The organism is Thermoleptolyngbya sp. C42_A2020_037 (assembly GCF_015272455.1).
Taxonomy (GTDB): Bacteria; Cyanobacteriota; Cyanobacteriia; order Elainellales; family Elainellaceae; genus Thermoleptolyngbya.
In genome coordinates this window covers 115,343-230,685 of sequence record NZ_JACYLP010000056.1, presented here as the reverse complement: position 1 = coordinate 230,685, position 115,343 = coordinate 115,343, and the positions used below count along the sequence as shown (strand labels likewise).

Sequence of the window (115,343 nt, the reverse complement as noted above, 5' to 3'; positions counted from 1 at the left end):
CGCGCCCATAGGCATCGATATTTTGCCCCAACAGTGTTATTTCTTTGTAGCCCTGCCGCCCTAGCTCCTCAACTTCAGCCCGAATCGCTTCCGGCGTGCGCGACTGCTCCACCCCCCGCACATTGGGCACCACACAATAGGTGCAGCGCTCGTTGCAGCCATAAATCACGTTGACCCAGGCGGTCACGGTGCTGTCGCGGCGCGGCTGGGTAATGTCTTCCATAATGTGGACAGGTTCCGTCGCCACCACCTGACTGCCCTGAAACACCCGCTCCAGCAGGTCTTGCAGACGATTGGCGTGCTGCGGCCCCATCACCAAGTCTAACTCTGGTACGCGCCGCAGCAGGGCTTCTCCTTCTTGCTGAGCCACACAGCCCGCCACAATCAGCGTCAGGTCAGGCTGCTCGTGCTTGCGCTTGGCCTGCCGCCCCAGGTAGGAATAGACCTTCTGCTCAGCATTGTCACGAATGGTGCAGGTGTTATAGAGAATCACGTCGGCGGCTTCGGGATCATCTGACCAGGTAAACCCCATGTCTTGCAGGATGCCAGCCATCCGCTCAGAATCTGCCTTATTCATCTGGCAGCCGAAGGTGGTGATGTGAAAACGGCGAGGGGAGGCGGTCATAAGTGAAGATAAGCTTGCGGGTGGGTCAGGATTGATAAGGCATTAATCATTATAGGTGGGGACTGGATGGGTGGGGCCGTATTGGTTTCGAGGCATTGGCTCCGAGGCATTGGTACTAACCTTGCAGAGCCATATTGCTCAGTACGACACAGCACACACCCCCTCGTCATTCCAATCCTTGATTCAAAATTTACGGAATTTCCGCAAATTAATCGTCGTAACTTCACGTAGAAACCACACAGGTTCCGTGTCCTTGGTTACAATACCTTTATTCTTCGAGAGATTTGGCAAGTTGTTTGACGCTCTTGCATAGGCTACAGGCGCGTAGGTTGGATATTCAGGCTCATCTTGTGTTCCCTCCAACACTTTTCCCTGTTGCCTCGGTTCCCAATTCTTTAAAGCTAGCGATTTGGTTCTCGGTTAGAGGTTTGGTTCTTGGTTGAGAGCCTAATTTTCGTTTTATAACGAGTTATAACGAGCCGGTTTGCCAATTTTTCCCAAAGGCAGTACTCTACGTAGATACTGAATCGAGCCTTCGGTAAATTTACGTAACATCTGCTGAAATCATTGCGATCGCGCTTGTAGCCAGCGCTCGTAATCAGCGTTTCTCATTCACTGGGTGCATCTGTCGCAAGTCGTTGAGCATGAGCCGAGCATAGGCTCAAGTCGCTAGGCAACTGATAGTCAGAGTTTGAAGAGGTTCAGGATTTAGCCCTAACGCGCTGAACGCTAATCAGCTCAACACCAATTGCGTAATCTTAGATTTTCGACGCTGTAAGGTCAGAACCACTAAGGCTTCTGGCAGCGCAGTTTCTTTTGTAAGCTGTTTCTCCCGTAGAAAAAGCATTCTGGTAAATTTCAGTTAAGTCTAGCCATGTTTGCATCTCCCTCTTCCGCTGCATCATCTGTAGTGGCGCATCGGCCATTTGCAATCTGCCAGCAGCCCAGTTTAGACCCGATTAAGTCGTTCATCCTTGCGCTGGGCGGGTTCTGTCTGTCTATGGCGATCGCCCCGACGTCCAGTGCCGCTACATTCACTGAAGTCGGGGATGCGGGGCAAACCCTTGGCACGGCCCAGCTTGCCAACACTCGCGTTGCGGGAACCCAGCTCACCGCTATCTTGGGTACCCTGGGCGGCAACGCAGACCTGTTTGGCATTCAAATCAAGAACAGCGCTGGGCAGTTTATGGCCAGCACAGGCAACCTTGGCAAAACCCTGTTTGAAGACACGCAGCTTTTCCTGTTCGACTCAGAAGGTAGAGCTTTATTTGCCAACGACAACACGCCAGACGATGACCCCGGTCGCGCTAATCCGGGCACCAAGCGCTCTACACTTCGACTACCGAGGAATACAATTCCCGACGGACTCTATTTTCTGGCAATTTCTGGCTACAACTACGACCCAGTTGATTCTGCGGGCAACCTGCTGTTTTCCGATACCAGAGCCGACCGCAACAAGCTGGTGAGTGCGCTCAATCCCGGCAGCAGGCTAGGGGGCTGGGTCGGCAGACCCGGCTATAGTGGCCCCATTTTGGACTATCAAATTGATCTAGTCGGCGCAGAATTTACCTCTCTGGTATCGCCAGTTCCTCCGCCGACACCAACCCCAACTCCGACACCCACACCGACCCCAACCCCAACCCCGACACCCCCGCCAACGCCGACTCCAACCCCAACCCCAACTCCGACGCCCCCGCCCACGCCGACACCCCCGCCCACGCCGACTCCAACCCCAACCCCAACTCCGACACCCCCGCCCACGCCGACTCCGACTCCACCCCCAACTCCGACACCCCCGCCCACGCCGACTCCAACCCCAACCCCAACCCCGACACCCACGCCAACCCCGACCCCAGAACCCGTGCCCGAACCCTCAGCCGTTTTAGGGCTATTGGCGGTTTTGGGCGTTGGATATCGCCTGCAAAAAGGGCGATCGCGCTAGGAGACATTCCAGCCCAATACTGACCAGAGGGCTGGGGCTGAAAGGTGTGCTGGTGGGCGATCGCCCGACTTTCAGACGGGTTTATCCGAACCAGACATGCGAACTTGTGTATAACTAATAGATAGGTGCATCTGAGATATCCCGGATAAGTCAGTCCCCGTCAGGTACTCGACTTGTTTCGGGTGAGCCATTGGCTAGTCTTCACGGTAGTTTTCTTTCCTAGTCGTTTTCATTCCCTCAGTGTGGGTCTGGCATTCTGTGGCGTGCCCGAATCGCTGGTCAGAGGCTCGTCAAAAGGTCAAGCGTTTGACAAGTTGATCAAGCCAAGTTGCTCTAGGCTTGAAATCGCGACGGGTTTAGGCTGCGCTCATTCAGTTTAGGCTGCGCCCCGTTAGGAGAATGCCAGTCCCAGCTAATTGGAGTATCTGTTCGGAGTACCTGTCGTTGGGAGTAGCGATTTTGTGCTGCTGCCCCGTTTATGTAACCTGACCCCTGCTGAATGAGCCGTTCGACTCCGCTTCTCAATTCGGATAAGCCCCTGGGTGGACGCTATCGTGTGCTGCGGCAACTGGGCACGGGCGGTTTCGGGCGCACCTATCTAGCAGAAGACCTGCACCTGCCAGGACATCCTCGCTGTGCGCTGAAGCACCTCAAGCCCCAGATCAACAGCGACGATACGCTATCGATGGCTCGACGCTGTTTTGAGACGGAAGCCCAAGTGTTGTATCGGCTGGGCGATCATGACCAGATTCCCCGGCTACTGGCCCACTTCGAGGAAGACCGTGAGTTTTACCTGGCGCAAGAGTTTATTGAAGGAGAGTCTATTGCCCGCGAATTGGTAGAGGGCCAGGTCTGGTCTGAGGGACGGGCGATCGCCCTGCTCAAGGACGTGCTGCAAGTGCTGTCATTTGTCCACGGGCAGCAGGTAATTCACCGTGACCTCAAGCCCTCGAACCTGATTCGGCGGCGGGCCGACCAGCGGATTGTGCTGATCGACTTTGGCGCAGTGAAGCAGGTCAGCGCCCAGGCCGCAGAAGCCGGAAGCACCAACCTCACGATTTCCATTGGCACTCAGGGCTACATGCCCAACGAGCAAATTGCAGGCAAACCCCGCTTTAGCAGCGACATCTACGCAGTTGGGGTGCTGGGCGTGCAGGCGGTGACAGGAGTGCATCCGCGACGGCTGGGGGAAGACACACGGGGAGAACTGGAGTGGCAGCATCTTGCGCCCCAGGTCAGTCCGGTCTTCAAAGAGGTGCTGGAGTGTATGGTGCGGTATGACTTTCGCGATCGCTACAGCACAGCCGACGAAGCGCTGGCGGCCCTGGAAACCATCCCAGTCGAGGCGGAAATCCCCATGCCGCTAGAGTTTGTGCCCTCAGCATCACCTGCTCGAATGGCAGATACACCCACAGCATTGACAGAATCCCTGGTTTATCCCAATAGCGCGGGCAGTGGCGCGTCGGGAGCGGTCGTGACCCCAATGGAACTGCTAGAGGCGACGCAGGACGATATCGGCACGCAGATTCATCCACCGTTGTCGCTGGATGAAACCATGATCAAGCCACAGGCTGATCCGACGCGAGTGACTCGCGGTGAGTTGGTGGAGTCATCTGCCGAGGCAGTTGATCATACAAACGTCCTGACCGATGTCGTTCCTCGACGAGACGACTCCGGGGCCGTTCCTGTGCCTCCGTCCACACCCAGTTCTTCCTGGCAGATGCTGCGGTGGACTCCGCTGGTGCTGCTGTCGGCGGTGGTGGCGATCGCCACGGCTACGTCGCTTTCGTCCTGGCTGGTGGTGCGCTGGTTAGAAAATCGTCCAGCCCCCCCTGTCAGCAGTCCCAGCAATTCTCCCAGCCCTAGCCCGGTGGTCTCCCTTACGCCGACAGAACAGGCCGCAGCGCTGCTCACCCAGGCCCAGCAAAAAGCGCAGGACGGTCGCTCGGATGAGGCGCTGCTGCTGTATAACGAGGCGATCGCCCTAGATCCCAAGCTGGTCGAAGCCTACGTGGGGCTATGTCAGGCACTCAATGCCTTGCAGCGCCCCGAAGAAGCAATGGTGTCCTGCAACGATGCCCTGGCCTATCGTCCAAACGACCCTGACGCGCAACTGGGCAACGGGGACGCGCTGCTGCTACAAAACCGCACCTATGAAGCACTTCAGGTGTATGAGTCTATTTCTAAACAGCATCCCGAAAACGCGAATAGCTGGGTCAAGCAAGGCGTGGCGCTGCAAAAGCTGGGTCGGTCTTCGGAAGCGCTGGTGGCGCTGGACAAAGGTATTGCCCTGTTTCGCAATTCGCCCGAAGCCTGGAGGACGCGGGGTGCTGCACTGGTGACGCTACGCCGCTATAGCGATGCCGTCATCGCGCTTGACAAAGCCCTCCAGCTTGACCCCAATGACGCTACCGCAAAGGCACTCCGTCAGCGGGCCGCCCAAGCTCGGTAAATGCCCTCTCTCTTCGTTCTTCTGTCTTCGTTCTTCTCTCTTCCCCTTCTTCTACCACCAAGGCTCGGCAACCGCCCTGCTGACCTCAGCGGGGGCGGAGTTTGCCAGCAGGCGCAACGACCCAGGCCGGATGCGGCGGCTGGCCGTCTGGAAGTGCAGGCACATAGATGCCGGCCCAGGCAGCGAAAAGCATAGCAGACAGGGAATCTATCGCTGATTCTGGAATCTCCCACAGGGCTGCAATACTGTCAGCCTGATGTGCCTGCACACGCCACGTTGCGGGCAGTCCGCTGCTGCCATTTCTGGCTCCGCAGAGTGCCCCTGTCAGCGCAGAGGTTAGCGGTGAAAGCCTGAGTTTTGCAGCCCGTCGCACGGCGATTGCAGGATGGTCGGGTGTAGACAAAAAGCAGTAAAGCGCCAGACAGAGCGGCAAATAGTCTGCTGGCGTTTTGGCAAACAGGGTGCGACGGGCGATCGCCATTGAGTCTTGCTGAACCGCGATATGCACCCGCTGGAGCGCAGTCGTCAGTTCCGGCGCAATGGACATCAGATCTTGAGCGGCGATCGCCCGTTCAATTAATCCAGCGGGCGGTTGGTCAGCGTGCATCGCCTGCGACACTAGCTCCCCCACGGCCAGCGCCACCGACTGCGACGACACAGGCGCATCCAGCCGCTGCAAGTGCGATCGCAACTGGGCAGGATGGTCATGGGTGTAGAGCGCGAGGGGCAGCGTGGCGATCGCCAGCGCGGCAGGATTAACCCGAATTGCCGACGGCAGCGCCACCGACTGCTGGGGTCGATGAATCAACCCTTCGCCCAGGCTTAGCACAGATTTCCCCAGCCCTGCCGCTAGATCAGGTGGCGAGTCATGCGGCGCGGGCGAACCAAAGCCCCAGCGCTCAACCTGCCGCCAGTCCGGCTGTCCCTGCGCCTGTGCGTTTGCCCCTAGCACCTGGCCCAGGGCCGCCCCCAGCAGCGCTCCTCGATACTGATTCAGCAGGCGATCGCCCATGCGCGTCTTTTCCCCCACCGCTCCCACAACCCTCATCGCATTTGGGCTATCGGGCAGACCTCTTGGACGATCCCGACAACCCAATGCGATCGCTCAACTGGCGCAGCGTCCGCGACAATTCCACATCAGTTTCCTTGAGCTGAGCAATTTTTTCACAGCTATAGAGGACGGTCGTATGATCCTTGCCGCCAAACACCTCGCCAATCTTGGGCAGGCTGAGGTCGGTGTGCTGCCGCATCAGGAACATGCCCACCTGACGCGCAATGCTGATTTCGCGGCGACGGGAACTACCCTTCAGGTCTTCGATGGGCACGTCAAAGGTTTCCGCCACAGCCATCATCACCGCTTCTGGAGACGCCTCGATCTGGTCATTAGACGGGTTCAACACGGGCGCGATGGTTTCCACGGTCATCGGCAAGCCCGAAATCGACACATAGGCCACCGCCCGAATCAGCGCTCCCTCCAGTTCGCGAATGTTGGACGTGTAGCTGGAGGCGATGTACTCAATTACCTCGCGGGGCAGGCGCATATTTTCGTATTCCGCCTTCTTTTGCAAAATGGCCATGCGCGTTTCCAGATCTGGCGGCTGAATATCAGAAATTAGCCCCATCGAGAAGCGAGAGCAAAGTCGCTCTTGCAAACGGGGAATCTGACTGGGGGGGCGATCGCTCGCCAGCACCACCTGTTTGCCCGCTTCATACAGTGTGTTGAACGTGTGGAAAAACTCTTCCTGCGTGTATTCCTTTCCCTCAATAAACTGGATATCGTCGATCAGCAGCACATCCACCAGGCGATATTGCTCTCGAAAGCTCTGCATATTGTCCTTTCGGATCGCCGTAATCAGGTCGTTGGTGAACTGCTCCGTAGACACATAAAACACCCGCGAGGCGGGGTCGATTTCCTGGCGATAGTGCCCGATCGCCTGCATCAGGTGCGATTTGCCCAACCCCACCCCGCCGCAGAGAAACAGCGGGTTAAACTCGCGCCCTGGCGACTCGGCCACCGCCAGCGAGGCCGCGTGGGCCATGCGATTGTTTGACCCCACCACAAATCGAGAGAAGACGTAGCGCGGGTTCAGGTCTGAGGGCTTGGGACGCTGCTTAGGCGTGGTCGATGGCTCGGTCAGCGCTTCGGTCGGCATGGGCCACAGCATGTCTCCCGGATCAACCATGCCTTCTCCGTCTTCTCCGTGGCGCACGGTAATCTGAATCTCGACCGAATGCCCCAGCAGTTCTTCAACGACCTCGTGAATGATTTTTAAGTAATGCTTTTGCAGCCAGTTGCGGGCAAAGGGGTTGGGCGTACAGATGACGAGGGTATTCTCGTCCAATTGCTCTGCGGTGGCAGACTTGATCCAGGTTTCAAACGTGGGGCGGCTCAGCTTCAGCTGGAGCTGCTCCAATACTTCTGTCCAAAAGGTTTCTAGCACGACTTCCACGTTTGCTCTTCTCCCAGGTGAATTGCCCAAAATGCAGCGACCCCACCCTGACGGTTGCAGACTGACACATTGCAGCCTGAGATGTTGCAGGTCTAGACGATTCCAGACTGAACAACACCCAGCGCTCCCTCAGCAGTTCGGACTTGGCAGATGGCGGCTAGCGAGGTATCAGGTCTCTGGATTTCTATAGGAGCTCTCAGGCTCTCTCTAGGGCGACAGCCCCAGGCAGGGCGACAGCCCCCAGAACAGCCCCCAGAACAGCCCCAGAGACAGCAGCACTGGCCGCAGGCAGTTTGCCCAAAGCCAGCCCCTCTTTTTTACCAGCTTAACTAGACTACTAGATGTGCCGTGAGATTGTTATATAAATTCCATATATAGGGATTGGTGAATAAACGCAAAAAACTGTACGCCTTCATCAAGAACTGTAGCCTGTGTTTTCTTGACACGCCGCTTCTGGAAAAATCTTGTAACGCTGCCGATCGACCCGTGAGGGCGTGCCCTGAGGTGCGTATCCTGTGCCTAACCTGAAATCCCTGGCTGGGAGGACTCCGCTTGACACGTTTGAAATTAAATTATTGAAAACCCATTGATCCGATGCCCATCTATCTGTTCTGGGGGGATGACGAATACGCCATGCAGCAAGCCGTGAAAGATCTGCGCGATCGCACGCTTGATCCGAACTGGGCCAGCTTTAACTACGACAAGATTCCTCCAGAGCAGCCCGACGGCGTGATCCAGGCGCTCAACCAGGCCATGACTCCCCCCTTTGGCATGGGGCAGCGGCTGGTTTGGCTGGCGGAAACGACGATCTGCCAGCGCTGTTCGGAAGATTTGCTGGCAGAACTGTCGCGGACGCTGCCAGAAGTTCCCGACAGCACCGTGCTATTGCTGACCAGCAGCAGCAAGCCCGACGGCCGCGCCAAATCCACCAAGCTGCTGCAAAAACACGCCGAGATTCGCGAATTTGCGGCGATCGCCCCCTGGCAGAGCGACCAGATTTTGCAGCGGGTGCGCCAGGTTGCCCAGTCTACAGGGGTCAAGCTGACCCCCGGCGCGGCCCAACTGCTGGCTGAGGCAATTGGCAATGATACTCGCCGATTGCACAACGAGCTAGAAAAGCTGCACCTGTTTGCAGGCGGCAGCAAGCCCATCGACGAAGGGGCGATCGCCCTGCTGGTGAGCGCCTCGGCCCAAAACAGCCTGAAGCTGGCCGAAGCGATTCGCCTGGGCGACACGGGGCGGGCTATTTCTCTAGTAGCCGACCTGTTTGCCCGCAACGAACCCGCGCTGCGAATCGTGGCGACGCTGGTGGGGCAGTTTCGCACCTGGCTCTGGGTCAAGCTGATGACCGAATCGGGTGAACGAGACAACGCGGCGATCGCCCGTGCCGCCGACATCGCCAACCCCAAGCGCATTTACTTTTTGCAGCAAGACGTGCGGGCGATCGCCCTCTATCGCTTGCAGCAAAGCCTGCCGCTGCTGCTCCAGCTCGAAGCAGGGCTGAAACACGGCGCAGACGAGCGCGTGCTAATGCAGAGCAAAGTCATTGAACTCTGTCAGGTGTTTAGCGGCACAGGCAGCCGCAGCTAGGGCATCACCGGGCAAATCGCAAAAAACCTACTCGCGTCAAAAAATATACTGATTCCTTCCAAAACTTAGGCGATCGCAGGAACAACCCTCGCATAAAATAATTCAGAATAAGCGGATGGCTAAAACAGGCCACGCCTAAAATTAACCATTCTTCCTTGTGTTTCCAGGCTTGTTCAAAACTCCTATGACTCACTTTTTGATTCCTTCTCGACCAAAGCGCCGCCTCACCATGCCGCTGCTGGCGGGTGCGCTGTCTCTGGCGGGGCTGCTACTGGGCTGGGTTCCCGATGTTCAGGTCTCGACGAGTTCCGTCGAGCTGAGCAACGCCGCCCTAGCGCAGGCAGCCGTTTCTACTGGCGAAATTCGCAGCTATGCGGCCTCCGTGCTAGAAATCGAACCCTATCGCCAGCAGGCAGTGCAGGCAATTCAAAGCGCGGGCGCACCCCTGCCCTCGCTAATGTGTACCCAGTCGAACGATCTCCGCAGTTTGCCCCGCAATATTCGCCAGATTGTGGCAGACTTTTGCACCCAGTCTGTTACGGTGGTGCAAGGCAATGGCATGACGATTGGACGGTTTAACGAGATTACGGCGATGCAGCAGAGCAACCCCAACCTCGCCGCCCAGATTCGTCAGGCCATTATTGAGATTCGTCGTCAACGCTAAACCTCGTCGTCAAAAAGGGACGCTAGAGCCAATGCCACGCTTCCAGCCTTACACCTTGCAAATGCAGATTAGCCGCATGTTCCAGGATGGGCAGGGCTTTTTTGCCACGACCAAAGTGCAAGACTGGCTGCGGGAGCGCAACGAAAACCCAGACGATTACGAGATCTCGTTCCGCCAGTATCCGGCCCCCCCGGAGTCTGGCCTGGTGATGATGACTGATGTAGAACTGCGCCGCAAAGATGGCCAGCCTGTGGACAAGTGGCTGCAACAGGAAGTGAATCGACACGGCTGAGCGAACGCTGCAAAGCCAGGGCCGCAGAGCCAAGGACTGTCAAAACTAGAGCCTGCGCCAACGTGTCGTTAAATGGTCGTGATGGTTCGTGATGGTCATTAACGTGATGATCGTTATCGTCGTTAAACAATTGTGAACTAGTTGTGGGGCAAACGCCCCAGCCCCCACGACAGCCCAACGGCCGCCCGATCGCCCCCTTCTCTGGTTTGCGCCATGCGTCTTGTGTTTTTTGGTACGCCGCAGTTTGCAGTGCCCTCGCTAGAGCGATTGCTCGATCAGCCGCGCGTTGAGGTGCTAGCAGCAGTGACCCAGCCCGACAAGCGACGGGGGCGCGGCAGTGAGCTAGTTCCGTCTCCCGTCAAGGCGATCGCCCTCCAGCACAACCTGCCCGTGTGGCAGCCCGCCCGCATCAAAAAAGATACCGAAACCCTGGAAAACCTGCGCCGCACCCAGGCCGACGCTTTTATCGTCGTCGCCTACGGACAAATCCTGTCCCCCGAAATTCTGGCCATGCCCCGCCTCGGCTGCATCAACGCCCACGGATCGCTGCTGCCCAAATATCGCGGGGCTGCGCCGATCCAGTGGAGCCTGTATCATGGCGAAACCGAAACGGGGATCACCACTATGCTGATGGATGCAGGCATGGACACTGGGCCCATGCTGCTGAAGGCCACCACGCCCATTGGCTGGTTTGAGAATGCCCACGATCTCGCCACGGTGCTGGCAAATCAGGCAGCCGACCTGCTCATCGACACGCTGCTGGGGCTAGACCAGGGCAAGGTTCAGCCCATCCCGCAGGACGACGCGCAGGCCACCTACGCACCGCTGATCCAAAAGCAAGACTATTGGCTGGACTGGAACCGGGGGGCGATCGCCCTTCATAACCAAGTGCGCGGTTTCTACCCAAACTGCCTCACCCACTTCCGCGGGCAGCCGCTCAAGGTACTCTCCACGATCCCTCTCACCACAGCCCCAGACTTGCCCATCCCCGACCCGGTTCATGCCCTCCAGGCAGACTGGCAGCCCCGCCTCGCTGCCCCCGAAGCCCCCGGCACGATCGTCGGGCTGCTCAAACATCACGGCGTTTTGGTGAACACGTCGGACGGGCTGCTGCTGCTGCTGACCGTGCAGCCGTCTGGGAAACGCCCCCAAAGCGGTTGGGACTGGGCCAATGGAACCAGACTGGCGATCGGCGATTCCTTTACCCTTTCACCCACCTGATCCCCAACGCTGGCCCCGACGACTCGACAATCGCCAATCCAAAATCGCCAACCCAAAATCCTGATCCCGTTGCCCTAGCTCAGCCTTGCCGTGCATTCCAGAATCATCTTTTGATTTTCCAGCGCATAGGGCTGAATCTCCAGCGCTTGCCGGAAGGCGTGAATAGCCGCCATGTATTGTTTCAGCGCCATGTGGCAGAGTCCTTGCCCATGCATTGCGCCAAAGTGAATCGGGTTTAGCGCCAGCACTTGCTCACAATCGGCCAGAGACTTTTGATACTGTCCACAGATATAGTGCAGCACGGCCCGACGGTTCCAGGCTTCGGCAAAATCGGGCAGGTCAGCAATTACCTCCGTCAAGACTTGCTCTGCATGTCCATATTCGCCTGCATCGATGAGCGTCTGGCTGCGCTCTAGCAGTTCTAACCCTCTTGCACCCTTTTGCGTAAACCAGAGCCGCCAAAGCTCGTGCGTAGCAGCATCGCGAATTGATTCATCAGGATCTTTCAAATTCTCCAATAAAGATTGAATCAAGGTGTTGTCCATGACTAAACAGGGATTAAAGGTCTGGATTGAGATCAACATCCGCAGCCGAGGAAGTTTGCAGACGGCCAGGCAGTCAATCTTTAGCATCGGCGCAGCGGGACTGCATCAAGGGAAATTGCATCAAGGAAACTGAATTAAGATCGGCTTTGCCGAGAGCAACGAGGATTCTTCGGAGCAGATTGCCAGTCTGGTCTGTGAGTCAGGCTTAGTCAGGCTTTGTATCTCAAGCCCCTGGATCAGGCTTCTGTATCCGTTATCCTGCATTTTTAAACTTTTGTCTGCCTTAAAATACGCTAGATGCACCTGCGGATGCTTGAAAAGCATTGACCTGCAAGGGATGCAGGACTCAGATTAACTTTGACTAAACAGTTCTTTACAAATGGGCTGTACTTGACTTTTCGGCTTGCAGTGTAGCCTTTCGTGAGGGCGATCGCCCTGACCACGCAGATAGAAGACCGCGAACATCGCCCCGCTCTGTAGATAGAATCCTCAGATAGAATCCTCGCAAAATCGTTGAATGGAGCAGGGCGAGTGGAGAAATTCCTTAAAATCGCTCATCCTTCACTGTGACAAACGTCCACTCGATTTGACGTATATCTCTGGTTAGAAATTTCGTCCTGACTGCTCTGCCACAGTCAAACTTTATCGCAGCATTTGTCGCTGAAACTCTTCCAGGTTTCGCATCAGGGGGGTTCCGGCAGCGACGGTCTGCATCCAGCGACCCACATTGTTAATTGGACGACCGATGGTGCGCTGAAGCACCTGCACCACCAGCCAGCCCAGCGCCCCGCACCAGAATGCCTGCCAGGTGTCGATGCCCAGCACGGTAGTCATACCCGTCAAAAACGCCAGAAACGTCCAGATTGACAGCAGGATATAGATGGGCAAGCCGAAATAGGGCAGCGCCACCCAGAGGCTGAGCAGTTGCGGCGCGTAGGCGAGGCTGAGCGTTAGCCCGACCTGTCGCCAACTGGCATCTGAAGTAAACAAAAGGTGCTGAACGACCAGGGTGCTAGCTCCCCAGAATAGCCAGCCAAAGGCAAACAGCAGCGTGCTGATTAGCAGGCTAATGACAAATCGCAAGGGGCTGACCCGATTAATAAACAGGATGATGCTCTGGGCTAGGGACTGCGAGAAGGCGGCCAGCAGGATGACGCAGAGGGCGATCGCTTCGCCATCGGGTGAGGCTTGTAGGCGTAGGAAGCTCTGGGGATCAAGGGCGATCGCCTCTCTAACCAGTTCTAGAAATAGCGAAAACCAGGATGGCATCATGCGATCTACCGACGATCTGTAGAAACCCAAATTTTGAAGAAGTCTAAAGCTTTAGAGACATGCTCTCAGGTTTTAGCAATTCCTAAGCAATTCCTAAATTTCTACAAAGCCTTTTTGTAACAATACTTTGGCGTGATGAGGAATACATGCTCCGCTCATTTCACATTGCATAATACTCTCAAAAACGGAGCCCGTTGTTACGAATTGGTATACGAGTTTAGCAGCAGGATAGGCAATGCGGGCTATCGGGATAATCCAGAGATTCTGACGCATTTGAGCGGTTGGTTTGGCTGTCGATTCTTTGAGTTGGTTTGCGGTTCAAGCACGAGCATCATCAAATATTGAGGCAGCTCCTCTAAAGTTTTTATGAACACTACTGCAACAGATTTAGCGGAAGTCGAGTTGAAGTCCGGCGAAAAGGGCGATCGCCCTGATACGCTTCCCCGCGTGGTCATCGTCGGGGGCGGGTTTGCTGGCATCGAGGCAGCGCGGGCCCTAGCTCGCTCTCCGGTACAGGTGACGGTGATCGACCGCACCAACCATCACCTGTTTCAGCCGCTGCTGTATCAGGTGGCGGCAGCGACGCTTTCGCCTAGCGATATCGCGTCCCCGATTCGTCAAATTTTGCGATCGCAAAAAAACGCCACGGTGGCCATGGCCGAGGTGACGGGCGTTGATCCCGAACGGCAGTTGGTCTTCATGGGCGATCGCACGTTGCCCTACGATTATCTGGTTCTGGCGACGGGCGCACAGCAGACATATTTTGGCAAAGACGAATGGGCGGCGATCGCGCCAGGGCTAAAAAGTGTGCTGGATGCTGTACAAATCCGCGATCGCGTCCTGCGCTCCTTTGAACAAGCCGAACTTCAAGGCGACGCGCAGCAGTGTTCTGATATTCTGACGTTTGTGCTGGTGGGCGCAGGCCCCACGGGGGTAGAACTGGCAGGCACTATTGCCGAAATGGCCCGGCTGACCCTCAAATCAGAATTCCGCCGCATCGATCCCGCCTGCATCCGCGTCATCCTGGTGCAGGCCGGCCCACGCATTTTGCCTGCCTTCTCAGAACACCTCTCCGCCGAGGCGCAAAAAGCGCTGGAAGACCTGGGTGTAGAAGTGCGGCTCAATTGCCGAGTTGAAGATATCGACGAGGGCGGCGTAACGGTGGCTGGAGAGCGGATTCCCTGCCGCAACGTATTTTGGACAGCCGGAGTCCAGGCATCACCCGCAGGCAAGTGGCTCAACGCCGAGACGGATCGGGCCGGACGGGTTACAGTAAAGCCAGACCTCTCGGTGCCGCAGTATCCGAATGTGTTTGTGGTCGGAGACACCGCCCAGATGGAATCGGACGGCAAGCCCGTTCCAGGCTTGGCCCAGGCAGCCATGCAAAGCGGTCGCTATGCAGGACAGGTGATCGATGCCCGCGTTTGCGGCAAACCCGCACTGCCTCCCTTCCGCTACGTGGATCTGGGCAGCATGGCTACCATCGGGCGCAAGTTTGCCGTAATGCAGGTCGGCAACATCCAGTGGAGCGGGCTTCCGGCAAAGCTGGCTTGGCTAGTGGTTCACATTGCCGTGCTAAATCAGCTTGAAAATCAGCTTTCGGTGCTGCTGCAATGGACCTGGACCTACTTAACCCGTGAGCGGGGTTCTCGCATCATCACAGTCCCCGTGGGATCGTCGCTCACGTCTCAAGCATTGCCCCAGCCTATTTCAGATGCATCTGGGGTTGCCTAAATCCCGAAACTGCAAGCTGTGGCAACCAACTCGTTGAAACCGCACGTTGAAACCACAAGTTGAAATCACAAGTGGGTTTACGATTTTCTTTCAATTTTCTTGACTGTTCTTTCATTTACTGTTTTTCCAACGGTCTGCCCCCGATCCTGGTTTACATGTCCGGAGAACGCAATGGATTTGATATTTGCGATGCTTAAAATACCTCCACTGCTGACACTCACCTGGTTTCCGCCAGTCATGCAGTTCAGCTTGCCTCCACTGAATGACCACAACCTGCCCTATCCCGACACCATGCACCCCATCGTGGTTCACTTTGTGATTGCGATGGCGCTGTTTGCAGTGTTGTGCGATGCGATCGCCTTTTTCACCAAAAACACCCGTCTCTATGAAGTGAGCTGGTGGAACCTGTTTTTTGCCACGCTCTCAATCTTTATTGCCATCATTTTTGGACAAGTCGAGGCAGGGCTGGCAGAACCTTACGATGCCGTAGTGCCCGTGCTAAATGCCCACACAGTGCTGGGCTGGTCGCTGTCGGCAATTCTAGCGGGCATGACAGCGTGGCGCTTCATCCTGCGATCGCGCGATCCCGGAAAACTGCCGATGCCTTACTTGGGCGCAGGGCTGGTGCTGGTGGCGCTGGTGTGTGTGCAGGTCTACCTGGGCGACAAGCTGGTATGGGTCTACGGACTGCATACCGTGCCCGTGGTTGAGGCGATTCGTGAGGGAGTGCTGTAGATGAATCCAGAACTACTCGAACAACTCGGATCACAGCTTGGCCCCAACGGCTTGCCCTACAGCATCCCGATTCACCCCAATCTGGTTCACATCACCCTGGGGCTGTTCATCATCGGCATCGCCTTTGATTTCGCCGGGGCCTTCTTCCCACTCGAAAAATCCATCCTCAAGATGCTGTCGCTGACGGCAGTGCGCTCCAACTTTTTTGATGTGGGCTGGTACAACGTCCTTGCCTCAGCGATTGTCACCTTCTTTACCGTGGCAGCAGGCTTTTATGAAATCATGCTGGCAACGCCAGAGCCAGGCGTGAAAAGTGCCTGGGGTCTGGAAGCCATGCCCACCATGCTGATGCATGGCGTGGGCGGCGTATTCTTGCTGGCGATTATCGTCGGCATGGCAGTATGGCGCGGGTTCCAGCGCTTCGCCTGGCGCAAGGACATGGGCCGCCAGGTGCAGTGGAGCTACCTGCTTGCAGGCGTTGCGGTGCTGGGCATCATGTTTGTCCACGGCACATTGGGCGCACAGCTAGCGGCCGAGTTCGGGGTTCACATTACCGCCAGCGAACTACTGCGAACAGGGCAAAACCCCAACCTATTGCTGAAGTAGCAGCTAAAGTTGAGCTGCTGAAGTTAAGCTGCTGAGACAAGCGCGAAGGAGAGATGATGAACCTGAAAACCATTGCCGGAATCGGAGTGTATATCGCGATTCTGGTGGCAGCCAGCATTTGGGTTGGGCAGCAAGCCTATGGCTGGTTGCCGCCTCAAGCCTCGGCCGAGTCAATGCTGATCGACGATCTGTTCAGTCTGTTCTCTGCCATTGGCACATTCATCCTGCTGGGCATCACAGGGCTGGTGCTTTACACCGTCTTCACCCAGAGCGTCAGCCGCTTCGACACCAGCGACGGCCCCCACATGGAGGGCAATGTCAAATTAGAAATCTTCTGGACGGCCGTGCCGCTGCTGTTGGTGTTTTTTCTAGCAACTTACAGCTACCAGACCTATCAGCAGATGGCTGTGCGCGGGCCGATGGATCTGGTTCACCTGCACCACATGCCGGGAACCACGCCCACCGCCTACGCCGCAGACCTAGAACCCGAACCCGTCGAGGAAGTGGAAGTCTATGCCAAGCAGTGGGCCTGGTCATTTCGCTATCCAGATGCAGGCGTAGTCAGCGCTGAACTGCACCTGCCTGTCAACCAGCGCGTGCGCCTGCTCATGACCGCAGACGAAGTGATTCATGGCTTCTATGTGCCAGCCTTCCGGCTTAAGCAAGACATCATGCCTAAGCGCACGACGGAGTTTGAATTTACGCCCGTGCGCGAGGGCACCTATCGGCTCAACGACTCACAGTTCAGCGGCACCTATTTCGCCATCATGACGGCCAACGTGGTGGTGGAGTCGCCCGACTCCTATCGCCAGTGGCTTGCCAGCGCCGCCGCCCAGCCCGCTGTCCCTGCCGAAAATCCCGCCTATTCGGAATACACCAACAAGCGGCTGAAGCGCTTTGGCGGCTGGAAGACGATTGCCCCCGCACCACCGCCACTGGTCAATGCACTCGCAGAAGGCTAATTCTGGTAGAAGGCTAACTGAAGGAGTCTGGGAGAGAAGAGAGCAATATAGCCCTGCAAGGCCAATCCCCAAATCCGTCTCTAGTCCCTTAGCCTTCCAAAATCTAAAATCCAAAACCCAAAATCTAAAGTCCTCTACTTGCCCCCGCTGTTACCCCAGGCAGATTCATGACAAACGTCCCCGTTGAAGGAATTGCAATTCCTGACATTGCCCATCCCGAACCGCAAAACAACTGGCGGAAATATTTCAGCTTCAGCACCGACCATAAGGTGATCGGTATTCAATACCTGGTCACGTCCTTCGTCTTTTTTCTCATCGGCGGCTTGCTGTCGATGGTGATTCGAGCCGAACTGATTACGCCCCAGGCGGATCTGATCGATCGCACGCTATATAACAGCATGTTCACTATGCACGGCACGATCATGATCTTTTTGTGGATCTTTCCGTCGCTGGTGGGGCTAGCAAACTATCTTGTGCCGCTGATGATCGGGGCGCGAGACATGGCCTTTCCCAGACTCAATGCAGCCGCGTTTTGGATGGTTCCGGTATTCGGCATTTTGCTGATGACAAGCTACTTCCTGCCCGCAGGCACGGCTCAGGCGGGCTGGTGGTCTTACCCGCCCGTTAGTACGCAAAACCCGACGGATAGCGTCATTACAGGCGAATTTGTCTGGATTCTGGCAGTAGCAATTTCTGGCGTGTCTTCTATCATGGGCGCGGTTAACTTCGTGACCACGATTGTGCGGATGCGGGCACCGGGAATGACTTTCTTTCGGATGCCCGTCTACGTGTGGACAGTGTTCAGCGCACAAATCATTCAGCTTGCGGCACTGCCTGCACTGACGGCGGGCGCAATCATGCTGCTGTTCGACGCAGCGGCGGGTACGGCCTTTTTCAATCCCGATAAAGGTGGCAACCCGGTGCTATTCCAGCACTTCTTCTGGTTCTATTCGCACCCCGCAGTTTACGTCATGGTGCTGCCTATCTTCGGCGTGTTCTCAGAGATACTCCCGGTCTATTCGCGCAAGCCGCTGTTTGGCTACAAAGTGGTGGCTGTGTCGTCGCTGCTCATTACGACTGTTAGTGTACTCGTCTGGGTTCACCATATGTACGCCAGCGGCACACCGGGCTGGATGCGGATGCTGTTTATGGCAACAACCATGCTGGTGGCAGTGCCAACCGGAATTAAGGTGTTTGCCTGGGTCGCCACTATCTGGAAGGGTAAGCTGCGGCTGGACACGCCTATGCTCTTTTGCCTGGGAGCGCTCATCATGTTTGTGTTCGCAGGCATTACAGGCGTAATGCTGGCCTCGGTGCCTATCGACATTCATGTGAACAATACCTACTTCGTGGTGGGTCACTTTCACTACATTGTGTACGGCACGATTACGATGGGTATGTTTGCTGCCATCTATCACTGGTTCCCCAAGATGACCGGTCGTATGTATTACGAGGGGTTAGGCAAGCTGCATTTTGCCCTGGCATTTATTGGGGTAAATCTGAACTTCTTCCCGATGCATCCGCTGGGTCTTCAGGGCATGTTGCGGCGTGTCTCTTCCTATGAGCCGGAGTATGCTTTCTGGAATGTTGTTGCCAGTATTGGGGCGTTCCTGCTGGGGATGTCTACGATTCCGTTCATTTTGAATATGGTAGGCGCATGGGTGCAGGGTAAGCCCGCGCCGGATAATCCCTGGCGGGCGATCGGGCTGGAATGGCTGGTGTCGTCGCCGCCGCCGGTTGAGAACTTTGAAGAACTGCCCGTTGTGGTGTCTGGCCCCTATGGCTATGGCAAGTCTGATCCGCTGGTGGAAAATGCTGCTGCTCTCAAGGAGGGCTAGGTTGGCTTGCAAGAACTAGTCCATTCATTCGCTTATTTGCCGATCGTTCACTTTTTAATCCCTTACGCCTATGGATAGCTCTATCTCGACCGAAAAACCCGATGTGGCGATCGCCCCTCACACCGCCCACGCTCACGAGGAAGACCATGCAGGCAACAGCATGTTTGGTTTCATCGTTTTCCTGCTCTCGGAAAGCGTGATTTTCCTCAGCTTTTTTGCGGGCTACATCTTGGTGAAAACAACCACCCCCAACTGGCTGCCCCCAGGCGTATCAGGGCTGGAAGTTTCAAAACCTGCGATTAACACCGTTGTGCTGGTGGCCAGCAGCTTTGTCGCCTACTTTGCCGAACGGGCGCTGAAAAAAGAAAACCTGCTGGTGTTTCGGCTGCTGTGGCTGCTGACGATGGCGATGGGTGCATACTTCCTGGTGGGGCAGGCGATCGAGTGGAGCGAACTGGAGTTTGGCTTTTCCGATGGCGTGTTTGGCGGGCTGTTTTACCTGCTGACAGGCTTCCACGGGCTGCACGTTCTCACGGGCATCTTACTGATGGGGATTATGCTATTCAAGTCCTTTGTGCCCAACAACTATGCTGGGGGACACACGGGCGTAGACGCAACCTCGCTCTTCTGGCATTTTGTGGATGTGATTTGGATTATCTTGTTCATCCTGATTTACATCTGGCAATGATGTTCTAGAGAGGCTGGCACGAACCGATCGGGCAGGGATTAAGCACGCATCGCGAATTGATTGGGCAGTCCATTCCGCTATCAACGGGGCGACGAGGAGTAAGGTAATGATTATCGACGACGCGCATTATGACGTGATTATTGTGGGCACAGGAGCAGGCGGCGGTACGCTGGCCCAAAAACTTGCGCCCACGGGTAAGAAAATTCTGATCCTGGAGCGGGGTGAAGTGATGCCGCTGGAGGAACAGAACCGCAGCAACGTCGATATTTTCAAAAAGGAACTCTATCACGCGCCGGAGCAGTGGTTTGACATTGCGGGCGAACCCTTTGCGCCCCAGACAAAGTATGCCGTCGGCGGCAACACCAAAATCTACGGCGCTGCCCTATTGCGGATGCGAGAGCGTGACTTTGAAACGGTGACGCATCACGAGGGCGTATCGCCAGAATGGTGCGTGAAATACGCTGACTTTGAGCCGTACTACACCGAAGCCGAGAACCTCTATCAGGTGCATGGAACCGTGGGAGCCGACCCCACCGAGCCACCCCACAGTGCCGACTATCCCTATCCCGCCGTAGGGCACGATCCGCAGATTGAGGAAGTGATTGGGGCGATCGCCGCTCAGTCCCTCCATCCCGCCTCGCTGCCAATGGCGCTGACCCGCCAGACCGACGACCCCACCAACGACTCCGAAGTCAGCGGCATTAATCCCGCCCTTCAGCATCCCAACGTCACCCTGAAAACGAGCGCAACCGTCACCTCGCTGCATACCAATCCCTCTGGCAACGAAGTAAAAGCGGTTGAAGCCGAAATCGGCGGGCAGCCCTATCTGTTTTTGGGCGACATCATCGTGCTGGCCTGCGGTGCGATTAATACAGCGGCGGTGCTGCTGCGCTCGTGCAGCGAAGCCTGTTCGCAAGGGCTGGCCAATAGCTCCGGGCTGGTGGGGCGCAACCTAATGAAGCACCGCCTGTCCTCTGTGGTGCAACTTTCCAAGCCCAACAGCGGCAAGTTTCAGCGCAGCGTCTATGTCAACGATTTTTATTGGGGCGAAGAAGGATTTGACTACCCAATGGGGCACATTTACAACACAGGCGGACTGCTGCAAGACATTATCTTTGCTGAGTCGCCGCCTGTGCTATCGGTGCTAGCCAAGATGATGCCAGGATTTGGGCTACAACAGATGGCGACCCGCTCGATTGGCTGGTGGGTGCAGAGCGAAGACCTGCCCAGCGCCGACAACCGCGTGCGGGTAGACAGCAAAAAGCTTTACGTCGAGTATACGCCGAACAATACCGAACCCCATGAGCGTCTGGTTTATCGCTGGACAGAGGTGCTGAAAACGGCAGAGAAGGGCATGGATAAGTCACTGCTCCAGATGAGCGGTCGCCATCCCAGCGGGGAAATGCCGCTGTCAGTGGTGGCTAACGCCTGCGGCACCTGTCGCTTTGGGGAAGACCCGGCGACCTCGGTGCTGAACCCCGACTGCCGCGCCCACGATGTCGATAATCTCTACATTGTAGACGGCAGCTTCTTCCCGTCAATTTCCGCCACCAGTCCGGCGCTAACGATTATGGCTAACGCGCTGCGGGTGGGCGATCGCCTGATCGAGCGCCTGAAATAAGCGCCTGAAATAATCGAAAATAATCGAGCGAGTGAAGCGGCTTCCGGCCAAAGCTGGTGACAGGACTCGAACCTGCGACCGGCTGATTACAAATCAGCAGCTCTACCAACTGAGCTACACCAGCGATCGCCCTACATCATAACATTGCCGTTTGGCAGTTGGGGCAGATTTTTGAGGCGGGGCCATCAGGTCAGCCAGTCGAGAAACGTGTTAGCCAGGATGGCGGCTTGCGTGCGATCGCGCAATTCCAGGCGGTTCAGAATATTGGTAACGTGATTTTTGACCGTGCCCTCCGAAATGTAAAGCGCCCGGGCAATTTCGCGGTTGCTGGCTCCCTGAGCAACGAGAACTAGCACCTCGCGCTCGCGGGGAGTGAGGCTGGAGAAGCCGTCGGGCGGGGCGTGGGCGGGCGTGGGCGACGGCGCAACCCGGGCCAGCAGTTTCGGCAAAATGCCAGGGCTGATCTGGGTATAGCCTTTGTGGGCGGCACGAATGGCTTCGGCCAGGTCTTCGGAGGGCGTGTCTTTGAGTAAGTAACCCGTTGCACCCTTTTGCAGCGCGGCAGTGACGTATTCCTGATCATCGAACGTGGTGAGAATCAGGACTTTGGTGCTGGGAAACTGACGGGCGATCGCCTCCGTTGCCGCCACGCCATCCATCACAGGCATCCGAATGTCCATTAGCACTAGGTCAGGATGCAGTTGTTCAACCTGCTGCACCGCAACCTGACCATTTTCTGCCTCGCCAATGATCTGCAAATCAGCTTCCAGTTCGAGCAGCGCTTTCATGCCCTGACGAATCAAATGCTGATCATCTGCCAGAACGATCCGAATCATGGAACGATCCTCTCTAGCGGAATGTGAACCGTAATAGTGCAGCCCTGGCCTGGAGAAGTTTGCAGGTCAAAGATGCCACCCAGCGACTCGGCCCGTTCGCGCATACTCTGTAGCCCAAAGCCCGTGAGATTTTGAGCCGGATCAAAACCCACGCCATCATCCTGAATCAGCAGGTGCAGCGTCGCGGCCGTATCCTGCAAATCCAGCAAAATTTGCGAGGGCCGGGCGTATTTGCAGATATTGGTAAACGCCTCTTGCACAATGCGATAAAGGCTGGTGGAGAGGTCTGCGGGCAGGGGCGCATCGAGGTGAATTTGGCAGATCGGCGCAACCCCGGTGACCTGTTCGACATTGCGGGCGAGGAGGGCGATCGCCGCTTCCAGAGATTGCTCCTGCAACGGGTCGGCCCGCATCGTCGCCACAGACTGCCGCACGTCCTGAAGCGCCGTAGAACCCAGCACCTTCGCTTCTTTCAAAAACTGATGCGCCCGCTGCGGGTCGCTCTGCCACAGCTTGAGCGCACCTTCCACTTGCAGGTTCAAGGCGGTCAGCGAGTGCCCCAGCGAGTCATGAATTTCGCGGGCAATGCGGCTGCGCTCCTGGGCCATGGCCAGCTTTTCTACCCGCAGCGCATAGTTTCGCAGTTGGGCATTGGCGGCTGTCAGCTTTTCGCGGCTTTGGCGCTCCGTCAGCAGCGCATCCACCAGCAGCAGCAAAAAGACCAGCGTCAGCCCCAGCAGCAGCGCCGAGCTATAGGCAAAGCTCCAGGCAGGCAGCCCCCGTGGGCGATCGCGCCAGTTGACTGGAATCCGATCCGCCAGTTCCCGCAAGCGCTGCGTCAAAATCGCCAGAAACAGCCCGTAGGCAATGCCCGTCGTCATCAGGCGGCCTGGCAGCGCAAAGATGAGGCAACTCCTCAGCGCAAACACCACGACGAGAAATGAAAACAGCCGCATTTCCCGCAGATCGCCCGCCGTAGCCAGCAAAATCAGCACTCCCTCCAGCAGCACAAACCCGATGCGCGTGGCCATCTGCCCCGTAGGCAGCCGCAGCCCCATCAGCCCAAAGCCTACGATGCAGGCAATATCCAGCGGCGACACCCAGCTAAAGGGCGGCTCTGGACCAACTCCCCGTGGCATCCTCGGGCCCGGAAACAGCGGCCCCACCAGTTCGCTCAAAAAGGCGATCGCCAGTAGGCTCCATTCCAGATACAGCAGTAGTCGCAGGGGGTGGTTGATAGGGCGGATCGGGCGGGGTTCGGCGGGAGACATGGGGAAGAGGGAAGAACGAAGAAGGGAAGAGGGAAGGGGGAAGAACGAAGAACGAAGAGCGAAGGGGGGAAGTAATGAAGAGGGGAGAGGGATGATGGGATGATGGGATGGTCTGGTTAGACATCTCTACTCTACTCTTCCCGTTGCGCTAACACTCTCTCTTCCTCTCGCTGCATGGATTTCCGCAATCTCAACACCCTCTGGGCCTCTGTGCTGACTGAAACGCTGGTGCGACTGGGATTGCGGGTGGCGGTGGTGTGTCCGGGTTCGCGGTCGGCTCCGCTGGCGATCGCCCTGGCCCAGCAGTCTGGGTTAGAAGCAATTCCGGTGTTGGATGAGCGATCGGCCGCCTTTTTTGCCCTGGGTCTGGCAAAGCAAACCGGACGACCGGTGGCGCTGGTCTGCACGTCGGGCACGGCGGGCGCAAACTTTTTCCCAGCGGTGATCGAAGCCCGCGAAAGCCGCGTGCCGCTGCTGGTGTTGACGGCCGATCGGCCGCCGGAACTGCGCGACTGCAACGCGGGACAGACGGTTGATCAGCAAAAGCTTTTCGGCAGCTTTGTGAACTGGTATCACGAAGTCGCCACGCCCACGGCGGAGGTTTCCCAACTGGCCTACCTGCGCCAAACTGTGATTCACGCCTGGGAGCGTACCCAGCGACCTGTTGCAGGCGCAGTGCATCTCAATCTGCCTTTCCGCGACCCACTGGCCCCCGTGCCCCAGCCAGCGGTATTGGCGCTCAGGGAATCCCTGGATGAAGCCCGTTTCTTTGCCAATGTCGGCTGGGATGACGGAACGCCGGAGTCGTGGCGTAGCTCAGACTGGGGGCGATCGCTCTCTTCTATTCCCTCTCGCAGCATTATTATCGCAGGCATTGCCCAATTTCCCAGTGCGGCTGCGGCCCGGGCCCACTGTCGGGCGATCGCCCGTCTTTCCCATAGCCTGGGTTTTCCGGTGCTGGCGGAGGGGCTGTCGCCGCTGCGAAACTACGCCCGCCTCAACCCGTATCTGGTGTCGAGCTATGACACGCTGCTGCGCGATTCTGACCTGGCGACAGAGCTTGCGCCGGAGGGGGTGCTTCGGATTGGCGAAATGCCAACCAGCAAGGAGTTGCGAAGCTGGCTAGAGCGCACCCAGCCGCAGCAGTGGGTGGTGGATGAGGGCGATCGCAACCTAGACCCGCTGCATCTGCGGACAGTTCATCTGCGGAGTTCCGTGCAGCAACTAGCCGCATCGCTGCCCAGCCCCCCCGCGCCGCCGACGGATTACCTGAAGCGCTGGTTGCAGGCAGAGGAGAACTGCTGGCAGCAGCAGCGAGAAAGCCTGCGATCGCTCGACTCGCGGATCGAAGCCAAGACCGCCTGGGTGCTGTCGCAATGCCTGCCGCCGGAAACGCCGCTGGTCATCGCCAACAGTACAGCAGTCCGCTATGTCGAGTGGTTTTGGGAACCGGGCGATCGCGCCATTCAGCCCTTCTGCAACCGGGGTGCAAACGGGATCGACGGCACGCTCTCGACGGCCCTCGGCATCGCGCATGGCAATCAGCCCAGCGTCTTGCTGACGGGTGACTTGGCACTGCTGCACGACACCAACGGCTTCTTGCTGCGTCCCCGCCTGCGCGGCCACCTGACCATTGTGTTGATCAACAATCGCGGCGGCGGCATTTTTGAGAACCTGCCCATTGCCCAGTTTGAGCCGCCGTTTGAGGAATTTTTCGCCACGCCCCAGTCTGTAGACTTTGCTGCACTCTGCGCCACCTACGGCATCGCCCACGAACTCGTCCATACTTGGGAGCAGCTTGCCCAGGCGCTAAAGGTGCTACCTAGCGAGGGGATACGGGTGCTGGAACTCCAGTGCGATCGCAAGCTCAATGCCCGCTGGCTGGCTCAGCGCACCCCACGCTAGGCAGATCGGGCGTTAAAACTAAAACGCTTCTCCTAAGCGCTTCTTCTAAACGCCTTTCCCAAAACGCCCTCATCAAGGCTTTGCCTGACTCAGCATCTTGCGAATTTCGTCATTTAGCTCACGAAAGACGTGCCGTGGACTCACCTCATCCAGCATTTCCACAATGCGCTGGGTCTGCGCGTCGGTCAGCGACGGGTTGCCCGTCAGCGATTCCAGCTTGACCTTTAGAATGCGATCGCGGATCTCGCTTTCCGAAGCCCCATTAGCCACCATATCCGCCACAATCTTGCTGGACTTGGCAAACTGAATGAAGTCCTTGTTCAGCAGATCATAGGACAGTTCACCCTTCTTATTTGTGTAGGCCTTGACGATGGCTTCATACTCGGCGCTGTCTACCGTTGCCACTTCTTCGGGCGAGGCCTCCTCGTCTTCAGGCTCTTCTCGCACGCCGCTCAGCTTGACCGGGCCCCGACGAGAGTAGGGCATTCCTGCCGTCAGTTCCATCGCCTCCCGAAAGGCTTCCATCGGAAAGGTTTCGAGGTTAATATTGGCGGCCGGTTCTGGCTCAGCAGTGCGGCGGTTGATGGTTGCCAGACCAGGCTGGGCATTGTCATAGCGCAAAATCACAATGCCTGCCTTGCCGTCTCTCAGCTTTTGGCGATAGGCAGCGGCTTCAATCGTGGAAAGTTCAACAATTTTTGTTCTGATCATGAGTCAGACCTTGTACTGGATGACCAAACGGAATCTGGAGTCACCTTACCACTCAATTGACAAGGTTCTGGAAGTGCGCCCCGACACATTCTGCAAAAGTAGAAAAGTTGCAGATGCCGATTCACAGCATAGATTCACAGCATCGAAAGCAGCCTTAGCTTCCAAGGCTGATAAAGCTAACTGCAAGGACTGGAAAAACTGGGGCGCTAGGATTCGAACCTAGGAATGGCGGGACCAAAACCCGCTGCCTTACCGCTTGGCGACGCCCCAATGAGAATGCAGAACAGAGTGTAGACGGTTGTTTCGTCTCTGTCGCAGCTTCACTATTGTAACCAAGAGTTTTGCAATTTCGCAAGATTTTTGGAAACAGACTTTGTGATGCGGATTAAACCTGATAGGGATTCAAACCCGACACCTCCCAGACCCCAACCTCGAAAACGCTGTTTCCCAAATCTCAGCCATTCAGTGTTGCGTTTTGGGTCGGGCGCATTATCGTTATGAATACTACCCGCAACAAAAATCCGTCCGCGTCCACCATCCATCTGGCATCCATCTGGCTCTAGGGTGAACCTTGCTCTCGTATCGTCATGTCGCAAACCTACGAACATTTGCTGGCTGAAAAGACCCTGTTAGACCAAGCGCGGCAGGGAAGTGCGGAGGCGATCGCCACCTTGCTCAACCGCAGCCTCAATCCCAGGGGCATCACAGCGATGGCCCGGCTAGAGCAAGACACACTGCATGTTTTGGTAGAAGCCGTGCCCACGCCCCCGTCGGATCTCGCGTCATTTGTCCATCAGGGCATTGCGGGGCTGGGCATCTCCGCCGCCAATACGCTCAAGGTTTACGGACGGCAGCGCGGCATCAGCCAGATTGGATGGCAGCAGGCGTTTAGTCTGGCGACCCCTTCTGGCTTGGGCGGTGTGTCTACCGTGATGCAGGGAACCCAGACGGGAAATGGGCTGCCCGTGACCGAGTTTGAACTGGGGGCGGGCGGGCAGCAGGTGATTGCGGGCGATCGCCGCTTGCAGATGACCCCCCACGGGGCAGTAGTGACGCTTTTGCCGCAGCCCTCAGCACCCCCGCTGCGATCGCGCACCCTGCCCAGCCCTGAAGCGGCTTGCCCGCCAATGCCCTACCTGGTGGGGCGCGAGAAGGAACTGGACGGGGCGATCGCCGCGCTGGAACAATCCGTGCCCGTCGAGTTTTATGGCGAGTCGGGGCTGGGCAAAAGCGCCCTCGCCCGTGCCCTGGCGCACCAGCCGTCGGTCTTGGGATTGGCTTCGGAAGGGCTGGTCTATCACATCGTCGGCGAACAGCCTATCGAAGACCTCTACCAGAGCCTATTTGAAGATTTTTTTGAAATTGACGACGGCATTCCCCACAAGCTCAGTGAGGAAGAAGTGCAGTATGCCCTGCGCCAGAAGCGGGCGCTGGTGGTGCTGGACGACGTGCGCCTGCCGCCCAACGCGCTAGAGCGGATGACGCGAAACCTGACTACGCTGGGCCTAATTGTCACGGCTTCAGAGCGCCATCTGTGGAACGATAGCCACAGTCTGCCGCTGAGCGGATTGCCCCAGCCCGAAGCGGTGAATCTGCTGGAACGCTACCTGAACGACCCCCTCACGCCAGAGCAGCGATCCAGCGCAGAACAGCTTTGCACATTGTTGTATGGGCATCCGCAGCGGATTTTGCAGGCGGCCATGCTGGTGCGCGATGGACATTTGTCCCTGTTGGCAATGGTCGAGCAGCTGCAATCGGGGGCGACGCTAGAAGTGCTGGTGCTGCGGGCGTGCGCCACCTTCCCGGATGCCGAGCGGCGCTGTCTGGCGGCGCTGGCGGTGCTGGGGGAAGTCCCCGTGCAGACCCACCATCTGGCCGGGCTGACGGGCACGGCCAATCCCCAGCCGATTGTGGCAACCCTGGTCAGCCGGGGCTTTTTGAGCAGTGACGGGGTGCGCCACACGCTGGCAGGAAACCTGCTAGCTCCCCTGCGGCAGTTCTGGAACCTGGAACAGTGGGTGCAGCCGGTGGTTCGCCATTTTCTGCACTGGGTTCAGCAGCAGGCTCCTATCAAAGGGGCGCTGTTGCCAGATTTGCCGCTGCTGATGCGGGTGGTAAACCTGGCTGCTGAAGCAGAACAGTGGAAAGAAGTCGTGCAGTTTGCCCGCGTGATGGACGGGCCGCTGGCGCTGGGGCGACGTTGGGGCGCGTGGGAGCAGGTGTGGGATGCGGGGCTGCGGGCGGCAGAGCATTTGGGCAATCCCCAGGCGATCGCCCTGGCCCATCACCAGCTAGGCACCCGCGCCCTCTGCCTGGGCGACAGCTTTGCCGCGATTAACTATCTCAACCAGGCGCTGCGCCTGCGGGAAGCCGGGGGCAACGAAACCGCCGCCGCCGCCTCGCGCCACAACCTCAGCCTGCTGGTGGCTCCGATGCAGCACCTCCAGCCCCAGCCCCAGCAGCCGCCCCAGTATCAGCCCCCGCCGCAATATCCGCCCCAATCCCCACCCCAATATCCACCGCAATCCCCGCCGCAATATCCAGGGCCCCAATATCCCTCGCAGATCCAGCCGCCCCAGCCCCAACCGCCCCAATATCCAGCCCCAGAGCCGCAGCCCCAGCTGCCGCCGCTGCCGGCCCAGCCTGCGCCCCATCCGCCCTACCAGCCGCCGCCGCCCATGCCAGGAACCTCTGACCCCGAAGTAGAGGCAGCCTCCTCGCGCTTTTCGCCGCTGCTGCTGGGGGGACTGGTGGCCTCGCTGCTGCTGGGGGCGCTGGCGGCGTGGCTGATGGTGCGCGATCGCCCGTCCTTCAGCGTCAACCCCAGCAGCCTCGCCTTTTCCAACCAGACGATTCACACCAGCAGCCAGCCTCAAACGGTAACTCTGCAAAATACAGGCAGTCAGGCGCTACGGCTGGGACGGATTACCCCCGTCGGGGCCAATCCAACGGATTTTCAGGTGGCGGAGCAATGCACCCGCGCCCCCCTGCCGCCGGCCCAGTCCTGTACGATCCAGGTCACGTTTACGCCCCAGGGTCAGGGCGATCGCATTGCGGACCTGGCCTTCAACGACATTACAGGCGTGACCCGCTACACCATTCCCCTGCGCGGCAATAGCCCCAGTGCCATTGGCGGCAGCCCCAGCCCCGGCAGTCCGTCGCCCACGCCCCCGGTCAATCCTGACGTGGCGCTGCGGTTCAATCCCGGCACGCTGGACTTTGGCGAGTGGCAGGTCAATGCCCAAACCGGCCAGCGAACCATCGCCTTGGTCAACAACAGCGCCGTTCCCGTGACAATCCAACTGGTGCGGGCCGATGGGCAGGCTCGCAGCGACTTTTTGGTGAGCGAGCAATGTACAGGCGGGCCCCTAGCTCCGGGACAAAGCTGCCCGATTTTCGTTGCCTTTCGACCCACGGCTGCGGGCCAGCGGACGGCAAATATCAACGTGATTGACACCAGCAATCGCCCGTGGAATGTGCCGCTGACGGGCTACGGCGTGGCCACTGCGCCCCAAACGCCCACCCTCAGCATTACGCCCGGCCGAGTAGACTTTGGCTCTGTTACGGTTCGCAATACCAGCCGCGAAGAGCGCTTCTTCTTACAAAGCACGGGGGGCGTGCCTGTCCAGCTTCGCAATATCAGCATCGAAAGCCGGACAGGGGATTTTCGGCTGACGCGCAACACCTGCCCCAGCGACTTGCCGCCGGGGGCCCGCTGCGAGGTGGGCGTGGTATTTAGTCCAGAGGTGGAGGGCGATCGCCGCGCTGCCCTCCGGTTTGACAGCAACGACTATCGGGGTACGGCCCGCGTCATGCTCATGGGTCAGGGCGTGCCGCCTGCGGTGCCTGCGCTGCGGGTCAACCCACTGTCTATTGATTTTGGCAGCATCGAGCTAGAGCGGGCCAGCGCCCCCCGCGCCGTCACCATCAGCAATATGGGCACCGCGCCACTGCTGCTGGGCGATATTCGGGTCAATGGCAACCCAGACTTTGTGAGCGATCGCAACTCGTCCATTGGCGCGGAGTGTTCCAACCTCTCGCTGCGGCCAGGGCAAAGCTGCGGCTTTAACGTCGTCTTTATTCCGCAGGTGGAGGGATCACGCAACGCCAATATCGTGATTCCCACAAACACTGGCTCAACCACCGTCGCGCTGCGGGGCAACGGTTCAGTGCAGCGCTTCCCTACGCTCAGCATCCAGCCCACCAGCATTGATTTTGACAATCAGACTATTGGCAATATGAGTGCGCCCCGCTCTGTGACCCTGCGAAACAGCGGCAATGCGCCCCTGATCTTGGGAGATTTGCGGCTAAGCGGGGAGAATCCGTTTGACTTTGCCACCTCGAACGACAGCAACTTTGCGATTAGCTGCACCAACGTGACGCTGGCTCCGGGCGAGGTTTGCACCGTCCAGATGATGTTCAACCCAACGGAGCCGGGATATCGCACGGCCCAGTTAGTGATTCCTAGCAATGCCCCCAACAGCCCTGGACGGGTTCGGGTGGGCGGCGTGGGGCAGGCCGCAATTACGCCGCTCCCCGATCCCCAGCCCGATCCGCCAATCCAGCCGCTGCCCGCGCCCTTGCCGCAGCCCTTCAACCCCCTGTCGCGGTAGTCTGGCGTGGGGCCGCTGGGCGATCGCCCTATGGGATAGCTGCGATCGCCCCAGTCGGGATCAGGTGATCACCGTCGGCTTGTCCATGCCCGTGTATTCCTTGATCTGGGCAATCTCTTCGGCGATCGCAATCAGGTCGCCCAGCGCCACCTGCGGGTCGAGGTTGTGTTTGGCGATGTTGGGTTCATAGCTTTCCAGATAGAGCCGCAGTGTTGCGCCCTTGGTGCCCGTGCCCGACAGCCGCAGAATCAGGCGAGACCCGTCTGTAAAGCCAATACGAATGCCTTGATTTTGGCTGACGCTGCCGTCTACCGGGTCGGTATAGCTAAAGTTGTCAGCATATTCGACCGTATAGGAGCCGAAGGTTTTTCCGGGCAGCGTCAGCATTTGCGCCTGGACGTAATCGACTAATGCCTTAGCGCGATCGCTCGCCACCTCTTCATAGTCATGCCGCGAGTAGAAGTTGCGCCCAAACATCTGCCAGTGTTCCCGCACAATCTGCTCCACGGGCTGTTGCCGCACCGCCAGAATATTCAGCCAAAACAGCACCGCCCAGATACCGTCCTTTTCGCGGATATGGTTCGACCCGGTGCCAAAGCTCTCTTCGCCGCACAGCGTCACCTTGCCCGCATCCAGCAAATTGCCAAAAAACTTCCAGCCCGTCGGCGTTTCATAGGAGCCAATCCCCAGCCGCTGGGCCACCCGATCCGCCGCTGCGCTGGTGGGCATTGAGCGGGCCACCCCTGCCAGTCCGTCCTTATAGCCGGGAACCAGGTGCGCGTTTGCCACCAGCAGCGCCAAGCTATCGCTGGGGTTGACGAAGAAATTGCGTCCCAAAATCATGTTGCGATCGCCATCCCCGTCAAACGCCGCCCCAAAATCCGGCGCGTCCGCTTTGAACAGGATCTCCACCAGATCATGGGCATAGGTCAGGTTGGGGTCGGGATGGCCGCCGCCAAAATCCTCCAGGGGCGTGCCGCTGCGAACCGTGCCTGCGGGTGCGCCCAACTGCTGCTCAAAAATGGCATGGGCGTAGGGCCCGGTAACGGCGTGCATCGCGTCAATGCACAGGCGAAACGAGCCATTGGTCAGCAGCGCCCGAATCCGGTCAAAATCAAACAGCGACTCCATCAATTCCTGATAGTCGGCTACGGAGTCGATCACCTCGACCACCATGCCACCCAGCTTGCTTTCGCCCAGCGTGTCGATGTCTACATCGGGCGCATCCAGGAGTTTGTATTCCGTGATTTCTTTGGTTCGCGCGAAGATCGCCTCCGTCACCTTTTCCGGCGCAGGCCCGCCGTTTTCTATGTTGTATTTCACGCCAAAGTCGCCATGGGGGCCGCCGGGATTGTGGCTAGCAGAGAGAATAATGCCGCCAAAGGCCTTGCATTTGCGAATCACGCAAGACGTGGCAGGCGTAGAGAGAATGCCGTGGTGCCCCACCTTCACGCGGCCCCAGCCATTGGCCGCCGCCATTTTGAGAATAATTTGGATCGCCTCGCGGTTGTAATAGCGGCCGTCGCCGCCCAGCACCAGGGTTTGCCCCTGATAGCCCTCCAGACTGTCAAAAATCGACTGGATGAAGTTTGCGAGATAGTGGGGCTGTTGGAAGGTGGGAACAGCCTTCCGCAGCCCCGAAGTTCCGGGCTTCTGATCGGCGAAGGGCTGCGTAGAAATGGTTTGAATATTCATCGACAATCCTCTCGGTTAAGCAAGTTCATGCGCTGACCAGCGGTTGGGTGATCTCGTTTGGACAGGGCCGCCCCTGCTCAAAGTCGTCTAGGTTGTCCAGGGTGGTTTCGGCAATATCCCTAAGCGCATCTTCTGTGAAAAAGGCCTGGTGTCCGGTCACGATGACGTTGGGAAACGTAACCAGCCGCTCGAAAACATCATCTTGAATAATCTCATTGGACAAATCTTCAAAAAACAGATCCGCCTCCTGTTCGTATACATCGAGGCCCAGTGCCCCAATGATTTTACCCTTGAGTGCATCAATTACCGCTTCTGTGTCAATTAGCCCGCCCCGACTGGTGTTGATCAGCATTACCCCGCGCTTCATCTGGTCGATGGTGTCAGCATTAATCAGGTGGCGAGTTTCGGGCGTGAGGGGGCAGTGCAGCGAGATGATGTCGGCATTTTCAAATAGCTCTGGCAGTTCCACATACTGAGCCGCACCCAGCGCCGTAAATTGGGGGTTTACCCGGTGGTCATAGCCCAAAAGCTGACAGCCAAAGCCGTGCATAATCTGGGCAAAGATCAAACCGATTTTGCCCGTGCCGATGATGCCAATGGTGCGGCCGCGCAGGTCAAACCCCATCAGTCCTTCCAGGCTGAAATTTCCTTCGCGGGTGCGGTTGTAGGCTCGGTGAATCTTGCGGTTGAGCGCCAGCACCAGCCCCACAGCAAACTCCGCCACCGAAAAGGGCGAATAGGCAGTGACGCGGGCGACCGTGATCCCCAGTGCTGCGGCGGTCTTGAGGTCTACGTTGTTGTAGCCTGTGCAGCGCAGCGCGATGAAGCGAGTGCCCCCAGCGGCGATCGCCCTCAGCGTGACCGCATCCAACTGGTCGTTCACAAATACACACACCGCCGGAAACCCCGCCGCCAGCACCGCCGTGCGGGCATTCAGCGATTCTTCAATGAACACTAGCTCATGGCCCCGGGTTGCGCCGAGGCTTTCCAGAATTTCACGATCGTAAGCCTTGGCGCTAAAGACTCCCACTCTCATGCCAGTTCCTCACAAATACCCAGCACGCGCTCACTGATCTAACACCACCTTGTGGGTCACTTCGCCGTGTTCATCAATGTCATACACGATCGGCACAGCGGTTCCCAGTTCCAGCTTGGCGACTTCTTCGCCCGATAGCTTATCCAGCTTCATGATGATGGAGCGGAGCGAGTTGCCGTGGGCGGCGATCATCACGTTTTTGCCTTGCAGCAAGTAGGGCAAGATGGTTTCGTTGAAGTAGGGCAAGACGCGGGCCTGCGTGTCTTCCAGGCTTTCGCCCCCAGGGGGCGCGATGTCGTAGGAGCGTCGCCAAATTTGCACCTGATCGGCTCCGTATTCCGCTGCGGTCTGGGCCTTGTTCAGCCCTTGCAGGTTGCCATAGTAGCGCTCGTCCAGGGCTGCGTTAGTAAAAATAGGCAACACTTCATCTGGATTGTCGTAGTTATCCAGACCTTTCCAGTCAGGGTCATCGTCGTCATGCTGAATGATGGGAATCTTGCCGCCGCAGATGTCGTCGCATTCCGTCAAAATGCAGACGGCGGTTTCGATCGCCCGAATCAGCTTGCTAGTAAACACCACATCTACGCGATATTCTCGCAGCTTGGTCGAGGCAATCGTTGCTTCGGCGCGGCCCCGTTCGCTCAGCGGCACATCGACCCATCCGGTGAACTTGTTGACCGCGTTCCAAAGGCTCTGTCCATGCCGGGTCAGAATTAATTTTGCCATAGGGTTAAAGAAGCGTTAGACGCTCTGAAATCAGGTGAAGTTAACGGTGAAATTAAAGATGAAACCAAAGGTTTTTTGCAGCTTGAAACCAAAAGCTAGTGCTACCCAGCAGCAAAGGTGCCGATGGTGTGGATCTTGAGGAAATTCGTACCGCCTGTGACCTTCATGGGAATGCCGCCAACGACCAGAATGCGATCGCCCACCGAGGCCAACCCGCGTTCTAGCAGACATTGCTCTGCCTGCCGCAGCACCGCTTCAAATTCAGTCGTTTCCTCTTGCAGCAGCACCGGACGCACGCCCCACACCAGGTTCAGCCGATGGTATACGTCGATATTCGGCGTCAGCGCCACTACCGGAGCCGTCGGCCGCTCCTTCGAGGCCAGCTTAGCCGTATAGCCCGTATTGGTAAATGCCACGATGCACTGGAGCGGCAAAAACTGGTCAATGGCGTTCAGCGCTTCGCTAATGGCGTGGGCTTCGTCTTCTTTGGAAGGAGGATAGTTGACAAAGTGATAGTCGCGCTCTACCTCGCGGGCAATGCGCGTCATCATCTGCACCGCCTCCACCGGATAGGCCCCCATCGCCGACTCGCCCGACAGCATCACTGCGTCTGTGCCGTCGAGAATGGCGTTGGCCACGTCGCTGGCCTCGGCGCGAGTCGGGCGCGGGTTTTGGATCATGCTCTCCAGCATTTGCGTCGCCGTGATCACCGGAATGCCCAGTTCGTTGCAGCGGCGGATGATGTGCTTCTGCGTCAGGGGCACTTGCTCTGGCGGCAGTTCCACGCCCATGTCGCCCCGCGCCACCATAATCGCGTCGCAGGCGCAGAGAATGTCTTCCAGATTTTCAATGGCCTGGGGCTTTTCTAGCTTGGCCAGCACGGGCACATCGGCATGTCCCTTAGAAGCCAGCAAATCCTTGAGCGATCGCACGTCATCGCCCCGCCGCACAAAGCTGAGCGAAATCCAGTGGACATTTTGCGACAGTCCAAACTCCACATCCTGAATATCCTTGTCCGTCATTGACGGCAGTTTCAGGTTAAGGCTGGGCAAATTCACGCCCTTGCGGCTTTTCAGCAAACCGCCTTTCACCACGCGGCAGCGCACCTCGCGACCCACCACCTCTTCAACCTGCAATTCCAGCAGACCGTCATCCATCAGCACTTGCGTGCCTGGCGTTGCTTCTTCCCACAGGTGCGGATAGTCAATCGAAACCGTGTTGGGCTGCCCGTCGAGGGCATCATCCGGCACCAGAATCAGCGGTGCGCCCTCCTCTAGGGGAATGCCCCCGTTCGGCATTTGTCCGACGCGAATTTTGGGCCCTTGCAGGTCTTGCAGCAGCGTGATTGGCGTATCGAGTTCTGCTTCGACCGCGCGAATCATTTCAATTGTCTTGGCGTGGTCTTCGTAGGAGCCGTGAGAAAAATTGAGGCGGGCTACGCTCATGCCCGCATTCACCATTTTCTTAAGGATTTCGGGGGAGCGGCTGGCAGGGCCAATCGTAGCGACAATTTTGGTGCGGGGGGTGAGGAGTTTCATAGCGGCAGTGGCAGGATGAAGGTTGCTAACAGACCCAACAAGCGAACCATCGACGAATTAGCGCACCGGATAATAGTAAGAATTTGGCTATGAACCTACCGCACAATCCTGAATGCTGTTTGATAACTGGATAACAGCAGCCCAAAAATCCCTAAGATGATCCCAAGTTGGTATTGAGCGCAACAGTTCTTGTGGTAACTGCTGCATCGCTCGCTGAAACAGCGACGGATTGCCTAGCCCCTGCGCCAAAATCAGCGATCCCTGGATGGCGATCGCCCCATTGAGCCGCCCCATCTAACCACCACTCCATCCAGTCGCCCCATCCAAGGAGATCCCCATGCCACGCAAATTTGGAGAAATTGCTTTTACGCCCGAAGTCCTGGCCGCTCAAGAGCAGCGTGGCTCTCGAGAAACCTACGCACGCTACATTGCTAAAGGCCCGGCTGGTGATAGTATCACGCCAGAATTGTCCGAGTTCATTGCCCATCTGGACGGGTTTTATTTGGGAACCGTTGGTTCTGACGGCTATCCCTATATCCAGTTTCGCGGCGGCCCGGCTGGTTTTCTAAAGGTACTGGATGAGAAGACGCTTGGCTTTGCCGATTTTTCTGGCAATCTGCAATACATTACCGTCGGCAATCTCTCCGGCAATGACAAGGCATTTCTATTCTTGATGGACTATCGGCATCGCCAGCGAGTCAAGGTTTGGGGACGTGCAGAATACTTAGAAGGGAACACAGATGCGAACGTAGAATGGATTGAAAAACTCCGAGTTCAGGATTACCCTGCACCTGTTGAACGGGCCATTTTGTTTCACGTCGAGGCGATTAGCGAAAACTGCCCGCAGCATATTCCCATTCGGTATTCTGCACAGGAGGTCGAAGCGATGATGGCTCCCTTGCGCGATCGCATTTCAGCACTAGAACAGCAGCTTGCACAGGCAGAGAATAACGCTTCTAGTCGTCAGTGAGCAATTTTATCAAGTAATTTTATCCTTGATGAACCGCAGGGTCGTTGAGTTCATTTACCAGTTTTCAATTCATTTGTACCAATCACCACTCGCAAAGCTCTTGCCAAGCAATGAAGTCTGCTAAGCGTAGGGCGATCGCCCTACGAACTTGGGGCGATCGCGCTGTTGACTATTATTCTGCCCAAGGATTTTGTAGTTTAGCTCACAGAATTCCGTCTAAACCCGGTCGCAAAGCTACATCCAATATCAGGGAAACCCCGGCCCAGTGGGTAATTGCCGCCCAAAAAGCAGGGATTACCGACTAGCTGTGCTAAAATTGAGTTGTTAAACATGGATGCGCTACTCATCTGCTATTTAGCTACGTTGATGTTTTTTTAGTTGCACTTTTTTCCTTGATTTAGTTTTTTGATTTAGGTCGCATTCAAGCTATTGCATTGAGCTTTACTTTTTACAGTCTTGCTTTAGTGGAAAGTTTTCAGATTCATTCACCTAGCCTCGGCTTCTAGAAGTGGGTTTCACTTTACTCAGCTCCTACTTTTAAACTGAGCCAGGCAAGGCTTATCCCCTGTCCCTTTGTACGCCAGTGAGGATCATCGAGTGATCGCAATCACACCTCGTCCCAATGGGCGAAAGTGGGGTACTGTAAGCTTTGCGTCTACTTTGCATCTGGGTCCAGTCTTGGACTTGCTGCTGGCTGATATTCCGCCGCGCTGGAGAGCAGAGGTGCGTTTGGGACTTCAAGAGGCGCTGGTTAACGCAGCAAAGCACGGCAATAATCTCGACCCAAACAAAACCATTCTGGTTGAGTTCTACATTGTCAATAACGAACACTGGTGGATCATTTCCGACCAAGGCTGCGGGTTCGACCCTGCGGGGCCATGCCGAGAGGATTGTGTCGGGCGATCGCCCAACGAGCAGCGAGACTGCGGGCGCGGACTCTATATCCTCCACCAGATTTTTGACCAGGTACACTGGAATACAGACGGCACAGAGCTTCGCCTTTGCAAGCAGGTTCGGAGCCGGGGGCGTTTGCCGCTCCTCTCCTAGTGGACGCTAGTGGGCGCTCTCTGCCCGAAGTTGGGTCTTTGGGTTCCGATTCTCCCAGGCGCGTAAGGCGGCTCGATGCACGTCGCTCCAAGAAACTTGGCGATCGCGGGCGATTTTGGCACAATCTTCATACTCCGGCTGGACGTTGAGCAGTTCTCCGCTAACGGGATGCTTCCCCAGCTTTATTGGGACTTCTCCAAATTCCGTCTCGACCGTCTGAAATTCCCGGTCGAGCATGGTTCGCTGCTGCACTGACTCGCGGATGCCTAGCGTCGTTGTTTCGCGAAACAGGATAGCTTTGCAAATTTCGGCCAGGTCAATCGGGCAAATCACCGTCAGCAGCGTGCCCAGGCGCGATTTTTTCATGGTCACAGGCTGCGTAAACACGTCCAGCGCCCCCGCTGCCAGCAGAGATTCTAGCGTGTAGGCGATCGCCTGTGGGTTTGCGTCATCAATCTGCGTCTCCAGAACCGTCACCTGGGTATTGGCTTCCGGCTGAGCAGCAGGCGTTACTGCTTTAGCAGACTGGGGCAAGTGAATCCCTGATGGAATGGTGTGGGCCGCCGTCTGTCGATAGGCAAAGCTACCCGCCCCCAGTTCCGATAATTCCCCAAGCCACAGCCGCAGAATATTGGGAATCGGCAGATCGCGCCCGCCCGCGCCCAGCCCCACGCGGGTCAGCGTCATCGGCGGTGGCGGGCCAAAACTGGCTGCCAGAGTTGTGGCGATCGCCGCCCCCGTTGGGGTTACCAATTCTCGCTCAATGCCGTTGCTGTAGATTGGCACCTGCCGCAGTTCCCACAGCTTCAGCACCGCAGGCGAAGGCACCGGGAGCCGCCCATGCGCTGCCCAGATGGTGCCGCCGCCGGTCGGCATCGCCGAGCAATACAACTGCTCAATGCCCAGCCAGTCCAGCCCCAAACAGGTTCCCACGATATCTACAATGGCATCTGTCGCTCCGACTTCGTGGAAGTGAACCGCGTCGATGGGAATGCCGTGAACCGCGCTTTCGGCGATCGCCAACTGTCGAAACACCGCCAAACTCCACGCTTCGGCCCGAGGCGGCAATCCCGCCGCCAAGATCAACTGCTCGAGGTCTGCCAGATGCCGAGTTCCTGCGTGATGGTGTGGGGCAAGATCATGAGACGGATGCTCAGATTCATCAATCGCGTTCCTGGCACCGTCTAAAGAATGGGTATAATCAGCCGGATGCTCGTGCGGATGCGGATGAAAATGACCTTTAGAATCATGAGGAGATTCAGACTCATGCGTATGAACATGACTCTGATGAGAATGTGAATCCGAATGCTTTTCTGAATGCAGCTCGACTGCATTTTGATAAATGCCTTGATGAGTCAAATCATTAGAATGAGATTGAGAATAGGCACGCCGAAAGGTTGAATGAACATCGACTCCTGGCTCTTGGTGCGCCAGCGCTTCCGGATCAGGCAATGCGCTTAGGTCAACGTGCAGTTTTGTTGCCGATTGCCCATTTCGCTGCACGGTTTCGACTCGCAGTGTATATTCATGGGAAATGCCCAATCGCTGAAGCTGCGTTTCCAAATACTCCAGCGGCAGCCCTGCGTGAATCAGCGCCCCCAGGCACATATCTCCGGCAATACCCGTCGGGCAGTCTAGATACGCAATCTTGGTCATAGATGAGCCTTGGAGTTGAGAGAGTTGAGAGAACTAAACCGCTGAGACAGCCTATCCTCAACTAATCTACAGTAAATAACGGTTAGGTTCAGGCCCTGAGATTTGCGGTATATCCTTCACGCAGTTATTCCTGGGAGTTATTCCTGGCAGTTATTCCTGAATAGGCGCTTGCTTGCTCCCCTCTGCACTAAAATCGGCCGCGGGCAGAATCACTACGCCCACAGCCGATGGTCAATCGATTAGAAGATGAATCACATACAGCGTTTTTGAAGCTAGTGAGGCGCACGGATGGTCAATAAGCCCTTGCCTCGTGAGGGCAGCATGTGCCTCACCCCGCAAGAAAATGCTGTATTCCAAGGACAGGAATGATGCCGACCCAGAGATTACGGTTGTCCTGGCTGAACCGTGCCATTGGGATTCGCCATCGGATCAGGGTTCATAAAATCTGGGGTCATAGAATCCGCCGAGCTTTCGGGTGCGCCCATCATCGGATCAAGAGACGGGTCAGCGCTCTGGGGAGGGGCCGTTTGGGGGGCAGTTTCAGGAATCGTCACGTTGACATCCGGGGGTGGAGCCTGCTGGATATTTACATCGGGGGGTTGAACGTTCACCTCAGGGGGCTGCACGTTCACTTCGGGGGGAGCGGCGGGTTCTACCTGGGGCTGGGTATCGCTGCGCTGGGCCAGCGCGATAAATAGGGTGGTAAAGCCGGCGATCGCCGCCAGCATCAGTCCGAGAAACAGACCCCCGGAAGTATTGGCATTGTCTCGCGCAATCTCGGCCTGGCGACGAGCTTCGTAAGCATGAAGTTCGCGATCGCGCAATTCACGATTTTGCAACTCAGCGTTTTGCATGTCTCGAATGCGGGCCTCGTTCTGCCGACTATAATCAGGGTTACTCATGGTTTATCACCTCAGCTCATCAAATGGGTTTTTCCTGGGATTTCAAACCGTTCCGAACCTTGCTTACCCGCCATGAGTCGGCTTATGACAGAAGCCTGTTCATCGCTGAACGCTTCCATTCCAAAACCAATCTCAAAACCATCTGGTAGAAGTTCCGAAACATTACACATTAAGGTAGCCGCCTAGTTGTATAAAGCGGCTCTACCGCAGGCCGGGAAGCCATGTCGTTCCCAGGGCTGACGTAGGGCAGCGATCCAGGCATAGGGTCAGGCTTCGGGAAGCGCAGCATTTGCCGCAGTGCTGGAGGCGTTGCTGAAGGGTTGTGGCAGCGACTCTAGCTGAAAATATTGATAAAACTTGTCGGTGATTTGCAGCCAAGACGAGCGGCTATCAGCTTTGCGGCGCTTACGGACAAACCCTAGCTCCACCAACTCCTGAACGTGCTGGTAAGCCCCTGATCCGCGCAGTTCGACCAGATCCGAAAGCGTCAGCGGGCCGCGCAGGGCGATCGCCGCCAGTGTCCGCAACGCACCCACGCCCAAATCCACAGGCACCAGCTTTTGCAGCAGCGGTTGATAGGCTTCGCGAAGCTGCAAGCAATACCCCTCTGGCGTTTCCACCACTTCTAGTGCTCCGTCGCGCTGGGCGTAGTCGGTCATTAGCTCAATCAGCCCTTCCTCGGCACTGGGGCGATCGCATCCGGCATATTCTGCAATTTTGGCCAGCGTCAGCGGCTGCCCTTTCAGATACAAAATGGCTTCAATTGTGCTGGACAGTCGAGACATAGATCGCGCAGGGCACCTACGAAATGTCGGGCAAGCTGGCAAAAAGCTGCTCTACAAGCTGAGCCGTTTTAGCATCGAGCTTTTGCCAGTCTACATCGCCTGTGTCGTCGAGTAAGCTTGTATCTACTTCTACCACCACGGTGTCGGTTAGGCTCAGCACAGGACTGTAGTTGCGAAAGCAGATCTGATAGCACAACTGCCAGAGGTCGATATTCACCTGATGGGCCTGATGCTGGAGACACAGCACGTAGCCCGGATGGGGCTGGGGCAGACGCGACAGCGCTTCCTGGAGGTCTGGGGCTTCTTCTGGAGTGGCGGATGCCAGCCGATGCTGAAGCGCTAGCACCTGCTGCTGTGTCTCCTCCGATACGCCATCGGGCCAGATGGGGTCGTTGCGGTAGGTGCTTTTCCAGGGCGACTGTTCCAGGGCTTTTCGCAAATTATCCAGCACCCGAATAAACACAGGCTGCATTAGCAGATTTGCCTGCTCCCAAGCGGCACGGCTGGCGAATTTAGGCTGGGTCATGGGAATCTGTCTGCGGGTCTTTGGAAAGCCGTTTCAGGGGCTTATTTTCAGGGAGTTATTTTCAGGGAGTCATTTCGGCACAGGCGAATGAGCCTTGTTTATCTTCACACGAGTCTTATGGGGTTACACTCAAACTCTACAGTTCCTTTATGAAACAACCCAGGCGATCGCCGTAGGATGAAGCTATTAACGGTGTTGCCTGCGCGAATCCACTGAATTTCCTTTTCAGTTGCTCCTATTCAATCACGTACGCTGAATCACGTAGGATGCGTTGGGTTTAAACCCCGCTTTTGAACTTGCTGAAAGGCTTTCAGGGTGCTTGCTTGCACAACGTTCATGGTTAGCTGAGAGGGTGCAGATAGAGGTTGATTCTGAGTCGTCATGCTGTCTGCACTCTTTTTCTTGAGGTTTTGTGCTGCTTTTAAGGTTGTCAGAGTCTTTGCTCGCTCCAACCGCTGGCTCCAACCGCTGGCTTCCAGCATTTGACTCTGGTTATCTGACTCTGGTTTCGAGAATTAAGAGGCGATCGCCCGAATCGTTGCAATCGGCACAGTCGCAAAGTACTGTCGCCGAAATTGTTCTTCTTCAACCGCCGAGAGAAACGCCTCAATGGCCTGATTCACTTGGGCCGCTGTTGGCGACTGGGTGGACGAATCGGCTGGATTCCACTGAAATTGCAGCCCATTGGGGAGGGCTGTGACCGTTATTCCCAGCACCTGCAATGCCTGAATTCCGGCTCTCAGCGGGCGATCGCCCAGCCCCAGTTTTCGTAAAAGCTGCGATCGCGTTGCGACTTGCCCTGTGCGGCTGAGATACTTTGCCAGTCCCACCAGGGTTTGCCAGGATTCTAGCGGGTCGGTAGCGGGTGGAACTGGGTAGGCGATCGCCAGCCGTTTGCCGTCGTGCCGGGCCTTTCGCCCCCACACGCGCAAATCGTCCCACTGGGTCGGGCAGTCGGTCATCACCAGCACGTTTTCTGCGTCGGCCGCGCCTGCCAGAAGTTCGGACTGCCCGCGCCAGTCCAGCAGCCAGTCTGGTTCAGCAGGCATGGCCGCAGCCCACTCGCCCGCCGCCGGCCGAACCGCCATCAGCCGCACCTCGTAGCGCTTGCGAAACGGGTTGAAATCCATCTGCACCAACGCATCGCACGGCCCCGGCGGCATCTCGTCGCGATAGTGCCCCCACCACACGCCAGGAAATTGCCCGGTTTCATCCACAAGCTCAAACTCGGTTTTGATGTAACGCACCTTGCGCTGCTTGAAATCGCGGATATTTTCATTGCGGACATTTTCAAAACGGCACTGGCGAATCAGCAGGTTGGGCGTGGGGTTGCCCATGCCGCAGGGTTCCAGCAGTTTCAGCGCTTGGAACAAGTCTTTTCCCAACTGGCCCACGGTCACGATCAGATCAACCGGGAGCGCAGGCGGGGCAATCGCCCCTGATATTCCCACCTGCTGCCGGAGTTGCCGATTGATGCCATCCGCAAACAGCGGAATGTTTTCCACAGGCAGACTCAGCCCCGCCGCCAAGGGATGCCCGCCAAACCCACTGAGCAAGTGCTGCTGACTGCTCATCAGGTCGTAGAGATCAATCTGGTTCACAGAGCGGGCAGAGCCTCGTGCCAGCTTGACGCTACTGGGCGAAGACTTGGGGGCATCCGATGCAGCGGGTTTGGAAGCTGCCAATGGTGCGGCGCTGCTAAGCAAAAGGGTTGGACGGCCATATTCCTGAGCAATTTGCCCCGCTACCAGTCCTAGAACGCCCACTGGCCACTGCGGATCTTCTAGCACAATTACGCCAGTCGTAGACAAATCCATCTGGCTCAGCCGCGCCGAGACTTGTTTGAACAGATCTTGCTGGAGGGCGCGGCGGCGAGTGTTTGCCAGTTCTGCTGCCTCGGCAAGCTGGCGACAGCGGCTCTCGTCGCGGCTGGTCAATAGCTCCACGCCGTCGCGGGCATCGCCCTGGATGCGGCTGATGGCGTTGATGCGCGGCCCCAGCCCGAAGGAAATATCGGTAGGGCGATCGCCCGCCTTTTTGCAAAATTCCAGCAGCATCGCCACGCCGGGGCGCGGGGCCGTTGCCACGTCCTGGTTTTTCTGAAGCTGAGCAATGCCCCGCTGCGCCAGATAGCGGCAGTCGCCCCGCAGTTCCACCAGGTCAGCAATTAGCCCAATCGCCACCAGATCCAGCAGGGTATCCAGCGGGCGCGTCGGCACGTCGGGCAGGGTTTCGTACAGCGCCTCCACCAGTTTGTAGGCAACGGCAACGCCCGACAGGGTGGCGAGGGGATGATCCGCAGGCAGGCTGCGGGGATTGACAATGGCCACCACAGGCAGACGCTGGGTCAGCAGCGTGTGGTGATCCGTCACAATCACGTCCAGCCCCAAGCGATTCGCATGGTCGATCTCTGCCAGGCTGGTGCTGCCCGTGTCGCAGGTGACAATCAGGCGAACACCTGCCGCCGCCAGTTGCTCGATGCCGCTGTGGGTCAGCCCGTGGGATTCTGTCAGACGATTGGGGATGACATAGGAGAGGCGATCGCCCTGAGGAAAAAACTGTCCCAGCCCCTCCCACAGCACCGCCGTCGCCGTAATCCCATCGGCATCAAAATCTCCCCAGATGGCGATCGCCTCCTGCCGTTCGTGGGCCAGCTTCAGACGGGCGATCGCCCTCTGCATTTCTTCGCCAAACGCAAAGGGGCTGGTCGGCGCATAGCAATTGGGGTCGAGCCAGCCCGCCAGCGCCGCTGAGTCGCGAATACCCCGCTGCCAGAGCAACTGGGCAGCATAGGTCGCCATGCCATCGGGTGCATACTCCGCCGCTGCCTGCACAAACTCGGCGGGCGGCGACTCATCGGGTGGAAGCTGCCAGATTGCCGACTCAGCCATGCAGAACGATCCTCCAGGGTCAGGCTCCCATTTTAGACTCCAGAGCAGCGGCCGTCAGGCTCCCAGCAGTTCATCCAGGGCATCCAGCGCTTCGCAACTGCCACCGTTCGCCAGAGCCAGCGGGTCGAATCGGCGTGGCGGAGTCCAGGTGGGGACGTGGGCCGGGGCGATTCCCGTTGGGATCGCTTCGCGAATCGCCGCGCCAGGAAACGGCTCCCGACCGTGCAGATAGTCATCGGCATAGCGCCGGAATACTGCCTCCACCGCCGCACGGGTGTTCTTCAGCCCCCACTCAGCAGCAATTTGCTGCGCCTTTTCCAGCACATCCGCACTCAGTCTTACTTTGTTGTCATGCATAGCTGTTGATCCATCGACATCGAGTACAAACCGCGAACATTGGCAAACTGTGGGTCGCCCATGACGGCAAAGAGCTTGCGCCCCTGGAGCCGCTCGGCAATCAGGTGAGTACTGCCGCCCGTCACCAAAAAGCGCGTCACGCGGGGCATATAGGGGTTGTATTGCGATCGCACGGTTTGGAAAATACCCTTAAACCAGGGGTCGAGATGCTCCTCCAGCCAAGGGGCCCACGTTAGCTCCGTGTCGGCGTAGGTATGCCCAGCCCGAAACCCGTCCATTACAATGCTGGGGTCGGCGCTCGTGCCCAAAGCCGAGGTGAGTCGCTTGTCGAAGCTGATGGAAGCCGCCAGTTCGTACGCACCACCGCGATCCATGACGTTTTCATCGATCACTTCGCCCTCGGCATCCACCAGCCGCGTTAGCCAAGTGCCGCCGCCAATATCGACGACGATGGTAAAGCCTGCATCGGGAATCATCCCTAGTTGCCGCGCGTAGTGATACGCACCCATGCCTTCGCGTTCTACCTCTACGCTTTCCACCATGACGCGATAGTCCAGCCCGTTGCGCTTGAATTCATGCATCCCGATGAGTTGCTCTCGAATCGCGTCTCGGCTTTTGGCGGGTTCTGGCGTGGAGGCGTAGACCTGCAAGGCAAACTCAGTGCTGCCATTAAACGGTTCCAAACAGGCGTAGAGATGCAGGCGCGACAGTTCCACCTTATTTTCCACGACCGTCTGCTGCTGGCGGCGGTATTTATAAGCCTGTGCGCCAAAGTGAACGCGGGTGCCGTCGGGCAGCTCGATCAGCGGCGAAGCGTCGGAATAGCTGACGGCATCGCGCCCCGACGGCAGGTGATAGCGAACCGAGCGAATCGCCTTGGGATGACCGTTGCCATCAAAAAATTTGAGGTCATAGTTGCCTGCATCCAGCGCCAGGGTGCGCGTGCCGCTTGGGGAGATTGCAGGGGGTTTACTTGCCCGCCTTGCTCTGGTACCTGTAGTCATAGAGCGTTTGTTTTCACTCGTTGAGTTTGCTGAGGCGGTACGTGGGGCAGCAGAGTGCTGGAATGGTCTCTGGGATTGACTCTGGGATTGATTCTGAGCTTTGAAGATCAGCCATCCAGAGGTTCCGTTTGTCCCCATCTGTACCCATTTGGTGTTTGATACAAGTGTACTATATCATTCCCATCCCAATTTTGGAGCGGGCGATCGCCCCCATCGACCCTACCCCACATCACCAAACGCGCCAAAGCCAGCGCCCTAGCAGTACAGACGCACTCTGAAAAAGTTTGAGAAAGTTTGAAAAAATGTAAACCGACCGGGGAACTGGGGTCAGGCGCTAGGGCTTGACGGCGGGTTGGTTGCGCCAGCGTTCACGGCTCTAGCGTTCACCGCTCCAGCATTTACTGCTCCAGCGTTTGCTGCTCCGGCATTTACCTTGCCAATGCAGTGATCGACCCACGCCAGGATTTCTCGATTGACTCGGTCGGCGCACTCGTCGTAAGGACAGTGGCCCGCATCGGGCAGTTCAATCAGCTTTAGCCTGGGATTCATGGCCGGAAGCTGACGACCCCATCCCAAAGGAATCACCCGGTCTTTTTCTCCCCACAGCAGCAGGATCGGCAAATCGACCGCTTGCAGCAAGGCTTTTGTATTCGGGCTAAAGTCTGTTTGGGTGCGGGCCTGCACCAGCCGACAGAGGACTTTCGCTGCGCCGCGATCGCCCGCCGGAATCGTAAAGCTCTGCACCAGCTCGTCGGTAATGGCTTCGGGGTTGGCATAGACCGCCCGCAGCACCGAGCGAATCACACCTGGCCGCCGAATCACGCTGAACAGCGGCTTCAGCAGCAGCGGCGACGAGAAGAAAGATTCGATTTCGCCTACAAAGCTTTGCAGCTTACCAGGCAGCAACTCTTGGCGAGACGCGGGCAAGGTGAGCAGGATTAATCCCTGAACCAGAGCCGGATCAGTGGCGGCGATCGCCAGCGCCACCAGCGCCCCTAGCGAATGCCCCACCAGCACCACCGGCCGCCCCACAATCTCGCGGCAAAAGTCCCGCACCTGCGCCATCCACAGGTCTACTTTGTAATTTGCCGCCCCTTTTTCCGACGCACCAAACCCCAGCAAATCCAGCGCATAGACCGTGTGATGCTGGCTCAGCGGCTCCAGGTTCAGCCGCCACTGGGTCAGCGCTGCCCCAAACCCATGCAGGAATACAATCGGCACGGCATCCGGTGAAGGGGTTTGCGCCCTTAGATAGGTATAGCGAATCTGCCAGCCGCGCCATGCCCAGTCGCGCTGGGAGCCAAGCTGCGTGTGCCAGGGAAGCTGCGGAGACAAAGCAGGCATAGCGATCGCTAATGGAAACAACCTCCTCTTCATGCTATAGCAAGGGGTAAAGGGTTAGGGGTCAGGAGTCACGAGCGAAGCAGTACAGTATTCTGGTAGGTGCTTGGCGTTGAACCCAAGAAAACACCGAATCTGAGCTTGATTGGGGAGAGTCCGTTTTGCTTCAGACTGCTCCCAGACTCATCTTTCCCAAGCCCTACCGCTCCCAGGATGCATCACCGCCCGACGCTATGAGCCTCTGCATCAATCCCCAATGCGCTGAACCCAATCACCCCGGTAACGACGGCAGCCGCTTTTGCCAAAGCTGCGGGTCGGATCTGGTGCTGCGGGAGCGCTATCGCGTTATGCGGCTGATTAGCGACAAAAGCGGTTTTGGTCAGGTGTATGAAGCCTACGAGCGGAATGTACCCAAAATTCTTAAGGTGCTGAAGGAAATCCACAGCGGCCACAGCAAAGCCGTCGCCCTGTTTCAGCGAGAGGCCGTAGTGCTGAGCCAGTTGCGCCATCCGGGTGTGCCTGCGATCGAGCCAGATGGCTACTTCCAGTTTTTGCCGCGCGGCAGCGAATCGCCACTGCACTGCATCATCATGGAAAAAATCGACGGGCCCAACCTGCGGGAATGGATGCGGCAGCAGGGTAACCACGGCATTAGCGAGGCGCAGGCGCGAAAGTGGATGCGGCAACTGACGGAGGTGCTGCACTTGGTGCATGAGCGCAACTATTTTCACCGGGATATTAAGCCCGAAAATATTATGCTGCGGTCGAATGGGCAGTTGGTGCTGGTGGACTTTGGCGCAGTGCGCGAGATGACTGCAACTTATCTAGCACAACTGGGCGGCTCCGAAGGCGTGACCCGCATTAGCTCCGCAGGCTATACGCCGCCAGAGCAGGAAAAGGGGCAGGCCGTTCCCCAGTCCGACTTTTACGCGCTGGGGTGGACGTTTATTTACCTGCTGACCGGGAAGCAACCGACCGATCCTGATATTTACAATCCCCACGACAATAGCTTCCGCTGGCGACAGTTTGCGCCGCAGGTGTCGGAACCGTTTGCCGACTTTATCGACCACCTGATTGCGCCCAAAGCGAGCGATCGCCCCAATAGCACCCGCGAGATTCTGGAAGACCTGGCGGCGATCGCCCCTCCCAGCAACCTGCCCCGCGTCCAAGGGCTGGCTTCATTACCCCCAGAAAATATCTCCTCACCCAAGACGACCGAGCTTCAGCCTGCACAGACTCACGCTCAGCGCACCACACTCCGCTGGAAGCGTCCCTGGTTCTGGGGCAGTGCAGCAGCGCTGCTGATTGGGCTGGCAGGCTGGGGCGGCTGGCAGGTTTATCAGCGTTCCAGCGGTGGAACCGTTGCCGTGCAGTCGCTCGTCTCTAGCGCTAGCTTGGCAGAACATACCGGATTCATTAATCACGGAGTGTTTACTCCGGACGGGCAGCAGCTCATTACCTGTGGCGCAGACCAACAAATCATCGTGTGGGACGTGGCAACGGGGCAACCCCTCCGCACGCTCAAGGGACACAGCAGCTACGTGAACGTGGTCGCGCTGAGCGGCAATGGGCAAACGCTGGTGAGCGGCGGCGCAGATAATCAAGTCCTGATTTGGGATTTGCCCAGCGGCACAATCCGACATACGCTGACCGGCCACACGAACGCAATAAACGCACTGGCGATCGCCTCGGATGGAACACTGATCAGCGGCAGTGCGGATAGCACAGTGCGAACCTGGAACCTGGCAACCGGACAGCCAATTCACACCCTGGAAGGACACAAAGGGTTCATCAATGCGATTGCTGTTAGCCCCGATGCCCGCACAATTGTTAGTGGCGGTACAGATTCAGATATCATCGCTTGGGATCTGGAGACTGGAACGCCACTGCGAACGTTTACAGGATTTACAGGAGCCATCAATGCGATCGCCCTTACGCCGGATGGAGTCGAGGTGCTGGCGGGCGGCACAGATCGAACAATCTATCGCTGGAACCTGGAGACAGGCGAACTGGGCAAACCGCTGACGGGTTCGGCTGGGTTTATCAACACGCTGGTGGTGCGCGGCGACGGCAGAACCTTGCTCAGCAGCGATGCCGAAGGGCAACTGACGCTGTGGAATTTGGTAACCGGAAAACCCACTCACATCTTTGCCGGCGAGGGAGCGCCCCTCGACCATGCGATCGCCAGCCCCGACTGGAGAACCATCGCCACGGGCAAAGGGTTCCGCACGGTACGTCTGTGGCAGCTTCCAGACGACGTGTTTTAGACACGTGTTTTAGACACTTTCCAGACAATTTCAGACGTTTTTTAAATTTTGAATCTGGGTTGATCAATCCGACCCAATCTCTGCTAAAGTTCCACCCTTTAGTAGCTGTTTTTTAATACTTTGGCAGGATAATTATGCTTTACACCGACTACGCCACGCTCACCCTGTCCTCGCCCAATCTGGCACGGTTGCGGCAGTTCTACCGGACGCTCCTCGACATCGCTCCATCGTTCGAGTTTCCCAACACCTACGTCGAATTCCAGATCGGTCTGTTTCGGTTTGGCATCTTTCAGCCCAAACAGGAACATGCCGGAGAATTCGCTGCCTCCCACAGCGGCGCAATGAGCCTGTGCCTGGAGGTAGATAACCTGGAGCAGGCGATCGCCGCCGTAGAGGCTGCCCATAGCGCGATCGCCGCCGCCCCCCCACGCCCCGCCAGCCCCATCATTACTGACTTCCACGGTCGCGAAGCCTACGCCTACGACCCCGACGGAAACCGCCTCATTCTGCACGAGTCGAGGCATCCCGCAACGTTCTGAGCCTTGCATCAGCCTTGAAGACGAGACGGCTCGCTCTGGTTCGTCTTCAAGGCTGGTGGTTTCATCAGCGGGCGATCGCCTATGCCGAGCGGCGGGCGGGTAGTGCCAGGTTGCCGCTTCCGTTGCCGCCCATTGTGCTGCTTAGCACCTTACCGTTGCGATTCAGGTGGCCGCTGGCAGAAGGAGTCGGCTGGGGCGGCTCCTCCGGCAAGAGAAATTCGCGGATGAACCGGGCTGCGGCCCGCTGGGCCAGCCCGCCTGCAATCTGCTGGCCCATGCGCTGAGTTTCAGGACGCAGCAGCAGGTTTGGCACCACAGGGAGAAGCTGAATCGGGTCAAATCCGGGCGTATCGCGCAGAATGTTGAGAATACGGCTCAGGTGTTCCAGGTTTTGCGACTCGGCCGGGGGCGGCGCGGAACCGTTGCCCAGACCGATGCGATCGCGCAGAGTAGCAGTCAGCCGCTGCATCGTCATCTGCCCATAGCCGTCAATCCCTTTGACAATCTCCTCCACCAGATACTCGCGAATAAACTCGCCGCGCTCAGAAAACAGGAAGTTTAGCGCCTGATCCACCGCATAGTTCAGGTCGTAATCTGGGCTGTCCTTGGCGTTCTTCAGCAGGTTTTCCAGACGATTCCACCGGAAGCTGCCGTCTTTGAACAGCAAATCCTTGAGGGAGGAGCGCAGTTCTGGCGACGGATCGGTTAGCAAGCGCTTAGCAATATAAGGATAGGCCTTGCTCAGCACCTTGAAATTGGGGTCCACGTTGATGGCGATGCCTTCCAACGTCACCAGCGACCGGATAATCAGTGCGTAGTAGGCAGGCACGCGGAACGGATAGTCGTACATCACCTGAGAAAGCTGGTCGGTGATGCTCTTGAAGTTCAGTTCGGCGACGCTCGACCCCAGCGCGTTGCTAAAGACCGCAGCCAGTGCCGGAATAATCGGGGTCAAGTCGGTATCCGGGGTCAAAAATTCCAGCTTTACGTAGTCTTTCGCCAAGCCTTCAAAGTCGCGGTTGACCATGTGAACCACCGCCTCGATCAGCCCGTAGCGCTGGGGAGCCTGCACCTCACTCATCATGCCAAAGTCCAGATAGGCGAGCTTGCCATCGGGTGTCGCCAGCAGGTTGCCAGGGTGCGGGTCGGCGTGGAAAAAGCCATGCTCTAGCAACTGCCGCAGCGAACACTGCACACCCACTTCTACCAGATAGGCCGCATCGATGCCCTGGGCGGCTAGCTCTCGCGGCTTGGTGAGCTTGGTGCCGTTGATCCACTCCATCGTCAGCACGCGCTGATGGGTATATTCCCAGTAAATCCGAGGCACATAGATGTCAGGAATTGCGCCATAAAGCTGAGCAAACCGCTCGGCGTTGCGCCCCTCCTGGGTGTAATCCATCTCTTCAAAGATGCGGGCCCCAAACTCGTCCATGATGCCAACGAGGTCGCTGCGGATCTGCTTGAAGGTATTCGCCGCCCACATTGCAGCACGGCGCAGAATGTAGAGGTCAAGCGTAATACGCTCCGCCAGTCCGGGACGCTGTACCTTCACTGCCACAATCTCACCCGTCTTCAGCTTGCCTTTATAGACCTGCCCTAGCGAGGCGGCGGCAATTGGCTCTGGGCTGAGTTCGGCGTAGATATTCTCGGGGCGATCGCCCAATTCTTCTTCAATAAACTGAAACGCCACTTCGTTGGGAAAAGGCGGCAACTGGTCTTGCAGGCGAGTCAGTTCTTCCAAATAAGCGGGCGGCACTAGATCAGGGCGAGTAGAGAGCGCCTGCCCAATCTTGATGTAGGCGGGGCCAAGCTTGGTCAAAATGTCGCGCAATTGCTCGGCGCGACGCTGCTGTTTTTTTTCGGTCTGTCCCCACTGCTTATCCCACCACAGGCCCAACGCAAACAGAACGAAGGGCAGCACAATGCCAATCATTCGCCCCATCACTGGCAGCGGACGGGCCCTGTAATATTCGGCGATCGCCATCGGGTCGTAGCGCACTGCTGGCATCTCCGACGAGTCGTAAGCGGACTTGAGGTGGTCTTCGATCGACAACGGACGAGCAAGCACCGCATCAGGGCGGACGGTCGCGGAAGTCTCAGCAGTTGGCATGGGTTCCAGAGCGGAATGAAGAGAAGATTCGCCTCTGTTAAGCATTGTAACAGCGAAAATCTGGCAACCCCTCTATCTTGCAGGGGGAATTGCCCCGCGAATAGCCGATCGCCCGTAATCCAAATGGCGGAAAAACCGTCACCTACAGGTCGCTGATATCGCTGATCAGTCGCTGATCAACTGTGCAGCGGGCCTTGCGTTGGCAAGATAGAATGAGTTATCAGTTCTCAACATTTGGTGAAATCCGCGAGGAGCGTTGCAGCGCATGGGCAAAGTCGTAGGCATAGACCTGGGCACCACAAACTCAGTCGTCGCCGTGATGGAGGGTGGCAAGCCCGTCGTGATTGCCAACGCAGAGGGAATGCGGACGACCCCATCGGTGGTGGGCTTTAGCAAAGAAGGCGAACAGTTGGTAGGGCAGATGGCGCGGCGGCAGGCAGTGCTAAATCCCCAAAACACCTTCTACGGCGTGAAGCGGTTTATTGGTCGGCGCTACAGCGAAGTCAGTCCCGACTCCCGGCGCGTGCCCTACACCATCCGCAAAGACGAGAACGGCAATATTAAGATCAAATGTCCTCGGCTAGAGCGCGACTTTGCGCCAGAGGAAATTTCGGCAATGGTGCTGCGAAAGCTGGCGGACGAGGCCAGTCGCTACCTGGGGCAGCAGGTGACAGGCGCGGTGATCACAGTTCCGGCCTATTTCAACGACTCGCAGCGGCAGGCAACGCGAGATGCGGGGCGAATCGCGGGCCTGGACGTTTTGCGAATTCTAAATGAGCCGACGGCAGCTTCTCTCGCCTATGGGTTAGAGCGGCGCGATAGTCAGGTGATTCTGGTGTTTGACCTGGGCGGCGGCACGTTTGACGTATCGATTCTGGAAGTAGGCGATGGCGTGTTTGAAGTCCGCGCCACCAGCGGCGACACCCAGCTAGGCGGCAATGATTTCGATAAGAAAATCGTGGACTGGCTGGCAGAGCAATTTTTAGAAAAAGAAGGCATTGACCTACGACGCGATCGCCAGTCTCTCCAGCGCCTCACTGAAGCGGCCGAGAAAGCCAAAATCGAACTCTCTGGGGTCAGCGTCACAGAAATCAACCTGCCCTTCATCACCGCCACGCCAGAGGACGGGCCGAAGCATCTAGAAACGCGCCTCACCCGTTCGCAATTTGAGGGCATGTGTACCGACTTGCTGAGCCGGATGCGCGGTCCGCTGAAGCAGGCAATGCGCGACGCGGGGCTGGCACCAGACGACATCGACGAAGTGGTGCTGGTGGGCGGCGGCACGCGGATGCCAATGGTGAAAAATCTAGTGCGATCGCTCATCGACCGAGAACCCAGCGAACACGTCAACCCCGACGAAGCCGTGGCCGTCGGCGCAGCAATCCAGGCGGGCATTTTGACCCAGGAAGTGGGGATGCGCGACATCCTGCTGCTAGACGTAACGCCGATTTCCCTCGGTCTAGAAACCATCGGCGGCCTGACCAAAAAGCTAATTCCCCGCAACACGACGATCCCTGTCCGCCGCTCCGACATTTTCTCTACCTCTGAGAACAACCAGACGATGGTAGAGGTTCACGTCGTCCAGGGGGAACGCGAAATGGCCGCAGATAACAAGTCCCTTGGCCGCTTCAAGCTGCTGGGTATTCCCCCCGCGCCGCGCGGCGTGCCCCAGATTTCGGTATCCTTCGACATCGATGCCAACGGCATTTTGCAAGTCACCGCCGTAGATAAAACCACCGGTCGCGAACAGGGCATCACGATCCAGGGCGCATCCACCCTCAGCGAAGCCGAAATTCAGAAGATGATCCAGGATGCGGAGCGCAACGCCCAGCAAGACCGGGAGCGGCGCGAACGGGTAGAAAAGCGCACCAAGGCCGAAGCCCTGACCTATCAGGCGGAGCGACAACTGCGCGAAGTGGCGCTGGACTTTGGGATGCAGTTTGCCAGCCCCTATCGCCGCAAGATCGAGGCGCTGATCAAAGACCTGCGCGATGCCCTGGCGAACAACGACGAGCGCCGCATCGACACGCTCGAAGCTGACCTGCGCGATGCCCTGTATCAGCTCCAGCAAGAGGTCTATCAGTTTGACCGGGGCGACGAAGATGAGGGCTTCTTTAGCTCGCTGAAGCGGACGCTGCTGGGCGACGACGACGAGTTTGACGAAATTCCGTCCTATCGCGGCAGCCGTGACCCGTGGGACGATCGCCCTGCGGCCCGCCGCGACCCGTGGGATGACCGGCCGCCCGTTCGTCGCGATTCCTGGAGCGATCGCCCTGATCCCTACAGCAGCCGCCCTGCGGCCCGCGATCCCTATAGCAGCCGTCCTGCCGCCCGCGATAGCTGGGACGAACCCCGCGATCCGTATGGCAGCCGCCCGGCGGCACGAGAAAACTGGAATGATCGAGGCGGCGATCGCCCCGATCCCTACAGCAGCCGCCCCGCTCGTCCTGCCAGTCGCGACGCCTGGGACGAGCCACCGCGCCGCCCGGCCCGCGATTCTTGGGACGAACCCCAGCGACCCGCCGCCCGCGATCGCTGGGATGAGCCGCCGCGTTCTGCCCGCTCGTCCAGCCGCGATTCCTGGGACGAACCCCAGCGCCCTAGCCGGCCCGCCCGCGACGCCTGGGATGAGCCGTCGCGCCCTAGCCGTCCTGCCAGCCGTGATTCCTGGGACGAGCCGCGTTCTGCCCGCCCGCCCGCCCGCGATCGCTGGGAAGAGACCGCCGACCGCAGCCGCGACTCGCTCGAAAGCCGTCCCCGCGGCAATGGCGATCGCTGGGACGACAGACCCAATCGCAGCCGCGAATCTGGAAACCGTGAGATGGGACGGGAAACTGGACGCGAAATAGACGCTTCGCAGGGCGATTTTTCCGAGAGTCGCCGCCCAGAAAATCGCCGCCCAGAAGCCCGCAGCCCAGAAGCCCGCAGCCGTCCAGAGCGGGAAGGACTGAACCTGCGGACTCCAGAGGCTAATATGTCTGACCCAGACAGCCGCGACTCCATCAGTCTCGATCCGTGGGACGACGCGCCCAAGCGCCCCCGTCGCGAACCAGCAGGAGACTGGGAAGATCCGCCCGCTGACGCACCAACCGACGAATCGGTAGACAAGCCAGAATATAACCGCCCAGCGAGTCGCCCCAGCGACGACACTCCCCGTCGCCACCCGCAAACTGGCGAGATTCCCCGCAGCCGGGGCGTTTGGGATGAGGACGAAGACGAATGGCTGTAGGAGACCGGATGCAGAATTTTCGGAATTACTATCAAATTCTCGGAATTCCCAAAACCGCCACGGCTGAGGAAATCAAAAAGGCCTATCGGCGGATGGCGCGGCAATATCACCCCGACTTGAACCCTGGCGACAAGGAAGCAGAGGAAAAGTTCAAGGACGTGGGCGAGGCCTACGAGGTTCTGTCGGATGCCAGCAAGCGGGCGCAGTATGACCAGTTCAGCCGCTTCTGGAAGCAGGGTGGCTTTCAAAGTGGCACAACGCCCAAGTCCCGCAGTTGGAATAGCCGCACCGCCAGCCGCAGCCCCGACGAAGTAGACTTCAGCCAGTTTCGCGACTTTAACAGCTTTGTAGATCAACTGCTGAACCGTCGCAATGAGGAACCCGCCGCCCCGCGAACCCCACCGCGCGATCGCGATCCCTACCGCCCCGGCACCACCAAAACCACCTACACGGTTCCCCGCGCCACGCCGCGCAATGCCGAAGCTCGACTCACCGTGCCGCTGGAAAAGGCCTTTGCGGGCGGGCGCGAGCGGATTCGCCTGGAAGATGGGCGATCGCTCGAAGTGAATATGCCCGCCGCCATGCTTACTGGGCAAAAGATTCGCCTGAAGGGGCAAGGCGTGTCTGGCGGCGACCTGTTTCTCCGCATCGAAATCGCCCCCCATCCCTTCTATCAGCTTGACGGAGCGGATATCTATTGTTTGCTGCCCGTCACGCCCAGCGAAGCGGTGCTGGGGGGAGCGATTGAAGTGCCGACGCTGGATGGGCTGGTGAAAATGGTGATTCCTCCCGGCGTGAAAGCAGGGCAAAAGCTGCGGCTGGCAGGCAAGGGCTATCCCATCGATGGCAAGCGCGGCGACCAGATTGTGGAAATTACTATCCAGGTTCCCAAAGACCTCAGTCCCCAGGAGCGCGAACTTTACGACAAGCTGCGGCAAATTGAAACGTTCAATCCCCGTGCTGGATTGGGCGTTTAATGGAATCGTTCAGTCAATAAAGCTCCCTTCCCCAGTAGGAGATAGTTCCAGGAGCGACTTCACAAAGCCTGCGGTGGGCACGGCCATTAAAATTCCCAGCACGCCCGCCACCCTGGCCCCAATCAGCAGCGCCACAATCACCCAGGCAGGATTGAGTCCTGTAAAGCGGCCGAGGAGCCGGGGGGCGATCGCATTTTCGATGGCCTGATCGACCACAATCCCCACCACCAGCATCTTCACCCCCAGCCAAAAGCTGCCCAACCCCACCAAAAAGCTGATTAGGCAAATGCTCAGCGGTGCGCCCAGCGGGATCAGCGTCATCACCCCCACCGCCAGCCCAAACAGCAGCCCAAACGGTACTTGCAGCAGCAAAAAGACCGTAATCATCGACAGCCCCATGACCAGCGCCAGCGTCGCCTGCCCACTGAAATAGTTGTGAAAACTTTGGCGGAGCGATCGCCGCAGTTGTCGCCCGCGAGAACCCGGCAACCAACGCAAGATTCCCGCCCACAGCGTTTCGCCGTGCAGCAAGAGATAAAACGTAAGGGCGATTGTGATGACAAAATCTAGCGCACTGCCCGCCAGTCCAATGCCCAGTCCCAACACACCACTGCTGAGCGGCTGAAGCTGGGCCACCAGCGCCTCCTGGAGCCGCGCCACAAAATCGATCAGGTCTACCGGAAGCCGTCGCGCTGTGGCCCAGCGCTGCATATCCTGAAACTGCTGGTTGCCCGACTCGATCCAGGCAGGCAGTTTGGTGACCAGCCCATTAATTTGGTCAAGGAGAATCGGAATCAGCGTGACCGCCAGCACCAGCAGCAGAAACAGGGTCGCCAGCAGCACCAGCAAAATCGCGCGATCGCGCGACAGACCCCGCCGCTGAAGCCAGCGCACCGCATAGCTCAGCACAAACGCCAGCAGGTTCGCCCCCACAAAAATTGTCAGAAGCTGCCGGAAATACTCCATCACCACCAGCAGCGCCCAGCCGTTTAGTACGACCAGCGGCAGCGCCAGTCCCCAGGTTACCCATCGGGGCAGATTATCAATCCATTTCATAAGGCTGGGCAGTCCTCAAGCACCATTGCTCAGTATTGATTTCAACGTTGATTTCAGTATTGATTGTGGATTTACGATTGATTGTGGATTTACGACAGACAGGGCTTACACGACCAAACATCCCTAGATCCCCATACGCACGCGCCGCTTTGCCAGAAGTCAGGGGGCCTTGGAGAGTGGCTCGGTTCCTCCTTATGTGAACCAGTGCGTATCCTGACAAATTCATTGCATCAATCATCCAACGTGTTTTACAGCATTGTTGGGCCGGATGCGCCACACGCTTGTCCCGACAGAGGTGTTTCACAGCGATTCCTGAACCAGCGTCGGGTCGATTCTCATTTTTGAGGCAGCCTATCCGCTGCAATCCGCCACAATCTGAGAATGCCTGGATAGTCCCAGCAACGAGAATCCGCCCCATGAAATATCGACAAAGTTAAGTGAAGTAATCCTTTTGGTGGGGACGCAAGGTGAGATTATCGCTATAATCTTCAACATCAATCCTGAAAGATTGTTGCAAAAGTTAACAAAAAGACTACATTTCTTCGTGTCACACACCCTAAATGGCAAATAATATGGCGAATACTATGACGAACGAATCCACAACTCAAGCAAGGCTTATTCAGTTTCTGCGGGAAGAACTCTCCATTCCAACCGAGTCAATTGCGATCGCCCTTAAACAGCCAGAGCAAGACTCGAACCTGCTGCCGATGATTTTGTGGCAATACGGGCTAATTACGCTAGAACAGCTCGACCGCATTTTTGACTGGCTGGAAACTGCTTGATCGCTTGAGTTTAACGAGTTCCGTTTGACAAGTTCGGGTATTTCGCCATTCTGGGGGGCACATTTCGATGTGCCCCTTTCCAGTTTCTATCTCTCAGGTTCTTCATAAACCTTTAAAATGAAGAAGCCAGAGATTTTTTGTACTATTCGCTCCACGTTTTAAGTGCCCTTCAATTCAGCCCTTCAAGTCGAGGGTTTTTCTCTGTCTGTCCGTTCTGTCCGTCAATAAGGAGCATTGTCAAATGCCGATTAAAGACCAGCCCACCCCCCCGCGATCGCGCGTCATCGGCAACATCCTGCTGCTGGTGTCGAGCCTATTTCTGCTGGCAAATATTTTCTTGCCCGTGCTAGTGGGGCCAAGAATTCCCCAAGTTCCTTACAGTCTGTTTATTCACCAAGTCACTGAAGGCGAAGTTGCCCGCGCCTACATCGGCCAAGAGCAAATCCGCTATCAGCTTAAGCCCGTGCCCCCCGCCGAGGAGGGACAAGTCCTGGCTACCACGCCTATTTTTGACCTGAAGTTGCCCTCGCTGCTAGAAGAAAACGGTGTCGAATTTGCCGCCATTCCACCGCCGCGAAACGGCTGGCTGTCCAACATTTTGGGCTGGGTGATTCCGCCGCTGATCTTTGTAGCCATTTGGCAATTTTTCCTGTCACGGGGCGCAGGCGGCGGCGGTCAGGGCGTGCTGTCTATTGGCAAGAGCCGCGCCAAGGTTTACGTTGAAGGAGAAGACAACAAAGTCACCTTTGCCGACGTAGCGGGCGTAGAGGAAGCCAAAACCGAGCTACAGGAAATTGTCGAATTTCTGAAAAATCCCCGCAAGTTTACTCAAATCGGCGCACGGATTCCCAAGGGCGTGCTGCTGGTCGGCCCGCCAGGAACCGGAAAAACGCTGCTGGCCAAAGCGGTGGCAGGCGAAGCGAGTGTGCCCTTCTTTAGCATCTCCGGGTCGGAGTTTGTCGAACTCTTCGTCGGCGTGGGTTCCTCTCGCGTGCGCGACTTGTTCGAGCAGGCAAAGAAGCAAGCTCCCTGCATCATCTTTATCGACGAACTAGACGCGATTGGTAAATCTCGCGCCACGGGCGGCTTCTACGGCGGCAACGACGAGCGTGAGCAGACGTTGAACCAACTGCTCACCGAAATGGACGGTTTTAATGCGGGCGATCAGACCGTGATCGTGCTGGCAGCCACAAATCGTCCCGAAACCCTCGACCCGGCGCTGCTGCGACCCGGCCGGTTTGACCGTCAGGTGCTGGTCGATCGCCCTGATTTGCAGGGACGACTGGCGATTCTGGAGGTTCACGCCAAGGATGTGAAGCTGGGACCGGATGTGGATTTGAAGGCGATCGCCACTCGCACACCCGGATTTGCCGGAGCCGACCTGGCCAACCTGATTAACGAAGCGGCACTGCTGGCCGCTCGCAACGGCCGCGAAGCCGTCGCCCAGGAAGACATTGCCGAAGCGATCGAGCGCGTGGTGGCAGGTCTGGAGAAAAAGAGCCGCGTCCTCAATGATCAGGAAAAGAAGATTGTGGCATACCACGAAGTCGGCCACGCGCTGGTGGGTGCAGTCATGCCCGGCAGCAACAGAGTGGAAAAAATTTCCATCGTGCCGCGCGGCATGGCAGCACTGGGCTACACGCTGCAACTGCCGACGGAGGACCGCTTCTTGCTGAGCGAAGCCGAACTATTGGGACAAATCGCCACGCTGCTGGGCGGTCGCTCTGCCGAAGAAATCGTCTTTGGCAGCATTACCACTGGCGCATCGAATGACCTTCAGCGGGCCACCGACCTGGCCGAGCGCATGGTGACGACCTACGGCATGAGCAAGGTGCTGGGGCCGTTGGCTTATCAGCAAGGGCAGCAAAACAGCTTCCTGGGCGGCGACATGAACCCCCGCCGCATGGTCAGCGAACAAACCGCCGAAGCTATCGATAAAGAAGTGAAGGATATCGTCGAAACGGCTCACCAAAAAGCGCTTGACATCCTCCAGCACAATCGGGATCTGCTGGAAACCATCGCCACGAAGCTGCTGGAAACAGAGGTGATCGAGGGCGAAACCCTGAAAGACCTGTTGAGTCAGGTGAAAGCGCCAGAAGGGGCGATCGCCTAATTTTTCAACCGCAACCAACCACCTAAATTCATTTAGGCAATTCATTGGCAATTCATTGCAATTCATTTAGGCGCATCTGGGAAACCAGGTGCGTTTTTTTGCGACTAATTTTTTGTTTGGGGGAGAACAGCCCATCCAAAATTTCTGCGACTACAAACTTTAACGATTGACCATCAGGAAGCGAACCCCAACCTGGCTTATTCTCAGAAATTAAGGGACACCCGTTGCAGCGGTGCGCTGGAGAAGAAGTCGAGCCATCGGCATCTCGGCAGCAATGAGGGGCGATCGCCCTTCCTGAGCGCTAGTATTTCAAAATATAAAGATTGCGGATTTTCACTAATAAATGTTGCAGCCGCTTGATCCCGCTGCTAACGTGTGCATATCGACTGATGGATAGCGCTATTCCAAATGTTGATACTTTTCCGTTCTCGATAAATTTGCATCGCTCGATCAATCACATCTGTCTAGAGTTGGTTCGAGATTCGTCCCATCCTTCCTGCTGAAGGATCAGGAGAGTGCTGGAACTGGCATGAATCCATCTTCGTCCGGTTCTCAGAATCGACCAGGCTGTGTGTAATTTTTCTTGACAAACTCTGTGCGTATGCTTTGGAACGTCATGACTATGGCTGAGTCGTCAGCTTTGCAGGGCAATGCTCTCATCAATGCTTTGCAGCCGCGTCATCGCGTTCTCTGCTGGATTGATGAGACGGGCATTTCTCTTCACCGCTGGACTCGAATAATTGATTCAGTAGTATCCGATTTTCATCCGGTTTACGGTCTGTCTCGCGTATCCAGAGCGATTCTAAAATCGATCAACGATGTTCAGGTCGTTTGACCATCTCTCCCGGTTTCTCTGGCAAATTCCTGAACTATTCTTTGCGAACTTTGTGAAATCTGCGAGCTTTGGGCGCGGCCGCGCCATTCACCTGAACTTCATTCCAGGACATTCAGGATTGACTGCTTTACCTGATTGCTCAATTTAGCGAGACCACTTCTTAGTTTCAGACTCCTGACTAAATCGATTTGGATCACTCTCTCGCCGCAAGCAGACCCGGCGCGATGGGTGGCGTTTGCTCGGCGGCGAGTCTTCAAGACTGGAGGCTTTGTCATGACGACGATTTACGGAAAGACTGCTCTAATTACCGGGGCCTCTCGCGGCATTGGACGGGCGATCGCCCTGGAATTTGCCCGTCAGGGCGCAAAACGGCTGCTGTTGGTGGCCCGCGATCGTCAGCGGTTGGCCGAATTAGCCGACGAATTGCAAGAACTGGGCGTAGAGGCGATCGCCCTGCCGCTGGACTTGAGCCAGCCTGCGGAAGTCAGCATCGCCGTGGCCAAAGCGTGGCGCGACCACGGCCCGATTCACTGCCTGGTAAACTGTGCGGGCGTGGCGCATCAGGCCCCATTCCTGCAATCCCGCCTGCCCCAGGTGCAAGAAGAAATCGCCATCAACCTAGTCGGTATGTACACCATTACGCGTCTGATTGCCCGCCGCATGGTAGCCCAGCGCGAAGGCATGATTATCAACGTCTCTAGCCTCATGGGCAAGCTGGCCGCGCCCACGATGGCGACCTATTCCGCCACCAAGTTCGCCATTCTCGGCTTTACGCAAGCGCTGCGGGGCGAACTGGCGCAGCACAATGTTCGGGTCGTGGCTCTGCTGCCATCGCTAACCGATACCGACATGGTACGGAATCTCCGCTGGTTTCGCTGGATTTTGCCCATGACCCCAGAGCAGGTCGCTCAGGCACTCACTCGCGGACTATCGCGGGGCAGCAGCGAGATTCTCGTCGGCTGGCAGAGCCATCTCGCCCTTTGGGGACAGCGATTTGCGCCGTGGCTGATGGAAAAAGTGCTGCAATGGGCCGCGCCGCTGCCCCAAACTGGCTGGGAGTTTGGCAAACTGCGGATGATGCGCGGATAGCGGCTTCCGCTGGCATCAGCCATCCGTCAGCGCATCTGCTAGCGCGTCTGCCACTGCCTGACGGATAAACGCCTCGTCTGCCGGATTCTGATACGGATTTCCCGCCCGGTGCCCCCAAATTGAGGGAATCGGGCGGAATTCTGAATTCGGAATCAGCCGTGCCTCAGCTTCACAGTCTTCCGGCGTGAAATACAGGTCGGTAGTGGCAGGCATCACCCAGGTTTTTGCTCGAATCGCACCTAGCGCCCTCTCATAATCGCCCTGATAGACCGGATTGTCGCCCACGTCGCAGCGCAGCCAGGTGTCAATCATGCTCAGCAAATTGTGCGGGTCGCGCTTGCGATAGCCTGCCTCCCAGCCGCGCAGCAGGTAGTCTTCCAGGGAAGTATAGCCCAGTGGATAATACAACCCTTCGCGGTAGAAGGCCTGCGATGCGGCCCAACTGGCGTAGATACGGGCAAAGGCGCGAAAGCCCCGATCGGGAACCCCCTCGAAGCGATCGCCCGTCCAGGCCGGATCGGCCGTCAGCGCGGCCCGCAGGCTGTGCAAGAAAATCTGGTTGTGTTCTGTCGTGCGGGCCGTGCCGCAGAGCGCCACAATTCGCTGCACCCGCTCCGGATACAGCGCCCCCCAGTGATAGGCTTGCTGCGCCCCCATCGACCAGCCATAAACCAGCGCCAGCGTTTCCACACCGAACACCTCGCGGAGCAACTGTTCCTGCGCCCGCACGTTGTCCCAATGGGTAAACCAGAAGCCCGACTCGCTCAGCTTGCAATGGAGTTCGTTGCTGGGCGAACTGGATAGCCCATTGCCAAACATATTGGGAATGACAATGAACCAACGCTCTGGATCGAGAATGCGATCGCGCCCGATCAGCCACTCAATATCAGGATGCTGTGCGCCATAGGAGGTGGGGTAGAGGATGACATTACGGCGATCGCCCGCCAGCGTTCCATAGGTTTGATATACGACCTTCGCTTCCAGCAGCGTTGCGCCACACTGAAGCGTATAATCTCTTAGCACAAAGGTTTGTGCATCACCGTTCGCAGCAGCGTTCATGGCGAAATCCCCAATCGGGTCACTGGTTTAGCTATTCAGCAGCAGTTTTTAGAGCTGCGACAATGTTTTGGTTGACTTTGATGTAGCCCTTCTCAACGTATCTCCAGCGTTCCGACAAACGTTCATAGGCAACCGGCAGCGCATGAAACGGAATCGAGGGATAGAGATGATGCTCTGCATGAAAGGGCATGTTCCACATCAGGAGCTTAATGGGGAACGTGGTCAGGGTTGTTCGCGTGTTAGTAAACGGGTTGTCGTCGTTCGTGCAGCCGGTGTGTTCTGCCAGCAAAATGGCACGGAGAATCGGCTGACCCACCGCCAGGGGCAGCGCCCAGTAAAGGAAAACGGCGGCGGGATGTCCGAACAAAATGGAGAGGGCGATCGCCCCTGCGTATACACCCAACTGTACCCGCGTCGAGCGAATCACGTCGGCATAGGCGCTCTCTGGCAAAAAGGGATAGTCCTGCACCTTTCCGGCGGCAATTTTCAGGTGCGTTTTCACCTTGCCAATCCACCAGGGAATCGCGCTCAGTTCTAGCCAATAGTCGCGCCGGGTTTGCGGCTTGGGGTCGCTGAGTTCAGGGTCTTTGCCAGGAATTTGCGTGTACCGGTGGTGCCACTTGTGATAGCGGCGATAGAACGTGCCGTTGTAAAACGACAGCAGCCCAGCCAACCAGCCGACGACATCGTTGAGCCGATTGCTGGCAAAGGCCGTCCGATGAACCGATTCGTGCATTGCTGCAAACATCGAGGCCAGGCTGAAACCGTAGACCACCAGCGCGGGCAGCGCTATCCAGGGGGTTTGCATTTGCGTCGCCCAGAGTGTGCCGCTGACTGCCATCACCGCCAGATGCTTGCCCAATTGCCACAGCCCTTGCCACGTCGAGCGCTGGTTCAGCGCGGCGAGTTCTTCGGTAGACAAGACCTGTCGGGCATTTGACACAACCTCGCGGGAAGGGGCGATCGCCCCCTCAACCTTGCCCAATTCCAATGTTTCCTGTGAAGACCCCATGATCCCTACCTTTTGCATGAATAGCTCAGATGAACAATGTTTAGATTTTTCTTTGAGATTCTTCGATAAACAATTCCATGAAACTCTTTGAAATTTTCCTTTGACATTTTCTTGAAATTCTTTATCTGAAGATAACGATTTGAAGACAACGCCTAGACGCAGACTCAGCCGGTCGCTCCCTCGATTGGCCACCTCCCCCATTGGTCATCTCCCCTATGGGTCACCGCTCCAATGGGTCACCTCTCCAATGGGTCACCTCTCCAATGGGTCACCTCTCCAATGGGTCACCTCTCCAATGGGTCATCTCTCCAACTTGTCATAACAAGTTATCACGCTTTTAATATAGCATCTGTCCAAAACTTGTTGTAACAAGCTGGCAAGCCAGAGCTAACCAGCCGCCCTGGCAAAGACAATCCCGCATCCCCAATCCCTAACCCCTCCGCGCCTGCTATATCATGGGGATTCAAAGGCTGTCCGCAGGGCAAAACGCATGAATTGGTGGCAAAAGCTCAAGAGAAACTCGCTGGCCCGCTATGGGGCGTTGGTGCTGCTGTTGCTGTATCTGGTGGCGATTGGAGCAGAGTTTTTTGCACCTTATGATCCCTACGTGTCGCAGACGGATGGCTCGCTGCTGCCGCCGACGCAGGTGTTTTGGCGATCGCCCCAGGGTCAATTCCTTGGGCCCCACGTCTATCCCACCACCCAGGGCGCGGTAGATCTAGAGACGGGCGATCGCCAGCTTTCGCGCGACTTTAGCCAGCCGTCGCCAATTCGGTTATTTGTCAAAGGCGACCCCTACCGATTCCTCAACCTGAAGCTGCCGCTGCCGACGCGGTTTTCGCTGACCGATCCGCAGTTCCAGGAGAAAGAAATTTTGCCAGGAATTCCGGGCGATCGCCACCTGTTTGGCACGGTTGGCCCCGGTCGGCTGAACCTGCTGGGCACTGACGAAGCAGCGCGAGACCAGCTAAGCCGCCTGATCCACGGCAGCCGCATTAGCCTGTCGATCGGGCTGGTGGGGATTCTCATTTCCTTCCCGTTGGGGCTGCTGATTGGCGGCATCTCTGGCTACTTTGGCGGCTGGACAGATTCCATCCTGATGCGCTTTGCCGAAGTGTTGATGACCATCCCCGGCATTTACCTGCTGATTACCCTAGCGGGGGTGCTGCCGCCAGGATTGACCAATGCCCAGCGGTTTCTGCTGATTACGCTGATCACCTCGTTTGTCAGTTGGGCGGGGCTGGCGCGGGTGATTCGCGGGCAGGTCTTGTCAATTAAAGAACGCGCCTTTGTGCAGGCGGCGCGGGCGATGGGCGGGCGATCGCTCTACATCATCCTGCGCCACGTCCTGCCGCAGACTGCAACCTATGTGATTATTACGGCCACCCTGGCAATTCCCAGCTTCATCCTCGCAGAAGCCGTACTGAGCTATCTGGGACTCGGTATTCAGCAGCCCGACCCTTCCTGGGGAAATATGCTGTCCCTGGCCAGCAATGCGTCGATTTTGGTGCTGCAACCTTGGCTGGTGTGGGCCCCGGCATTTCTCATCGTGCTGACGGTGCTGGCGTTTAATCTGCTGGGCGACGGGCTGCGCGATGCCCTCGACCCGCGCAACAGCAGCGACAGCAATGGCTGAACCCAGGAGTTAGAGAAACACCCAGAGAAACACCTGCTGCTGGTAATCCTTAATACTTTTGAAAATATCGGCACTATGTTTTGTAGCGCACTTTACAATGAAGTGTTAAGGAATTGCAGCGCACAGGCTTAGTTCGAGGCACCTTGACCCAAACCTGAGCGATCGCCCTAGTGGATTTTGCTCATTGTTCCGAGCCTTGGTTCAGAAGCTAGGGAGAGGAATTTGGGCGATCGCCGCTGCTTCTCACTGATTAAAAGTGCCACCAAAAGTGCCACCAAAAGTGCCGCCAAGGGTGCCGCCACAGAGGAAGGTTTACGATGACAATTCGAGGATTTCGCCGCAAGCGCCGTGCAACTCTGCCAACCGCAGAGCAACTGCTCAATTTAGGACAAAATTTATCTCAAGGTCTGTCGATGGATGCGGTCGAACCGCGCACCGTCCCGCCCAAAACCAGCGACGAAGAATGGACGACCAAGCGGCTGATTCAGTTTAGCCAGAGCCTCAAAAATATTTGGATGTAGTAGCGGATACAAGTGGCACTGAGATCCAGCGCCGCTCCCCGCATCTGCAAATACCCAGCAATCCATATCCAGCCCTATCCAGCCTCAGGCCGCCGCCCGCCAGCGTGTGGCTTTTCTCTGCTTTCTGAGCAAGCCCCTGACCGAATCTGTGAAACAGACAACCCACTGGCCAACGGGGCAGAATGGAGATGGGTAAGGCAGATCGAACATGAGGCTGAAATTTTTGCCGGAATTTTTACCGGAATTCTTGCCGAAATTCTTACTGCGGGAAAAATGCCCGTTTTTTGGGCACTCTGAGGGCGCATCCATCAAACATCCAGATCTTTTTACTAAATTCGTTTGTTTTGCACACGCTCATTTCAAAATGCGACATCCGTTTACCCTTGGTGCCTCTCTACTCGCGCTGACTGCGCTGTTAATGACGGGTTGCGCCCGCCCTGCTGGCCGAGCCGCTGCGGTCGAAGATGCAGAGATGATTAAATCACGCCCGTCCCAAGCGGCGATGGTGCATCTGTTTGAGTGGCGCTGGGACGATATTGCCCAGGAATGCGAAACGGTTTTGGGCCCCAACGGCTACGCCGCCGTGCAAATTTCGCCGCCCCAGGAACACGTCGTCTTACCTGAGCGGGGCTTTCCCTGGTGGCAGCGCTATCAGCCCGTCAGCTATCGGCTGGAAAGTCGCAGTGGCGATCGCGCTCAGCTGGCGTCCATGATTCGCCGCTGCCATGCGGCCGGGGTCAAGGTCTACGCCGATGCGGTGATCAATCACATGGCCGGGGTCGAGCAGGGCATCGGCAGCGCTGGGTCAGCGTTCACCAAATATGAGTATCCTGGCATCTACCAGCCGCAGGACTTCAACGACTGTCGCCGCAACATTGAGAGCTACCAGAACCACGACGAGGTGACGGGCTGCGAACTGGTGGGGTTGGCTGATTTGAAAACCAGCACGCCCGACGTGCAGCGGCGGCTTGCAGAATACCTCGCCGATTTGGTCAGCCTGGGCATCGACGGCTTTCGGATCGACGCTGCTAAACATATCAATGCCCGCGACCTGGATGGCATTCTGAACCAGCTTGAGCAGGTCTTGGCAGAACAGAAAGCGGGCAAGACCCTGGCTGATCTCTTCATTTATCAGGAAGTGATCGACCCCGGCACCGAAGCCGTGAAAAAGGGCGAATACTACGCCTCTGGGGACGTGTTCGAGTTTGAGTATGGACGAGTGGTGAGCGAAAAGTTTGCCGGACTCGACGGGCAAACCCTGGCGCAGCTAGAAACGTTGGGCGAGGGCTGGGGATTTGTCCCTAGCGAAAAGGCCGTGGTCTTCATCGACAATCACGACAAGCAGCGGGGTCACGGGGGCGGCGGCAACTACCTCACTTACAAGGACGGCCCGCTCTACGACCTAGCGAATGTGTTCATGTTGGCCCATCCCTACGGCAAGCCGCTAGTGATGTCGAGCTACGACTTTTCAGATGGCGACCAAGGGCCCCCCGCCGATGCCAAAGGCAACACGCAATCGCCCCTCAGCCCCAACGCTGCAACCTGCACCGACGGCTGGATCTGCGAACATCGGCGATCGCCCATTGTGCAAATGGTGCAGTTTCGCAACGCGGCCGGCGATGCGCCCCTCGTGAACTGGTGGAGCAACGGGCAGAACCAGATTGCCTTTGGGCGGGGCGATCGCGCCTTTGTGGTGATTAACCGCGAATCCCAACCCCTCACCCACACCTTTCAAACCAGCCTGCCCCCCGGCCGCTATTGCGACCTGCTCCAGCCCAGTGCGTCCAACCCCGCCACCTGCGCCACGCCCATCACCGTCCAGCCCAACGGCCAGGCGACCTTTACCCTATCCGGCATGAGCGCCGCCGCAATCCGGGTGATGAATTAACCCTGAGCCAAGGCCCGCAACTCCTCCAGTACGCCCCCCGGCGCATAGCCCAGGCCAAAGGCGTAGCTACTGTCCATCGACACGTCTGGCGGGCGCGGGGCGGGCATGGGCACATCCGCCTGCTTGCACGGGCTGATCGAGTCAGGAGAAAGTCCAAACGCCGCCGCCATCCGTAGCCCAAATTCATAGCGGGACAGCCGCTCTGGCCCGCCCAAGTGAACCAGACCCTGAACCTTGTCGAGCGCCAGCAGCAGTCCCTTTGCCGCGTCGCGGCCGCTGATGGGCGTGCGAAACTCGTCAGTAAACAATCGCAGCGCCTCACCCTCGCGCAGCTTCTGCAAAAACGGCTGCAAGAAGCTAGGGGCCGTGGGCGCAGCGCCAAACATCAGCGGCATCCGACAAACGGCGGCATCTGGATAGCGGCTCAGGATTCCGGCTTCGGCTTCTGCCTTTTGTTCCCCGTAGAGACTCAGGGGGCAGACCGGATCGGCTTCGCGATAGGGCGCGTGATGTCCGTCGAACACCAGATCGGTGGAGGTGAAGGCAAAGGGAATGCCTGCATCGGCGCAGAGTCCGGCCAGGTTTAGGCTGGCGAGGACGTTAATCTGGCGGGATCGTTCGGGCTGGGTTTGGCAGGCGTTGGGCTGAGACAGGGCGGCGGTGTGGATCACTGCATCCGGGCGAATCTCTTGAAATGCCTGCTGGAGGGCAGCAAAGTCCGTTAGATCTAGCGCCAGCGTGTTTGCATCGGCAAAGGACACGGGTCGGGTTTGGTAGGTGCCGTAGACGATCCAACTGGCGCGGGTCGCCTGGTAGACATGCCATCCCAAAAAGCCGCTGATACCCGTGATGAGGAGGGTTTTGGGAGGCGTTGACATCGCGATAGATCCCACAGTCATAAATTGGACAAGATACGATTAAGAGGATTCCGTGTCAGAAATTGAGACAGAAAGGACAGCGTATGATGAAGCCGATGGTAAATCAGTTGGTAAATCAGTTGGTAGATCAAGCTGCTGTGAACTCGTTTGCTGGCGATCGCCCATTTCCAAGTCGCTTCCGTCTTGCTACTGCGGTAGCTTGGGCAGGTATATCAATCGCCTCTAGCCTAGCCGCATGGGTTTGTTTTGTCCCGCTTGCCCAGGCCCAAGAGCGCCAACCGTCCGTTCCGTTTCCTGCTCAGATTGAGCCTAGCCCAGCGTCTTCAGAGATGGCTGGTTCGCAGGTTCCATCACCGGAACCGCTGCCTCTTGCACCTGCTTTGGCAAGCGATGCCCAAGATTCGCCTGAGCAAGGCTCGATTGGGCAAATCGACACCCAGCGTCCTGCGCTGCCATTTTCTGACGTGCCGCCCGACCACTGGGCCTACGAAGCGCTGCTATATCTTTCCACGGGAGGGCGATCGCCCCGCTCTGTTCCTTAACCCGCTCTGTTCTCTAACTTGCGCCGGAAAGCTGCTTTGAGGCATTCCTGATGACGTTCTATCTAGATTCCGTTTGGAAGGTTTCGATTGCGTAGCAAAACTTGATTTTTGGCATCCTTTTCGTTTGAAAACTTAACGTCTTTCCCATACTCAATTCCCGCTCCAGAGACCTACCCTGGATGTTGATACACCGCTTGCACAAATGCTGCGAGCGGTGTTCAATTTCTAAAATCTTTGCCTGAAATCTTTGCCTGAAATCTTTGCCTGAAATCTCTGCCTGAAATCCATAACGGATTGGCTGGCAGGTCGCAGTACCGTTCGAGGCTGGTTCGCAGCGTTTAACCTGCCTTCAAAGCTCGGTTTTCTCACACTCTAAACCTAAATGACTATTTCTGACCCTGGCTCTGTCTCTCCTGCTACCCGCTGGCATCTGCTGTCTGCTGAAAAGGTGTTGGAGCAGTTGCAGAGCGATCGCCAGTTGGGCCTCACGTCGGAGCAAGTCACCGAACGTCAGCGCCAATTTGGCCCAAACGAACTGGAAGACACCGGCGGCCGGAGCAACTGGGCAATCTTGCTGGATCAGTTCAAAAACATCATGCTGATCATGCTGATCGCGGTGGCGATCATTTCCGGCGTGATGGATCTGATGGACATGCAGGCAGGACGGGTCAAGTCCAACGATATTCCGTTCAAAGACACCGTGGCGATTTTAGCGATTGTGTTTTTGAATGGCTTGCTGGGCTATGTGCAGGAAAGCCGTGCCGAAAAAGCGCTGGCCGCTCTGAAAAATATGGCCTCGCCACGAGTGCGCGTGGTGCGCGATGGGCGCGTAAAAGAGGTAAACGCTGGGGAACTGGTGCCAGGGGACATTATGCTGCTGGAGGCGGGGGTGCAAGTAGCAGCAGACGGTCGTTTGCTGGAGGAAGCCAGCCTGCAAGTGCGGGAAGCGGCGCTGACGGGCGAAGCGCAGGCCGTTAGCAAGCGGGTTGCCGCAGACCTGTCGGAAGATACCCCACTGGGCGATCGCCTCAATTGCGTGTATCAGGGAACCGAGGTTGTGCAGGGGCGCGGCGTGGCCATCGTTACCCAGACGGGTATGGGCACCGAACTCGGCAAAATCGCTACTTTGCTGCAATCCGTCGAGGCAGAGCCAACGCCCTTGCAGCAGCGGATGGATCAGCTTAGTCAGGCGTTGGTTACGGGTTCCCTGTCGCTGGTGGCAGTGGTCGTCGTCCTGGGGCTGCTGGTGGCCGGATGGGGCAAGCTGCGGGAACTGGTGGAGGTGTCGCTGAGCATGGCAGTGGCCGTGGTGCCGGAGGGGTTGCCCGCCGTGATCACTGTGACGCTGGCACTGGGAACCCAGCGGATGGTGCGCCGCCATGCCCTGATCCGCAAGCTGCCCGCCGTAGAAACCCTCGGCTCTGTCACCACAATCTGCTCCGACAAAACAGGCACCCTGACCCAAAACAAGATGGTGGTGCAGGGGATTCACCAGCATTCCTGTTCGCTCAGCGTAACGGGCCACGCCTACACGCCAGAGGGTGAGTTTTTGCTGAACGGACAGTCGATTGATGTGCAGAAACACCCGGAGGCGATCGCCCTGTTGACGGCTTGCATTCTCTGCAATGACTCGGCCTTGCAAAAAGAACAGGGCGATTGGTGCATCCTGGGCGACCCCACCGAGGGCGCACTGCTGGTGGCCGCCACCAAAGCCGGACTCGATCGCCACCACCTCACCCACGCCTGGACGCGCCTGAGTGAGTTCCCCTTCACCTCTGAGCGCAAGCGCATGAGCGTGATGGTCAAACATCAAAGCAGCAGCATCCTAGCAGATCCCCTCGCTCCGTCTGTCTTCCATTCTTCATCTCTTATTCTGTTCTGCAAAGGTTCTCCCGAACTGGTGCTAGAGCGGTGCCAGTCTGTACATGTCAAGGGCACCGTGGAGCCGCTTAGCGGCGATCGCCGTCAGCAAATCTTGCAGCAAAATGATCACCTGGCCAGCAAAGGACTGCGGGTGCTGGGGTTTGCCTGCCGACCGCTGGAGGCACTCCCCGCCGAAGACAGCGCCGAAGAAACCGAGCAAGGGCTAATCTGGCTAGGGCTGGTAGACATGCTGGATGCACCCCGCCCCGAAGCGCGAGAAGCCGTGGCCCGCTGCCGCTCTGCGGGGATTCGGCCCGTCATGATTACGGGCGACCACCAGCTCACCGCACGGGCGATCGCCGAAGACCTGGGCATTGCCCAACCCGACGACGAAGTGCTAACCGGGCCAGACCTAGAACACTGCACCCCAGAAGAACTGGAAGCCCACGTCGAGCGGGTCAGCGTCTATGCCCGCGTCGCCCCAGAGCATAAGCTGAAAATTGTGCAGGCGCTCCAGCGGCGGCACCACATCGTCGCCATGACGGGCGATGGCGTGAACGATGCCCCCGCGCTGAAGCGGGCCGATATCGGCATTGCGATGGGCATCACGGGCACCGATGTCAGCAAAGAAGCCAGCGACATGGTGCTGCTGGACGATAACTTCGCCACCATCGTCTCTGCGGTGGAAGAAGGGCGCGTCGTCTACACCAACATTCGCCGCTTTATCAAATACATCCTGGGTTCCAATATCGGCGAAGTGATTACCATCGCCGCATCACCGCTGTTTGCCTTTGGCGGTGTGCCCCTCACGCCGTTGCAGATCCTCTGGATGAACCTGGTCACCGACGGGTTGCCTGCCCTGGCGCTGGCAGTAGAACCTGCGGAACCCAACGTCATGAGTCGCCCGCCCCACGATCCCAAAGAGAGCATCTTTGCACGAGGGCTGGGCACCTATATGATCCGCATCGGCGTGGTGCTGTCGATCATTGCGATCGCCCAAATGGTCGTCGGCTATCACCTCGCCCAAACCACTCCCGGCGACCCCGATCGCTGGAAGACAATGGTCTTCACCACCCTGTGCCTGGCCCAGATGGGTCATGCCCTGGCTATTCGATCCAACACCCGCCTAACCCTAGAACTCAACCCCTTCTCCAATCCCTACGTCCTCACCTCCGTCGTCTTTACCAGCCTGCTGCAACTAGCGCTAATCTACGTCGAGCCGCTGCGAAACTTCTTTGGCACCCAAATCCTCAGCCCCCTGGAACTGCTGATTTGTCTCGGATTCAGCCTGCTGCTCTTTGTTTGGATTGAACTAGAAAAACTGCTGTCTCGCTGGCGGGGCAAAGGGTCAGGGGTCGGGGACTGATAGCACAGGGTTCTACAGGGACACGATAAAAATCCCCCCTTTTCGCCCCTAAAGGGAACTGAGGGGTGGGCAGATGCTCAGCCTTCAAGCCGGCCCTTGAATATCAATTCTTCTGAGTGGTGCTACTAATGAAACTGCTAGAAACCCTAAACAAGCTCGACTAGCAATCCAAAATCGCAAATCCAAAATCCAAATAGGATAGCGCCCTAAGGAGAATTCTGGAAATTGGATAGGATAGCGCCCCTAAGGAGAATTCTGGAAATTGGTCGGGCCCTGATAGCCAGAAGCCTTGGCTAGTTGCTCCAGCGTTTGGGTGCCAGAGTAAAACTGGCCGTTGATTTCCCAGGTAGGATAGCCCGTCACTTGCGGCGTGGCGCGACACAGAGCAGTCTGGGAATTCGCTCCGTCTGGCGCACATTCGATGTAAGGAACCTCAGCCGCAGCAGGCTGACCAAAGAGTTGCTTCTGATCGTGGCAATGTGGGCACCAGTAAGCGCCAAACATCTTCGCGCCAATGCGCTTCAGGTGGCGAGCTAGTTCAACCTCTGCCTGCCCCGAAACGGTAGTTACAGGCGGCACGGATGGCCCGTCCACGACCTCACTAGGCGGCGTTTTAATGATGTTGTGCCAAGCCAGAGAACCCACCAGCACCACCACGCCGACCAAGATCCCAGTAAAAATAAGCTGTCCCACATCTTCCCAAGCCCGTCCAAACAGCGTTAGCAAGAACATAGCCAGGGCAAACAGCGCCGATGCAATGCAATAGACGCAGATGCCCGCTGCGCCGAAGGGCACCACGAACTCGGAAAACATGATGTACATCAGGTAGCCGCTGAACACCAGCATGGCGGTGGAGCCTGCAAACAGCAGCAGCCAAGTCGTGTTATCCAAACTGGTTCGCAGGGTCTTGTTTTGGTCAGGATTGACCAGCAGCGGCGCAAAGGCAAACGCCGCCATGCCCAGATAGGCCAGCAGCCCAAACAGCGCCAGAGGTTGCCCAAACAGCGTGGCATAGGGGCTAGAAAGCACTTGCTGACAGCCGCTGGTGGGGCAGGCCGCCTCTCCGCCAAACAGCCGAGTTGCGGTGAGATAGGCAGTGTTTAGCGCACCCAGCAGGGCGATCGCTCCGATAATCTTGCGAGACTGACGATGCAGCCAGGGGGTTTGACGACGGCGGCTCATAGCACCTACTTCTGTCAACTCAGCAATAGACTTCATCAGGATACAGCCCGTCGGCTCATCCCGACTTCCCTATTGTGGCTCAAAGCCGAAAAAAGTGGGTTGGTAGTGGTTATCGCTCCACAACATGAACCTGAAACGGGTTGAGGGCTGCGAGTTTGCAAGTGAGCGGCTAAATTGGCGGAAAAGAGGCGTGCAGGCTGGATGAATGCCTTAACCAGTCCCGAAAATCAGAACAAATGTGAGTAAAAAATGTGAGCAAAGTAGACGCAGCGCAGGATTCACCGTCGGTGGGCATTGTGATTTTGGGGCTAGGGCGGTGGGGAATGCATCTGCTGCGAAATTTTTTGGCGCTGCCGGGGGTGCGGGTGGTGGCGATCGCCGATCCCAGCACCACCCGCCTGCAAACTGCGGTGACCCAGCTTGGGCTAGCACATCGCACGCCCGCCGTTCTTGCCCTCACAGATTGGGCAGCCGCGCTCGCACTGGACGGGGTAGATGCCGTGGCGATCGCCACACCCGCCAGCACCCATGCAGCACTCCTGCGAACTGCGCTAAACCGGGGGCTACACGGATTCGTAGAAAAGCCGCTGACGCTCTGCGCCGCCGAGGGGCGGGAACTGTGCCAACTGGCAGCGGAGCAGGGGCGACGGCTAGTGGTAGATCACACCTATTTGTTTCACCCAGCCGTGCAAGCAGGGCGATCGCTCGTTCAGCAAGGGCAGCTTGGGCAGTTGCGCTACGGCAGCAGCAGCCGGACGCACCTTGGTCCGGTGCGCTCGGATGTCGATGTGCTGTGGGATCTGGCAACTCACGACATTGCCATTTTTAACCACTGGCTGGGAGAGCGACCCGTGCAGGTGCAGGCCTGGGGCACGGTCTGGTTGCAGCCCGCGCTAACCCCACAGCTTGGGGCGATCGCCCAGGAAACACACCAGGCAAAAACGGCAGTACAGGCAGGATTGTCGGATCTAGTCTGGGCGCGGTTGTTTTATCCCAGCAGGTTTCAGGCGATGCTCCAGGTGTGCTGGCTCAATCCCGACCGACAGCGGCGGTTGAGCGTGGTGGGCGATCGCGCCTCACTGATTTTTGACGAAATGGCGACCGATTTGCTAATGCTGCAAACTGGAGCGCTGGTGCTGCGAGACGGGCAATTTTTTCCCACCACCCAGGAGCGACGGGCGATCGCCGTTTCCCGCGAAGAACCCCTGCGCCGCGCCTGCGAACATTTTGTGGACTGTGTGCGGGGCGATCGCCCCTCCGGTCTGTCGTCAGGCGAAGTCGGTGTAGGCCTGATCACAATCCTCGAAGCCCTTTCCCGGTCGATGAACCAGCAAGGGGTGATCGTTCCGGTTACCGACTGAATTTGAAATTTTGGATCGGCGATTTTGGATAGGCGATTTTGGATAGCTGTAAAGCGCCCGGTTCCTTGAACATTCGTGACTCTGCGCGTTTGCTCCTGCAAACGGTGCTATGATTTCAGTCGCTCATCGGCTCTCAAAGGGGAACAGCCTTTGGAGATTGGCGATCGCGCCGATTGGGGAAAGTGCAGTGCAAGTCTGCCGCTGTCCCGCAACTGTGAAGTTGGGCAAGACACCCCGCCCGACCAGTCAGGATGCCCGCCGATGCGCCCTTTTGCCAATTTAGACTCTGCGAGGTACAGACATGAAGGCAAGCATCACCAGAACCCGGAAATTCCCGAAATCGTCCAGAGCACGCGATCGGCGAACCGTCCCGGCCAGCAAACCTAGCGCGGGCTGGCGCAGCGGCGCACTGCTCCTGCTGGCAGGGATGGCGCTCTGTGCTGAACCAGCCCTGGCGCACCACGCCCTGGGAAGCGAAACGCCCAAAACCTTTTTGGAAGGGTTTTTGTCTGGCTTGGCCCATCCTGTGATTGGACTGGATCACTTTGCGTTTGTGGTGGCGATTGGGCTACTGGCAGCAAAGCAGGGCTGGGGACTGCTGTTTCCTATCAGCTTTTTGCTGGCAGCGCTGGGCGGCACGACCCTACACCTGAATCTAGTCGATTTGCCCGCCGTTGAAATTGCCATCGCGGGGTCGGTGTTGATCATTGGGCTGCTGCTAGGGCTGCGAAAGACGCTGCCACTGGGCGGGGCGATCGCCTTTGGAATTTTGGCAGGCTTATTCCACGGCTATGCCTACGGTGAATCCATTGTCGGGGCAACGCCGTCGCCCCTGACCGCCTATCTACTAGGTTTCACGCTGATTCAGGCGGCGATCGCCTTTGGAGTGTGGTGGCTGGGCGATCGCCTGCTGCGCCGCACCACCGAACGAGCCAAAGCGCTGACCCTGCCTGGACTGGCGATCGCAGGTGTGGGGCTGGTGTTTTTGTTGCAGGCTATTTGAGCTAGATGGGGGATAGAGAGATGGAGTGACTGATCCCTTTCCTATCCCCCCACCCGCTGCCACATCGTCTACCATGAGAGAGAGCTTCACCCTTCTTTACCTATGGAATGGCGAGAACTGGGCGGAAATTGGCTAGTGGTGCCAGAAAGCCCGACAGCGATGATTCATTTTTTGGGCGGGGCGTTTGTGGCGGCAGCTCCGCAGGTCACCTATCGCTCGCTGCTAGAGCATCTAGCAGAGCAGGGCTATGCTGTCGTTGCCACGCCCTTTGTCAACACGTTTGACCATGAGGCGATCGCCCGCCAAGTATTGCGGTCATTCCTCCGGGCTGAGGAATATTTGCTAGAGCGCGTGTTTCGTCGCAGCTACGTGCCGCTCTACGGTGTCGGCCACAGCATGGGCTGCAAGCTGCATCTGCTGATCGGCAGCCGCTCGTCGCAAGAGCGAGCCGGCAATATTTTCCTGTCGTTTAACAATTACCCAGCGCGGCGATCGATTCCATTTCTGGATCAAATGTCGCAGTTTTCGACCCAGTTTTCTTCCCAGATTCCGCCCCAGTTTGCGCCGCTGCTGAATGTGGAATTTACGCCATCGCCGACAGAAACCTACACGCTGATCGAGCGGCAGTATCAGGTGCGGCGCAATCTGCTGATTCGCTTTGCGATGGATGATATCGACCAGACGCGATCGCTCTCGGACGTTCTCACCCGCCGTTTTCCAGACATGACCACGCTGCACACGCTGGGCGGCAACCACCTAACGCCAATGGGTCAAGATTTGAAATGGCAGCCCGGTGAAACCTTTACGCCGCTGGATGCCCTCGGACAGTTTATGCAGCAAGGGCTAAACCGAGATTTCATTCAGCTCAAGCGCACCATCACGCGATGGCTGAATCCGGTTGCTGCCTTCAATTTGCCCAGATAGCCCGTACCGCCAGATTAGGCAAAGTTAGGGCAAAATCGAGACGGCCTGCTAAAACAGGTGTAGCAATCTGTGTCGGGTGATTGCGTCTTCTGCCACAACCGGGAGCCGACGCTCTGGCACAAGCGCTATGCTGAGGTCGTCACGGAGTTGGCGTGGGATTCAGAAGGAGAAAGCAATGGGTCGGTTGATGAAACAATCCACAAGACAACTGCTGCTGGGGAGCCTGCTGCTGGGCGGACTGGCGGGGCTGGTCGGATGCAACGATGCCCAGCCGCCTTCGTCCTCTCCTGGCGCGTCGCCGACGGCTGGCCCAGGGTCGCCTGCGCCTTCTTCCCCTGCGCCCAGCCCGACGGCTTCTGCTCCAGAACCAACCGATCCGTCGCTGTTTGTGATTTCAGCCGAGGGTATCGGCCCGGCAAAACTGGGCATGACGCTGGGAGAACTAAAGCAAGCGCTGCCCAATGCCACCTTTGAAGTGCGATCGCCCTTTATTGTCGATTTCGACGCGATCGCCGTGTCCCAGAACGGCAAGCCACAGTTTTATGTGCTGTACCTGGCGGGCGAGAGCTTTGGCGATGATGACGTGGTGCAGGGCGTGCTGACCGATAACCCCAGCTACCGCACCGATCGCGGCGTGGGCCCCGGTACGGCGATCGCCCAGGCAGAGCAGATCTATGGCGATGCCACGCTATCCTACAACACGCAAAACGAATCGCGGGAATATGTCCGGTTTGCCCAGCATCCCGCCACCAACCTGTCCTTTGGCACGGGCAATGGCAGCAGCGAAACAGCAGGCATTTATCCCTCGCCCACAGCGGAATACAACGAAACGCAGCAGTTTCGAGAAGATGCGACCATCCAGTCGGTGCTGGTCATCTGCCTGAATGAGGCCTGCACGCCTGCTTCACCCTGAGCCAGCTTTGGGGTTTGCTTTTGGATTTTGGGTTTTGGATTTTAGATTGCTCAGCCTTCGGTCTTTTGCCTGCTCGCCACTATGCTAAATGTTCTGGTTTCCTCGATTGTTGCGCTGTGGGTGAGTGCGATCGCCCTGCTGTCGGTGCAAAACGCGACCCCTGTCGAACTGCGCTTTTTAACTGGCAGGACGGTGCCGATTCCCATCGGGCTGATGCTGGGGTTTAGCGCGTCGGCAGGGATGCTGGGCGCGGCGCTGGTCCTACCGGGCGATCGCGCTTCCAGTGCCCGCAGCCTAGACGAGGGCGATCCGTTTGAGGACGAATAGCTTTCGCTAAGTAGCAGAACACCGGGCGATCGCCCAGACATCCCCCTGGCTAGGCAGAAGCCTAGAGTGAATACACCCGCCCATCAATCAGCAGCCGAGTAATGCCCTTTGCCTGCAAATGGGGACTGGCCTTCAAAAACACCTGACCGTCGGGAATCTTGACCACGCGCTGCATTCGCCGCACATAGCGCTTGGCCACCCGATGATTATCAAACACAGGCAGGGTGCGCTCCTCTTCCTGGTCGTCGGGAATCAGCCCCAGCCCCGCAAAGTCCTTGAGCGGCCGAGTCACCAAATCCGACGTGCGATCGACCACTAGATAGCAAGACTTGGGCAGTTTGGCTTCCGAGAGCGGCGCAATATGCAGCGGCATGTTGCTGTGCAGTCCACCCGTCAGGTCGTCTAGCTCAACGGCTGCGTCAAGCAAGGAGCCGTCATCGTCATCGTCCAGATCGTCATCCAGATCGTCGTCGAGGTCGTCTGTCAGGTCTTCATCATCTAGCTCGTCGTCATCTTCTTCGTCTATATCCGTGAAAACGCCTTCATGCTTCAAAATGTCGCGCTCAACTGCCTCTAGCTCAGCGACGACAGGTTCCGAAGAATCCTCCCCCCCAAGCTCAGCGTCCGCAGCGAAGGCCGTTTCAACAGAGGCGATCGCCCCATCTTCATCAATCCGCTTCTTTTTAGCCAGTTTGGGCGGCGCAACCGTGGATGGTTTGCTGGGTTCGGGGGGAACGCTTCCTGAACGGCGGCGCTGGCGGCGACCATCGCGGCGTGCGGAGTCCGGCTCGGCTATGTCCATCTCGTCCGCATCCGGCTCCACGGCTTGGGGCACGGCGCTAAACACGTGTGGCTGGGGAGGCTGCGGATCTTCTTCTGATTTCAGGGTCTCTGCCGCTTCTACAGCGGTGGATACGTCGGCGGCGTTCTCAACTTCAGACTTGCTGCTGCCTGCGGTTCGCTTTTTCTGAATCAGCGCGTCATATTCGGCTTCCGACAGGCTTTGCTTCAGAATGCGGCTAATTGTAGAGGTACTGACGCTGAATTGCTGAGCCAGGGATGTGGTGGTTTCGTCTGACTGGCGATACAGTGCCAGAATTTTTTGCTTGTCAGAATCGGTCAGTTTTGTAGGAGGCATGCCGCGTTAACCACTCGCCCCACCGGGGAGCACTGAAGAAAAAACCTGATTGATCGTAACTCAGAATTGTCTGACCCTTGCACGTAACAGTACAAGGGTAACTAAAATTCAATGTCTGCGATCAAACAAAACACTCAGGCGCGGCGACGACTACCCCGACGAGAGCGGCTCGACAGGTCGTATTCTAGCGCAGCACCAATAGCAAACAGGCAGGCGCTAAAAATCCAGAACACTTCGAGCAAGCCGCCCGTTTGATAGCCCTCGACGTAGCGGGTGGCGTAGAGGAACCACATATCTGCAACGTAAAAGCAGATTGCAGCGGCGGCAATGAAGCGCCAGGACAGCGAGAATCGCCCGCCCCAAAACGCCAGCAGCAGCGCCATCGCAGCCATCAGCAGAATGATATCTCCAGCCACATAGGCGATCGCAAAGGTATCCGAGAACGGCGATAGGGTTTCTTCGAGCGCCACCGCCCAACCGGGGACTCTGGAGGTTGCAGCAGCGGCGGCCGGGGCAGGCTCGGCAGGCACAGGGGTAGCCGCTGGAGCCGCTGGAGCCGCGTCGGGCGCAGTCTGGGCGATCGCCGGAGGATCAATCCAGACCGCCGCCGAAGCAGCCGCACTTGCCCCGTTGTAGATAAACCAGGCAATCACAACCCCCAAAACCCCTACGCCTATCACCGCTAGCCACTGCCAGATTGCCAGGTTCAGCTTGCGCGAAGACACCGCCAAAAACATACCCGCGCCCACCAGCAAATACATCAGCAGGAAAAACAGGTCGGCGGGAGACGCATCCGGTTCCTTGCCCCAGCCAATTTCCCACTGTCCAAGAATCAAATTGCCGATAAAAAAAGACAGCATTCCCAGCCCAATCAGCAGCCAAACCGTGCGCCCGCTCACGATCAGCGGACTGCGCCAGTTGCGAAAACAGAGAATCGACGCTCCCAAAAAGGCAATATTTTCCAAAAAATAGGTCGTAATGCCATACCACTCTGGGCGACCCTGCCCCGGCAGCGGTACGCTAAACAGCAAGAAAAACAGCAGGGAAAACACCGCCCACAGGATAGCGATGATGACAATGGTCTGCACTGGGATGGCCGAGGAAGAGCCAGGGGTTTTCTTAGCCACAGAATCACTCCTTAACTGGAGGGCACAGGAAGATGCGGGTTGAGAATAGCCAAATTAAAACAGAATTTTTCACAGTTTTGACGCTCAATGGCAACTTTATTAAGAAGCCGCAGGGTAAAAAGCTGCACTAGACCACAATGCAAGGCGACGAGTCTGACTGATCGAGCGATCGCCCTCAATGAATAATCGCGGAATAATCGCGAGGAAGGATCGCGAAGAATGCTTGCGAATACCTGCCAGCTATTGCCAGTCTTTTCCAGAGGGGGACTGCTTGAGCCAGTTTAGGAACTGCGTGCGATCGCCCTCAGACATATCCTGAAGCGCATCCAGCACCCGCCCTGTAAAGCTAGTATTCCCAAAATGCTCCTTACCCAAGCGCAGCAACTCCAGCAGCAGCGTATTCAGATGATGCTCTTGCCAGGGGGGCACCTGGAGCGATGCCAGCGGATCGACCGTCAGAAGCTGGTTAATCGCATCCGGCGACTCGGCTTGAGGAAACCGCCACTGCTGAAATACGCTGGAAATTTCTTTCTGAAACATGCCAGCTTGCCGTCCCCCCAGCAGATCTTCGATATCGATGTAGACCGCCTGGAGCAGCAGCAGCGCCGCCTGAATCAGGGCTGGAGACGTGCTATCCGTTGCCACCTGGTCGCCACTGTCCGCCGCAAGCTGATCCAGTCGCACCTTGCCCCACACGCTGTAGCGCTCCGGCTCCTCCAGCAACACGCAGGCTTTGCCTCGGTTATCCGTCAAATCCCGCCAAAACGCCTTTGCGTCTTCCTCCTGAGCCGCGTTAAACACACTGATCAGCCGAAAGGACTGTCCCTGGTAATGCAGAACAGGAATCTGTTGATCTTTTTTGGGGTGTTGAACGCTCGTAATTTCAACATCCTGCCGCTTTAAGATAAACATGATTTGGCCGGTTGACTCCTGTCAGGGCGGGGGTGTTGGAAAACCGCCGTTCGATGGGCGATACACACTGGATTGGTCTAAGTGTACACCTGATACCGGATTCGTTTAGCGCTGGGCACTGAGACGAACCTGGTTTTGGACAAAACGCTTAGACGGTAGATAGACCGTTTACGGTAGATCGCTTACAGGGGAAGGCCCGGCAAGCGTTGGATCGTATAGTAAGCCTATAGTAATTTTGATAGGATGAAACGCGGAGACTTCGAGTTGGGCTGGTTTAGTTTTCCCATCTTGTCTGTGTTTCCTAACGCTGCCTGACGGTCTCGCGAAAAATGTGGGTGAGTCAGGGTTGGGCTTCAGAGGTTCAGGATTCAAACTTTCAGGATTCGACTTTCAGATAAACATTCAGATAGCGAATAGGGTGAGAATATTTCAGGTGTTTAGATGCTGGAGATTCTGAATTGCATCTAAATTCATCTAAATTTACGACCCGCAACGGATCAGGCTCCAAGCAAGATCGGGAACTGATAAGATTGAATCTGGCTGAAGCCTGTTAGTGATGTTTTGGGTTTCGTTGGCTCCAGTAGCTCAGCCGGATAGAGCAACTGCCTTCTAAGCAGTCGGTCGCAGGTTCGAGTCCTGCCTGGGGCGTTTTTGATTTTGAAAAGCTAAGTTCTGAAGGGCTGAAGTTTGAGAAGCTGAAGGAATCTGAAGGTTTCTATTCGACCCGCGCGACAAAGCCGCTGCGACGGCGATCGCCCGCACCCGTCAGCCTCCCATCCGGGGTCGCCAGCACCGCATGAACCCCACCAAAAAACATATTCTGCTGTTCCCACGGCACGATCTCGCCGTTCCAGGGAAATTGAGTGTGGACTTTGGGAATCTCAAACCCCGGCTCTAGGTTCATCACGTCTGCTTCCCAGTGGATGCGAGGTGAGTTTACAGCCTGCTCAATTGGCATCTGAAAGTCGATGACGTTGGAAATCACCTGCAAAATCGCGGTGCGAATCCGGTTGGAGCCTCCAGACCCCAGCACCAGTTCTGGCATTCCCGCCGCCAGCACCATCGTCGGAGCCATCATGGAAGAAATTCGCGCATCAAGCGGCCACTGATGGAACCCGCCAGGATGCAGATCTGCCTCGCCCAGCATATTGTTCAGCATGATGCCTGTTCCCGGAATCGTATAGCCCGACCCTTCGCCGTTAGAGGCAGTAACGCTGGCTGCATTGCCCTCGCTGTCAATCACGCTAAAGTGGGTTGTGCTGCCCCATTTGTTTACCCCGGCCGTCTGCAAAAGCTGCTGGGCATAGCGATGCAGGTGTGCCTCTGCTAGAAAGCGCTCTGCCACATCGGGCTGGTTAATCCGGGAGTCGTATCCATCGGCACGGGCCAAGTTGGTGAGCCGCATCGCGTCTGCCAAAAGCGTCAGGTGCGCCTCTGAGCCAAATTCGTACCCTGCAACCTCGACTTGAGACAGCAGCGCCAGCGCAAAGGCAATCAGGCAGCCGCCAGAACTGGGGGGTGGATTGGTGACAAGCGTGGTACCCCGATAGCGGGTCATCAGGGGCGATCGCTCGATAACGCGATACTGGCGCAAATCCTCCAGCGACAAATAGCCGCCCCGCGTTTGGGAATCTTTTACTAGCGCATGGGCAATGTCACCTTCATAAAACGCCTGCGGACCCTCCTGCACCAGCAGCCGGATCGTTTCTGCCAGGTCGGGATTATAGAAGCGATCGCCCGGTTGCAGCAGTTCTCCCTCTCGCGTGCAGAGTTGCCCCATCTCTGGACAGGCCAGCAGAATGGGTCGCAAGATGCGAAAACAGTAGGTCTGGAAGTCGCCGATTTCCACACCCGCCGTGGCGTAGTGCAGCGCGGGTTCTGCCACAACCGACATAGGCAGTCGCCCCAGCCGACGGTGCATCTGAAACAGACCCGCCACGGTGCCCGGAACGGCGATCGCCCCCAGGCCAATATGAAACTCCTGCACCGCCGTTCCAAAATCCACCAGCACTGGATAAAACTCGACCGCCTCGACGGGTCGCCGCTGGCGCGGAGTCTGGGTAAAAAAATCGAACAGAATATTTTGCCGCTCCGCCGTGTGTGCCAGCAAAAACCCCCCGCCGCCCAGCGACGTGAGGGTTGGCTCTGTGACACAGGATGCCAGCATCGCCGCCGCCGCTGCGTCAAACGCATTGCCCCCCAGCCGCAGCATCTCGGCTCCAGCTTCGGCGGTTTTGGGATGTCCGGCGGCGATCGCGCCACGGGTCTTGGCGGGCATGAGGAAGGTCTGAAATAGAGGGGTGACGGGTTCGCCTGCTGGCAACGAGTCACACAGGCTTCAGCCTATTATGCAGGCTTTCGCTGCTCTATTGGTTCAAACCCAACCCCTGCTCCCTAATCCAGGTCTAGCGAAAGAGATCTGGATTCAGCCGATAGCTGCCAGAGTTTGAGCGGGCGGGAACCGCAGAACGTAGGCGATCGCCCGTGCCTCCGTCTGCCGGGTCGAGGAACGGCCGCAGGTTGATGCCGCTAGCGGGTGCAGGAGAGGAACTGCGGCTGCGGGGCAGGCGGAGATTCAGCACATCGCCAATTTGTTCAATCAGGCGACCGTCGCGCCCCTGGAAGGTTGTCACGCCCTCGGTGCGCTGACCGCTGTCGGCCACAGTCAGGTTCTCAAACACGCGATCGCGCACGATGATCGGGTCTTGTCCGGGCGGCACCGTCAGCACCAGGCGGCAGTCGGGGACTTGCTGGGTCGTGGCGCAGACGACGTTATAACCGTTCAGCGTCCCAGTTTTCAGTTCCGTCAGTCCATCCGGTCGATAAGATTCCAGCCTCCGCGCAATCTCGGCACAGCGGCGATCGGCCGTCCAGCCGCCGCCCAGCGTCGTCGGCCGTGCCCAGGGATAAAGTTGCCCCGGCTGGCTGGCGGGCGAATACATCACCTGGTACTCGCCATTTTCAAGCTGGCAGCTAAAGCGGGTGCCGCTGGGCACGGTCTGCGCGTCGGCGGGTTTGGGCATCGTCATGGCCCCCATGCCGACCACCACCGCGACACCTGCTGTGCTTGCCAATCGTTGCCAGAGGTTAAATTGTTGACGCATGTGAGGCTCTCCCTTTCCTGATGTGCCTGCGAATGAAGTGGTAATAGAAGTGGTAATAGAAGAAGTGGGACTGGAACAGGGGCGATCGCCCATCACCCAGCAATCCGTTGCCAGACCGATTCCATCGATTCAGTCACCTGTTAGGCCCAGTTCTATACAAACCCTGGACGGGTCGCCTCAGAAAAAGTGCCTGAATCAGCCCCGGTTTGGGACAAGGCTCCAAACTTTGCTCACAGGGTTTAAGCCTGGAGAAGCGCCTTGGGGGAGGGCGATCGCCCTTAAAACCAGCTTCTCACCGATTCACTCGTCCATTGATTAAGTAGGGTTATGTCTAAAGGCAGGGATTGGCGTAAAGTTTTATAACAAAATTGCTGTGTCTCTTGTTACAATCTCCCGTAGGGAGGAAAGCAAAATATTCCGTGCCTGTTTTGAGATAGCCTGTTTGGAATCGCTTATTTCAGGGCAGGCTGCTCGGAGTGTTTCTGGCTGTCTTCTCACGCCCTTCTGCACGAATTGGGAACGCGCAGTTCGGGTTTTCTCCAAGCTAAAAAGACAACGTCATCAAACATGGTAGGGGCTGGCTCATTGGGTCAGCCTTTTTTCATGTCTTAGAATCTGCTTTGAAATCTGCCAGTTGAATACGCAAGTTGGCAGCTAAACGTCCACCAAAAGCCCACAAAAAGAAAGAAACCCCCGGCCGAAGCCGGAGGGTTCAATCAGGGTGCATCTACCTATAGCTTCAGGGTTTAGGGCAGCCTGTCCGGAGAAAACGAGGGCAATCTCGCCAATTTTCTGGTCAATTTTGTGAAAAATCAGGCTGCACGGCAGGACTATTCAAACCCCTGATTGCGCCAGGGCACCGGATCGACGGACTTGCCATTGACAAACAGCCCCCAGTGCAAGTTGGGCCCGGTTGCAGAACCCGTTGCGCCGATCGCCCCAATTCGCTGGCCCGGCTGCACAAAATCGCCCTCCCGCACGTCGATGCGGCTGAGGTGGATGAAGATGCTGCTAACGCCCTGGCCGTGGTCAATGCCAACGGAGTTGCCGTGCAGCACAAAGCCATCCTCTACGCGCCCCACTAGCACCACACGCCCCGCTGCCGGAGCCACGACGGGTGAACCCTGTCCACCTGCATAGTCTACGCCGCGATGATAGTAGTTCTCGGCAAACACGCCGTTATAGTAGCGCCGCACGCCATATTCTGAACTCACCCGTCCACTAGCGGGACGCGCAAATGCACCACGCCAGTACTTTTCCGGCGATACGATTTGCTTCAGCGCATCGACGCGAGAAAACTCGTACTCGGTGCCACCAGAGCCACCGCCCCGCACCCGAATCCGCTGCACGGGAAACGAGCGATCGCGTAACGTTACCGCCACATTTCGCGGTTCTCCCATGCCTGACACCTGGATCATCTTGCGCCCTGGCCGATCGAGCGGCGTGGTGGGCAGCAGCGCCCGATAGCGGTTGCCACTGAGCGGAAACACGGGATAGGCCGTGCCGTCCATTGTGACGGTGGGTGTGGCTTCGCTAGAAGCCGTGGGCCGCAGCAAGACGGCGATTGTGTCTCCCAGGCGGGGATTGGTCGGCGAGATTTGCAAATCGGTTGCCTGGGCAGGCATGATCAGGATGGTTAGCAGGGCGATCGCCCCTAGCCCAGCCCCCAGGAGCATTTGATGACCCTGATGGAGCTTGCGAAAAGCTGCGGTTACCGAAAGCGACCGGACTTTGAAAAGAGGAGTCATGGCAAGGCGCTAAAACTCGACAGTGGTTGCCCAGAAGGTTACCATCGATTGCCCGTCCAAGTCTAAGTCTGAGTCCAAAAAGGTCCAAAAAGGATTGCGTCCGGCTGATCCCAGAGCGTTAGAAGCCACGCCAAAAGGCTGTATCTAAAGCGCTGTTAGAAATCTGCGTTAGGAATCTGCGGGCATTGGGCGATCGCCGTTCCGCGAAATCGGAGATTGCCTTAAAGTGAAAGAAGATTAAGTTTTTTTATTTTTCTGAGTATTGGGTAAGGACTCAGAAACACGCGAACACGCGAGGAACCCTTCAACCTGTGCAAGAGGATTTTCGTCTTATCGTAGATTTGGTTGTGGTGCTGGCGGCGGCGGCCGGGGGCGGTCTGCTGGCGGCGCTGCTGCGACAGCCCGTGCTGCTGGGATACCTGCTGGGTGGGGCAATCGTCGGGCCGGCGGGGCTGGGCTTGGTCAAAGAGCTAGTTCAGGTAGAAACGCTGGCCCAGTTTGGCGCGGCGTTTTTGCTGTTTGCGCTGGGGGTCGAGTTTTCACTGAACGAACTGCGAAAGGTGCAGGCCATTAGCCTAGGCGGCGGGGCGCTGCAAATCCTGTCTACGATTGGCATTACGGCGCTGGTGTCGGTTGGCATTGGCTGGGTCACGTCGCCGACGCAGGGCGTTTTCCTTGGCTCAATTCTGTCGCTGTCTTCTACGGCAGTAGTCCTAAAGTGCCTGATGGAGCGCAACGAAACCGAAACCCTGCATGGGCGCGTCATGCTGGGCATTTTGGTGGTGCAGGATTTGGCTCTGGGGCTGATGCTGGCGGTGCTGCCTGCGCTGGAGGCTCCGTCGGGCGAAATTGGCGCGGCGGTGGGCGTGGCACTGCTGAAGACCGCGATGATTGCGGGCGGGGCGATCGCCGCTGGAATCTGGCTGATTCCACCGCTGCTGCGCCTGCTAGCCCGCACCGAGAGCCGCGAACTGTTTCTGCTGGGCGTGGTGGCGCTGTGCTTGGGCATTGCCCTGCTGACGGAGTATCTGGGTCTGTCGATTGAGATGGGCGCGTTTATCGCGGGTCTGATGATCTCCGAAGTGGAATACGCCGACCAGACCCTCACCTACGTAGAGCCAATTCGAGATATTTTCGCCACGCTGTTTTTTGCAGCCGTGGGCATGTTGATCGATCCCCGCTTCATTTGGGAGAACCTGGAGCTAATTTTGGGGCTAGTGGCGCTGGTCTTTGTGGGCAAGTTTTTAATCATTGCGCCGCTGGTTCGCGCTTTTCGCTATCCATTGAAGACGGCGCTGATCACAGGACTGGGACTGGCGCAAATTGGCGAATTTTCCTTCGTGCTGGCCAGTAAAGGGCAAGTGCTGGGGCTGGTGTCGCGCCGGGTATATCTGCTGATTTTGGGCACGACCGCGGTCACGCTGGTGTTTACGCCGTTTGTGCTGCGGCTGGTGCCCAAAGTGTTTGCCTGGGCAGAGTCGGTTCCGGCGCTTCGCAACTGGCTGGAGGGCGGCGAAGGCCCGCAAGAGGTTTCAGAGGCGCTGCCGCAAAAAGATCACGTCGTGGTCTGTGGCTATGGGCGGGTGGGTCGCACCATCGTCCGCCTGCTGCGGGAGAACAACTATCCTGTGGTGGTGATTGACCAGTCGGAGCAGCAGATTCAGAAATTGCGGGAGGAGCAGATTCCCTATGTTTACGGCAACGCGGCCAGTGTGCATGTGATGACGGCAGCGGGCGTAGAGCAGGCGCGGGGGATGGCGATCGCCCTGCCGGATGCCATGAGTACGCGCCTGTGCTTGAAGCGATCGCTCGAACTAGCGCCCGATTTGGACGTGGTGGTTCGCGCCGCCCAAGACAAAGACATCGAACTGCTGTATCAACTTGGAGCACGAGAGGTGGTGCAGCCAGAGTTTGAGGCCAGCCTAGAGTTGTCGGCTCATTTGCTCATCGGCACCGGGCGATCGATGACCGAGGTACTGCAAGAAGTCGCCGAAATTCGCAATAGCCACTATCGGGAACTGCGTCCTCAGCAAGATTCCAAAGACGTATCTCGCGATCTCCAGGCTGCTACACAGGATATGAACAGCAAATGGTATGCCCTGCCCGACCAGTCGCCGCTGACGGGTATGACGCTCGAAGAGGCAGACCTGCGGCGGATTGCGGGCGTGAGCCTGATGGCGATTCAGCGGCGAGAGGGCGATCGCATCGACTATCCCGACACGCAGACGGTGCTGCACTCAGGCGATCGCCTGCTGCTGGTGGGCGACGCGTCAGAAATTGCCACCTTCAAGGATCTGGCCACTGGGGAAGTGCCCGTGCCCGCCAAAGACCTCTCCTGCCAGTGGGTTGCTGTACCTGATGCCAGTCCGCTGGCGGGGCAAACCCTGGGCGACTTGGACTTGACGCAGACCTACGCCGTGCAGGTGCAGGCGGTGCGCCGAGAGGGACAGTTCATCCGCTTTCCCGACGGCTCCATCGAAATTCAGGCAGGCGATCGCCTTTTGCTCTGCGGCACGCTCTATCACCTCAACCATGCCTATCAGTGGATCACCGCTGCTTCGCCCATTTTGCCTGCGCTGTCTCCACCTACGCTCAGCGTTCCTGTCAGAGATGCTGTCGCTCAGGGCGATCGCGAGGCTTCTTGAATCAAACGTGGTCGTGTGCTAGCTGGCCCGTGAGCTAGCCTGAGGCCCCGACCAGAGATGCGTCTTGATCAGCCCGAAGGTTAAGGGTTGGTCTTCGGTCGCAGTGTGCGTTTGTCCCCGCAGATCGACCGTGCAATAGTGAACTTCGGGATCGCCAAGATTGCAGCAGCGAAACAGCGCCCGATCAGGATACTGCTGACTCCAGCCCAGCAGCACCGCATTGGTATAGTTCACAAAGCTGGGCGCAAGCGTGTAGACATTGCCCGAAAACTGCTCCCACACCACGGCATAGTCCGATGCATGGCTGGCGGCAAAGCGCGATTCAAACTCTCGACACAGAAGGCGATCGCCCGTTTCTGACCAGGCAATTGGAATGGCGATCGCAATACTGCCCGCCAGATCCGACTCACCCTGTGCAGCAAAGGGATTATTCGACAGAGGCGAAGTCGGCGACACGGTTCGCAGCTCGCGGGTCTGCAAATTTTCCACAAACAGCGCACTGCTGACCCGGCTGCGGCTGATGTCAGTGCCGACCTGCATTTGCAATCGGCTATAGGCAATGTAATGACCATCCGGCGACAGCAGCGCCGATGTGCGATAGGTGTGCAGGCTAGCGGCTGGCGCTTCAGTTTGGGTCGTCAGCACCCAGTTCCAGGGAACGGGAAAGGGGCTGTCGATTGGGTCAAGCTGGACAGGCGGCTGGTTCATGGTGAGCAAGCAAATAAAAAAACGGTGTTTTCAAAAAGGCAATTTCTAAAGAGGAGCAAACTGCTGAATCAAAATTCACTAGAGAAGTCCGGCTGGTTGCCTGTTCTAGCCCAACGCTGCAAGCACTTGAGCAGGTCAAGACAGCAAGCAAACCACTGCTTGAACCCGATCCAAATCCAGTCCAAACATCAATGATTTGTTCAGTTGGGGTGAGCCAAATGGGGTTAAGAAAAAATACAAAAAGGCTGAATTCCAAACCTATACAGGTTCCAAACAACTTGGAGCAAAAGCTCAGGTCTATTCAGATTTTAGGTTTGGTAGACCTGACGCCGAAGGATTTCTGGCAGGCACAGCCCGTGAGCAATCAGTAAGCAACCCTTCAAACGACCCTCAAAGCCGATTGCAAGTGCGTGAGTCCTTTTTGTTAGATTCTTGTCAAAAACCTTTGTCAGACTCTGACTGATGAGTGCAGCGAGGAGACAGACGACAGAGACAAGCAACCTTACAATCCGTAGGCTTTCAAGATCTGAAGATTAGAGGCAACGGAGCAAAGGTAACGGGAAAAAGACGACTGTCTCCGAGTGTGCTGCTAAGCAGTTCCACACACCATGTCTTAGGTATAGCAACTCTTAGCAAGATTGATGAATGTCGCGTCGAACTTTGTAACAACTCAAAGGCAAAACTTGGAGCCCTAGCTCAAAATCGCGATTTTTGGAACGGAATTTTTAGAGAGATGCAGGGAGATTTTCTTGAGTGGGGCTTGTTCCGCTCCCGAATTATTCCACTATGATTGGAACAACGCCGCGCTTGGATCGCCTGTACTTGAATTATGACCGCTGCACCCCGTCCTACTGCCAGAAGCCGCCGCCCTCCCGTGTCTACTCGAACGGCCCATCGTCCCATTCCCAGGCGGTTTGACGCAGCGTCGGCGAATGGTGGTGGCAAACTTGCCCCATTTCCTCAGCGGGGAGAACTGGCTCCGCTGTCTTCGCGTCCTGTCCGAAAATCGCCGTCGGTGGAGTTGATTGCGTCACCAAGATCTGGGGCGACACTCCAACCAGCTTCCTTCAGTCCGCCGCCGAAGATGAAACAAACTGGGCGGCGGCTGGCTCGGTCTACTCGGCAACAGGGCGATCGCCCAGTGGTTCAGTCCATTCCGGTGGCTCGAAAACCGCGCTGGCTCAATCAGTTGTTGCGGACGCAGCGGACCTCGACAGTGATTACCACAGGGCTGGTGACGCTGAGTTTCGCAATGTACGGCTGGACGGTCTATATCCAGCATCTCTGGCGCGGCGAATTTGACCGGATGCAAGCGCTAGAGCGACAAGAACGCCAGCTAACGGCAGCTAGCGAAACCCTGCGGCAGCATCTCGCAAACCAGGCCGAGCGCCCCGACTCTGGGTTAGTCTTACCTACGCCCGAAAGCGCGATTTTTCTGCCTGCACCGTCGCCCGCTCCTGCCCAAAGCCCAATCCAAAGTCTAATCCAAAGCCCCGCCTTGGAGCCTGCTGCGCCCCCGCCCGCACAAGTGCCAATGGCCTATTAGCTGCCTATTAGCTAAAGCGACTTGGGCTAGCGCGGGATCGCTGGACAGACTCAGGCTGACGCAATCTGGCTTCTCATCCCAACAAGGCATTTTTATTTTCAGTGTTTTGTCAGTATTTTTGGCTCAGTATTTTTTGGCTCAGTATTTTTTGGCATTGTCATGACCCAATCGGTTCCCCCACCCTCTGGTCTTCGACGATCCCAGCGTGCGGCTGGCAAGCGTTCTTTTAGTCCTGCAAATAAACCTGCAAAGACGACGGGACGACCAGCTACCAACCTGCCCCGTCGTTCTCCTGCCGTCTCTGTCCGCCGCCTGCTGCGACAGTGGGGGCGATCGCTGAACGCAGCCTGGCAGGTTCTCCATGATCTGGGCGAGGGGCGATTCCCGCAGGGATCGCTTCGCGAATCGCCCGGACAAGGGGCAACTCGGTCTGCGGCCCGGCGGACGGCACGTTCGGTCGTATCGCCTCGGCAACCGTTGCAGCGTGCGTCACTGGGGGGTGCATCCTTAAGGGGCGTGTCACAAAGGGGCACGTCCCAAGGGCGATCGCTCTGGCAGAGAAACCCTAATCCAGCGAACCCGCCCAGACGGTCTGCTCGGTTTCCCCAACCCCCGTTAGATCGGTCGGGATCGCCCCCCCAAGTTGAGCAGCGACGGACATCCCCTCGGTCGGCGGCCCAACCAGCCTTGAAGCCTGTGCGTCTGCGTCGGGTCGATCCTGCCAGCCACCCCTCGGCAGCGCGGATGCTGGTGGTGTGGGGCGTGTTGACCCTTGGCGCAGTGGGGCTGACGGCAAACCTGTTTCGCTTGCAGGTGCTCCAGGCAGAGGTGCTATCCAGCCGCGCCCAGGCTCAGCAGACGGTGAGGCTACAGCCGATTCTGCCGCGCCGTCCAATTGTTGATCGCCAGGGCACGTCGCTGGCGGTGGATCGGCTGGTTTATATGCTCTACGCCCATCCCAAGCTGTTCAAAAAGTCCAAGGATGAGGTGGCCGAGGCGATCGCCCCCATCCTCAACCAACCCTCTGTGGAACTTGCCAATCTGTTTGATCAGCAGGAAAGTGGCATTGAAATTAGTTTTGGTCTATCGGAAGATGCCGCCGACCGAATTCGGGCCCTGCGGCTGGACGGGCTGGAACTGCTTCCCCGCCAGCAGCGCTTCTACCCACAGCAAGACCTGCTGGCGGAAGTGGTGGGCTACGTCAACCTGGATCGAGAAGCGCAGGCAGGCGTGGAGTATACCCAGCGGGCAGCCCTAGAGCGGTCAAACCAGGTGGCCCGCTTTTTGCGCGGCGGAAAGGATCTCGTAAAACCCGGCGAAATTCCCAGCTATGTGCTAAAGCAAGACGATCTGCGGCTGCAACTGACGGTGGATCGGCGGCTTCAGCAGGCAGCCCGCACAGCCCTCAAGCAAAAAATGACCGAATTTGGCGCAAAGCGGGGCGCAGTGCTGGTGATGGAGGTGCAAACGGGGGCGCTGCGGGTGATGGCGACGGAGCCATCCTTCGACCCCAATCAGTATTACACCTACCAGATGGATCAGCTCCGCAACTGGCTGCTGACTGACCCCTACGAACCGGGATCGACCTTTAAGCCGATTAACGTGGCGATCGCCCTAGAAGCCGGCACCGTCCGCCCCAACGACAGCTTTTATGATGAAGGGCGGATCTACATCGGCCCCTGGCCAATTCAGAACAGCGACGGCGCGGCGCGGGGTTCCCAAACCGTCGGGGAAATCGTCGCCCACTCCAGCAACGTCGGCATGGTGCGAATCATGCAAACGCTGAAGCCGGAGGTTTATTACGACTGGCTGGCAAAGATCGAACTGGCCAAGCCCACAGGGATCGATCTGCCGTTTGAAACAGCCGGCCAGTTGAAAAAACGGGATCAGTTCCTGGGCGATCCGGTGGAGGTGGCGGTGACTGCTTTTGGGCAAGGCTTTAGCCTAACTCCGGTGCAACTACTGCGGCTGCAAGGGGCGATCGCCAACGGCGGTTTCCTGGTCACCCCCCACGTCGTCGAAGGGCTGTTTGACAGCAGCGGCAAACCCCACTGGCAGCCCCAATACGCGCCGCCCAAGCAGGTTTTCTCGCGTGAAACGGCGCAAGCGGTGCTGGACATGATGGAAAAGGCTGTCGAAGAAGGCACAGGCACGCCCGCGCAGATTCCTGGCTATCGCATTGCTGGCAAAACGGGGACAGCTCAAAAAGCCAGCGCCACGGGCGGCTACGACAACGTTGCCCGCATTACCAGCTTCGTCAGCCTGTTTCCGGTTGAGGCTCCCCGCTATGCGGTGCTGGTGGTCATCGACGAACCCCAAGGGGACAATGCCTACGGCTCTACCGTTGCCGCGCCGATTGCCCGCGATGTCATGGAAGCCCTGATTCGCATTGATCTAATTTCGCCCAGCAAGGCTCCAGATACGACGGTGGTAGAGGAGTGATGGAGGGGGCAAAGGGGAGAGGAGAGGGAAGAACGAAGAACGAAGAGGGAAGAACGAAGAACGAAACAAACCCTCTCATGGCTGAGAGATAGGATAGAAGCTATATCCAAACTGGGACTGACTGGGGACGATTTCTACCAGTTGCATGGCTTGGTTGCGATCGCCCGATGGCAGGAATCGCACCACACCCGTCGCCCCTTCAATGGTTTCGTTGTTGGAGCGTAGGGCTTCGGCAATGGCGGCACGGTTGCTTCCGGCAATGGAGATGGCATTTAGCAGGGCGATCGCCGCATCGTAGGCCATGGCGGTGCGCCAGTTCACGTCGCCCCCCCAATATTGCCGGGAGGAGCGCACAAAGGGCGCATTGGGGTCTGCCAGCAAGATCCACGGCACGGCGACCACCATGCCCACCGCCGACTCGCCGCCGACCTGCAATACGCGGGGATTGTAAAGGCTATCACCCCCCAAAATCGGCAGCCGCCGTCGATTGATGGCCACGACTTGCAGCGCTGGGTCAAGCGTCGCCGTGTTGGCCGCCAGCACCAGCACTTCTGCACCCTGCTGGGCAGCCTGGTCAAACGAAGCCACCGAATCGAACCCCGCCGCCGACAGGTCAAATTCGCCGATCACCTGCCCGCCATCACTAAAGACCGCCGTGGTGAATTCGTTTTTGAGGGACGTGCTGTAGGCGCTTTGGGAATTGTAGAAAACCGCAGCCTGCTGAACGCGCAGCCGCTCCAGCATATATCGAGACAAAGCAGCCGCCGTAAAGCGATCGCTCGGCACGGTGCGAAAGATATACTGCCCAGCGCCCGAAAGCTGAACCGACGTGCTAGTGGGCGAGATCATCACCAGTCGGCCAGCTTCATAAACCGGGGCGGCCGCCAGCGTGGCATCACTGCCAAAGTGCCCGATCACGCCCAGCACCGAGCGATCTTTGACCAGCGCATCCGCCACCTGCGGAGTCACGTCGGGACTGTTGTCGTCGTTGACAATCATCACTTTCACAGGCACACCGTCGATGCCGCCTGCCCGATTCACCTCATCCTGAGCCTGGGCCACGCCCCGCAAGATTTCCAATGCCGAATTTGCAGAGGCAGCGGTGGGCACAGCGACGGCAATGGTGTAGGAATTTTGCTCCCCGATGCGGGCGTTGTTTAGATAAATCAGCGCTTCTGGGTCGTTTCGGTTTGCCTGGAGGGAGGCTTCCAGGTTGGCGATCGCCCCCTGATAGTCTCGATTGGCCAGGGCTTGCACGGCCGCCTGCTTCTGAGGGGAGGCACCTTCGGGAAACAGAAGTTGTGCCCCGGTGCTGAGGCGATCGCCCACGCGCCCAACCCCACTCCCCTGACTAGGGCTGCTGACGGAAGGAGAACCACCCTGCCCGACACCCACGCCACCAGAACCCAGATTTCTGCCAAACCACCAGATTCCAGCACCCAGCAGCAGTGCAGTCACCAGCAGCGACAAAATCAGCGGAAGCGTTTCATTTTTTTGAGACATAGGCGTTTGGGTAGGGCACTCAGCCGCAATACAGCGTTTTTGAAGCTAGTGAGGCACACGGATGGTCAATAAGCCCTTGCCTCGTGAGGGCAGCATGTGCCTCACCCCGCAAGAAAATGCTGCATAACCGCGTAAAATCTATCCTCTTATCAGTTCATACTTATCAGATTACGAGACCTATGACGAATTGGCGGCCGATTCTGCCGGTTCTACAGAAGCAGGCGGCATGAGTAGAGAATTTTGCTCAACACCGCCCGTCGTCACTTGCCTTCATTCTTCCCAAAAGCGCTGCGGATAAAATCGCTGCAAGCCTTCCAGACGCTTTGGCTGGTAATCTAAAATCGCCAATCTAAAATCCAGAATTGACATTAGTTGAGATTACTTGACGTTCTCTCTGGCTCATAGGATTATGCGAGACATCCCAGGCTCCGCGCTTCACTGACTCCCCTCGGCTAGACGCGGCCAAGAATTCGCTGAAGACAAACATCATGGCTAAACACATGGCCCGGTTTCGCAAGATTCGCCAGACGGTTCAACTTGGCGCAACGACGCTGCTGGCGCTGGCGCTGGTCAATGGCCTAAGCATAGACAGGACAGGCGGGCTAAGCGGGCGAGAATTTCTAACGGGCAATCCCCTGCGGCAGGGCTTTGCTCGACGCGCGGAGGCGGCTTCGGGCGGTCGCTATCGCGGCGGCACATTCAACCGTCCATCGGGCGGCGGCTCGTCTGGCGGCGGCTATTCTGGTGGGGGGTATTCCGGCGGCGGCTATTCCGGTGGTGGCTATTCTGGGGGCTACGGCGGCGGCTACACCTCGCCCGACTATTTCCCGGTGCCAGGACGCTACTATCCGCCGCCCGGCCCCATCTACATTCCGTCCAATCGGCCACCCGTGATCGTTGCCCCCGGCGGCGGCTATGTCACGCCCGTTGGCGGCGGGGGCGGGGGCGGGCTGTTTTTGCTGTTTTTCCTGCTGCCTGCGGGGCTGATGATTTTTTCGACAGTGATGTCGGCCATGCAGCGCACGGGGCGATCGCGCATTCCGGCGGCTCGTCCGGGGCGTGGCGAACTGGAGAACGACATCGTGACGGTGACGCTGCTCCAGGTGGCGCTGTTGTCACAGGCGCGATACATCCAGGAGCGGTTGAATCAGTTGGTGGCGGGCATCAACACAGACACGAAGGCAGGGCTGTCGGAGGCGCTGCGAGAAACGGTGCTGGTGCTGTTGCGATCGCCCGAAAACTGGACCCACGCCCGCGCCCTATCCAAGACCGTTTCCAGCCGTGAGGAAGCCGCCCGCCTGTTTGAGCAGTGGTCCATCGAAGAACGGGGCAAATTCACCTCCGAAACCCTGGTGAACGTGGGCGGCAAAATTCGCCGACAGCCGCTTGACCTTAACCCCAACGACGACCCCGCCGCCTACATCGTGGTCACGCTAATCGTCGGCACAGAGGACGATCGCCCCCTGTTCGGCCCCATCCACACGGTCGAGGAACTGAAGCTTGCCCTGCGCCGCCTGGGGGCCATTCCGCCCGAATATCTCGCCATCTACGAACTGCTGTGGACTCCCCAAGACCCCACCGACAGCCTCAGCCGCGAGGAACTGCTGATGGGCTATGCCGATATGGTGCAGGTTTAGGGTTTAGCAGGTCGAGGGATTCGGTAATCAGATAAAGGGATTAAATAACTCGCTGCAAGGTTGTGATCTTCGGGTCAATGATCTTCTGCCCCTGACCGGGGAACTTGATGGCAAGGCAAATCTTGTTGCCTGCGCCGAAGATGTGAGTCACTTGGCCCGCGCCGTAGGCCTTGTGAACGACGCGATCGCCCACTTTCCAATCGTCTGCATGGGTGTTGGGCAAGCTTTCTTGGGCCCGCTTTGCCTTCACCTCGCGGATGGGAGTCGCCATTTTTTTGGGCAATGCGCCCACCGCGCTGGTCAGCAGCAGTTCTTTGGGCAGTTCTGCCAAAAACAGCGACGGTGCGGCGGGTTCCCGCGTGCCATACAGTCGCCGCTCGCGGGCATAGCTGATGAACAAACGCTCCTTGGCGCGAGTAATGCCGACATAGCAGAGGCGGCGCTCTTCCTCCAGCGAGGCGGGGTCTTCCATCGAGCGGAAGTTGGGGAACAGACCTTGCTCTACGCCAACGAGAAACACCACGGGAAACTCCAGACCCTTGGACGAATGCAGCGTCATCAGCGACACCTGGCGCTGGTCTTCCTTGGTGTTGTCTAGGTCAGAGGCGAGGGAGGCATTGGCCAAAAACATCAGCAGCGTCGCCCCTTCGTTCTCTTCCTCAAATTGCAGCACCGCGTTATAGAGTTCCTGCACGTTTTGCAGGCGATCGTCCGCTTCGTCCGTGCCCTGCGCCTTCAGGTCTGCCACATAGCCCGAATCCTCCAGCACGCCCTGCACAATTTCCGCAGGCGGCGTGTCTTCTAGCTTCGCTTGCCAGGTCTGGATGATGTTGGCAAAACTGCTGACCGCCTTGGCAGAGCGCCCCGCCAGCGTGCTGACCAGGGTTTCATCCGTCAGCACTTCCCAGAGCGTGCGATCGAGGTCGCGGGCGGCCGCTTCCAGCCGATCGATCGTGGTCTTGCCGATGCCGCGCCGGGGCGTGTTGATGACGCGCTTGAGGCTCACGGTGTCTTGCGGATTGGCGATCGCCCTCAAGTACCCCAGCACGTCCTTGATTTCCTTGCGGTCATAGAACCGCAGCCCGCCGACGATGTTGTAGGGAATGCCGTAGCGCCCCAAAAATTCCTCAAACGCCCGCGACTGCGCGTTCGTGCGGTAGAGAATTGCAAAGCTGCCCCAGTGCAACTCCGGGTTATTTTGCTCCAACTGGCGAATCTGGTCGATCACGAATCGCGCCTCGTCGGTTTCATCTTCCGCCCGAAACAGAAAAATCGACTCGCCCGCACCCCGCGTCGCCCGCAGCACCTTGTCAATCCGCTCGGTGTTGTTTTCAATTAGCTCATTAGCTGCTTCCAGAATGTTCGCCGTCGAGCGATAGTTTTCCTCTAGCTTTACCATCGTCCGCGTGTCGTCATCCGGCAGTCCGTCGCCAAAGTCGTCCTGAAACTCCAGCAAAATCCGAAAATCCGCCGCCCGGAACGAGTAAATCGAGTTGTGAACCAGAACCCCATTCGCAACATAGTTATGACGCTGATCAATCTCCAGGTCATACACCACACCGCTATAGTCCTCCTGCCAAACTCGGCTCACGGGCACATCCTCTAGTTTCCCGTCTACTTCCAGCAGCACCCTCATGCCGACGTGTAAATGCGACAGCGGCATGAAGTCATAGATTTGCCCTGAAATTTGGGCCCGGCGACGAACCTCAAGTTGTCCTGCCGCTGCCACCGACTTCGCTAGAGCTACTGCTTCTCGATAAGAGGCCCGCGCCGTCTCAAATCGATAGGTTCCGGGCAACTTTCCTGCCCGAATTGGTACTCCTGCTGCGGTTAAATGTTCGGCAATGTCCAGCCGATTAGACGACCACTGGAGACGATGGTCAGATTTGATGGGCGATCGCTCATTTCTTACATTCCCAAACATCGTCAGGTTCAGGGTTTGTCGCCGCAACCCGTTTTGCGGGCGATAGTGCGGAAACTCGGGATGCAGCCAAAGGTCTTGCATCAACCGATGAGCATTGCCAATCGTGTCGATTTCCTGAAACAGCTTGAAAATTAGGTCATCTGAAATTCTGAGCTTGCGGCCAACACTGTGAAATACCATCGTTGGCAAGCCGTACTGAGCCGCAAAATACGCCTCATAGTACACTGCTTCTTCATAGCTATCGGTTGCCTTCAGAACCCAGAGCTTATCAGCACCTTCTTGCGCCACGCGCACCTTAAAACCAATTTCCTCCCGACCATAATCATTCTGTCGTCGTCCAGTCGTAATGCCGATCCGGTATCCCCGGTCTGCCCGATACATCAGGTACACGTAGTACCGATCGTCAAGCGGCACTGCCCGCCCCAACAAAATGTGATGGGGTGTTCCCTTTAGCACCTGACCGCCCGCCTCGATACACCACAAGCTGCCCTGAAACTGGCTTTTATGAATGTGAGTGATGACTCCAGGACAGAGATCTGTCTGTCCCCCAGTTGCTAGGACGGTGTCTCCTAGTTTCAAGTGTTCAACCGCAACCAAGCCATCTGGGGTTAACACTCGGGTTCCTGGCGGCAAGCATTGGTCTGCATCACCGACAACAAATACAGAACGGTATTCCCAGTCTTTGAAATTTTCCGTCTCTTCGCCGTTCGTCACCAATAACCGAATCAGGTCATACTGCGTGCGGTTCGTATCCTGATACTCATCCACCAGGATGTGTCGGAAGCGTTTGTGCCAGTATGCCAAAACCTGTTCATTTTGGCGGAATAACTGCACGGGAATCAGGATCAAATCGTCGAAGTCAAGCGCGTTGTTTGCCGCGAGTGCTTTTTGATATTCTGCATACACATTGGCGATCGTGCGGCCGCGAAAGTTGGGCTGTTCCCGTTCTAGGTCAGCGGGCGACCAGCCCTGGTTTTTGGCATTGCTAATGGCGTAACGGACAGAGCGCGGGTCAAATTTCTTGTCATCCAGATTGAGCTGATTGATGACAATATCCTTCACCAATGCCTGCGCGTCGGATTCGTCAAAGATGGAAAAATTGCGGTTCCAGGAATAGCCGCCGGGATGCTGAAACTTTTCAATGTCAAATCGCAAAATGCGGGCACAGAGTGCATGAAACGTGCCGATCCACAGGTCTTTAGTAATCGTTTTATAAACAAAAGATTTCAGCCGCGTTTGCTCATGTTCGGGCAGTGCCTCCAGCGGCTTACCGTGCTTGCTCTGAGCCTCGCGCTCAGCAAACAGCTTTTCAATCCGCTCCTTCATTTCGCGGGCGGCTTTGTTGGTAAACGTCACCGCCAGAATATTTTCCGGGTCTACCCGATGGGTCAGCACCAGGTTGGCGATGCGGTAGGTCAGCGCCCGCGTTTTGCCAGAGCCAGCGCCCGCCACCACCAGCAGCGGCCCACAGTAATGCTCGACGGCACGGCGCTGGGACGGATTGAGGTGGGCGAGGAAGTCGGCGGTTTTGGGCATGGGGTGAGGAAGGGAGAGCAGGGGAAGCAGAATGCTGGAGGTCAGGAAATGCCAGGATGGAGCAGGGTTAACTCTAATATTCCAACCCCTTTCAACCCCGGATCTAACGCATTTTCTAACGTATTTAATGATTAACCATTCTGACCTGATTCGTGAAACTTCATTGTAGAAGCTTCAGGTTTGAGCGCGGGCGATCGCCCCTAATCCTAACTCCCCAATGGCGCGACGAGTAAAACTGCCAGAAGCGCCAACGAGGTTCGCCTGGCCATCTAAAATCGCAAATCCAAAATCGCAAATCGATATCGGCCAAACGCCCTATCACCCCGCCAAATCCAGCGCATGTTGTTCTAGCTCTGCCATCGACACATACTCCAGCGCCGAAGCATGAGTCGCAGCTAGCACAACGGGCGGCGCAACGCCAGCATCCAGCGCTTCCTTCCAGCGAGAAGCACACAGACACCAGCGATCGCCCGGTTTCAGACCAGGAAAATCGTAAGCGGGCACAGGCGTACACAGGTCATTGCCCCTGGCTTTGGTGTAGTCGAGAAATTCCTGCGTCACCTCAGCACACACGACATGCGCCCCAAAATCGCCCGCCCCCGTGCTGCAACAGCCATCCCGATAAAAACCCGTCATTGGCGAAATCGAGCAAACCTCCAGCTTGGTGCCCAGCACATTTCTTGCGTCTGCCATGAATTCCCCTTGCGCCAAATTCTGCGCTAAATTCAAAGACTGCAAAAGAGCAGCAGCAATACTGCTACCCTTTGTAGCCTACGGTTTGTAGAAACGAGCGTCAATCTGGCGGCTCAGGCGGAGTGCGAGATTGACTCCGTGAGGGTAGAGCAGCAGTCCTAAAGTCAGCATCGAAGGGCTGAACACCAGCCCCCAATCCTGCAAACTAGCGCTTCGACAGCGCCACCAGCGACAGGAACTCGTAGCCGATTTGTGCGCCGAGGTGGGCCGTCACCTGGGAATGATCCATCGCCGGCAGCACTTCTACCACGTCGCCGCCGACCCAGGTGAGTCCCGTGCAGGCTCGCAGATAGCCAAGTCCCTGAAAGCTGGTGGGGCCCCCAACTTCGGGTGTGCCTGTACCAGGCGCAAAGGCGGGGTCAAAAAAATCCACATCGAAGGAGAGAAACGCCTTGCGATCGCCCACCTTTTCCCGCACCAGCGCCCCAATTTCCTCCGGCGTGTGGCGCATTAGCTGCGTGGTGGTCAGCACGGTGAATCCAGCGCGGCGCGGCGCATCCAGGTCGTCGGAATCGTAGAGCGGGCCGCGCATTCCCAGTTGTACCGACGCTTCGGGAACGATTAGCCCTTCCTCGACGGCGCGGCGAAACGGCGTGCCGTGGGTGTACTTGTGTCCAAAGTAGCTGTCCCAATAGTCGCCATGCGCGTCGAAATGCACCAGCGCCAGCGGCCCATGAACCGCAGCCAGCGCCCGCAGTTCTCCCAGCGCCACGCTGTGATCGCCGCCAATGCTGAGCGTCACCACGCCCGCTTGGGCGAGGGGTTGGATCGTGCGGGCGATCGCCCCCAGGCTATCTTCAATAAACCCTGGCACCACGGGCGCATCACCGTAGTCCACACAGGACAGTGTTTCAAACACCATCACGTCTAGCTCAGGGTTGTAGGGCCGCAGCAGCGCCGACGCGCCGCGCACTGCCTCCGGCCCAAACCGCGCCCCCACCTTGAACGTCGCCCCCGTATCGAACGGCAGCCCGACAATGGCCACATCCACATCCGCTGGATCTTGCACGTAGGGCAGTCGGGCAAAGGTGCGAACCCCCGAAAAACGCGGCGATTCGAGCGAGTTGGCAGGCTGATAGCGGGGCGGCTTGAGAGAAGGCATGGGAAAAGCAGCAGGTAGAAGACAGATGGCAAGCGGGAACGCATCCTGACCAAGCCAAGGTGCGATCGCCCGTATAGCCAGTGCTTCTATTCTGATACAGGTCTGATCAAGGTTGCTGGAGTATTTGGAGGGCTGGAGTGAGCGACCCCCACCCCCCGCCATCTCTTAGCGCCGCGAGGTATCTCTTGGCAGGTCAATCCGGTCGATGGGCATAATGGGACGAATCAGGTCAGACCGCTGCACCGTTTGCGCTGAATCCAGCCGAGCAGCAAGCTGAACCGGACGGGCGATCGCCGCTCCTTGCAAACTGATGAAAACCGCAGCAGCGTAGGTGAGCCGGACACCAAACCGCACACCGAGCTGCACACCGAACCGCACACCAGAGTCACGTTTCATGGGTCGGATTCCTCTCAAAAATAAATGCACCAAAAAAATGCGCCAAAAAAATGCGCCAAAAAGATCGGCTCTCAATGCAACCAGATGTAATACAATTCACCACAAAGGAACTACAGTCCGTACCTTCTCAGCCTATCGATTCCCCCCAACAGGCACACTTCCCCCATCGGGTACTTTTTAGGGCAGCTACATAGGGGCGATGATTGCAGCCACTCCTTGCAAACGCAAATCGCAAACGCAAATCGCAAACGCGAGCTACAAAATACAAAACAGGTCATACAATCTGCTTGCAAGCTCCCAACGATTCATTACGAGCCAGATCTGGAAATTTGTAAATTCGCGAGAATATGGGCGTGAGGAGCATTTAGGCAGTTTATTCACGACAGATTCAGTTGCGACGAGGAAAGCTGGGTTATGCTGCTTCGACTTGCCAAATCCGCTGCCGGGTCAGCGCTATCCTTCAGGGCTGACAGTGCCGCGATCGCCCCTTCGCTGACCACGCCTCAGGTGGCGACCTCTCCAGTGGCGATCGCCCTGCGCGACATCGATCTGGTGTTTCACAGCGAAGGCGAGCCGTTCCAGGCGCTTCGGCAGATCAATTTGGAGGTTCCCTGTGGCTCTGTGCAGTTGATTATGGGCCCGGCGGGCGCAGGCAAAACCACACTGCTGCAAGTTGTAGCCGGCCTGCTCTCGCCCACCGCAGGGCAGGTCGAACTGCTGGGCACCAATCTGACCCAGTTGCCCCGCGCCGCCCAGGCCCACTTCCGCAATCGGCATCTCGGCATTGTGTTTCAGGATTACAACCTGCTTCGTAGCCTGACGGCGCTGGAAAATGTAGAACTGGCGCTAAATCTCAAGGGAATTTTCGGCCCAGAAGCCCGCACCGAAGCGCGATCGCTCCTCAATGCCGTCGGCCTAGAGAACCGCGCAAACGTCCTGCCCCGGCAGCTTTCGGGCGGGCAGCAGCAGCGGGTCGCCGTGGCGCGGGCGCTGGTGGGCCGCCCCGACCTGATTATTGCCGATGAGCCGACTTCGGCGCTGGATTCGGCCAACGGGCGCAAGGTCATGGAGTTGCTCTGTCGGCTGGCGCGAGAGCAAGGCAGCACCGTGCTGATCGCCACGCACGACCCCCGCGTGATGGAATTTGGAGATGCGATCGCCCACCTCGAAGATGGTCAAATTCGGGCGTAAGAAACCTTCCGAAAAACCTTGAGAAAGGCGTAGAAAAATGACCAGGACATACCCAGACAATTGACAATCTGGCACATAGAAAGAATCTATTTTATGAATTCTAAGTCCTGTTAAAGAGTGGCATTTCATTCCACAATTCCAGACCTTTTTATGACCCGTCTGGAAAAGTGAGCATTTTCTGGAATACCAGAAATGAGGCGTGTTTTATTGTCTTGGCAGGGCACATCCCAGTTCTGCAAGTTTGCCCTCATCCCCCAGCCCCTTCTCCCAAAATAGGGAGAAGGGGAGCCGGATTGGAAGTCCCTCTCCCGCTTTGGGAGAGGGATTTAGGGTGAGGGTTACAAAAGTGGGATGCACCTCTTGGCAGGTTTGAGCCAGCCCTGGGCAGACTAGGAAATCACAACCAGTCTGCACTGCTGAAAACAGCCCAGGCTTTGCTGCTGAATCTCTAAATTCTGCCAGGTTGCGTTTTCTAGCCTGCACTAAAGCAGCGCAAAGGGAGCAGCGCAAAAGGCTCCACTTAGCGCTGTCATTCGCTATTGGAAACAAATTCCAATACGTTTCAAAAAATGATTCGGAGCAGGATGTCTTGAGCGTTTGCCTGACAATATCTTTGGAAACGTTTTGGGAATGTCTTTGAAATTTTATGAGTAAGCTTTCGATTCTAAGTCATCATTCAACCCCTCTGCAATTGCCCTTTTTTCAATCCTTTAGAAGGCTCAAAGCCAGCGGATTTTTGTTGATTTTAGTGTTTGGAAATTGGCACGGAATAGCTATCTCCCCAGCGCAGGCCCAGCCGCAGGCTGCCCACACTGCCGTCCCGCTTTGCCAGCAAGAACAAGAAGCGGAGAGCGAGCGCCAACTTTTTAGCCGGATGCGCCGCCTGGAAGCAGATTTGGCAGCCGAACGGCTAGAGGCCGCCAGCGACCAGATGATTGCCCTACTAAAGTTGACTGGCAGCCCGCCCGCAACCCAAAAAGCGCTGCGGCTAGCGGGTTTGATTACCGAAGAGCAGGGCTACGGTTCCAATCCCTGGCGAACCCTGATCCAAAAGGCTGACGAGCGCGACCAGCCTGGTTTGGTGTTGCCCATGCTAGCAGAAGCCGTGCGGGAAACGCGGACACTGGGCGCAGGCTACAGCTTTTTGAAATCGCAAATCCTGCTGGCGATCGCCCGTGATTATCTGACTCTCGACCAGTTGGAGGCGGCCAGCGCAACCCTAGAACTGGCGGCTCAGGCGGTGCAGACGGTGCAAGGCGACGAGTTTAAGGTCAACGCGCTGGTGCCGATTGCCGATACAGCGGTGTCTGCCGGTCAGGTAGACCGGGCGATCGCGCTGCTGAATCAGGCAAACCGTCACGCCAGCGCAATCGTTCACCCAGACCCCACCCGCCGCAGCAGCGCCCTGGCCAAAGTCGCGGCCAGCTATGCCAGGGCTGGGCAAATTACCCTAGCACAGCAAATCGCCCAGCGCCTTATCGACGTGCCCTATGCCCAGGGGCAGGCCAAGCTGGAGATTGTGCGGATGCAACTGACGCAAAGCCAGTGGGAGTCCGCAGCGGTCACCGCGCGGGGCATTGCCGACCCCAGCGCGAGGGCGATCGCCCTGGCAGAGGTCGCCAGTGCCTACACTGCTCGCAACCGGGCCGAGGGCGAGGCGCTGTTTCAGGAAGCCGTGGCTGTCGCAAAATCGCTCAATGGTAGCGAATTTACGCTAGGAATAGTGGCCAAAATCTACGCGGGCGTTCGCATCGACTCGGCACTGGCGGTAGCGCAGGAAATGACGAGTGCTGAGGAGCGATCGAGCGTGCTGACCAACCTGGCGCTGCGACTCTGGGCAAAACGCCAGACAGACCAGGCAGAAGCCGTAATGCAGCAGGTGGAGGCCGCGCTGCGACAGGTTCCGTCTGATTGGCAAGCCTTTCAGGTTCGCTACCTGGTGGATTGGGCGATCGCCATTGCAGCCTATGACCCCGCTATCCGCATCGCCACTGCGCCGACCGATCCATTTTTAGCGGGCGATCGCGATATTGTTCTCTTGCTGATTGTGCAGCGGGCTGCCGAGCAACAAGCCCTAGCCGCCGCAGACCAAGCATGGATGAAGATTGCGCCGGAAAATCTGGAGATTCGCAGCCAGGCTATGATGGCGCTGGCAACGGCCTATGTCAACGCGAACCAGGCAGACCGGGCGCTGGAATTGCGACAGGCGGTTCACCCAACCGATGGGCTAACACAGGTGCGGCTGACGGCGGCGATCGCCCGTCAACTGCTGCTCACGGGCAATATTGACCCGGCCACGGACTTGTTTGACGAGGCGCGAACCACTGCCGCCGCGCTGACGACCCCGATCGATCGCCTGCAAGCGGCCGCGGCAGTGGCGCTGGAAGTCGCCAATGCCCGCCAGCCCGTGGATACCGCCATGATCGACCTGGTTCGGCGCAGCGCGGTTGAAATCAACGACTTTTCGACCAGCAGCTATTACCTGTGGTCGCTAGTGGAGCAAACCGTGGCCCTGCGCCATTTCGATCTGGCCTTGCAGCTTGCCCTGGCCACGCCCGACCCTGACCGTCGAGAGATGTCGCTGGGAACGGTGGCCGAGGCTGCTCTGCGGGACGGGCACACCGATCTGGTGCTAAAGATTATCGACCACAGCCGCACGCCCGAAATCCGCGTTGGGTTGCTGCTGTCTTTGGTGGAGCGGGCCCGCCAGGACGGCCAGCCGCAGCAGGCGATCGCCCATCTGGCCCGCGCCCTAGAACTCGCCCGCACGATTCCCGACCCCGAAATTCGCACCTTCACCTTTGGCAACGAGGGCGGCACAGTTGTAGACGACGACCGCGATCGCGCCAGTGCCTACGAGGCGATCGCCATCCACTATGCCCAACTGGCTCGTCAGGCAGAGGCGCTGCGGGTGGCCGGGCTGATTCAAAATCCTCAGGAACGCAATCGGGTAAGACGGCGGGTGCTGTGCTACGGGACGCGGGCGTAACGAGTTCAATCCGCTGGCAGCAAGGTTTGCAGGGCGATCGCCTGGGCCTGCGCCATCTGCCCATAGGTGAAGACATAGGGCACCTCGGCGGGCAACTGTGGCAAAAACTGCTCCAGGATATACGGACTGCCGTAGAACACCAGCCCCGCCAACTGCTCCGTGTCTCGCAAATGCCGAAACCACACTGCTGCAAGCTGGCTCAGGCCGGCGCTGCCGCGAAACGGATTGCCCCGCACAAACAGTTGCAACAGCGTGGGTATTGGCGACGGCTCTGAAACCACCAAACTGCTGGGCGTGTGTTCATCGATGATTTCCACTCGAAAGCCGCGCTGTTTGGGGAGGGCGATCGCCGGAGCGGTGCGGTTCAGAAACTCACGCTCTAGCACGTCATCCAGCACAATCAGCGTGCGGCGCGGCTCGGCAAGGGTCAGATCCTGCAACCGAGAGAGGGCAGGCAAATGAACCCGCATCGACGCTTGCAGCAGGTCGGCTGCGAGGCGCTGGGTCTGCGGCTGGGTCAGATGCGCCAGCAGCGGCTCGATCTCCAGCCCGGCCGGAGCCAGATTTTCCCAGGCGTGGGACGTGCCGCCCGTGGGCATCTTAGGACGCAGTTTGCTCTTGGCCTGCTGAATGCGGGCGAGGGAGTCCTGAATTCGCTCTGGAGCAATGCGGCCCGACGCAACCGCATCGCACACGGCCCGAATTGTGCCTTCGGGGTCAGCAGGCATCAGCAAAATGTCGGCTCCGGCTTCGACCGCCAGCACGGCAGCTTCGTTGGGGCCGTAGTGGTGGGCGATCGCCCCCATCACCAGCGCATCGGTAGACACCAGCCCATCAAAGCCTAGGCGATCGCGCAGGTGCCCGGTCAAAATGCGGCGCGACAGCGTGGCGGGCCACTGCTCATCCAGCGCCGGAATCAGCAGGTGGGCACTCATGACGGAATCCACGCCCTGGGCGATCGCCGCCTGGAACGGCGGAAATTCGATCTGCTCCAGCCGGGCCAGCCCGTGGGGAATCAGGGGCAAATCCAGGTGCGAGTCGGTGGCGGTGTCGCCGTGGCCAGGAAAGTGCTTGGCGCAGGTCAGCACGGGAAACCGCTGTGCGCCCCGAATGAAGGCGGTGGCCAGCTTGCTGACGATCTCTGGCGTATCGCCAAAGGCCCGCACGTTGATCACCGGATTCGCCGGGTTGTTGTTCACATCCACCACTGGAGCCAGCACCCAGTTGATGCCCACGGCAAGGGCTTCCTGCGCTAGGGCCGCGCCCATCGCCTCGGCATCGCGCAGGGCCGCAGGCAAGTCTCGTTGGGCAAGTTCACCCAGCGCCATTGGTGGCGGAAACCAGGTCGCTCCCGCAAATCGCTGCCCCACACCCTCTTCCACATCGGCGGCAATCAGCAGTGGCAACTCTGCTAAGGACTGGAGCCAGTGCGATCGCCCGGCCACCTCCGCCGCACTGCCGCCCAGCAAGATCACACCACCCACGCCCAAATCCTCCACCCAGTAGCGCAGTGTTTCCAGAGGCGGCTCCCAGGCGGGATACTGAATCTGATGGTCAAACCAGTAGCCGGAGGCCCGCACGACCACCATCTGCGCCACCTGCTGCGGCAGCGACAGGTCTTCCCACTGGGGACGAAGCTGGGCGCGAGTCGTCATGAAACCGGGCTAAAAATTGGGCTAATCCTCAGCGCGAATGAGGGAATCGTCCTCATCCTCGTCCAGTTCGTCATCGAGTTCATCGTCGAGTTCGTCGTCCAATTCATCGTCGAACTCGTCATCCAATTCATCGTCCAGTTCGTCGTCGAACTCGTTATCGAGTTCATCCTCTAGTTCGTCATCGAGTTCATCGTCAAATTCATCTTCCGGTTCGTCGGAAGAGTCTGAGTCAGCCCGGCTCTCAGACGACTGGAGGGCTTCCAAAGACTCTGGCTTGCGCTCGGCGCTGAGGCGGTTGAGCAACGACAGAACTTGAGTGCCCCGCTCGATAGAGCGATCTTCCACAAACACAACTTCCGGCGTGCGGCGCAGGCGAATCCGCTGACCCAGCGTGCTGCGGACATAGCCCGTGGCCGACTTTAGCCCCGCCATCGTCTCTGCGCGGGCCTCGTCCGATCCGTAGATGCTGACGAAGATCTTGGCGTGCTGCAAATCGCCCGACACATCAACCTCAGTGACGCTGACCATGCCTACGCCAACGCGATCGTCCTTGATGCCAGAGATCAGGAGTTGGCTCACTTCGCGCTTAATTAATTCTGCGACGCGGGAAACCCGCCGATCGGTTGCCATAGGGTTGCCAAGGAATCAGAGTTCAGGGAGCAGGAATCAGGAGGTATCCGGTGATTGCGACCTAGCGCCCGACACCGAACGGCTGAATCCCTAAAGCTCCAGCATAGCGCGGAGGGTGAAGGCGATGAAGGCAAAGCCAGAGAGGAGGAGGAGAGAAGTGGCGATCGCCGTCGTGGGCCTTTGAAACAGCGGCAGCAGCGGCTTGACGAACGTGTACAGCACGCCCAGCGAAAAGCTAATTAAATAGCGGGGGTAACGAGAAACGTTTGTAAAAAAGTCCTGCATTGGATTTGCAAATAAGAAAATGCGCCGAAATTTTTCTCGTCATCTATTCTAATGGGTAATTTCATCTGTACCCGCACCGTCTCCCCGGATAGTTCCTTGGTTACTAGCGTTCCGCCCACTCTCTTGCCGCGTCCCTTTCTCAAGTGGGCCGGGGGCAAGGGACAACTGATCTCGCAATATCTCCCCTACTTTCCCAATTCGTTTGAAACCTATCACGAGCCGTTTTTGGGGGGCGGCGCGATTTTTTTTCGGCTGCAACCGGCGCGGTCGGTGTTGATGGATATCAACGATGAGTTGGTGAATGTCTATCGCTGTGTGCGCGATCGCGTGATGGATGTGATAGTGCTGCTGGAAGAACACCAGCTTCATCACGGTCAGGACTATTACTATTGGGTGCGGAGCAATCCAGGGAAGACGGATGTGGAGCGGGCGGCACGGCTGATTTACCTAAACCGGACGTGCTTTAACGGGCTGTACCGAGAAAACTCGCGGGGTCAGTTCAATGTGCCGATGGGGCGCTACAAAAACCCCAAGATTTGCCATGTGGATTTGCTGCAAGCAGCGGCGATCGCCCTCCGCCACACCGAGCTATTTGCCCATCCATTTGAGATGGTGCTAGAACACGCCCGCACGCCACAGGATTTTGTCTATCTTGACCCGCCCTACTACCCCATCAGCGCCACCAGCCGTTTTACATCCTATAACCGCTATGCCTTCAACCGAGATGACCAGATTCGCCTGCGGGATGTGTTTGCCGAACTGGCGCGGCGCGGGGTCAAGGCGATGCTATCTAACTCAGACTGCGAGTTTATCCGCGACCTCTACGCCGACTTTCCAACGCACACCATCACCGCTGCCCGCTCGATCAACTCGAACGCCCGCCGCCGGGGCAAGATTACCGAAGTGTTGGTAACTTCTTATCGCTAAATATATCCAGGTTTAAGTTTATACAGCATTTTCTTGCAGGGTGAGGCACAAGCTGCCCTCACGAGGCGAGGGCTTATTGACCATCCGTGTGCCTCACTAGCTTCAAAAATGCTGTAGACAGGTTTAAAAAGGAAAAACGGGGCAAGCCCCCTTAGCCCCGTTTCTCAAACAAGAGGTGCCTGTCATCAGGCAACTGAGAGTTAACCTCTATGCTTCTTAGAATAATCGCTGGAACAGGGCAGACACCTCACCTAGATTGAGTAAAGTGGTCTACCTAGCTTGGACGATACAACTGGGCGACAGGAAGTCATCCAGCAGGAGGAGGGCGCTTGCCTGTAGGGGATCTTCTGAATCAAGCTGGGCATTGCTAGCCACAGGATGCTGAAACATCTACAGGGAGACCAAAGAGACAGGGAGACCAAAGAGATCAACAGAGATCAAAAGCCCTCGAGATCGAATTTAGGAAGTGAAACTCGCTCAGAGAGGCAGTGTTTGCCAGCAGTCCAGACAGCAACACTGCCTCAAATTCGGACTCTAATACTCCGGCACGGAGGGATCAACCTCGCGGCTCCAGGCCGTAATGCCGCCCTTCACATTGATGCCGTCGATCCCGGCCCGCTCTTTTAAAATCGCCAGCGCCTTGGCCGAGCGCCCGCCCATCTTGCAGTGGGCAATCAGCTTGTGCCCGTTCAGCAACTCTTGCACCTTGGCCACGCCGTCGCCGTTTTCGATTTCCGGCAGCGGAATCAGCGTCGTACCGGGAATTCTGGCAATTTCGTATTCATTGGGATTGCGAACATCAATCACCACGTAGCCATCCGCACCGCTGTCGAGCAGTTGCTTTAGCTCAGTCACGGTCATTTCCTGCATTTCAGACTGTTGCTGTGCTTCCATTGCTTTGGCCTGGGGAATTCCACAAAACTCTTCGTAGTCGATCAGTTTCTCAATCACCGGACGCTCTGGATTGGGGCGCAGCTTTAGCTCTCGGAAGGTCATGTTAAGCGCGTTGAACAGCAGCAGCCGCCCGTTCAGGGTTTGCCCCTGCCCCAGAATAATCTTCACTGTTTCCGTCGCCTGGATCACGCCAATAATGCCAGGGAGAATGCCCAGCACGCCACCCTCGGCGCAGGAGGGAACCAGTCCTGGTGGCGGCGGTTCGGGATAGAGGTCACGGTAGTTGGGCCCATCTTCGTAGTTAAACACGGTGGCTTGCCCTTCAAACCGGAAGATAGAGCCGTAGACATTGGGCTTGCCCGACAGCACGCAGGCATCATTCACCAGATAGCGGGTCGGGAAGTTGTCGGTGCCGTCTACCACAATGTCGTAGGGTTCCATAATGCTCAGCGCATTCTCGGAACTGAGGCGGGTTTCGTAAAGATCCACCTGGCAGTAGGGGTTGATTTCCAAAATCCGGTTCTTGGCGGACTGGATCTTGGGCTTGCCGACCCAGGAGGTGCCGTGAATCACCTGTCGTTGCAGGTTGGAATGATCCACTACGTCAAAATCGACAATGCCGATGCGGCCAATACCCGCCGCCGCCAGGTACAGCAGCAACGGGGAACCCAGCCCGCCCGTGCCAATACAGAGGACGCTGGCCGCCTTCAGCCGCTTTTGCCCCTCTACACCGACCTCCGGCAGGATCAGGTGTCTGGAATATCGTTCGTAGTCGTCTTTGGTTAACTGGATCTCGTCCAGATTGGGATTGAGCATAGGGGTTTAGGTATCAGGTTTTAGGGGTTAGGAGTTAGAACAGGATATTAAGGTTTTGGGGTAACGGAGTGATGAATCAGACGGGATGAGGGAGCGTTTGAGTTTGCCTTCCTCATATCCATTTCTGCTTAAAACTGATTCCATCGATTCGTTAGAATCTTTCCACCAGATTACGACTCCAATACTCCCAACCTTCCAACATCCCGCCACACTTCATCTTGGCATCACAATTATTCAGAACAGATGAGGGGTTCTGCCTGAAAGGTATGGTCTTGATCCAAGTTCCAGGATAGTAAATCTTGGGCACTGCCTTGGGAAACAGACACGATGATATAGGAATAGTGTGGCCAGGCGATCGCCCGGTCGCATTCTGAGGGCACAGCGGGATGGTCGGGATGGGAGTGATACACGCCGATAATGTCGAGCTGGCGATCGCGCCCATATTTCATCGCGGCGAGCATTTCTTGGGGATCAATCCAGTAGCGATCGCCCTTGCTGTGATTTATTTGAGGGCGATTCAGCAGTTCTGAAATGAGCGCGGTGGCTTCAGCATTCCAGGCGTTTTCCGCCGCCCACAGTTCCACCACCGTCCGAATCGTTTCATCGCCTGTCGATGCCGTCTGTCCTAGCAGCAGCCCACAGCATTCTTGCGGGTAGGTTTGTTCGGCATGGGCGCGAATCGCCTGCCAGTGGGCTTTGGCTATATGCAGCATCGGTTGCAATGGGTTTAGGGATTGCTCAACCCAGCGTGTGGATACCTGCTGGTTTACAATTCGGCCTGTTTACAAATTGAAATAAATCAAGGGGCGATCGCTCGCTTTACATTCTGATACAAAGTCGCCCATTGCTGTTTAGAAAAAGCTGGAATCTTTGTCTCCACCCTTATTTCAAATTCCGCCCCCCAAATTGAGGCAATTCTAAAGAAAATCGGAGCCTTTCAACATACAAATAAATGTAAAGAACCTTGGCTAGATTGACTCAATGTAACTATTATGCAAAGAACGGGAAGGTTTTATACTAACCCGTCTCATTTATCCATTCGCAATTCGATCGCATTTATTATGACTACAACCATTCAGCGGCGCGATAGCGCCTCGGCTTGGGAGCGGTTTTGCGCTTGGGTCACCAGCACCAACAACCGCCTGTACGTGGGCTGGTTCGGCGTGCTGATGATTCCCACGCTGCTCACCGCAACCACCTGCTTCATCATCGCCTTCATCGCTGCTCCCCCCGTGGACATCGACGGCATCCGTGAGCCTGTTTCTGGCTCCCTGCTGTACGGCAACAACATCATCACCGGTGCTGTGGTGCCCTCCAGCAACGCCATCGGTCTGCACCTGTATCCCATCTGGGAAGCTGCTTCTTTGGATGAGTGGCTGTACAACGGCGGCCCTTACCAGCTCGTCGTCTTCCACTTCCTGATCGGCATCTTTGCCTATATGGGTCGTCAGTGGGAGCTGAGCTACCGCCTGGGGATGCGCCCCTGGATCTGCGTGGCCTATAGCGCACCTCTGGCTGCTGCCACCTCGGTGTTCCTGATCTACCCCATCGGACAAGGCTCCTTCTCCGACGGTATGCCCTTGGGCATCAGCGGCACCTTCAACTTCATGTTCGTGTTCCAAGCAGAGCACAACATCCTGATGCACCCCTTCCACATGCTGGGCGTAGCAGGCGTATTCGGCGGCTCCCTGTTCTCCGCCATGCACGGTTCCTTGGTGACCTCCAGCTTGGTGCGTGAGACCACCGAGGTTGAATCGCAGAACTACGGCTACAAGTTCGGACAAGAGGAAGAAACCTACAACATCGTCGCCGCCCACGGCTACTTTGGTCGGTTGATCTTCCAATACGCCAGCTTCAACAACAGCCGTTCGCTGCACTTCTTCCTGGGTGCATGGCCTGTGATCGGCATCTGGTTCACGGCGCTGGGCATCAGCACGATGGCGTTCAACCTGAACGGGTTCAACTTCAACCAGTCGATCATTGACTCTCAGGGTCGTGTGGTGAACACCTGGGCAGACATCCTGAATCGCGCCAACCTGGGTATGGAAGTGATGCACGAGCGCAACGCTCACAACTTCCCGCTCGATTTGGCTTCCGGTGAGGCGGTGCCTGTGGCACTGACGGCTCCGGCAATCAACAGCTAGGGTTTGTTTCAATTCAGCTCTGCTAGTTCAGCATTGCTGAGTTTGAATTCATCAGATTGGGATGGAGGAGTTTGCTCTTCCATCCCAATTTTTATGGCGTTTTTGTAGATTTCAAACGTTACCATTTTGGGGCTGAAAAGCTTGTAATTTGGCGATCCCCGTTGCGGGATTGTCTTTTTGTTGGTATTCTCAGGTCTTGTTTCAGTGCTTCTTAATTCTGTTTTAAGAATTTAAAGCGGAGTTGTTTGTTCGAGCTTCCATGAACCCACGTATCCCCAAACGCTACACGCTGATGATCGCCTGCACCGGGCGATCGCCCCTCACAATCACCTTTCGTCCTGCCGCTGTGCTGACGACTCTGGCCGTGGTTGCAGCGATCCCCATCGTCGGAGTTGGCAAAGTTTTTTACAACTACACCCAGCGAAATCACTCTCTTACGGAGGAAAACTCGGCCCTGGCAGAGCAGGCAAAGGAAATCCTAGAGCAAGTCGAGGTGCTGGAGGCGCAGATTGGCGACTTGCAGCAGCGGGCCGGCATGGAAGACGATTCTGGGACTGCTGAGGCTGAGTCGGCAGGCGATCGCCCCCTCCGTCCCCCCGTTCGGCAGTCTGAGAGCAGCAACTTCCAGGGTGGACTCTCGCAAGCCGTGCCGCCAGAATTGATGCTGCAAGCGGCCCAGGCACAAATTCCTGGGTTGCTCCAAAAATTACAGCAGCGGGTGCAGCCTGCGCTGGAAAAAACGCTAATCCGCGAAGACGCACGCCCCAAGGGAGTTCCGCTAAAAGGGCGGGGCGTAGAGATTTCTTCTGAGTTTGGGCTACGACGCAACCCCTTTGGCGGCGGCTACGAGCTACACCAGGGGATGGACTTTACCGCAGCCTACGGCACGCCGATTCATGCAACGGCTCCGGGGCGCGTGGTAACAGCGGGCTGGTCGCAGGGCGGCTACGGCTACCACGTCATTGTCGATCATGGCTATGGTTATCGTACGCTCTATGCCCATATGACCAAGGTTGAGGTCGAGGCGGGGGAGAAAATCAAGCGCGATCGCCTCGTGGGGTATCTAGGCAGC

90 protein-coding genes, 3 tRNA genes, 1 pseudogene and 1 riboswitch (2 of these 95 running past the window's edge) are annotated in these 115,343 nt (G+C 57.5%); of the genes and pseudogenes, 46 read left to right on the top strand and 48 right to left on the bottom strand.

Annotated elements, in window-relative coordinates:
- Positions 1–625, bottom strand: the start of a protein-coding gene (gene miaB, locus IGS16_RS20665) for a tRNA (N6-isopentenyl adenosine(37)-C2)-methylthiotransferase MiaB (RefSeq protein ID WP_297088722.1). The gene continues 731 nt to the left of window position 1, outside the view; the window shows 625 of its 1,356 coding nt (coding positions 1–625); its start codon is at positions 623–625; the stop codon falls past the left edge of the window.
- A gap of 874 nt (positions 626–1,499) precedes the next feature.
- Here miaB and IGS16_RS20660 point away from each other — a divergent pair.
- Both IGS16_RS20660 and IGS16_RS20655 read left to right on the top strand, forming a co-directional pair.
- A complete protein-coding gene (locus IGS16_RS20660; protein ID WP_297088720.1) occupies positions 1,500–2,567 on the top strand; it encodes a hypothetical protein in 1,068 nt (355 codons plus the stop codon).
- A gap of 499 nt (positions 2,568–3,066) precedes the next feature.
- Complete coding sequence (locus tag IGS16_RS20655) at positions 3,067–5,019, top strand: serine/threonine-protein kinase (protein ID WP_297088718.1); 1,953 nt, start codon at positions 3,067–3,069, stop codon at positions 5,017–5,019.
- A gap of 85 nt (positions 5,020–5,104) precedes the next feature.
- Here IGS16_RS20655 and IGS16_RS20650 read toward each other — a convergent pair whose 3' ends face one another.
- Complete coding sequence (locus IGS16_RS20650; RefSeq protein WP_297088716.1) at positions 5,105–6,067, bottom strand: ADP-ribosylglycohydrolase family protein; 963 nt, start codon at positions 6,065–6,067, stop codon at positions 5,105–5,107.
- 10 nt (positions 6,068–6,077) lie between these two features.
- A complete protein-coding gene (gene dnaA / locus IGS16_RS20645) occupies positions 6,078–7,469 on the bottom strand; it encodes a chromosomal replication initiator protein DnaA (protein WP_297088714.1) in 1,392 nt (463 codons plus the stop codon).
- 594 nt (positions 7,470–8,063) lie between these two features.
- Between dnaA and holA the strand changes: the two genes are divergently transcribed.
- From holA to fmt, 4 genes are all read left to right on the top strand, one after another.
- Entirely contained in the window at positions 8,064–9,059 is a 996-nt protein-coding gene (gene holA / locus IGS16_RS20640) for a DNA polymerase III subunit delta (protein WP_297088712.1), read from the top strand.
- Positions 9,060–9,243: 184 nt separating this feature from the next.
- Positions 9,244–9,723, top strand: a complete 480-nt coding sequence (locus tag IGS16_RS20635; RefSeq protein WP_068515536.1) for a DUF4168 domain-containing protein — start codon at positions 9,244–9,246, stop codon at positions 9,721–9,723.
- Positions 9,724–9,754: 31 nt separating this feature from the next.
- Complete coding sequence (locus IGS16_RS20630) at positions 9,755–10,015, top strand: hypothetical protein (RefSeq protein WP_297088708.1); 261 nt, start codon at positions 9,755–9,757, stop codon at positions 10,013–10,015.
- 213 nt (positions 10,016–10,228) lie between these two features.
- On the top strand, positions 10,229–11,236 hold the full coding sequence (gene fmt, locus IGS16_RS20625; protein WP_297088706.1) for a methionyl-tRNA formyltransferase: 1,008 nt from the start codon (positions 10,229–10,231) through the stop codon (positions 11,234–11,236).
- A gap of 74 nt (positions 11,237–11,310) precedes the next feature.
- On the opposite strand, the gene IGS16_RS20620 is transcribed toward fmt, so the two are convergent.
- The gene (locus IGS16_RS20620; protein ID WP_068515544.1) at positions 11,311–11,781 is read right to left on the bottom strand and encodes a tetratricopeptide repeat protein; all 471 of its coding nucleotides are present in this window, start codon (positions 11,779–11,781) and stop codon (positions 11,311–11,313) included.
- A 642-nt stretch (positions 11,782–12,423) separates the two neighbouring features.
- The gene (locus IGS16_RS20615) at positions 12,424–13,050 is read right to left on the bottom strand and encodes a hypothetical protein (protein ID WP_297088703.1); all 627 of its coding nucleotides are present in this window, start codon (positions 13,048–13,050) and stop codon (positions 12,424–12,426) included.
- Between the two features lie 369 nt (positions 13,051–13,419).
- Here IGS16_RS20615 and IGS16_RS20610 point away from each other — a divergent pair, with 369 nt between their 5' ends.
- From IGS16_RS20610 to IGS16_RS20580, 7 genes are all read left to right on the top strand, one after another.
- Positions 13,420–14,787 carry an NAD(P)/FAD-dependent oxidoreductase gene (locus IGS16_RS20610; RefSeq protein WP_297088701.1) on the top strand — a complete coding sequence of 456 codons (1,368 nt, stop codon included), beginning with the start codon at positions 13,420–13,422 and terminating at the stop codon, positions 14,785–14,787.
- A 237-nt stretch (positions 14,788–15,024) separates the two neighbouring features.
- Positions 15,025–15,522 carry a DUF2231 domain-containing protein gene (locus tag IGS16_RS20605; protein WP_367185841.1) on the top strand — a complete coding sequence of 166 codons (498 nt, stop codon included), beginning with the start codon at positions 15,025–15,027 and terminating at the stop codon, positions 15,520–15,522.
- Complete coding sequence (locus tag IGS16_RS20600; protein WP_297088697.1) at positions 15,523–16,128, top strand: DUF2231 domain-containing protein; 606 nt, start codon at positions 15,523–15,525, stop codon at positions 16,126–16,128.
- 56 nt (positions 16,129–16,184) lie between these two features.
- Positions 16,185–17,090 carry a cytochrome c oxidase subunit II gene (locus tag IGS16_RS20595; RefSeq protein WP_297088695.1) on the top strand — a complete coding sequence of 302 codons (906 nt, stop codon included), beginning with the start codon at positions 16,185–16,187 and terminating at the stop codon, positions 17,088–17,090.
- 167 nt (positions 17,091–17,257) lie between these two features.
- Positions 17,258–18,928, top strand: coding sequence for a cytochrome c oxidase subunit I (gene ctaD / locus IGS16_RS20590; RefSeq protein WP_297088693.1), 1,671 nt, complete (start codon positions 17,258–17,260; stop codon positions 18,926–18,928).
- Between the two features lie 70 nt (positions 18,929–18,998).
- On the top strand, positions 18,999–19,616 hold the full coding sequence (locus IGS16_RS20585) for a heme-copper oxidase subunit III (protein WP_297088691.1): 618 nt from the start codon (positions 18,999–19,001) through the stop codon (positions 19,614–19,616).
- 106 nt (positions 19,617–19,722) lie between these two features.
- Positions 19,723–21,237 (top strand): GMC family oxidoreductase, encoded by a 1,515-nt coding sequence (locus IGS16_RS20580; protein WP_297088689.1) that lies wholly within the window; start codon positions 19,723–19,725, stop codon positions 21,235–21,237.
- Between the two features lie 51 nt (positions 21,238–21,288).
- Here the strand turns inward: IGS16_RS20580 and IGS16_RS20575 are convergent.
- The 3 genes from IGS16_RS20575 to IGS16_RS20565 form a co-directional block, all read right to left on the bottom strand.
- Positions 21,289–21,361 (bottom strand) — tRNA-Thr (locus IGS16_RS20575).
- Positions 21,362–21,422: 61 nt separating this feature from the next.
- Positions 21,423–22,073, bottom strand: coding sequence for a response regulator transcription factor (locus IGS16_RS20570; RefSeq protein WP_297088687.1), 651 nt, complete (start codon positions 22,071–22,073; stop codon positions 21,423–21,425).
- Positions 22,070–23,344: a sensor histidine kinase gene (locus IGS16_RS20565; RefSeq protein WP_297088685.1), complete on the bottom strand. Its 1,275-nt coding sequence runs from the start codon at positions 23,342–23,344 to the stop codon at positions 22,070–22,072. Before IGS16_RS20565 ends, IGS16_RS20570 begins: the two co-directional genes overlap by 4 nt.
- 174 nt (positions 23,345–23,518) lie before the next feature.
- Here IGS16_RS20565 and menD point away from each other — a divergent pair, with 174 nt between their 5' ends.
- Positions 23,519–25,249 (top strand): 2-succinyl-5-enolpyruvyl-6-hydroxy-3-cyclohexene-1-carboxylic-acid synthase, encoded by a 1,731-nt coding sequence (gene menD, locus IGS16_RS20560; RefSeq protein WP_297088683.1) that lies wholly within the window; start codon positions 23,519–23,521, stop codon positions 25,247–25,249.
- A 72-nt stretch (positions 25,250–25,321) separates the two neighbouring features.
- On the opposite strand, the gene IGS16_RS20555 is transcribed toward menD, so the two are convergent.
- Positions 25,322–25,960, bottom strand: a complete 639-nt coding sequence (locus IGS16_RS20555; RefSeq protein ID WP_068515579.1) for a hypothetical protein — start codon at positions 25,958–25,960, stop codon at positions 25,322–25,324.
- Positions 25,961–26,158: 198 nt separating this feature from the next.
- Positions 26,159–26,230, bottom strand: a tRNA-Gln gene (locus IGS16_RS20550).
- A gap of 317 nt (positions 26,231–26,547) precedes the next feature.
- Here IGS16_RS20550 and IGS16_RS20545 point away from each other — a divergent pair.
- Complete coding sequence (locus IGS16_RS20545) at positions 26,548–30,573, top strand: choice-of-anchor D domain-containing protein (protein ID WP_297088681.1); 4,026 nt, start codon at positions 26,548–26,550, stop codon at positions 30,571–30,573.
- A 60-nt stretch (positions 30,574–30,633) separates the two neighbouring features.
- Here IGS16_RS20545 and IGS16_RS20540 read toward each other — a convergent pair whose 3' ends face one another.
- The 5 genes from IGS16_RS20540 to IGS16_RS20520 all read right to left on the bottom strand — a co-directional run bounded on the left by IGS16_RS20540 (position 30,634) and on the right by IGS16_RS20520 (position 35,862).
- On the bottom strand, positions 30,634–32,268 hold the full coding sequence (locus IGS16_RS20540) for an alpha-D-glucose phosphate-specific phosphoglucomutase (protein ID WP_297088679.1): 1,635 nt from the start codon (positions 32,266–32,268) through the stop codon (positions 30,634–30,636).
- A gap of 25 nt (positions 32,269–32,293) precedes the next feature.
- Positions 32,294–33,304, bottom strand: a complete 1,011-nt coding sequence (locus tag IGS16_RS20535; protein ID WP_297088677.1) for a 2-hydroxyacid dehydrogenase — start codon at positions 33,302–33,304, stop codon at positions 32,294–32,296.
- A 30-nt stretch (positions 33,305–33,334) separates the two neighbouring features.
- Positions 33,335–34,030: a 2,3-bisphosphoglycerate-dependent phosphoglycerate mutase gene (locus IGS16_RS20530; protein WP_297088675.1), complete on the bottom strand. Its 696-nt coding sequence runs from the start codon at positions 34,028–34,030 to the stop codon at positions 33,335–33,337.
- A gap of 101 nt (positions 34,031–34,131) precedes the next feature.
- Positions 34,132–35,568 (bottom strand): pyruvate kinase, encoded by a 1,437-nt coding sequence (gene pyk, locus IGS16_RS20525; RefSeq protein ID WP_297088673.1) that lies wholly within the window; start codon positions 35,566–35,568, stop codon positions 34,132–34,134.
- 87 nt (positions 35,569–35,655) lie between these two features.
- Entirely contained in the window at positions 35,656–35,862 is a 207-nt protein-coding gene (locus tag IGS16_RS20520; protein WP_297088671.1) for a hypothetical protein, read from the bottom strand.
- A 43-nt stretch (positions 35,863–35,905) separates the two neighbouring features.
- Here IGS16_RS20520 and IGS16_RS20515 point away from each other — a divergent pair, with 43 nt between their 5' ends.
- The 3 genes from IGS16_RS20515 to IGS16_RS20505 all read left to right on the top strand — a co-directional run bounded on the left by IGS16_RS20515 (position 35,906) and on the right by IGS16_RS20505 (position 37,585).
- A complete protein-coding gene (locus IGS16_RS20515) occupies positions 35,906–36,538 on the top strand; it encodes a pyridoxamine 5'-phosphate oxidase family protein (RefSeq protein ID WP_297088669.1) in 633 nt (210 codons plus the stop codon).
- 110 nt (positions 36,539–36,648) lie between these two features.
- Positions 36,649–36,843, top strand: coding sequence for a hypothetical protein (locus IGS16_RS20510; RefSeq protein ID WP_297088667.1), 195 nt, complete (start codon positions 36,649–36,651; stop codon positions 36,841–36,843).
- Between the two features lie 292 nt (positions 36,844–37,135).
- On the top strand, positions 37,136–37,585 hold the full coding sequence (locus IGS16_RS20505) for an anti-sigma regulatory factor (protein ID WP_297088665.1): 450 nt from the start codon (positions 37,136–37,138) through the stop codon (positions 37,583–37,585).
- Positions 37,586–37,591: 6 nt separating this feature from the next.
- Here IGS16_RS20505 and larC read toward each other — a convergent pair whose 3' ends face one another.
- The 8 genes from larC to IGS16_RS20465 all read right to left on the bottom strand — a co-directional run bounded on the left by larC (position 37,592) and on the right by IGS16_RS20465 (position 47,050).
- Positions 37,592–39,241, bottom strand: coding sequence for a nickel pincer cofactor biosynthesis protein LarC (larC, locus tag IGS16_RS20500; protein WP_297088663.1), 1,650 nt, complete (start codon positions 39,239–39,241; stop codon positions 37,592–37,594).
- 383 nt (positions 39,242–39,624) lie between these two features.
- Entirely contained in the window at positions 39,625–40,143 is a 519-nt protein-coding gene (locus tag IGS16_RS20495) for a hypothetical protein (protein ID WP_297088661.1), read from the bottom strand.
- 266 nt (positions 40,144–40,409) lie between these two features.
- The gene (scpB, locus tag IGS16_RS20490; RefSeq protein ID WP_297088659.1) at positions 40,410–40,928 is read right to left on the bottom strand and encodes an SMC-Scp complex subunit ScpB; all 519 of its coding nucleotides are present in this window, start codon (positions 40,926–40,928) and stop codon (positions 40,410–40,412) included.
- 16 nt (positions 40,929–40,944) lie between these two features.
- Entirely contained in the window at positions 40,945–41,454 is a 510-nt protein-coding gene (locus IGS16_RS20485) for a hypothetical protein (RefSeq protein WP_297088656.1), read from the bottom strand.
- A gap of 515 nt (positions 41,455–41,969) precedes the next feature.
- The gene (gene recJ / locus IGS16_RS20480) at positions 41,970–44,345 is read right to left on the bottom strand and encodes a single-stranded-DNA-specific exonuclease RecJ (RefSeq protein WP_297088654.1); all 2,376 of its coding nucleotides are present in this window, start codon (positions 44,343–44,345) and stop codon (positions 41,970–41,972) included.
- Between the two features lie 54 nt (positions 44,346–44,399).
- Complete coding sequence (locus IGS16_RS20475; protein ID WP_297088652.1) at positions 44,400–44,702, bottom strand: hypothetical protein; 303 nt, start codon at positions 44,700–44,702, stop codon at positions 44,400–44,402.
- On the bottom strand, positions 44,684–45,706 hold the full coding sequence (locus IGS16_RS20470) for a ParM/StbA family protein (protein ID WP_297088650.1): 1,023 nt from the start codon (positions 45,704–45,706) through the stop codon (positions 44,684–44,686). Before IGS16_RS20470 ends, IGS16_RS20475 begins: the two co-directional genes overlap by 19 nt.
- A 327-nt stretch (positions 45,707–46,033) precedes the next feature.
- Positions 46,034–47,050: an alpha/beta fold hydrolase gene (locus tag IGS16_RS20465; protein ID WP_297088647.1), complete on the bottom strand. Its 1,017-nt coding sequence runs from the start codon at positions 47,048–47,050 to the stop codon at positions 46,034–46,036.
- Between the two features lie 158 nt (positions 47,051–47,208).
- Here IGS16_RS20465 and IGS16_RS20460 point away from each other — a divergent pair, with 158 nt between their 5' ends.
- Positions 47,209–49,314, top strand: coding sequence for a protein kinase (locus tag IGS16_RS20460; protein WP_297088645.1), 2,106 nt, complete (start codon positions 47,209–47,211; stop codon positions 49,312–49,314).
- A gap of 134 nt (positions 49,315–49,448) precedes the next feature.
- Positions 49,449–49,853, top strand: coding sequence for a VOC family protein (locus IGS16_RS20455; protein WP_297088643.1), 405 nt, complete (start codon positions 49,449–49,451; stop codon positions 49,851–49,853).
- Positions 49,854–49,932: 79 nt separating this feature from the next.
- On the opposite strand, the gene IGS16_RS20450 is transcribed toward IGS16_RS20455, so the two are convergent.
- Positions 49,933–51,963, bottom strand: coding sequence for an ABC1 kinase family protein (locus IGS16_RS20450; protein ID WP_367185836.1), 2,031 nt, complete (start codon positions 51,961–51,963; stop codon positions 49,933–49,935).
- Between the two features lie 265 nt (positions 51,964–52,228).
- Between IGS16_RS20450 and dnaK the strand changes: the two genes are divergently transcribed.
- On the top strand, positions 52,229–55,192 hold the full coding sequence (gene dnaK / locus IGS16_RS20445; protein WP_297088641.1) for a molecular chaperone DnaK: 2,964 nt from the start codon (positions 52,229–52,231) through the stop codon (positions 55,190–55,192).
- 8 nt (positions 55,193–55,200) lie between these two features.
- Entirely contained in the window at positions 55,201–56,169 is a 969-nt protein-coding gene (locus tag IGS16_RS20440) for a J domain-containing protein (protein ID WP_297088639.1), read from the top strand.
- 9 nt (positions 56,170–56,178) lie between these two features.
- On the opposite strand, the gene IGS16_RS20435 is transcribed toward IGS16_RS20440, so the two are convergent.
- Positions 56,179–57,225 carry an AI-2E family transporter gene (locus IGS16_RS20435; RefSeq protein ID WP_297088637.1) on the bottom strand — a complete coding sequence of 349 codons (1,047 nt, stop codon included), beginning with the start codon at positions 57,223–57,225 and terminating at the stop codon, positions 56,179–56,181.
- Between the two features lie 584 nt (positions 57,226–57,809).
- Between IGS16_RS20435 and IGS16_RS20430 the strand changes: the two genes are divergently transcribed.
- The 3 genes from IGS16_RS20430 to IGS16_RS20420 all read left to right on the top strand — a co-directional run bounded on the left by IGS16_RS20430 (position 57,810) and on the right by IGS16_RS20420 (position 62,044).
- On the top strand, positions 57,810–58,007 hold the full coding sequence (locus IGS16_RS20430) for a DUF2949 domain-containing protein (RefSeq protein WP_297088635.1): 198 nt from the start codon (positions 57,810–57,812) through the stop codon (positions 58,005–58,007).
- A gap of 241 nt (positions 58,008–58,248) precedes the next feature.
- Positions 58,249–60,120: an ATP-dependent zinc metalloprotease FtsH4 gene (gene ftsH4 / locus IGS16_RS20425; RefSeq protein WP_297088633.1), complete on the top strand. Its 1,872-nt coding sequence runs from the start codon at positions 58,249–58,251 to the stop codon at positions 60,118–60,120.
- A gap of 1,108 nt (positions 60,121–61,228) precedes the next feature.
- The gene (locus IGS16_RS20420; RefSeq protein ID WP_297088631.1) at positions 61,229–62,044 is read left to right on the top strand and encodes an SDR family oxidoreductase; all 816 of its coding nucleotides are present in this window, start codon (positions 61,229–61,231) and stop codon (positions 62,042–62,044) included.
- 15 nt (positions 62,045–62,059) lie between these two features.
- Here the strand turns inward: IGS16_RS20420 and IGS16_RS20415 are convergent, their stop codons facing one another.
- Both IGS16_RS20415 and IGS16_RS20410 read right to left on the bottom strand, forming a co-directional pair.
- Positions 62,060–63,103, bottom strand: coding sequence for an alpha/beta fold hydrolase (locus tag IGS16_RS20415; protein ID WP_297088628.1), 1,044 nt, complete (start codon positions 63,101–63,103; stop codon positions 62,060–62,062).
- Positions 63,104–63,134: 31 nt separating this feature from the next.
- Positions 63,135–64,133, bottom strand: a complete 999-nt coding sequence (locus tag IGS16_RS20410; RefSeq protein ID WP_297088626.1) for a fatty acid desaturase family protein — start codon at positions 64,131–64,133, stop codon at positions 63,135–63,137.
- Positions 64,134–64,605: 472 nt separating this feature from the next.
- Between IGS16_RS20410 and IGS16_RS20405 the strand changes: the two genes are divergently transcribed.
- The 3 genes from IGS16_RS20405 to IGS16_RS20395 all read left to right on the top strand — a co-directional run bounded on the left by IGS16_RS20405 (position 64,606) and on the right by IGS16_RS20395 (position 68,160).
- The gene (locus IGS16_RS20405) at positions 64,606–65,751 is read left to right on the top strand and encodes an ABC transporter permease (protein WP_297088624.1); all 1,146 of its coding nucleotides are present in this window, start codon (positions 64,606–64,608) and stop codon (positions 65,749–65,751) included.
- A 317-nt stretch (positions 65,752–66,068) separates the two neighbouring features.
- Positions 66,069–66,272 (top strand): hypothetical protein, encoded by a 204-nt coding sequence (locus tag IGS16_RS20400; protein ID WP_297088622.1) that lies wholly within the window; start codon positions 66,069–66,071, stop codon positions 66,270–66,272.
- A gap of 364 nt (positions 66,273–66,636) precedes the next feature.
- Positions 66,637–68,160, top strand: a complete 1,524-nt coding sequence (locus tag IGS16_RS20395; protein WP_297088621.1) for an alpha-amylase family protein — start codon at positions 66,637–66,639, stop codon at positions 68,158–68,160.
- On the opposite strand, the gene IGS16_RS20390 is transcribed toward IGS16_RS20395, so the two are convergent.
- Complete coding sequence (locus IGS16_RS20390) at positions 68,157–69,038, bottom strand: NAD(P)-dependent oxidoreductase (RefSeq protein WP_297088619.1); 882 nt, start codon at positions 69,036–69,038, stop codon at positions 68,157–68,159. The two genes, IGS16_RS20395 and IGS16_RS20390, sit on opposite strands and share 4 nt — an antisense overlap.
- A 137-nt stretch (positions 69,039–69,175) precedes the next feature.
- Here IGS16_RS20390 and IGS16_RS20385 point away from each other — a divergent pair, with 137 nt between their 5' ends.
- Together IGS16_RS20385 and IGS16_RS20380 are read left to right on the top strand one after the other, a co-directional pair.
- On the top strand, positions 69,176–69,580 hold the full coding sequence (locus IGS16_RS20385; protein WP_297088618.1) for a hypothetical protein: 405 nt from the start codon (positions 69,176–69,178) through the stop codon (positions 69,578–69,580).
- Positions 69,581–69,962: 382 nt separating this feature from the next.
- Positions 69,963–72,809, top strand: coding sequence for a cation-translocating P-type ATPase (locus tag IGS16_RS20380; RefSeq protein WP_297088616.1), 2,847 nt, complete (start codon positions 69,963–69,965; stop codon positions 72,807–72,809).
- A 243-nt stretch (positions 72,810–73,052) separates the two neighbouring features.
- Here the strand turns inward: IGS16_RS20380 and IGS16_RS20375 are convergent, their stop codons facing one another.
- Positions 73,053–73,991, bottom strand: coding sequence for a vitamin K epoxide reductase family protein (locus IGS16_RS20375; protein WP_297088614.1), 939 nt, complete (start codon positions 73,989–73,991; stop codon positions 73,053–73,055).
- A gap of 251 nt (positions 73,992–74,242) precedes the next feature.
- Between IGS16_RS20375 and IGS16_RS20370 the strand changes: the two genes are divergently transcribed.
- The 5 genes from IGS16_RS20370 to IGS16_RS20350 all read left to right on the top strand — a co-directional run bounded on the left by IGS16_RS20370 (position 74,243) and on the right by IGS16_RS20350 (position 78,519).
- The gene (locus IGS16_RS20370) at positions 74,243–75,352 is read left to right on the top strand and encodes a Gfo/Idh/MocA family oxidoreductase (RefSeq protein WP_297088613.1); all 1,110 of its coding nucleotides are present in this window, start codon (positions 74,243–74,245) and stop codon (positions 75,350–75,352) included.
- A gap of 141 nt (positions 75,353–75,493) precedes the next feature.
- A riboswitch (cobalamin riboswitch) is annotated at positions 75,494–75,630 on the top strand.
- 23 nt (positions 75,631–75,653) lie between these two features.
- Complete coding sequence (locus tag IGS16_RS20365; protein ID WP_297088611.1) at positions 75,654–76,355, top strand: HupE/UreJ family protein; 702 nt, start codon at positions 75,654–75,656, stop codon at positions 76,353–76,355.
- Positions 76,356–76,457: 102 nt separating this feature from the next.
- A complete protein-coding gene (locus tag IGS16_RS20360; protein WP_297088609.1) occupies positions 76,458–77,279 on the top strand; it encodes a DUF1350 family protein in 822 nt (273 codons plus the stop codon).
- Between the two features lie 175 nt (positions 77,280–77,454).
- Positions 77,455–78,192, top strand: a complete 738-nt coding sequence (locus IGS16_RS20355; protein ID WP_297088607.1) for a hypothetical protein — start codon at positions 77,455–77,457, stop codon at positions 78,190–78,192.
- Between the two features lie 81 nt (positions 78,193–78,273).
- On the top strand, positions 78,274–78,519 hold the full coding sequence (locus IGS16_RS20350) for a DUF1049 domain-containing protein (protein ID WP_297088605.1): 246 nt from the start codon (positions 78,274–78,276) through the stop codon (positions 78,517–78,519).
- A gap of 61 nt (positions 78,520–78,580) precedes the next feature.
- Here the strand turns inward: IGS16_RS20350 and IGS16_RS20345 are convergent, their stop codons facing one another.
- The 3 genes from IGS16_RS20345 to IGS16_RS20335 form a co-directional block, all read right to left on the bottom strand.
- Positions 78,581–79,657 (bottom strand): hypothetical protein, encoded by a 1,077-nt coding sequence (locus tag IGS16_RS20345; protein WP_297088603.1) that lies wholly within the window; start codon positions 79,655–79,657, stop codon positions 78,581–78,583.
- 134 nt (positions 79,658–79,791) lie between these two features.
- Complete coding sequence (locus IGS16_RS20340; RefSeq protein ID WP_297088601.1) at positions 79,792–80,784, bottom strand: hypothetical protein; 993 nt, start codon at positions 80,782–80,784, stop codon at positions 79,792–79,794.
- A gap of 240 nt (positions 80,785–81,024) precedes the next feature.
- Positions 81,025–81,696 (bottom strand): Npun_F0813 family protein, encoded by a 672-nt coding sequence (locus IGS16_RS20335; RefSeq protein WP_297080429.1) that lies wholly within the window; start codon positions 81,694–81,696, stop codon positions 81,025–81,027.
- A 574-nt stretch (positions 81,697–82,270) separates the two neighbouring features.
- Here IGS16_RS20335 and IGS16_RS20330 point away from each other — a divergent pair.
- Positions 82,271–82,344, top strand: a tRNA-Arg gene (locus IGS16_RS20330).
- Positions 82,345–82,411: 67 nt separating this feature from the next.
- Here the strand turns inward: IGS16_RS20330 and ggt are convergent.
- Together ggt and IGS16_RS20320 are read right to left on the bottom strand one after the other, a co-directional pair.
- Positions 82,412–83,974 carry a gamma-glutamyltransferase gene (gene ggt / locus IGS16_RS20325; RefSeq protein WP_297088599.1) on the bottom strand — a complete coding sequence of 521 codons (1,563 nt, stop codon included), beginning with the start codon at positions 83,972–83,974 and terminating at the stop codon, positions 82,412–82,414.
- Between the two features lie 127 nt (positions 83,975–84,101).
- A complete protein-coding gene (locus IGS16_RS20320; RefSeq protein ID WP_297088597.1) occupies positions 84,102–84,800 on the bottom strand; it encodes a COP23 domain-containing protein in 699 nt (232 codons plus the stop codon).
- Between the two features lie 22 nt (positions 84,801–84,822).
- Between IGS16_RS20320 and IGS16_RS20315 the strand changes: the two genes are divergently transcribed.
- On the top strand, positions 84,823–85,119 hold the full coding sequence (locus IGS16_RS20315; protein WP_297088595.1) for a hypothetical protein: 297 nt from the start codon (positions 84,823–84,825) through the stop codon (positions 85,117–85,119).
- A 511-nt stretch (positions 85,120–85,630) separates the two neighbouring features.
- On the opposite strand, the gene IGS16_RS20310 is transcribed toward IGS16_RS20315, so the two are convergent.
- The gene (locus IGS16_RS20310) at positions 85,631–86,476 is read right to left on the bottom strand and encodes a M23 family metallopeptidase (RefSeq protein WP_367185840.1); all 846 of its coding nucleotides are present in this window, start codon (positions 86,474–86,476) and stop codon (positions 85,631–85,633) included.
- 383 nt (positions 86,477–86,859) lie between these two features.
- Between IGS16_RS20310 and IGS16_RS20305 the strand changes: the two genes are divergently transcribed.
- Positions 86,860–89,193: a cation:proton antiporter gene (locus tag IGS16_RS20305; protein ID WP_297088591.1), complete on the top strand. Its 2,334-nt coding sequence runs from the start codon at positions 86,860–86,862 to the stop codon at positions 89,191–89,193.
- An 18-nt stretch (positions 89,194–89,211) separates the two neighbouring features.
- Here the strand turns inward: IGS16_RS20305 and IGS16_RS20300 are convergent, their stop codons facing one another.
- Both IGS16_RS20300 and IGS16_RS20295 read right to left on the bottom strand, forming a co-directional pair.
- The gene (locus IGS16_RS20300) at positions 89,212–89,901 is read right to left on the bottom strand and encodes a hypothetical protein (RefSeq protein WP_297088589.1); all 690 of its coding nucleotides are present in this window, start codon (positions 89,899–89,901) and stop codon (positions 89,212–89,214) included.
- 878 nt (positions 89,902–90,779) lie between these two features.
- Positions 90,780–90,935 (bottom strand): hypothetical protein, encoded by a 156-nt coding sequence (locus tag IGS16_RS20295; RefSeq protein ID WP_156435618.1) that lies wholly within the window; start codon positions 90,933–90,935, stop codon positions 90,780–90,782.
- 50 nt (positions 90,936–90,985) lie between these two features.
- Between IGS16_RS20295 and IGS16_RS20290 the strand changes: the two genes are divergently transcribed.
- Entirely contained in the window at positions 90,986–91,447 is a 462-nt protein-coding gene (locus IGS16_RS20290; RefSeq protein WP_297088586.1) for a hypothetical protein, read from the top strand.
- Positions 91,448–91,715: 268 nt separating this feature from the next.
- Here IGS16_RS20290 and IGS16_RS20285 read toward each other — a convergent pair whose 3' ends face one another.
- Positions 91,716–91,940, bottom strand: coding sequence for a hypothetical protein (locus IGS16_RS20285; protein ID WP_297088584.1), 225 nt, complete (start codon positions 91,938–91,940; stop codon positions 91,716–91,718).
- Between the two features lie 203 nt (positions 91,941–92,143).
- Here IGS16_RS20285 and IGS16_RS20280 point away from each other — a divergent pair, with 203 nt between their 5' ends.
- Entirely contained in the window at positions 92,144–93,889 is a 1,746-nt protein-coding gene (locus tag IGS16_RS20280; RefSeq protein ID WP_297088808.1) for a penicillin-binding protein 2, read from the top strand.
- Between the two features lie 75 nt (positions 93,890–93,964).
- Here the strand turns inward: IGS16_RS20280 and IGS16_RS20275 are convergent, their stop codons facing one another.
- Complete coding sequence (locus IGS16_RS20275; protein ID WP_297088582.1) at positions 93,965–95,392, bottom strand: ABC transporter substrate-binding protein; 1,428 nt, start codon at positions 95,390–95,392, stop codon at positions 93,965–93,967.
- Between the two features lie 488 nt (positions 95,393–95,880).
- Here IGS16_RS20275 and IGS16_RS20270 point away from each other — a divergent pair, with 488 nt between their 5' ends.
- Positions 95,881–97,029: a DUF1517 domain-containing protein gene (locus IGS16_RS20270; protein ID WP_297088580.1), complete on the top strand. Its 1,149-nt coding sequence runs from the start codon at positions 95,881–95,883 to the stop codon at positions 97,027–97,029.
- A gap of 40 nt (positions 97,030–97,069) precedes the next feature.
- On the opposite strand, the gene IGS16_RS20265 is transcribed toward IGS16_RS20270, so the two are convergent.
- The 4 genes from IGS16_RS20265 to IGS16_RS20250 form a co-directional block, all read right to left on the bottom strand.
- The gene (locus IGS16_RS20265) at positions 97,070–100,489 is read right to left on the bottom strand and encodes a UvrD-helicase domain-containing protein (protein ID WP_297088578.1); all 3,420 of its coding nucleotides are present in this window, start codon (positions 100,487–100,489) and stop codon (positions 97,070–97,072) included.
- A 318-nt stretch (positions 100,490–100,807) separates the two neighbouring features.
- Positions 100,808–101,182, bottom strand: coding sequence for a DUF2237 domain-containing protein (locus IGS16_RS20260; RefSeq protein WP_297088576.1), 375 nt, complete (start codon positions 101,180–101,182; stop codon positions 100,808–100,810).
- A 205-nt stretch (positions 101,183–101,387) separates the two neighbouring features.
- Positions 101,388–102,344 carry an agmatinase gene (gene speB / locus IGS16_RS20255; RefSeq protein ID WP_297088574.1) on the bottom strand — a complete coding sequence of 319 codons (957 nt, stop codon included), beginning with the start codon at positions 102,342–102,344 and terminating at the stop codon, positions 101,388–101,390.
- Between the two features lie 165 nt (positions 102,345–102,509).
- A complete protein-coding gene (locus tag IGS16_RS20250) occupies positions 102,510–102,740 on the bottom strand; it encodes a hypothetical protein (RefSeq protein ID WP_297088572.1) in 231 nt (76 codons plus the stop codon).
- 414 nt (positions 102,741–103,154) lie between these two features.
- Here IGS16_RS20250 and IGS16_RS20245 point away from each other — a divergent pair, with 414 nt between their 5' ends.
- Positions 103,155–103,931, top strand: coding sequence for an ABC transporter ATP-binding protein (locus tag IGS16_RS20245; protein ID WP_297088570.1), 777 nt, complete (start codon positions 103,155–103,157; stop codon positions 103,929–103,931).
- An 874-nt stretch (positions 103,932–104,805) separates the two neighbouring features.
- Positions 104,806–106,920 (top strand): hypothetical protein, encoded by a 2,115-nt coding sequence (locus IGS16_RS20240; protein WP_297088568.1) that lies wholly within the window; start codon positions 104,806–104,808, stop codon positions 106,918–106,920.
- A 5-nt stretch (positions 106,921–106,925) separates the two neighbouring features.
- Here IGS16_RS20240 and IGS16_RS20235 read toward each other — a convergent pair whose 3' ends face one another.
- The 3 genes and pseudogenes from IGS16_RS20235 to IGS16_RS20225 all read right to left on the bottom strand — a co-directional run bounded on the left by IGS16_RS20235 (position 106,926) and on the right by IGS16_RS20225 (position 109,490).
- A complete protein-coding gene (locus IGS16_RS20235) occupies positions 106,926–108,575 on the bottom strand; it encodes a glycoside hydrolase family 3 N-terminal domain-containing protein (RefSeq protein WP_297088566.1) in 1,650 nt (549 codons plus the stop codon).
- A gap of 261 nt (positions 108,576–108,836) precedes the next feature.
- Positions 108,837–109,205, bottom strand: a pseudogene (rbfA, locus tag IGS16_RS20230) (30S ribosome-binding factor RbfA); the annotation flags it as partial.
- A 90-nt stretch (positions 109,206–109,295) separates the two neighbouring features.
- Positions 109,296–109,490 (bottom strand): DUF751 family protein, encoded by a 195-nt coding sequence (locus IGS16_RS20225; protein ID WP_172354367.1) that lies wholly within the window; start codon positions 109,488–109,490, stop codon positions 109,296–109,298.
- A gap of 96 nt (positions 109,491–109,586) precedes the next feature.
- Between IGS16_RS20225 and IGS16_RS20220 the strand changes: the two genes are divergently transcribed.
- Positions 109,587–110,417, top strand: coding sequence for a DNA adenine methylase (locus IGS16_RS20220; protein WP_297088564.1), 831 nt, complete (start codon positions 109,587–109,589; stop codon positions 110,415–110,417).
- A gap of 534 nt (positions 110,418–110,951) precedes the next feature.
- Here IGS16_RS20220 and moeB read toward each other — a convergent pair.
- A complete protein-coding gene (gene moeB / locus IGS16_RS20215; RefSeq protein ID WP_297088562.1) occupies positions 110,952–112,127 on the bottom strand; it encodes a molybdopterin-synthase adenylyltransferase MoeB in 1,176 nt (391 codons plus the stop codon).
- A gap of 230 nt (positions 112,128–112,357) precedes the next feature.
- Positions 112,358–112,840: a M67 family metallopeptidase gene (locus IGS16_RS20210; RefSeq protein WP_297088560.1), complete on the bottom strand. Its 483-nt coding sequence runs from the start codon at positions 112,838–112,840 to the stop codon at positions 112,358–112,360.
- 348 nt (positions 112,841–113,188) lie between these two features.
- On the opposite strand from IGS16_RS20210, the gene psbA reads away from it, so the two are divergent.
- Both psbA and IGS16_RS20200 read left to right on the top strand, forming a co-directional pair.
- The gene (gene psbA / locus IGS16_RS20205) at positions 113,189–114,271 is read left to right on the top strand and encodes a photosystem II q(b) protein (protein ID WP_297088558.1); all 1,083 of its coding nucleotides are present in this window, start codon (positions 113,189–113,191) and stop codon (positions 114,269–114,271) included.
- A gap of 259 nt (positions 114,272–114,530) precedes the next feature.
- Positions 114,531–115,343 carry the 5' portion of a peptidoglycan DD-metalloendopeptidase family protein gene (locus tag IGS16_RS20200; RefSeq protein WP_297088556.1) on the top strand. The gene runs 84 nt beyond the window's last position, so the window shows 813 of its 897 coding nt (coding positions 1–813); it begins with the start codon at positions 114,531–114,533; the stop codon falls past the right edge of the window.

Excerpts from the sequence above, each read along its gene's own strand:
- IGS16_RS20660 (WP_297088720.1), top strand. The coding sequence starts at position 1,500 with ATGTTTGCATCTCCCTCTTCCGCTGCATCATCTGTAGTGGCGCATCGG.
- IGS16_RS20655 (WP_297088718.1), top strand. The coding sequence starts at position 3,067 with ATGAGCCGTTCGACTCCGCTTCTCAATTCGGATAAGCCCCTGGGTGGA.
- IGS16_RS20650 (WP_297088716.1), bottom strand. The coding sequence starts at position 6,067 with ATGAGGGTTGTGGGAGCGGTGGGGGAAAAGACGCGCATGGGCGATCGC.
- holA (WP_297088712.1), top strand. The coding sequence starts at position 8,064 with ATGCCCATCTATCTGTTCTGGGGGGATGACGAATACGCCATGCAGCAA.
- IGS16_RS20635 (WP_068515536.1), top strand. The coding sequence starts at position 9,244 with ATGACTCACTTTTTGATTCCTTCTCGACCAAAGCGCCGCCTCACCATG.
- IGS16_RS20630 (WP_297088708.1), top strand. The coding sequence starts at position 9,755 with ATGCCACGCTTCCAGCCTTACACCTTGCAAATGCAGATTAGCCGCATG.
- fmt (WP_297088706.1), top strand. The coding sequence starts at position 10,229 with ATGCGTCTTGTGTTTTTTGGTACGCCGCAGTTTGCAGTGCCCTCGCTA.
- IGS16_RS20620 (WP_068515544.1), bottom strand. The coding sequence starts at position 11,781 with ATGGACAACACCTTGATTCAATCTTTATTGGAGAATTTGAAAGATCCT.
- IGS16_RS20615 (WP_297088703.1), bottom strand. The coding sequence starts at position 13,050 with ATGCCATCCTGGTTTTCGCTATTTCTAGAACTGGTTAGAGAGGCGATC.
- IGS16_RS20610 (WP_297088701.1), top strand. The coding sequence starts at position 13,420 with ATGAACACTACTGCAACAGATTTAGCGGAAGTCGAGTTGAAGTCCGGC.
- IGS16_RS20605 (WP_367185841.1), top strand. The coding sequence starts at position 15,025 with ATGCAGTTCAGCTTGCCTCCACTGAATGACCACAACCTGCCCTATCCC.
- IGS16_RS20600 (WP_297088697.1), top strand. The coding sequence starts at position 15,523 with ATGAATCCAGAACTACTCGAACAACTCGGATCACAGCTTGGCCCCAAC.
- IGS16_RS20595 (WP_297088695.1), top strand. The coding sequence starts at position 16,185 with ATGAACCTGAAAACCATTGCCGGAATCGGAGTGTATATCGCGATTCTG.
- ctaD (WP_297088693.1), top strand. The coding sequence starts at position 17,258 with ATGACAAACGTCCCCGTTGAAGGAATTGCAATTCCTGACATTGCCCAT.
- IGS16_RS20585 (WP_297088691.1), top strand. The coding sequence starts at position 18,999 with ATGGATAGCTCTATCTCGACCGAAAAACCCGATGTGGCGATCGCCCCT.
- IGS16_RS20580 (WP_297088689.1), top strand. The coding sequence starts at position 19,723 with ATGATTATCGACGACGCGCATTATGACGTGATTATTGTGGGCACAGGA.
- IGS16_RS20570 (WP_297088687.1), bottom strand. The coding sequence starts at position 22,073 with ATGATTCGGATCGTTCTGGCAGATGATCAGCATTTGATTCGTCAGGGC.
- IGS16_RS20565 (WP_297088685.1), bottom strand. The coding sequence starts at position 23,344 with ATGTCTCCCGCCGAACCCCGCCCGATCCGCCCTATCAACCACCCCCTG.
- menD (WP_297088683.1), top strand. The coding sequence starts at position 23,519 with ATGGATTTCCGCAATCTCAACACCCTCTGGGCCTCTGTGCTGACTGAA.
- IGS16_RS20555 (WP_068515579.1), bottom strand. The coding sequence starts at position 25,960 with ATGATCAGAACAAAAATTGTTGAACTTTCCACGATTGAAGCCGCTGCC.
- IGS16_RS20545 (WP_297088681.1), top strand. The coding sequence starts at position 26,548 with ATGTCGCAAACCTACGAACATTTGCTGGCTGAAAAGACCCTGTTAGAC.
- IGS16_RS20540 (WP_297088679.1), bottom strand. The coding sequence starts at position 32,268 with ATGAATATTCAAACCATTTCTACGCAGCCCTTCGCCGATCAGAAGCCC.
- IGS16_RS20535 (WP_297088677.1), bottom strand. The coding sequence starts at position 33,304 with ATGAGAGTGGGAGTCTTTAGCGCCAAGGCTTACGATCGTGAAATTCTG.
- IGS16_RS20530 (WP_297088675.1), bottom strand. The coding sequence starts at position 34,030 with ATGGCAAAATTAATTCTGACCCGGCATGGACAGAGCCTTTGGAACGCG.
- pyk (WP_297088673.1), bottom strand. The coding sequence starts at position 35,568 with ATGAAACTCCTCACCCCCCGCACCAAAATTGTCGCTACGATTGGCCCT.
- IGS16_RS20520 (WP_297088671.1), bottom strand. The coding sequence starts at position 35,862 with ATGGGGCGGCTCAATGGGGCGATCGCCATCCAGGGATCGCTGATTTTG.
- IGS16_RS20515 (WP_297088669.1), top strand. The coding sequence starts at position 35,906 with ATGCCACGCAAATTTGGAGAAATTGCTTTTACGCCCGAAGTCCTGGCC.
- IGS16_RS20510 (WP_297088667.1), top strand. The coding sequence starts at position 36,649 with ATGAAGTCTGCTAAGCGTAGGGCGATCGCCCTACGAACTTGGGGCGAT.
- larC (WP_297088663.1), bottom strand. The coding sequence starts at position 39,241 with ATGACCAAGATTGCGTATCTAGACTGCCCGACGGGTATTGCCGGAGAT.
- IGS16_RS20495 (WP_297088661.1), bottom strand. The coding sequence starts at position 40,143 with ATGAGTAACCCTGATTATAGTCGGCAGAACGAGGCCCGCATTCGAGAC.
- scpB (WP_297088659.1), bottom strand. The coding sequence starts at position 40,928 with ATGTCTCGACTGTCCAGCACAATTGAAGCCATTTTGTATCTGAAAGGG.
- IGS16_RS20485 (WP_297088656.1), bottom strand. The coding sequence starts at position 41,454 with ATGACCCAGCCTAAATTCGCCAGCCGTGCCGCTTGGGAGCAGGCAAAT.
- recJ (WP_297088654.1), bottom strand. The coding sequence starts at position 44,345 with ATGGCTGAGTCGGCAATCTGGCAGCTTCCACCCGATGAGTCGCCGCCC.
- IGS16_RS20475 (WP_297088652.1), bottom strand. The coding sequence starts at position 44,702 with ATGCATGACAACAAAGTAAGACTGAGTGCGGATGTGCTGGAAAAGGCG.
- IGS16_RS20470 (WP_297088650.1), bottom strand. The coding sequence starts at position 45,706 with ATGACTACAGGTACCAGAGCAAGGCGGGCAAGTAAACCCCCTGCAATC.
- IGS16_RS20465 (WP_297088647.1), bottom strand. The coding sequence starts at position 47,050 with ATGCCTGCTTTGTCTCCGCAGCTTCCCTGGCACACGCAGCTTGGCTCC.
- IGS16_RS20455 (WP_297088643.1), top strand. The coding sequence starts at position 49,449 with ATGCTTTACACCGACTACGCCACGCTCACCCTGTCCTCGCCCAATCTG.
- IGS16_RS20450 (WP_367185836.1), bottom strand. The coding sequence starts at position 51,963 with ATGCCAACTGCTGAGACTTCCGCGACCGTCCGCCCTGATGCGGTGCTT.
- dnaK (WP_297088641.1), top strand. The coding sequence starts at position 52,229 with ATGGGCAAAGTCGTAGGCATAGACCTGGGCACCACAAACTCAGTCGTC.
- IGS16_RS20440 (WP_297088639.1), top strand. The coding sequence starts at position 55,201 with ATGCAGAATTTTCGGAATTACTATCAAATTCTCGGAATTCCCAAAACC.
- IGS16_RS20435 (WP_297088637.1), bottom strand. The coding sequence starts at position 57,225 with ATGAAATGGATTGATAATCTGCCCCGATGGGTAACCTGGGGACTGGCG.
- IGS16_RS20430 (WP_297088635.1), top strand. The coding sequence starts at position 57,810 with ATGACGAACGAATCCACAACTCAAGCAAGGCTTATTCAGTTTCTGCGG.
- ftsH4 (WP_297088633.1), top strand. The coding sequence starts at position 58,249 with ATGCCGATTAAAGACCAGCCCACCCCCCCGCGATCGCGCGTCATCGGC.
- IGS16_RS20420 (WP_297088631.1), top strand. The coding sequence starts at position 61,229 with ATGACGACGATTTACGGAAAGACTGCTCTAATTACCGGGGCCTCTCGC.
- IGS16_RS20415 (WP_297088628.1), bottom strand. The coding sequence starts at position 63,103 with ATGAACGCTGCTGCGAACGGTGATGCACAAACCTTTGTGCTAAGAGAT.
- IGS16_RS20410 (WP_297088626.1), bottom strand. The coding sequence starts at position 64,133 with ATGCAAAAGGTAGGGATCATGGGGTCTTCACAGGAAACATTGGAATTG.
- IGS16_RS20405 (WP_297088624.1), top strand. The coding sequence starts at position 64,606 with ATGAATTGGTGGCAAAAGCTCAAGAGAAACTCGCTGGCCCGCTATGGG.
- IGS16_RS20400 (WP_297088622.1), top strand. The coding sequence starts at position 66,069 with ATGACAATTCGAGGATTTCGCCGCAAGCGCCGTGCAACTCTGCCAACC.
- IGS16_RS20395 (WP_297088621.1), top strand. The coding sequence starts at position 66,637 with ATGCGACATCCGTTTACCCTTGGTGCCTCTCTACTCGCGCTGACTGCG.
- IGS16_RS20390 (WP_297088619.1), bottom strand. The coding sequence starts at position 69,038 with ATGTCAACGCCTCCCAAAACCCTCCTCATCACGGGTATCAGCGGCTTT.
- IGS16_RS20380 (WP_297088616.1), top strand. The coding sequence starts at position 69,963 with ATGACTATTTCTGACCCTGGCTCTGTCTCTCCTGCTACCCGCTGGCAT.
- IGS16_RS20375 (WP_297088614.1), bottom strand. The coding sequence starts at position 73,991 with ATGAGCCGCCGTCGTCAAACCCCCTGGCTGCATCGTCAGTCTCGCAAG.
- IGS16_RS20365 (WP_297088611.1), top strand. The coding sequence starts at position 75,654 with ATGAAGGCAAGCATCACCAGAACCCGGAAATTCCCGAAATCGTCCAGA.
- IGS16_RS20360 (WP_297088609.1), top strand. The coding sequence starts at position 76,458 with ATGGAATGGCGAGAACTGGGCGGAAATTGGCTAGTGGTGCCAGAAAGC.
- IGS16_RS20355 (WP_297088607.1), top strand. The coding sequence starts at position 77,455 with ATGGGTCGGTTGATGAAACAATCCACAAGACAACTGCTGCTGGGGAGC.
- IGS16_RS20350 (WP_297088605.1), top strand. The coding sequence starts at position 78,274 with ATGCTAAATGTTCTGGTTTCCTCGATTGTTGCGCTGTGGGTGAGTGCG.
- IGS16_RS20345 (WP_297088603.1), bottom strand. The coding sequence starts at position 79,657 with ATGCCTCCTACAAAACTGACCGATTCTGACAAGCAAAAAATTCTGGCA.
- IGS16_RS20335 (WP_297080429.1), bottom strand. The coding sequence starts at position 81,696 with ATGTTTATCTTAAAGCGGCAGGATGTTGAAATTACGAGCGTTCAACAC.
- ggt (WP_297088599.1), bottom strand. The coding sequence starts at position 83,974 with ATGCCCGCCAAGACCCGTGGCGCGATCGCCGCCGGACATCCCAAAACC.
- IGS16_RS20320 (WP_297088597.1), bottom strand. The coding sequence starts at position 84,800 with ATGCGTCAACAATTTAACCTCTGGCAACGATTGGCAAGCACAGCAGGT.
- IGS16_RS20310 (WP_367185840.1), bottom strand. The coding sequence starts at position 86,476 with ATGCTCCTGGGGGCTGGGCTAGGGGCGATCGCCCTGCTAACCATCCTG.
- IGS16_RS20300 (WP_297088589.1), bottom strand. The coding sequence starts at position 89,901 with ATGAACCAGCCGCCTGTCCAGCTTGACCCAATCGACAGCCCCTTTCCC.
- IGS16_RS20290 (WP_297088586.1), top strand. The coding sequence starts at position 90,986 with ATGAAACAAACTGGGCGGCGGCTGGCTCGGTCTACTCGGCAACAGGGC.
- IGS16_RS20275 (WP_297088582.1), bottom strand. The coding sequence starts at position 95,392 with ATGTCTCAAAAAAATGAAACGCTTCCGCTGATTTTGTCGCTGCTGGTG.
- IGS16_RS20270 (WP_297088580.1), top strand. The coding sequence starts at position 95,881 with ATGGCTAAACACATGGCCCGGTTTCGCAAGATTCGCCAGACGGTTCAA.
- IGS16_RS20265 (WP_297088578.1), bottom strand. The coding sequence starts at position 100,489 with ATGCCCAAAACCGCCGACTTCCTCGCCCACCTCAATCCGTCCCAGCGC.
- IGS16_RS20260 (WP_297088576.1), bottom strand. The coding sequence starts at position 101,182 with ATGGCAGACGCAAGAAATGTGCTGGGCACCAAGCTGGAGGTTTGCTCG.
- speB (WP_297088574.1), bottom strand. The coding sequence starts at position 102,344 with ATGCCTTCTCTCAAGCCGCCCCGCTATCAGCCTGCCAACTCGCTCGAA.
- IGS16_RS20250 (WP_297088572.1), bottom strand. The coding sequence starts at position 102,740 with ATGAAACGTGACTCTGGTGTGCGGTTCGGTGTGCAGCTCGGTGTGCGG.
- IGS16_RS20245 (WP_297088570.1), top strand. The coding sequence starts at position 103,155 with ATGCTGCTTCGACTTGCCAAATCCGCTGCCGGGTCAGCGCTATCCTTC.
- IGS16_RS20240 (WP_297088568.1), top strand. The coding sequence starts at position 104,806 with ATGCGCCGCCTGGAAGCAGATTTGGCAGCCGAACGGCTAGAGGCCGCC.
- IGS16_RS20235 (WP_297088566.1), bottom strand. The coding sequence starts at position 108,575 with ATGACGACTCGCGCCCAGCTTCGTCCCCAGTGGGAAGACCTGTCGCTG.
- IGS16_RS20225 (WP_172354367.1), bottom strand. The coding sequence starts at position 109,490 with ATGCAGGACTTTTTTACAAACGTTTCTCGTTACCCCCGCTATTTAATT.
- moeB (WP_297088562.1), bottom strand. The coding sequence starts at position 112,127 with ATGCTCAATCCCAATCTGGACGAGATCCAGTTAACCAAAGACGACTAC.
- IGS16_RS20210 (WP_297088560.1), bottom strand. The coding sequence starts at position 112,840 with ATGCTGCATATAGCCAAAGCCCACTGGCAGGCGATTCGCGCCCATGCC.
- psbA (WP_297088558.1), top strand. The coding sequence starts at position 113,189 with ATGACTACAACCATTCAGCGGCGCGATAGCGCCTCGGCTTGGGAGCGG.